Consider the following 113,175-nt stretch of genomic DNA (forward strand, 5'->3'; position numbering starts at 1 on the left):
GAAACACGCGCGAGGAGCGTGAAACGCTCGCGCGTCTGATCGCGGCCCATCCGGAAATGAGACAGCCCGCAACGCGCGCCCTCGTGTCAGCGCTGAAACGCGGCTAGTCGAACAGAACGACTTGCCGGGCAACAGTGCCCTTATTGTCCTTGAGGTTCTGAAGCGCACCGGTCAGGCCGTCGAGACCGATCCGGTCGGACACCAGATCATCGAGATGCAGCCGCCCCTGCTTGTAGAGGTCGATAAGGCGCGGGAAGTCGATCCGGAACCGGTTCGAGCCCATCACCGCGCCCTGCAGGCGTTTTTCGGTCACCAGCAGTTCGATGCCCGGCACCTCAATGTTCACGCCGGGCGGGATCATGCCAATGATGGTAGACACACCGCGCGGTCGAAGCATCAGATAGGACTGCTCAGCCGTCAGCTTGAGGCCAATGCATTCGAACGAGTAATGGACACCACCGCCCGTCAGCTCCTTGACCTGCTCGACCGGGTTTCCATTCTTTGGATTGACGAAATCGGTCGCGCCAAACGTCCTGGCCATCTTCAGCTTGTCATCCGACAGGTCGACCGCGATGATCCGGGACGCTCCTGCAATCGCGGCACCATTGATGGTCGACAGGCCGACACCGCCACAGCCAATTACGGCCACTGTCGAACCTGGCTCCACCTTGGCAGCATGGAAAACCGACCCCACACCTGTGATGACGCCGCACCCAATCAGAGCGGCCCGGTCCATCGGCATTTCCGGATCAATCGCGCAAAGCGTGTTCTCATGCACCAGGATCTGCTCGGCGAAGGAAGAGAGGTTCAAAAACTGGTTCACTTTCTCCTTGCCGATAGAGAGACGCGGCGCCTCGGTCGGCTCGCGATTGAAAAGCGGTCGGTTCACGGTGTGGCAGACGGACATGTGGCCCGACAGGCAGAACTCGCAGTTCCCGCAGAATGGCGAAAGGATGGAGACGACATGGTCGCCGGGCTTCACGGCCGAAACCATGGAGCCTACCTCTTCCACGATTCCGGCGCTTTCGTGCCCGAGGATGACCGGCATCTCGGTCGGAAACGCACCATCCCAGAAGTGCACATCGGAGTGGCACACACCTACAGCCTTGAGCCGTACAAGCACCTCGCGCGGGCCGGGCTTTGAAATCGTGACATCCTCGATGGAAAGAGGCTTGTTCGCCTCCCGCATGACGGCAGCTTTCATTTAGTCTTCCTCCTGTTATCCGCTCTGTCGGCGTTCTGGAGGACTGTGGATCAAGGCCTTGCCACTGACCAGTGGGGCCGCAGGGGAAACCAGGCCAAACCCGAGGCCCTCCCCTAAAGCCGTGACAGTCTCAACCAGTGAGACGCGCCATGCCAGGTCGCCGCCGACATCAGCAGCCCCCAGCTAAAGCTCATGAAGGTGCCGATAATGATATACTCGCTCATCTTGCGCTCATTCTTCTGGATTTCGCCAAAGCGCAGGATCGATTTGGCGGCGATCAGGAAGCCGACTCCCGCCGGCTGTCCGATGAAGAAGAGGATCATGATCAGACCGCGCTCAAGGCAACCGATCAGGAAGCCGCCGTTTGGTAGGCCCGCATCGCTCACTCCGGCATCGATATCGCGCACGGCGAGCCGGATGACGATCGCACCGACTTGTACGGTCAGGATGATGCCGCTCACTACAATCAGGCTCGCGATGTAAAAGGCATACCCATCGGCAGGCAGTGTCGACCAGCTGCCGGTCGGCACCATGTCCGGCCAGGCAATGGCGAGCCCCAGGATGACTGCGATATGCACCAGCTGGTCGAGACCGAACGCCCACAGCCTGTCCGGCAGGAGCCAGGTCTTCACCGCATCCATGGCGATATGTGTCGCCAGCAGGATGAACAGTAGCAAGGTCGGTGCGGCGCCAAGCAGCAGGACGGTGACCGCCAGGACGATGAGTGCGTGCCCGGCCAGAACCAGCGGGTTGCGCTTGTTGCGAATGACGAGGCCCGGCTGCAGCGGAAAATCAGCGACGAGATGCGCGCACAGGAGAGCGATGAGTGTCTCTGTCATTCGGCCCTCCCGCCTCCGCTCCTGACAAGTCTATCGGTTTGTCTGCGCGCTGACAGCCCTTTTTCTGGTTCGAAAAATCTCTGCCTGGGAAAACCTATGCGGCCAGCTCGACCTGCCAGTCAGTCTCCTCAAACGCCGCCAGTGCCTCCAGCAGTGCGCGCCAGCCAGCCCCGCCCAGCGATGCCGTCACCGTCTGCTTGGCGACCGGCGGGTCCAGCATTCGCGACAGGTCTTCATGTGTGGCATTCGGGTGCAGCAGAGCAAGCGCGGCAACTTCCGACTGGCGACGCGTCCAGCCGCGCACGATCTCGCTGGCAAGGTGCAGACTGGCCGCGACCCATCGCGTCATGGCGCCGGCGCGCTCAGGCAGCACCGCTGTCATGTCGAAATAGCCCGTCATTCCTTCCAGGGCACGACCAGACAGCGTGAATGCCTCACCGACGGACAGGGAAAGCTTTTCGCCATTGATCTCGTCACATCCACCCACTGCGATCGCGATGCGCGTGTCGGCTCCATGTTTCGCCCGCAAGGTGGCCCGCAGGAAGAGCGCCAGCCTGAGGGCGAGCGCCTGCTCGGTTAAAAGCAGCTGCCAGCCATCACCGCGATACATGTCGATATCCGCGGCCCGGTCCATCCGGGCTTCGACCGAGCTCTTGTATCCATTGCAAAAGACTTCAGCCGCTTCTTGCAGCCCCGCTCGAACCCCGGACAGGGTCTCGGCCGACATGCCGCTGGATGCGATGATGTCTCCGGTCAGGACGGCATAAACTGCAGGAGCAGATTGCGGAGTGGACACGACCCAACCCTTTGACAGCAAAAATACACTGTCTTGTATATGACAGTCTTTTTAATATGTCAAGATCGGTCAGTTACTTGCCCGCGCACCAGCGCATGATTGCCTTCTGCGCGTGAAGGCGGTTTTCCGCCTCATCGAACACCAGCGAATTCGGCCCGTCGATCACCTCACTGTCGACCTCTTCGCCGCGGTGGGCTGGCAGACAGTGCAGGAACTTCGCGCCTGTCTGAGCAAGGTCCATCAGTTCTTCGGTGACGGCATAGGCTTCAAGCTCTTCAAGCCGCTCCTCAGCATCCACATCGCCCATCGAGACGAATGTATCGGCGATCACGACGTCTGCGCCTTCGACCGCGTCTTCGGCGGTGTCGAACAGTTCGATCCGGCCCTGCATCTCTCGTGCAAGCTCGACATCATCCTCGTCCGGGGCATAGCGGTCCGGCGTACCGATCGCGAGCGTGAAGCCGAATTTTGGCGCAGCGTGAATGAAGCTGGAGCAGACATTATTACCGTCACCGACCCATGCCAGCCGCGCCCCCTTCAGCTCCAGGCCATGTTCCTCCAGCGTCATCAAGTCCGCCATGATCTGGCACGGATGTGAGCGGTCTGTCAGGCCATTGATCACTGGCACCGTTGCCGCATCGGCGAAATCCTCGACATCGGTATGATCGTTTGCGCGGATCATGATCATGTCGACATAGCGTGACAGGACGCGGGCCGTATCACCGATGCTCTCGCCGCGCCCAAGTTGCATGTCGCCAGCATTAAGGACAATGCTCGAGCCACCGAGCTGACGGATCCCGACGTCAAAGCTGGTGCGTGTCCGCGTCGAGGACTTCTCGAAGATCATTGCGAGGATATGCCCGTCAAGCGGTGCACCCTCGTCCACCAGCCCCTTCGGCCAGCCGTCACGCGCCCGTTTCGCTGCATGCGCCTCGTCCAGAATTGCCCGAAGCTCGCTTGCTTCGAGTTGCCAGAGATCGAGAAAATGTCGTATCGCCACCGCCGAAACCTCCTGCCGTCTCAGGAAAACCAAAGGCCGCGCCTTAATGTAAAATCCGGTCGCTGCATAGGTCAGCGCATAAATTCGCCTGTGCGGGAACCAGACACACAACCGCGAATTTCCTATCAGTCGAGCAACACAGGCATGTGTGGCTTCACCCATGGATTGAGTGCTACAGGCTATGGTCTGTTTCCGACAGGCTGAGGAAGCCAGGGACGGACCAATGACCGGCCTCCGAGCTCGCCTGCGCACCGCCCTCATGAGCGAGGTCGGCTTCTGCTTGTCTCGCAGCGGTTCTAGCCTAAACTCCTGACGATGAAGGACGCCACGCCAGAGACGCCGAGTTCCCCGGATGATCCGCCCGCCGACGGCCCGCTTCTGTTTGGCTGCATCCTTGACGGTCAGGGCGGCTGCTCCACGGTCGACTGGGCGACGGCAATGGACTGGCAACCCTCAGGCGACGCACAGACGCTCTGGCTGCACCTTGATCGCGTCCATGACGGGCTCGACACCTGGCTGGAAAACAAGCTCAACCTGAACGAGGCCACGGCAGAGCTTCTATTGTCCAATGAGACCCGCCCTCGAGCCTTCAAGGAAGGCGAAGCGCTCATCACCGTCCTGCGCGGCATCAACTTCAATCCAGGTGCCGAGCCGGAAGACATGATTGCCATGCAGATCTGGTGTGATGGCAACCGCCTGATCACGCTCAGGCGTCGCAGGCTCCAGACCCCTCGGGATATCTTCGCACGGCTGACCGACGACGCAGGTCCGCACACCGCGGGCGACCTCTTCACGGATCTTGTCGAGCAGATGGTGGTGAAGATGAACCGCGCCATTGTCGAGATGAATGAGCGCATCGACGAGATGGAAGACGACGCCGACAGCGACATCGATGACCTGCTGACCGAAATCGCCGACATCCGCCGCAACTGCCTCGCCCTGAAGCGGTACATGTCCCCTCAGCGAGATGCGTTTTTGGTCATCCAGCGCGATCCGCCGGCATGGCTGTCGGAGAAAAACCTGACAGGTATCCGCGAGACCGGCGAACGCCTGCAACGCTATCTGGACGATCTCGACGTCTCCAAGGAGAGCGCGCTCGTCCTGCAGGATGACCTTAACAATCGGGCCGCCGCGAAGATGAACCAGACCATGTACATGCTGTCGATCGTAGCGGCGATCTTCTTGCCACTCGGCTTCATAACCGGCCTGCTCGGCATCAATGTCGGCGGCATGCCTGGCGTTGATTCCGGCTATGCCTTCTGGATCACCGTCGGCATGCTGGCCCTTATGATAGGCCTTCAATTCTGGATATTCAGGAAACTCAAATGGCTGTGACCGGATCGCTTATTCAATTCGCCCAGCAGTCTGTCGACCCGGAGGCCCCGGCAACCGGCTCCACCCCCGCAGACGAGGACGACCTGGTCGAGTCCCACCTTGACTGGGCGAGTCTCAAGCAGCAGGCCATCGACGGCTTCGAAAGCTTCCAGCAAAACTTCATATCGTGGGGCTCGCTCTGGCAGGCTTGTGCTGTTGTCGGTGCAATATTGCTCGCTTACGTGCTGTCGCGCTATCCGGCAGGCCGGCTGCGCAAGACGGCTGAAGCGCGCGAGCACAAGGACATCATCCAGCGCCTGACGCATTCGCTCTCCAGCATCGTCTGGCCGGCCTTCACCGTCGTCTTCCTCTGGATCGCTACAGCGGTTTTCGATGCAATCGGCCTGCCCAATGCCGGGCTGCGCGTGGCGGCCAGCCTGCTCAATGCCTGGATCGTGGTGAGGTTCGTGACTTCGAACATGAAGCCCGGCTTCTGGCAGACCTTTATTGCCGTGCTCGCCTGGACGATCGCTGCGCTCTATATCCTGCGCCTGCTTGATCCGGTCACTGGCGCGCTCAATGCGGCGGCCTTTTCGGTTGGCGGCGTGAAAGTCACGGCGCTACGGGTGATCACCTCGATCTTCATTGCCATCGTGGCGCTGTGGATCGGGCGGCTGGCTGGTGATGCGGCGCAGTCGCAGCTCGCCTCGACCAAGCAGCTGAACCCTTCCATGGCGGGCCTGCTCGGCCAGGTGCTGAAGATCGGCTTCATGGCCGCGGCCATCCTGATCGCGCTGTCGACCCTCGGCGTCAATCTGACAGCGCTGACCGTCTTTGGCGGCGCCCTCGGTGTTGGTATCGGTTTCGGCCTTCAGGCAATCTTCTCGAATTTCATTTCAGGCATCATCATCCTGTTCGAGCGGTCAATAAAGGTCGGCGATTTCATCGAGCTACAATCCGGCGTGACTGGCCTTGTAAAGGAGATCAATGTCCGCTCCACGCTGGTCACCACCAACGACAATGTCGACATCCTCGTCCCCAATGAAGAGTTCATCAAGGCGCAGGTCATCAACTGGACGCTGCGCGATGCCCGCCGCCGTATGCGCATCGAATTCGGTGTCGCCTATGGCACCGACAAGGACCTTGTGAAGAAGGCCGCCCTCGAAGCCGCAGACGCTGTGCCGTGGACCTTCAGCGGCATCCCGGGCCGTGAACCGCAGGTCTGGCTAACCGGTTTTGGCGACTCGGCCCTCGACTTCGAACTGGTCGTCTGGCTCACCGAAGAAGCGGTGAAAAAGCCGTCCCGTGTGAAGGCCGATTACTATTGGGAGCTACACACCGCGCTCTACAAGTATGAGATCGAGATCCCCTTCCCGCAGCGCGACATCAACTTCCGCAATGTCGGCGAGTTCACCATGCTCAAGGACGGCGCAAAGGTCAGTGACACCAAGCCGACACCGGCGCCGCCCGAGCACGACACAAAGCCCTCAGGGAACGCCGAACCATCCGGCGGTTCGAGCGCGCTGAATGATGGCGATGACGGGGATGCAGGCGACTAAATGGCGGAGGGTTCGTCACACGGCAGGGGCGTTTTCCGGCTCGAATGGCGAACGCTTTTCTGGGTCGCCGGAATAAATATTCTGCCGACACTAATTTCCTATCCATTCTTTGGTCCCAGTTTCACGTTCGGCCTGTGGATGATCGCGCTTCTGCCTGCGTCGATAGCGAGTTCCCTAAGTCCGCTCTTGAGGATACCATTCAAATACAAACTCATGCTTTTGGCAGGTCTGGCGTGCGTCTCCAGCTTCATCGTCTTTTTCGTACTAACGACGCTTGCTGCCGACTATCCACTGCGGGCATCCGGGCTTGTGGCTGCGTCGACGATCATTCTACCGTTCATTGATGCCTGCAATGCGGTCCAATATCAGTACCAGATGGCAAAGCGGAAGGGCGTCAATTCCCTTTCCGAATTCTTCGATAGAGATCCTGCTACGCTTTAGCTGCTCACTGTTTCAGCCAGTCCAGCGCTGCCCTCAATGCCAGATCTTCGCCGTCTCCATTATCCGCAATGACCGGATAAGGCGGGCGCCACTCATGTCGGCTTTCACCGCGAATGTGCATGAGGTCATAGGTAGGGAACCGGATACTCCAGCCACTGCCGGGCAGTTCGAAACTCTCGATTCCGCCCGCCAGGCCGGCCATCTCGCTGCCGAAGACGCGCGCACGCCGCATCCCGTCAAAGCCGATGGCCATGCCCTCCCCCATGCTGCCCGTCCAGCGTCCGGCGAGGACAGCGACACGCCCTCGCACGCGCCATGGGCCTCTGGAGGCGACGTATCTCGTATGATCGCCGCGCCAGCGAGGCCCTGATTTCTGATAGGGTTTCACTCCGCCGACAAACCGCGCGAGTATGGGTTCAGCGGTCGACGTGCTGCCGCCGCTGGGTGTGTTCCGAAGATCGACAATCCAGCGCCTCGCCCCTTTCAGTTTTTCCAGTGCTGCGTCGAAAGCAGCGACTGTTTCGCTGCTTCCAAGCCCGTCCTCGATCCGCAGATAGCCGATCTCACCCGGCAACATTTCCGCAGTGACGAATTCGTCTGCGGCTGGCGGCTCCGGGTTGCCGAGATCAAGGTCCAGCAGGTCCTGCCCGCGCTGGACGCGAACCGTCCGCTCCATCCCGCGATACCCAGCTGCCTGCGCATTCAGCGCCCAGTCGAGACGGGCTGACGAGACACTCTCGCCCGCCGCCCGAATACGCTCTGCCGCTTTGGCAAGCGGCGGCTCGCCATTCATCGTCTGAATGACATCGCCAACCTTCAGGCCTGCAGCGGCGGCACCAGACCCTGGCCGAACGGCAAGCACCACCGGCACACCCGTTTCCATGCTCAGCCAATAGTCGCTGCCCGACGGCACCAGACGCGGTGATGCCGCCGAATTGGTGTCCAGCGAGATATGATTGTCGTGCAGCTGATCGACCATGCGCTCCAGCAGGGCAAGGTGCCCCGATGTGGTCTGCGACAGGGGCGAGCGGGCCTCCTGCATGGCAAGCTCGCAGGTCTGCGACCAGACCGCTTCGCGGCTTTCGAAATAGGCATAGCGCGACCGCACGAGTTCACAGAAGGTAAGGATATCGGTTTCGACTGCGGTCGGAGAGACCGCCTTCGCAGGCGCTTCCAGTGGCTCTGAATGTGCGACGGAAACTTGCGCAAACAACGCGGCCAGGAACAGTCCGAAAACCGTCCAGATCCCGTCCAGAAACGGTCTGAAAACAGGACAATTCACGGCCAGCCGCGCTCCCTCGCCTAACGGGCTAGTGGCGAAACCTGACGGTCTTGCCGAGCGCGAAGCCGACAAGGACCGCAATCAGGATCAGGAAAATGCGCCGGGTCTCGAAGCCCATGCCCAGGAAGTTGACCTGGATCACGGCCATGTTCTGGAGGGCGAAAACCGCCAGCAGGGCAAGCAGGATCAGGGCGAGCCAGGTTTTCGCGGATTTCATGTCGGCCTCTTCCATTCAGTCTCTTGTCCCGGCCAGTAGGGGATGGCGCAGCCGCAGCGTCAAGTCCGAGCACCGGAACAGCTGCATGCACACGGCGTTGTTCTGACAATGAACGCGTTGAAACTCCTCAGGAAAATAAAGGCAGCGCCCGTCTATCGGCGCCGCTTTCGTCCGGTCACAAGCCTGATCGCGCGCACAGCCGGACGGCTTGGACGCGATGATGTTGCGCTGGTGTCCGGCGGCGTCGCCTTTTACGCCTTCCTGTCCATATTTCCGGCTGTCGCTGCGGCGCTAATGGTCTGGGGCATTTTCACGACGTCGGCAGACCTGCGCGAATATTTCGAGGTGTTGCAGCCCCTCCTGCCCGATGAAGCCTATACACTGATCACCGACCAGATGATCCGCATCGCCGAGTCGCAATCGGCTGGCCTGTCATGGGGCGCCCTGATCTCGCTCATCATTGCGCTCTGGTCTGCCTCGCGCGGTGCCAATGCCCTGCTTCAGGCTGTGGAAGTTACCTATGACCGGCCGGCAAAGCGTGGCTTCATCGAACAGAACCTGCTTGCGATTGGCTTCACCGCCGGAGCAATCGTATTTGCTATCGTATCGCTCGCGGCTATTGGGGCCGTGCCTCCCATTATAGAAGCCCTCCAGCTTGGTGCCATTCTCGACGCACTGCTGCGTATCGCGAGATGGCTCGGAATGATCGCGCTCTTCCTGCTGGGCATCTATGCCTTCCTGCGAACGGCACGCCCGCACCGGACACGAGCGCAGGAACGGACCGCCAGGCCTATCCTGCCCGGCGCTCTTGTGGCCGCGGGCATCTGGCTCGTCGCTTCGGTTGGGTTCTCATTCTACCTGTCAGCCTTTGCCAACTACAATGAGACGTTCGGATCGCTCGGCGCGGTTGCAGCGCTGCTGATGTGGCTCTGGCTTTCTGCGTTCGCTATCTGCACGGGCGCCGAAACAAATGGCGTCCTCAGCCGCAAGGATCGCGGCCTTGATACCGAAACAGCCTTCGAGCAAGCTCCGGAGCCCGAAGAAGAGCATCCGAAAAAGCACAATTGACGATTGGCGCGCCCCAACGTCACCTCTTGCCGAATGGTGGGCGACCGATACGCTCGCGCCAGAGAAACGAACGAGGACGCGTCATGAAGCTCTACAGTTCCGTAGGCCCGAACCCCCAGGTTGTTCGCACCTTCATGGCCGAGCGCGGCGTAACCGTGGACCTGGTTGATATTGACCTGATGGGCGGGGAGAACCGGAAGGACGACTATCTCAAGATCAATCCGGCCGGCCAGCTGCCCGCGCTTGTGCTGGCGGATGGAACGCTGATCACAGAGATCACCGCAATCTGCGAATATCTTGATGAGATCAGCCCGGGCGACAGCCTGATCGGCAATACGCCCGAAGAGCGCGCGGTCACGCGCCGCTGGATGCGCTGGACGGACTTCGAAGTAATTGATCCGATGACGCGCGCCTTTCGCTATTCCGAAGGCATTCAGCTTTTCCAGAGCCGCATGCCCTGCTTCCCGGATGCCGCTCCCGGCCTGAAGGAGTGCGTCAAGGAAGCGCTGCGCTGGCTCAACGGCCAGATGGATGGCAAGACCTGGCTCGCCGGTGACCGCTTCACCCTTGCCGACATCCTGTTGTTTTCCTTCGTCGCCTTTGGCGGACAGGTCGGCCAGCCACTTGACCGGGACCTGACCAACCTCGCCGCCTGGTATGACCGCATGGCGGAGCGGGAAAGTGTGAAGGCATGATTTTTCTTTCCTTCCAGCCGTCGTCACGCCCAATGGCGCTGCCATCAGGGCGCCCATCTCCCGCCATTTCCTGAGCACCCGACCATGAGTTCGGAAGATGGCCCCTCAGACCGCTTCACGGTCGAGGGTGACGCTATTCTTCAACCTGACGGCTTTAACCCTCACCCTCACCTGCCTGTTCGGCGTCGCAGATGGCGATCAGGCGATTGAGTTCGTCGACGAAATTGTCGAGGCCGCCGGGGCCGAACTCGGCGTCGATCTTCTGGTTGATCGAGAGCATCTGTTCGCCGGCGCGGTCGATGGCGGACTGTCCGTCTGCCGTGAGTTTCAGCACCCAGGCGCGGCTGTCGGTTTCACTCCGCCTCTTTTCCAGCATGCCGAGGCCGATGAGACGTTTCACCATGGCCGTGATGGCAGAATCGTTGAGACGAAGGTCGCGCGCGAGACTGGTCTGGTTCAATTCCTTGGCGGCAGCAACACGGGTGAGCACGCCAAGCTGCGGCGCAGTAATACCCGCCGCCTCTACCAGTTGCCTGTCCGTCACCTTGCGCAACTGCTGCGCGGCGATCTGCAAGCGGGAGTAGAGCCGCGGATTTTTCGTCTTTGTAACCATGTCCTGCCCTTGCATGCCCCGTCGCCGAGGGATATACTTCACTAGTGAAACAATACGGAATGATCTGTATAAAAGCAAATCATTGCGCGTATTAAAACCAGTCTAGAACAATCCGAGGAGGAGAAACCAATGGATACCGGAACCCTGGAAAAGATGGATGTACGCGATCCGCTGAATGATCTGCGCATGTCCGAAGAGGCTGTGCCGCTCTATGAAGCGGTGAAGAAGTTCGTCGCCGAGGAAGTCGAGCCGATGAGCATCAAGTTCCACGAGCTCGGCAAGGATCGCAAGGACCGTTTCGCCTATGTGCCGGGCCAGCTTGAGCTGCTCGATGCAGTCAAGGACAAGGCGAAGGCGCAAGGGCTGTGGAACTTCTTCCTTCCGAATGCCGAAACCGGCGAAGGCCTGTCGAACCTCGACTATGCCTATATCGCTGCCGTGCTCGGCAAGAACCGCCTTGCTTCGGAAAGCCTGAACTGCGCCGCACCGGACACCGGCAACATGGAAGTGCTCGAACGTGTCGGCACGCCCCAGCAGAAAGAGAAATGGCTGAAGCCGCTGCTGAATGGCGAGATCCGCTCTGCCTTTGCCATGACCGAGCCGGACACGGCGTGTTCCGACGCCCGCAACGTCCGTACCCAGGCTGTCCTGAAGAATGGCGAATGGGTGATCAATGGCGAGAAGTATTACGCATCCGGTGCCGGCGACCCGCGCTGCAAGATCATGATCGTCATGGTCCAGACCGACCCTGACGCGCAGGCTCACCAGCAGCAGTCGCAGATCCTGGTCCCGATGGACACGCCCGGTGTTGAAGTCCTCGGCCCGATGCATGTCTTCGGTGAGGATGACGCGCCACACGGCCACATGCACATCCGCTTCACGGACGTGAAAGTGCCGGAAGAGAATATCCTGCTCGGCGTTGGCCGCGGCTTCGAGATTTCCCAGCTCCGCCTTGGCCCAGGCCGTATCCATCACTGCATGCGCTCCATCGGCGCGGCAGAGAAAGCCCTGGACCTCATGCTCGAGCGTGGCATGACGCGCGAAGCCTTCGGTCGTCCGCTGATCAAGCTTGGCGGCAACCAGGAAATCGTCTCGCGCGCCCGTATCGAGATCGAAGCGATGCGCCTCATGGTACTGAAGGCCGCCAAGGCGATGGACGTGCTCGGCAACAAGGAAGCCCGCGTCTGGATTTCGATGGTGAAGGCCATGGTGCCGGAACGCGTCTGCAAGATCATCGACGATGCGATCCAGATGCACGGCGCAACCGGCGTGTCGCAATGGACGCCGCTCGCCAACATGTACACCCAGCAGCGCACGCTGCGCCTGGCTGACGGCCCGGATGAGGTTCACCACATGGTGGTCGGCCGCGCCGAAATCGGCCGCATGGGCATGAAGGGTCTCAAATAAGGGCTGGGACCTTTTCGATTGGTGGAAGGCCGTCTCTTCGGAGGCGGCCTTTTTCTTTGCGCGGCTCTCTGCGCGTAAATTTATTAAACCAATCGGTTGACTAATAAATCAGGCGAAGTTATTAAACCACATGGTTGAACAAAGGCCCTCATATATGGACGAAGTCTTTCAGGCGCTCAGCGATAGCACTCGCCGGCAGATGCTGCGCGATCTCGCCGCCAGCGACCGCACGGTGAGCGAACTTGCCGCGCCACACCCGATGTCGCTCGCGGCGGCGTCAAAACATATCAGGGTGCTCGAGAATGCCGGCCTGATCCGGCGCGAAGTCGAGGGGCGCACGCATCGTTGCCATCTTGAGGCCGGCCCGCTCGCCGCCGCGCATGACGAGCTTGGCTTCTACGAACAGTTCTGGACCTCCAGCCTCAACACCCTCGACCGCCTGCTTCGCGAAGAGGCCGCGCAGGAAACCGAAAGCTCCAGAACCACGAGCGACCCTCAACCCAAGGACGACTAGGATGACCTACCGAAAAACTCTCGCCGCGTCGCTGTTCAGCATCGCGGGAAGCGGGCTGCTGCCCCAGACTCACGCAGGCGAAGGCAGCCTGCCCATCCTCGAAAGGATGCCCGAAGCACTCGAACTGGCATTCGCGAAGAGCGCAGCTCCGCCCCATATCCGGGAAGGTGTTTCAGTCTGGCTGCTCGATCCGGCCCAAGGCTATTATCTCGCCGAGCAAGGTTCGAACGGCGTGGAATGCCTGGTTTCGCGAACCGCATATGAACGGGCCGACTTCCGGGACGATATCTACGTTCCCCTCTGCTATGATGCGGCCGGCTCAGCCACCTATCTCAAGGTGTTACGCGACGTTGCCGACCTGCGCATTTCCGGGATGGGCCCGGACGAGCTGCGAGCCGAGATCGACAGCCGCTATGATGACGGCACCTACTCTCCGCCTGACAAAGCCGGACTGTCCTACATGGTGGCGCCGATCATGCGGACCTGGACGCTTCCGGACATGAACGTTCACGCGCGCCCCATGCCGCATCTCATGTACTACGCGCCCTATGTCAGCGACGTAGACATCGCGGCCAGCATGTCAGGCGACATACGCTACCCGTTCATCTTCAAGGAAGGGCACGCCGCGCAAAGCTACATGATCCATGTCGCAAGCCCCGACCAGCAGGAAGACATCCTCGACGAGAACAGCGCCCTGCTCGCCAGCCTGTGTGCCTATCGGGATGTTCTTTGCTCAGAGGCCGATTGAGCCCTCCCCCTTCCTCAGCTTTCACTCACCCAACCCACAAGGAAACACCAATGACCCCTCAACCCAGCGAAGAGAGTTTCGCCACCCTCACCGCGCCGACGACGCTTCTCATCAAGCGCTGGCTTCCCGGCAAGCGTGAACGCGTCTGGGACTATCTCACCGACAGCGACCTTCGTCGCAAATGGCTGGCCGCTGGCGACATGGCACCGACGCCCGGTCACAAATTCACGCTGACCTGGCGCAATGATGATCTCAGCCCCGACGCCCCTGCCCCGGAAGGCAAGTCAGGCGAGCACAGTCTCGACAGCGAGATTGTGACATTTGACCCACCAGAGAAGCTCGAATTCAGATGGGGCAACGGAACGGTCACATTCAAGCTTGAACAGAAGGGCGAAAAGACACTGCTGACGCTCACCCATACCGGCATCGAGACCCGCTCCGGGCGCGTCGGCATCTCAACCGGCTGGCACTCACATCTCGACCTGCTGGTCTCGGAAGTGTCCGGCACCGAACGCGACGCCTTCTGGACGAAGTATGAAGCGCTCAACAAGATCTATGAAGAGCGCGTGCCGGCCTAGGACACCGCACTGCGTCCCACCCCGACCGTCCCCTTCGAGGGGAGGGGGAAGGTGTTGTGCCAGCGACCGAATGGTTCGACTTCGCTCACCATGTCGGTCTGATGCGATGTCAGAAATAGCCCGACATGGTGAGCGAAGTCGAACCATAGCGGGCGGTTAGTCGAAACGATTGCAACCATCGCCCCTCCCCCTTGGGGAGGGTCAGGGGCGCACCTACCCCTCCAGCTCCCACTCGCTCAGCGCTTCGTCCATCACGCTGACGGCCTGACGGACATCTTCATCAGTGATCACCAGCGGCGGAGCGAGGCGCAGCACATTGTTGCCGGCGACACCGACGAGCAAATTCTTGTCGCGGCAGGCTTGCTGCACGGGTTTTGGCGCGGCCTTGAGTTCGAGCCCGGTGAGGAGGCCCTTGCCGGTCACGCCATTCACCTTGTCAGCATGGCTGTCAGCGAGGGATTTGAGGCCCTGCGCCACAGTCCCGGAAACCCGGCGCACTTCAGCCAGGAACGCCTCATCGGAAATGATGTCCCAGACGACATTACCGACAGCCATGGCGAGCGGATTGCCGCCATAGGTCGAGCCGTGGGAGCCCGGCTGCATTGGCAGGCCGACTTCCTCGGTCATCAGGCATGCTCCGAACGGAAAGCCGCCGCCAACGCCCTTGGCGACACACATGATATCGGGCGCTGCATTCTCTGCCCATTCATGCGCGAAGAGCTTGCCCGTCCGGCCCATGCCGCACTGGACTTCGTCATAGATGAGGAGCGTGCCGGTCTCGTCGCAGAGTTCGCGGAGGCCAGTGAGGCATTGCTCAGGCATGGAGCGCACACCGCCCTCGCCCTGCACGGGCTCAACAAAGACCGCGCAGGTCTTGTCTGTCACGGCGGCCTTCAGCGCATCATGGTCGCCCCATTCGATCTGGTTGAAACCGGGGATCGCCGGACCAAATCCTTCCAGGTATTTCGGATTGCCGCCAGCATTGATCGCGCCCAGCGAACGGCCATGGAAGGCGCCGGTGAAGGTCACGAATTCGATGCGGTCATCATTACCCTTTGACCAGTGATACTTGCGCGCGGCTTTCAGCGCGCACTCAACAGCCTCTGTGCCGGAATTGGTAAAGAAGACGCGGTCTGCAAAGGTGCGCGCGCACATCTTGTCGGCCAGTTCCTCACCCGCCTTGACGCGGAACATGTTGGAGAGGTGCCAGAGCTTGCCCGCCTGCTCCTGCAGCGCTGCGACAAGCTGCGGATGGGCATGGCCGAGGGCATTCACGGCGATGCCAGCGATGAAGTCGAGATACTCTTCGCCGCCCTCTGTGTAGAGGCGCACGCCCTCGCCTCGCACGAACGCTTCCTCAGGCGGGGCGTAGACGGGCATGATGTGGGCGCGAGGGTCAGACATTTGAATTGGCTCCAGGGCATTGAACATTGATAGCCATCCGCATGGCTGCGGCGGATTGCAAAGTCAACTCGCACGGCCTGAGCTACCCGTAATTGTCAGATTAAATTAGTTTCAATTGCAATTATGCATGAGAGTCATGTTGTTGGAGGGGTGTTGCTTGGCCCGCAAAAGCACTATGTGGCTCGCACTGATTACAGACGTTCCCTCCCTAACGCGTTTGTAATAGTTGTTTTTCGATATGGACTTGACGCTTTTCAATAAATGTCCATATTGAAACTCAATAAGAACAGAGACCCGGTCGGTGCTTCCCCTGACGCCCTGACCCTGAGCCGCCGGTCGGGTCCACTCTCACTTGGAACTTCATTCATCGGGCCCCGAAAGGGGCCTTTTCTTTTGGCTGGCGAAATTGTCGCCGAGCGCGGTTGCTGCCTGCTCAATTAGTCCCGCGAGGCGGTCGACACGCGCACTCCGGACCACATTTCGCCGCTCCACAAGCCACAGATCATGATGAATGCGCTGACCAAGCTGGCGCGTGCAGAGACGATGCTTTCGCGGAAAGGCATTGATGCCGCTCTGCGTCAGCAGGGTATAGCCGATGCCATTTTCCACGGGCGTGGGGATCTGGCCGATCTGGTTGACATAGGCCCTGACATGCAGCCGGTCCGCTCCTTCGAACTCATCCGGGAAGTTCAGCGAGAATAGCGCATCGGCATATGCAAAGCCGTCCGGATGAGCGATGAAGCCACGCGCGTCCAGCGCCTCGAAATCCAGGCGAGCAGATGCAGCGTCAATCGGCAACACGACACATAACTCTTCTCGGCCAATGAGACGGGCAGTGAGGCGAGGATGGTCTGGATCACTTGCAAGCACACCAAGGTCGAACCGGCCTTCCAGAATGCCCGCGCGAATACTCTTTTGCGGCGCCGCCTCAACATGGATTGCGAGATTGGGGGCTGCCTGCATCACTGGCAACAGGTGCGGATAAAGGCTCATGGCAAACCCTCCGGAACAGGCAATCTTCACTTCACCGCTATCGGGATCGTCGACCTCGATGCTCTTGCGGAACCGCTCCTCCTCCGCCCGGCGGGCCAACCCGAGCGCAAACACGGATTCGCCAACCGGTGTTGGCCAGAAGTGTTTGCCCTGTTTGGAGATCAAGGGATGGCCAACCTGCTCCTCCAGTTTGCGTACGTGCTGAGACACGCCGGGCTGTGTCATTCCCAGTCGCTGGGCCGTCCGCGTGAAGTGCCCGGTCTCACAAAGGACGGCAAAGGTTTCCAGCCAGGTTGCGTTCAACATCGCCATTACATTTTGTTATCAATTATAGACTGATTGATTATTTCATATTTTGGATGCCTGCGTCCACCTTTCGGTCATCGAATGATCGAAGGAGACACACCAATGACCACCCCCCGCACTTTTTCACATATCGGCCTGTCCGTTCCCGACCTCGACGCAGCCGTGCAATTCTATTCCGACGTTCTCGGCCTATACCTCATCATGCCACCAACCGAGGTCACCGAAGATGACAGCGCGGTAGGCATCATGTGCACGGATGTATTCGGCGCGGGCTGGGAGCGGCTGCGGATCGCACACATGTCGACCGCCGACCGAATCGGGATCGAAATCTTCGAATTCCCGAGCAACTATGCACCTGAGGACAATCTCGACTATCGTCGGCACGGCACCTTCCATTTCTGCATTCAGGACCCGGACGTCGAAGGCATGGTGGAGAAGATCGTCAGAGCTGGCGGCAAGCAACGCATGCCGATCCGGGAATACTTCCCCGGCAAGAAACCATATCGCATGTGCTATGTTGAAGACCCGTTCGGGATCGTATTCGAGGTCTACAGTCACAGCTACGAGCTGACTTATTCTGACGGCGCCTATTCCTGATCCATGGCTCAGGCCGGTTTATCTGAGAATTCGGCGGGCAGGCTGCGGCGACAACACCGCAGTCTACCCTTTCGGCAAGATAAAGTGGTCGGGCTGCACGGTGCTTCGGTTCGCCAATAACCTTAGGCGTACCGGCGCGCGACTCGATGAAAGTCCGCGCCGAACAATAGTGATCATCAAAACCACTGCGCAGATTTTGTTCGAAGGGTGAATACCGGATAAAAAAACGGCGCGGCTATCGAGCCGCGCCTGTAAGAGTTCTTGCAGCGTTTCCTCCCAGAAACTTGCAAAACCTGTATCGCCGTTTTTCTGTCACATTGTCAAGCGGCAGATGTTAAATTGGTAACAAAGCCTTTAAACGCGGGCGACTCTTGGTCAAAAATGAACTCGCTGCTCGTAATCGAGACAGGTCCTGCCCCCGAATCTGCGATTTTTCTGGCAGTTTCTACCGCCAGATAGGAAGGCACGAGAATGGAAGTTGCCGAAATCGCCTCGACCCCTTCGCCTTTCAGGAGAGAATCCGGGATGGAATTCGCGGCAAGGAGGAATTTCTTGTCCTGGGCGGCTTCATGCGCCTCGATGGAGGCGAGAAGTTTCTGCAACCCGCCAAGCGATTCTTCGTCCCAGCCCGCCTTCAGTGAGCCGGCAAGCGCCGCCTGACTCTTCAGGATGACGCCATCATCGAGCACTTTCAGCCCATTGGCTTTCAGCGTCGCACCGGTCGACGTGATGTCGACAATGACTTCCGCCTGCCCCGAACTTGGGGCCGCTTCCGTGGCGCCTGCGCTCTCGACGAGGCGATATTCGCCGACCGACTTCTGCGCAAAGAAATTGCGCGTCAGTCGCATATACTTGGTCGCAACTTTCATCCGGCGCCCGTGGCGCTGCCTGAAAAGGGCACCAGCTGCCTCGAGCTCGCTCATCGTGTTGACGTCGAGCCACGCTGCCGGCACGGCGACGACGACATCCGCGCCGCCAAATTCGAGGCGTTTGATCACCTGCGCATCGGCGCTCAGATTCGGTGAGAGGTCATTCAGCAGGTCTTCACCTGTGACGCCGAGATGAAACGTCCCGTCGATCAGGCCCTGTGCAATTTCGCGTGCCGAGAGCAGCATGACATCGGCTTCCGGCAAGCCTTTCAGCTCCGCCGTGTAGCCGCGCTCGCCGCCAGCCTGCTTCAGCTTGAAGCCAGCCTTGGAAAGCCAGGCTTCGGCATTGTCCTTCAGCCGCCCCTTGGACGGGATTGCGATGGTGAGCCGGGTCATGCGGCACCTCCTTTTGCGAGGCGGTCAGGGCGAACGACACCGCCAATCGCCGTGGCATCAACCCTGCCGTTGGAGAGCTTGGAAAGAAGCGTGTCATAGCGCCCGCCTGCACCGAAAGGCTGCCGGCTGCTTTGCTCTCCCTTGCGGAACAGCTCGAACAGGAAGCCGTCATAATAGTTGAAGCGCCGACCGAAGGGCGTGCCAAAACGCGAAGTCGTCATGAATTTGGGCGCGGCATTCCTCATCTTGGTGACGCGCTCATCCAGTCGCTCCAGCACGGATTCGACCCCGCTGAGACCTGCCTGGCGCGCAATGGCGAGCAGCGAGTCAGCCGCCTGTTCAGGCGCGCAATCAACGGCCATCACGGCTTCAAGCGTCTGGCGCGCAAGATCCGGCGTTCCGCCATAGGCCGCGTCAGAGGCCTGCTGAAGGAGACCTTCGACAATCTCGTCCAGCGTGCGGACGCCCTGCGGCTGGATGCCGGACAGCGCGAAGATATCGGCCACGATGGCCTTGGCTTCATCCGCGCTCGCCCCCTGAAGGCGGGATGCCAGACCGTGAACCGGCTTGCCAGGCTTCGCGTTGAGCAGCGCCGAAACACCGCCCACCTGTCGGAAAGCGCGCTTCAGTGCTTCTGCGAGCCCCGGCGCAAGGTCCAGCGCATCAACAAAGGCCGGGAAAATGGAGAGGTCACCCATGCGGGTCTCGCTCTCGCCTGCCCCGGCAGCGGTCGCGGCCTGGCAGACAATGGCAAAACATTCGGCATCGGTGTCGGCGTTCGATGGCGCGCCATAGCGCTCGAAGCCGACCTGCGTGAACTCCATCGCATCGCCCGGCATGGTCGGCAGGCGGAAGGCGCGGGCGGCATAGCGCTTGATCGTCTCGGCGGACACACCGGCTTCGGCCTGCGCGATGGCAACGGGAAGCGTGAGGTCCGGGCGCAGCGCACACTCTTCCCCACTTTCCCCCACAAACACACACAGGCGCGAGCGCACCGCTTCGCCGGACAGTTCCAGCGGCTGGTTCGCCGGCATGACGATTGGCGGGTCGACTAGCTCACCGCCCAGTTTTGCGAAGATGTCGGCAGGAGATGTCATTCCGACGCCTCCACAATCTCGCGGATGCGGGCGACCATCTCAGCGCGCGGCGCTTCGAACTGGCCGGGCCGGGCTTCGCGGTATTCCTCATTGGACTTAATGGCCCTGGCCTGTTTCGCGCCTTCCTTGAGGTCCTTGATGGTAACCACGCCCTTGGCGATCTCGTCCTCGCCGACCATGACGGCGACAGGCGCGCCGCGCCGGTCTGCATATTTCATCTGCGGGCGCATGCCGGACGAGCCCATATAGGCTTCGGCGCGGATGCCTTCGCGGCGAAGTTCGGCAGCGAGCTTCAGCGCCTCGGTCGGGTCATCCCGGTTTAGATTGAGCACAACGACCGGTCCGTTCAGCGCCTCGATATCGCCGCTGATTGCAAAAGCCGCCGCGAGACGGGAAATACCGACCGAGAACCCTGTCGCCGGAACTTTCTCGCCTGTGAAGCGCGCGACCAGGTCATCGTAGCGCCCACCACCGCCGACAGAGCCGATGCGGACGACATTGCCATCCTCATCGACCGTCTCTTTCAGAAGTTCTGCCTCGAAGACCGGTCCGGTATAATATTCAAGACCGCGCACAACGGATGGGTCGAACAGGACGTCACTCTCCGGGCATCCAAAGGCTTCGAGGCCTCGCGCAATGGCGGAAAGCTCGTCGAGACCAGCCTGCGCTTCCTCACCCGTGCCGACCGCCGCGCCGAGCGCTTCCAGCGTCTCGCCGCGAGTATCCCGGCCCGCCTGCGCGAACGCCATCACCCTGGCAATCGCGCCAGCATCAAGACCTGCGCCCTTGGTGAAATCACCCGACTCGTCTTCGCGCCCTGCGCCAAGGAGTAGCCTCACGCCCTCCTCTCCGAGCCGGTCCAGCTTGTCGAGCGCGCGCAGAATGGTCAGGCGGCTTTCATCCGAATGTGCACCCACGCCTTCCAGCACGGCATTCAGCAGGCGGCGCGTATTCACGCGGACCACGAACTCGCCGTCGCCCGCGCCTGCCGCGCGCATCGCTTCGGCGGCCATCGCGATCATCTCGGCATCGGCATGTGCGCCTGCTGCGCCGACCGTATCGGCGTCGCATTGCAGGAACTCGCGAAAGCGCCCAGGCCCCGGCTTTTCATTGCGCCAGACCGGACCGGCAGCATAACGCCGGAAGGGCTTTGGCAGCGTCTGCCAGTTTTCGGCGGCAAAGCGGGCAAGCGGCGCCGTCAGGTCATAGCGCAGCGAGATCCACTGCTCGTCATCATCCTGCATCGAGAAAACGCCGGCATTCGGGCGGTCATCATCGGGCAGGAACTTGCCAAGCGCGTCGGCATATTCCCAGGCGCCTGTCTCAAGGGCTTCAAAACCCCAACGGCGATAGACAGAGGTGACGCGGTCGATCATCTCCGCCTGCGCGTGGATCAGGGCTTCGCGCTTGTCGGGAAAGCCGCGCGGCTTGCGGGCGAGATCCTTGCCGGTCTTTGGTCCGTCCTGATCCTTGGTCTTCTTGCTCATGTCTCGTCTCGTGTCTGGTCGCTTGTGGCCTCGCTTAGACGAAGCCGGTCGGGGTGTGAAGCAAGGCGCGGCGGACGGGACGCGAGACCGGGGGTCGGCCTGTCTGCCTCTGGCGGTTCAATGTGTGGAGATGAACACTTGAGAGAGGCGCAGCCGGACCGGTTCGCGCCTCGTTCGGCGCGTCACGCGTGGTGATGATGGTGATGCAGCGTCGTGTTCATTGAGGGGGTGGATATGAGGCAGGCACAGATAAGTCAAGCAATTGCTCCGGTTCGAGCTAGGCAACTGCCCGGTCATGCAGCATAGTCCGCCGCATGGCGGGACATAATCGCAGGGACGTATTGGCCTGGCTCGGCGCAGGTCTGATTGCCGGATGCGCAGCCGACAGGCGGGCGATGCTGGCGCCGCTCAGACGTGACGATGATCTCATCTGGGGCGCGAATGGCCACCCCTTCCGCGCCTATCCGGATATTTCATACGACACCCAGATCCGACTGGTTCGTGAACTCGGCATGACGCATTACCGCATTGGGTGGCACTATGAAAAACTCGCCGAACTGAAGCAGGTCGCAGACCGATATGGCGTCACGCTCCTGCCCATCATTCACCCGGATGGGCCGCTCGACGAGAAGACCCCGCAACAGCTTTATGAGGACAGCTTTTCGCGGGCCCGCTGGCTGACGCGGCGCTATCGCGGACAATTTCCGGTCTGGGAGCTCGGCAACGAACTGGAGAACTTTGCGATTATCGAAGCCTGCGAGATGCGGGACGATGGCACGCAATACCCTTGCGAATGGGGCCCGGCCGGCGGCATGGACGCGCTGGACTATTACGGGCCGCGCTGGGTCAAGGTCAGCGCCGCGCTGTCCGGACTGCTCGACGGTGCGCGCGAAGGCGACCCGGATGCAAAATACGCCATCGGCACAGCGGGCTGGGGCCATCTCGGCGCATTCGAGCGGTTCGTCGAGGACGGCCTCGAATGGGACATCACCATCTGGCACGACTATGAGCAGGTGCGCGAAAGCTTCCTTGAGGTTCTTGCCGGCTATGGCAAGCCGATCTGGATCACCGAATTCAATGCCGGTGGCGGCGGATTTGAAACCGAGGAAGACAATGCCCGCATGCTGACGGAGCGGATCGCCTGGTATCGCAGCATGCGGACGAAATACCGGGTCGAGGCAGCCTTCATCTATGAACTGCTCGACGAGCCTTACTGGGACGATTTCGAAGGCAAGATGGGCCTCTATCGCGTCCAGAAGAATGACAAGGATCGCTGGAAGGTGAGCGGCCTGAAGCCGGCCGGCGAAGCGGTGCAGAAGGCTCTTTCATACTGACGCTATCAGAGCAGCAGTTCACAATCCTTCTCTTCCTTGCGGGTCTCATCATGCATGGCAATTGCGATCCCGAATGTCAGGATGCCGACGCGGCCGGCCGTCATAAGAATGATGATGATCACCTTGCCGAGCGATGACAGGTCGCCTGTGATGCCCATACTGAGGCCAACCGTGCCCAGGGCTGAAATCGTCTCGAACACGATCTCCACGAACGCTGCCTCATGATCCGTCAGGCTGAGCAGGAAAATCGCGATCGACATGAGCACGATGAAGTAAGCGGCGGACGCGCCTGCTGCCTGCAGCCTTCCGGCAGATATCGGCCGCTTGAAGAAACGTACCCGGCTGCGTTGTTTCAGGGTTGAACGCATCAGCGCAATCAGGGCCGCGAATGTGGTGGTCTTGAGCCCGCCTCCCGTGCCCGATGGAGAAGCGCCGACCGCCATCAGAATGAAGAGGATGACCAGCACCGCCGTGGAAAGGGCTGATATCGGATAGGTGTTGAAGCCGACCGTCGTCGTCGCCGTCATCGTCTGGAAGAAGGCGACCATGAGGCGCTCGGCTTCCGGCAATTTAGCGATGCCCGGGTCCGCCACGAAGAGAATTAGCGTCCCAATCACCAGGAAGGCGCCCGTCAGCCTGATGATGACCTTTGTGGTGAATGAAAGATGGAAGGCCGTCGACGTAAGATTCCGCCATATGTCCACGACGACAAGAAACCCCATGGCACCCAGCAGGCTGAGGACCGATACTATAATGTTCAAACCGGGGTCCGCCCGAAAAGCTTCGAAACTGGTCGAATTCAGGCTGAAGCCAGCGGTACAGAACGCAGATACGGAATGGAAAATCGCGCTCCACAGAGCATTGTCCTGTCCGACTGACGTAAACACGAACCAGAGCGCCAATGCTCCGATGGCCTCGCAAATCAGCGTGAAAGTGACCACGGTCAGGATGAATTGGCCAGGCTTGATAGACTTGGGCAGGACAAAGGCGGCACGCGTCATGCGCTCTCGCAACGGAGACAGCTTGTGCGCCGTTGCGAGCATGGCAAATGACCCGATGGTCATGTATCCGACACCGCCAACTTGAATGAGGCTCAGGATAATAACCTCACCGAACAGCGAATAACTGCTGCCCGGGTCAATGGTGACGAGCCCCGTTGTTGATACCGCCGACACAGCCGTGAAGAGGTGATCGAGCGCGCTGATGGGCCCCGTCTGTGACGAGAGGGGCAGGCAAAGCAGCGCCCAGCCAGCCAGCATGTAACCGACATAACCAAAAAGAAGAAGTTTTGCGGGATTGGTTCTGAGGATGAACAGACGGGCACCACGCACAGTCCGCTCTAATCGGGACCGCGTCCGTTTCGGTCCCTCATCTTGTCCTGACATCTGACGGCTTATCGCCTCCTGCGTTCAGTCGGACGGCAAAACGCAGTGCACGCCATATGGTTCCCAAAATTATAGCGGCACACCCTTTGCTTCGCCTCTCAGGAGAAATCCGGAGACCGTGCCGACATGAAACGCCTGATCCTTGCCTTCGCCGCCGCTGCCCTACCCTTCGCAGCATCCGCCTCGCCTCAACTGGCGACGGATTGGGGCGTGAAGGCGTCAGGTCTCTACCAGGAAACGGTTGGACTTATCGAGGCTGTCGACACTGCGGGCGAAACAACGATCCCGGCGGACTATGAAACCGAGATTGCACGCTTCGCAGATGCCGCTTCCCGTCTTGGCAGCTGGGTGGACACCAATCATGGTCCGTCCGATCTCGGCTGCATCTTCCGCGGCATGGCACAGGAAGGCGAAGTTCAGCTTGACGCCCTTTACGAAGCGCGGTCGCCTCGCCAGACCCGCGAAAGCCTTATCCGTCTTGCCACCATGTTTTCCGATGCAGAGGTGATCGCTGTCGCCGCCGTCCACTCATCCGGTCATGACGTACCGGCGTCACCTGCCAGCGTGGTCGCATCATGCCCGGTCAGCGGCGCTGCGGCGCATGCCGCGCTCGCCGACTAGTCCTTTTTCGCCGCAAAGCGTGCCTTGAAGGCTTCCGGGTCAAAGATGCGGATGATGCCGGACTGGCTGCCGGTCGCCATCAACTCTCCATTGGCGGCGAACATGGCGACACGTCCGTGAACGAAGCCATTGTGAACCCCTTCCACCTGAATGTCGCAGCACACCCATTCGGTTTCAACGATCTTGCGGATGCGCAGCGTATTGTCGAGCGATGTCGCACCGGCCGGAAGCCCGAGTGCGTGGCTGGTACCTGAAGGCACAAAATCATTGATGACGGCAAGCGCCACCGCATCAATCGGCGCACCATTGCGCAACCTGCCCCACAGGATCACACGGCCATCATCGCTGCGACCACCCTCGACCTTGCGGCCTGCCGCGTAGCGCCCCTGCGCGACGCGCATGTCGAGGTTTGAGTGAAGGTCATCGGCTTGCGGCCCGAAGCGCGGCATGGCCGGGCAATCATCCGGACCTGCCACTTCGGGCATCTCGACCCATTGATGGGAATGCTCGGAATCGCGCTCGCCCACGGCAGCATTGCAGGTGAAGATTTCGCGGTCCTTCACATGCGCGAGAACGCGTGCCTGTGTGATGTGCTTGCCGTCCATCTTGGACCGGACATCAACATCGACCACGTCGCCCGGATTCGCGAAGGAAAGGTATTGCGCCGTCGCCCAGATACAGGGCCGACCCGTCGTGCGCTCAAGTGCGGCTATGGCGGTTGCGAGGCCCACACCGCCAAACAGGAACTTGTTACCGGGCGGGCCGACGCAATAGCGCTCCTCCACGGGAAGGAACCAGCGATGGGGATTGTGCGTCGACTGCAGGTCGAGGAAAGGTGTCTTGATCATGGGAAAAGGCGTCTAGCGCTCTTTCGGGTCGAGCGCATCCCTCAAACCGTCACCGATGAAATTGAGGCAGAGCAGCGTGACCGCCATCAGGATGGCCGGCGCCATGAGCAGGTAAGGCTTGTCCTGCATCTCTTTCGCGCCGTTCGAAATGAGCACGCCGAGGGAGGTCAGTGGCTCGTTCACGCCGAGGCCGAGGAAAGACAGGAAGCTTTCGGCCATGATCACGACCGGGATGGTCAGCGTCACATAGACGGCGACCGGGCCGACGACGTTCGGCAGGATGTGGCGGCGGATGATGGCAGAGCCCGGAACGCCAGCTGCGCGGGCAGCCTCGATAAATTCCTTGCCCTTGATGGCAAGCGTCTGTCCGCGAACGATCCGGCTCATCGTCAGCCATTCGACCGCGCCGATGGCGGCGAAGATCAGGATGATGTTCCGCCCGAACACAGTCAGCAGCAGGATGACGAAAAAGATGAAGGGCATGGCATAGAGCACATCCACAAAGCGCATCATGATATTGTCGACACGCCCGCCGACAAAGCCTGCAATCGCGCCCCATGTCACCCCGATGATCAGTGAGACAAGCGTCGCGACGAGGCCGACGGCCAGCGAAATACGAAGGCCCAGCAGGTTGCGGGCAACAAGGTCGCGGCCCTGTTCATCGGTGCCGAGCAGGTGCCAGTTCTCGAAAGTCGGCGCAAGTTCGGTCTGCGCTGAGATCGTCTTGTAGGAGTGTACCCAGAGCATCGGCCCGAATACGGCCAGGAAAAACATCACGCCGAGCACCCACATGGAGATGACCGCGGCCTTGTTGTTGAACAGCCGGCGCTTGGCATCATCCCAGAGCGACCGTCCGCCAGCGAGAGCCTGTTCCACCGGGTCCTTCCGGCCAGTCATGTCGAGCGTATCAACCATCAGTCGTATTTAACCTTGGGATCGAGCAGCGCATACAGGATGTCCGCGATCAGATTGAAGATCACGATGAGCGTCGCGTAGATGATGAGGGCGCCCATGACGAGCGTGTAGTCCCGGTTGATCGCGCCATCCACGAAGTAGGACCCCATGCCCGGCAGGCCGAAGATCCGTTCGATGACGAGCGAGCCCGTCATGACGCGCGCCATTGCCGGACCGGCATAGGAGACAAGCGGCAGGATCGCCGATGGCAGGACGTGCCGGCGGATCACGGTACCTTCGGGCAGGCCTTTCGCGCGGGCGGTCCGCACGTGCGGAGACCGCATCGTCTCAATGATCGAAGCGCGCATCAGGCGCGAAATGATGGCGATCTGCGGCAGCGCCAGCGTCAGGACTGGCAATGTCATATTGTGAAAGCTCATCCCGATATTCGGATACTCGCCGAGACCGCCGACGGCGAACAGCCCGGCGCCCAGCGCAAAGGTCAGGATGAGTAGCGGCCCCGTCACAAATGTCGGAATGGATATGCCCGCCATGGCGAACCCCATCACCGTATAGTCGCCAGTCGTATTCTGGCGCAGGCCAGCAAACACGCCGAGCGCTGTGCCGACAATGATCGCAACAAGCATCGACAGCGAGCCGATGGCCAGGCTGACAGGCAGGCCATCAGCGATGAGGTCATTCACGCTCTTGCCGAGCGTCTTCATCGACGGGCCAAAATCGCCCTGCAATACCCCGAGCAGATAGTCGGCAAACTGTTTCCAGAGCGGCTGATCCAGCCCGAATTTGGCCGCGATGGCCGCTTCGGTGGCGGCATTCAGCTTGCGTTCGCCGTCAAAAGGGCCGCCAGGTGCCAAACGCATCATGAAAAATGCAACAGCAATAATGACGAGCATGGTCGGAATGGCAAAGAGCAGTCGCCGGAAAACATAGGCCCACGGAACGCGGGAAAGGCTTCGCTGGAGGGCTGACACGGGCGCGCTTTTCTCTCTACGTTGCAACTGGGACGAGATCGCACCTTGGCACTCGCCTTCATGCTTCCTAGGTTCACAGCCGAGCATAGCTTGTCAACGCTACATGACACCGGAGTAATTCATGGCCGACATCCGCAAAGTGACAGACCATTTCTCGGTCGCGCCGCAAATCACAGAAGAGGATGTCGACGAAATTGCCACCGCCGGCTTCAAGACGATCGTGGCGAACCGCCCCGATGGCGAAGGCGGCGTCGACCAGCCCCGCATGGGTTCGATTCGCGCCCGGGCAGAAGAAAAGGGCCTGACTTTCGTCGCCCTGCCTTTCTCTGGTGCCCCGACCCCGGAAATTATCGAACGAACCCAGTCGATTCTCTCAGAGGCCCCGGCCCCGGTCCTGGCCTATTGCCGGACGGGAACACGCTCTATCACAGCCTGGGCGCTCGCACATGGCGGCCAGGGTATGGGCGAGGAAATCGTAGATGCTGCTGCAGGCGCAGGCTATGATCTGTCCAGCCTGGAGCGGTTGCTCTGATCACGGCGACTTGTGCCATCGTGACACGATGCTCACATGACAAGCAGAGGTTAAGAGTTGAAACTCTGGCCGTGGCGTGCGATTCACGCCCATCTGCCTGAGGGGGCGCGAGGGAGTAGAAGTATGTCGAGAAACTGGCTCACGGACTTCAAATATGAAGACGGTGCATGGCTCGTAAAGAAGACGGGCCACCGCGTGCCTGCCAATTTCCAGCTCGCCAACGATATTTTCACCTGGCTCACCTTCTACACACTCGCCCAGTCCTGGCGCACCTGGCGCCGGATCACCGGCCACAAGCGCCCGACCATTGCCTTCCACCCGGACAAGCCGCGCCCCTGGTATTTCATCTGGCCTGTCATGCACGCCTCCGGCGCCAAACTGATTTCTGACGTTTCCAAGGCCGACATCGTTTTCCAGTTCGACGACTCGACCCTTGCCGATCACAGCGTCCCGCAGACGAAACCCGGTGCGAAGCTGGTGAATTTCGGCTGCAACGACATTTCCAAGTCCAAGGTCGCCGAAGCCTTCGAGCGCGCCGCCGGCTACAGCCTCAAGGTTGATCCCCTCATCTATGAAGGCCCGATGGTCGAGAAGTCGGAAAAGAATGCCTGTCATGATGGCCGGATCATTGAAGGCCCGATGGAGCCGATCGAAGACAAGACCTATCAGCGCCTGATCGACAATGAGATCGATGGGGGCCTGGTCGAGGATTTGCGCTGCTGCATTGTTGGCGGCGAACCGACTCTCGTTTTCCGCAAGCGCCGCGAACTCTCGCGCCGCTTCCTGAACGAGAATGCCCAAGTTTTGCTCGACGACCCTCGCAAATGCTACACGAGCGATGAAATTGACGTGATCAAGTCGTTTGCTGCAGATATTGGTCTGGATTGGGGCGGCGTTGATGTGTTACGCGACCGGGCTTCAGGCCGTATCTACATCGTGGACGCGAACAAGACGGATATGGGCCCGCCCGTGGCGTTGAAGCTTGGCGACAAGCTGAAATCAACCCGCCGCATGGCGCGCGCTTTTGTCACCGCGTTCACACCGAAACGGTCAGCCTAGAATCGCCGTATTGGGCGAGATTGGAAACTGCCGAAGAGGTCCCATGGGCATCCCATTCATCAAGGACATCGACTTCGAATACGGAAAAGTCGAGCAGGTCTCCCCCCTCATCCGCCGCGTGATCGCCAACAATCCCGGCCCATTCACCTTTGTCGGCACCGGTGTCTACATTATCGGCCATGGCAAAGTCGCTGTGATCGATCCCGGCCCAATGCAGGAAGACCATTTCGAGGCCTTGAAGTCGGCCCTTGAAGGCGAGACTGTCACCCACGTCCTCGTCACGCACGGCCACTCCGACCATTCCCCGTTGGCCCAACCGCTGGCCGACTGGGCTGGCTGCAAGACCTATGCGAAAAATTGCGGCGTTCCGACAGCCAAGGGAGAGCTTGGCTCGGCCGACGATCTCGGCTTCGAGCCGGACGTACAGGTTGGCGATGGCGATGTGATCTCGGGCCCGGGCTGGACGCTCGACGTCATCGAGACGCCGGGACACACCTGCAACCATATCTGCTTCGGCCTTCGCGAAGAGAATGCGTGCCTGACCGGCGACCACATCATGGGCTGGTCGACAACTATTGTTGCGCCGCCCGATGGCGATATGGGCGACTATATGCGCTCGCTCGACAAGATCGAGGCACTCAATTTCGACATCCTGTGGCCGACCCACGGCTCGCCGATCCGCGAGGATGTCAACGGTTTCATCCAGGCCTATCGCCAGCACCGGCTGGACCGGGAAAGCGCAATCATCAAGCACCTGAAGGCGGGAGAGACCAACATTCCCCGCATGGTCGAAGTGATGTATGCCAACGTTGAAAAACGTCTGCATGCGGCTGCTGCCATGTCAGTTCTTGGTCACATGTTGAAACTCGTCGAGGACGGCATGGTCGAAACCACCGACGCCAACCCGACCACCCGCTCAGAATTCCACTGGAAAGCGCTGCAGAAGACGGCTTAGGCGTCAAAAACCAGCCGCTTCGCAATCGCTCTCACCATCTCAACCCGCCCCGGCCCGGCCTTGTTGACGAGCGCCCAGTAGCGCTCAAGCGTTTCAGGGTCCGCCTTGGCTGGATCACCACTATCAAAGGGCGGTTGCGGATCGTACTCGACCGAGAGCTGGACGAATTTCGCGTGCGCCTCACCGCGGATTTCGGAGATGAGCCGCAGGCCGAAATCAATTCCCGACGTCACGCCGCCGCCCGTCACGCGGTTGCGGTCGACAACGACGCGCTCTTTCACTGGGGTCGCTCCGAAGAAGGCAAGCTGCTCATGTGACGCCCAGTGCGTCGTCGCGCGGTAGCCCTTGAGCAGGCCTGCCGCTCCCAGAACCAGCGCGCCGGTACACACGCTCGTCACCCAGTCTGCGCCCTCCCCGACCCTGCGGACCCAGTCGAGCGTCGCGCCATCCTGCATCGCGTCGACGGTGCCAAAGCCTCCGGGCACGCAGAGGATGTCGGCCGTCGTGAGATCAGCGAATGTGGTTGTCGGGTGCAGCGGGAAACCGGAATCGGTTGGCACGGGGTCCATCGTCCTGCCGACAAGATGGACCGTCGCATTGCCGAGGCGCGAGAGCACCTGCGCCGGGCCTGTCAGGTCGAGCTGGGTGATGTTGGGAAAGATCGGGAATGCGATGGAAATCGGAGAAAATTCGGGCATGGGCGCCCTCTCTTGCCTAGAGGTTCACGCCCAGACGCCCGGCTTTGAATCGCTGCGCTCCCCGGTGGTGATCCACCTCATGCGTCAGTTACGCGGCTCGTTCACACTACCCAATTTTCGCCCGCCCGTCGATCTCAATTCAAGCGTCGCCCTCGACCGCGCAGCGGTTTGAGGGTCCGGCTTCTGACGCGCGCAGGGCTGGATGGAATGAGGAATCAGGAGTTGGGCTCCCAGATGAGCCTATGGCTCATCGGGAGTGACGCGAGACAGCAGCGTAGAAAGCGGGCTTTCGCTAAGGCTCCAGCCGCCCATTCGCGCGGTCGGCGAGTTCATCCATGAAGGCAGACACCCGCCGCGCATTTGCGCCAAGATCAGAGAGACCGACACGGCTGACGGAGCGCATATCCACCCGCGTTGCGCCATCGACAGCACGGATGCGCACGGCGATGTCGTCCTTGAATCCGAACCATCCGGTCGTGGCTGTGGCTTCGAGCATGGTCTGCTGGACATCCTCTCCTGTTTCCGGACGGGTAAATATTGCCCAACCTCGGGCTTCGGCGATACGGGTCGCATAGGAGGCGATCTCACCTGGCGACTGGTCGAAATAGAGCGGCTCGATCGGCCTGCGATAGGCAGGCGCGACTTCGTCGCCATCGACCATTTTCGGATTTTCGGCCTCTTCCTGGACTTCCGATACCAGACGCCCGCCCATGCCGGGCCAGCGCGCATTCGCTGCTTCGGGAATCACGGGTTCATCCTGAACCGGGTTCATTGCCGCATCCGTTTTGCGCTGCGCCAGCAAGGCTTCGGAGAAGCGGACAGGATCGCTCCAGTCAGTCTGGATATCATGAATCGGCGGAAGGCTTGCGGCCTGCGCACCAAAACCGATCAAGCGGAACAGGAGCATCAGCGCGATCAGTAGAGCCGCCAGTGAAAGGATCGCGGGCTGTACGCGCGGCGCCTTGATGAAGGCGATTACGAAGGCGATCACGGCGATACCGACTGACAGGAAGGCAACATAGCGCCCCCAGGCGATTGTCATCTTGCCGAGCCCGAACTGCCAGCCCCAGAGGCCATATTTCGAGCCGAGGGCAGCCGCAGCGAACCACAGCACGGCAAGGATGGAAATCACCAGTGCGGCACCGGCCAGTTTCAACCGCCATCCGGCTGACGGAGCAGTTTCACTCATTCGTTCCTCCCTCTCGCCAAAAACATATCAGCGCCCGAACACATATCGTGGCGGGCGCTGATAGCAAGGCGAAGTCATCGCCGGCACTACGGCGAAACGCAGGCGTCAGGCGGTCGGCAGTTTGTAATCCTTGAACATTTCGCGGAGCTTCAGCTTGTTGATCTTGCCGGTCGCACCGAGCGGGATTTCGTCGACAAACTGGACATCATCCGGCGTCCACCATTTCGCGATCTTGCCCTCGAGCTGTTGCAGCACTTCTTCCTTGCTCGGCTTCTCGCCGGGAGCGGGCTGTACGATCAGCAACGGCCGCTCATCCCATTTCGGGTGGTAGATCCCGATGGCAGCGGCGTTAGCCACCTTTGGATGACCGACGGCAAAGTTCTCAATGTCGATGGACGAGATCCACTCTCCGCCAGACTTGATAACATCCTTGGCGCGATCAGTGATCTGCATGGTCGAATGTTCATCGAGATTGGCAACATCACCAGTATCAAACCAGCCGTCGTCGTCCAGGACTTCGCCGCCATCACCTTTGAAATAGGCTTTGGACACAGCGGGGCCACGGCAAAGAAGACGGCCCGACGCCTTGCCGTCGCGCGGCAGCTCCTTGCCTTCGTCATCGACGATCTTCAGTTCCACGCCGAAGGGTGGGCGCCCCTGCTTCAGCTTGTAGGCGATCTTCTCGTCATGCGAGGCATCGGCGAGTGCCGGCGGCAGCGCGCCGAGCGAGCCCATTGGCGACAGCTCGGTCATGCCCCATGCGTGGAACACCTCGACATCATAGTCTTCCTCGAAGGCACGCAGGATCTTCTCCGGAACGGCCGATCCGCCGATAACCACCTTCTTCAGGTAAGGCAGTTTGAGGTCATTCTCCTGAAGATAGGTCAGCAGCATCAGCCAGACGGTCGGCACGGCGGCCGTAATCGTGACCTTTTCCTTGTCGAGCAGTTCATAGATCGCCTTGCCCGACATGTCCGCGCCAGGCATCACCATTTTCGCGCCGGTGGCCGGACAGGAAAAGGCAAGCCCCCACGCATTGGCGTGGAACATCGGGACGACAGGCATCAGCGTATCATTCGCGCCCATGCCAATCGTATCAACGCCCATCGTGATCATGGTGTGCAGCACATTCGACCGGTGCGAGTAGAGCACGCCTTTCGGATTGCCCGTCGTGCCGGAGGTGTAGCACAGTCCGCAAGCGGTCTGCTCATCGAAATTGCCCCACTCGACATCTGTTGAGCGCCCATCGATCCAGAGTTCGAAATTCACCGCGCCGAGCGAATTCTCCGGCATATGCTCGGGATCACACATGATGATGAACTTTTCGACGGTCTCAAGCTGCGATTTGGCAGCTTCGACGAGTGGCAGGAATGTCGTATCGAAAATCAGGATGCGGTCTTCAGCGTGATTGGCGATCCAGGCGATCTGGTCCGGATGCAGGCGCGGATTGACCGTGTGCAGCACAGCGCCGATCCCCATCGTGCCGAACCACGCCTCCATGTGGCGCGATGTATTCCAGGCGAGCGTTGCGACCCGGTCGCCGAGCTTGATACCCTCATCCAGCAGCGCAGAAGATACCTGTTTTGCCCGTTGGCGCAGCGTCCTGTAATTGGTTCGCTGAAACTCGCCGGTCTCCACCGAGCGCGTGACGATCTCGCGGCTACCGTGATTGTGAGCGGCATGGTCAAGCACCTTGTCGACCGTCATCTGCCAGTCCTGCATCAGACCTTGCATGGTATTCCTCCCGATTTTTTCTGCCTCTGGCGGTTTGCCCAGCGTGCACTTCCTTTTATGACCCCTTAGCACCTGCAGCAAGCTAAGGAAGGCCGCTTCCGGCATGAAATATTTCAGATTTATTCCGTCTTGTGTCGCAAGTATCGCATTTCTCACAGCCTGCCAGCCGGCTGAGGACGGCCTTCAGCCCCTCAGCGATCCTGAGGCGCCCGAAACAGTGTCCGAAGCGCCTTTGCCAGAAATTGCTGATGAAGAGCCCCTGCCACCGATCCAGAGGGCGGCACTGCCGGAAACCATGGACTGCGTCCGGCAAGCGGGCGGCCTCCTTATCGCCACGCACCGCGGCGGTCCGGCATATGGCTACCCGGAAAACGCGATTGCGACGCTTGATTATGCCCTCTCCAAAGGCGCGCACATCATGGAAGTTGACGTTGCCGAGAGCCGCGACGGGCAACTCTTCCTCATGCATGACCGCACGCTTGGCCGCACCACCACTGGCCGCGGCCCCGTTGCCGACGCTGACTGGGACGAGATCAGCCAGCTGAAACTGGTTGATGAACTCGGGACGGTAACGGCTTTCGAACCGCCGACGCTCGAAACCGCGCTCGCCTGGGCTGTCGAGACAGGAGCGATCCTGGAGCTGGACCGAAAGGAAACGACGAGTTTCCGCAACATCATCGAAGCGGTCCGGGAAACTCGCGCCGAGGACAATGTCATCATCATCACCTACACGGATGAAGAAGCCTTGCAGGTCGCAAAGCTCGCACCGGAGCTGATGATGACCGCCGGCATCGGGAACCGTGATCATGAAGCCCGCATGATGGAGGCAGGGCTCAATCCGGACATGCTCATCGCCTGGACTGGCACGAACCGGCCCAGTCCCGGCAAGTGGCAAGGTCTTGCCAGCAAGGGGATCGAGAGCGCCTTCGGCACACTCGGCCGGAAAGGCGAACGCCTGGATGACCAGTATTGGGCCGATGGCGACCCGTCCGAATATGAGGCGTTTGTCGAGGGTGGACTGGTCCTGCTCGCCACCGATGAGCCCTACAAGCTGCTCGCGCTTGACGGCCCCATCGGCGAGGCCATCCATACGGCTGACAGGGAATGCTTCGGCGGGTGATTTTGCCCTGATGGCTTGACGCCTTCTCCGGTTCGGACTAGTTGCCCGGCCGAGGTGAGAGACGCCTGCCGTTCGCGAAGCCCCTTGGCTTCAGGGTGAAGATCTCCGGGCCAATGCCCGATATTTCGACAAACAGACCCTTCACGATCAGAAGACCGGTCTGCGGCAAGGCGAACATCCGCAATTCGATACCGGGCTGACACTGAAAGGTCAGACAATGACACATGCCATCACCACACGCGCCCAAGCCAAAGCGCGGGCGCGCGAAATCCGGTCAGAACACGCCAGAGCAGGCAGGTCGCTGAGCCACGCCCATGCACTGGAGTCTGTCGCCCATGAGCTAGGGTACCGCGACTGGAACACCGCCTCGGCCCGCCTCTCGAACCAGCCGGACATCCCTCTGCAGGTTGGTGAACGCGTTTCCGGGAAATACCTGAAGCAGGCCTTTACGGGCAGGGTCCACGCTGTTCGCGAACTTGCGGAGGGGATGGGCTATGACGTCACGCTTCACTTCGACGAGCCGGTCGATGTCGTTGAGTTCGAAAGCTTTTCCGGATTGCGGCAGCGCGTATCGGCAATGATCTCTGAAGATGGCGTGTCCTGGGCCAAGACGAGCGACGGTATTCCCCACCTGATTGTGGCAAGAGAGGATGCGGCGATCATCTAGAGGCGGCCCAACTTAAACGCAAACAGCACTTTGGGCACCGGATCCGGATACATCTCAATGACTACGACAGCACACACCAACTTTGGCAAAGGTTTGAATTTCTACCACAATATTCCAAATCTGGGACTTGCTGACAATTTCCCTGAAATTTCGACACTGTGGCAACCGAATTTTCATACTTTTAATCGATAGGTTTACTTGGGCTGACGATCTGGGGCAGCAATCAAAACCTGCTCCGGTGTTTTGAATATTTGGGGTACGCTTGGTATTCTTGTTTAAAGAGATATACAAGGTGAGTCCGCTCATCTTTGCTTTCGGTTTTCTTGCGCCATTGTTCGCGCAATTGATCGAACGCATGGGGGCACCAACACCTCTTGGCCTGACGTCGCTGACGATGGGCTTCGTGGTTGCGGGTCTACTCGGGATTCCTGCACAGATCAGGGGGCGATGGATCTGATGACAGCACAGACTGATCTTTCCAGACTGTCGAACGAGGAGCTGGCGCGGATGGAGCGATCCGTCGCGCGCAGGCACCTCAACAAATTCCCCTATCTGTTGGTCATCGGCGCCTTCGTGAACCTTGCAGTCTGGCTGTCGCTCTGGCCACTCTTGTTCATGGGCCTGATACCGATGTGGCTCGGCCTCATCATCGCGACCATCACGGCGATACTAAGCTATCTGCCGTCGCATGAGGCGCAGCACGACATCATCGCGCGGCCAGGCTCCAGACTCTACTGGCTGAACGAACTTGTCGGCCATGTCTCGACCATCCCGCTTGCGCTGTACTACCCGCTCGCCAGGGTCACCCATCTTGAACACCATAAACACACCAATCACCCGACGCGCGATCCGGACTATATGGCGCGCGCACGCGGTCCGCTGCATGCGATCTGGCGAAGCATCGAGAACCGCCAGCCGCGCGGCAATGGTGCCTTCAACGCCTACTCAAAGGTGCTTGCCCGGCTGAAGCGTTATGACGTCCTGATGGGGGCTGCACTTTATCGTTTCGTCTGGTTTGGCCTGCTCATTGCGCTGGCATGGACCGGCCACGCGATCGAAGCGGCTGTCCTCTGGTGGCTGCCGCACCATCTCGCCTATACCTATATCCAGTATTATCTGAGCTGGGCACCGCACCATCCGGCCGAAGAGACTGATCGCTACCGGCACACGCGCAGCTTCCGCGCCGCCGTTGGCAATGTCCTGTCGCTCGGCATGCAGTATCACATTGTGCATCACCTGCACCCGCGCATCCCATTCTACAGGACGCCCAAGGCCTATTGGGAGATGAAACCCTTGCTGGAAGCGCGCGGTGCCAACGTGCATGACCTGTAGACAGGCTTAGGGATAGAGCCGCTCGCGCGTCCAGACGCCCGATTTGCGGGTGAACTTCAGCCGGTCATGCATGCGGAAGGCCTGATCCTGCCAGAACTCGATCTCGACCGGCACGACGCGGTAGCCGCCCCAGTTTGACGGGCGCGGAATATCTTCGCGGCCTTCATAATCGACCTCCAGCGCCTTGATGCGATCCTCAAAAACCTTGCGGGATGGGAGTGGACGCGACTGGTCAGATGCAATGGCGCTGATCCGGCTCGGCCGGGCGCGGGACGCGAAATACGCGTCAGCTTTTTCAGGCGGGACGCTGACGACATCGCCGCGCACGCGCACCTGACGGCGCAGCGACTTCCAGTGAAAGCCAAGCGCGGCCACCGGGTTGGCTTTCAGCTCCTGCCCCTTCGCGCTGTCGAAGTTGGTATAGAATGTAAAGCCTTCCTCGGAGACCGCCTTCAGGAGTACGACGCGCACATCCGGGCGCCCATGCTCATCTACCGTGGCAAGCGACATGGCATTGGAATCGTTCAGTTCCTTCTCCCGCGCCTCCGCCATCCAGGCTTGGAAGAGGCCAATGGGCTCTTCCACATCCGGGATCAGCGGATTGCCGGCGCTATCGCGCGCATAATCGTCAGCGCTCGGACTTGGTGGGATGATTTTCTGGTCTGCCATTCTGTCTGAAACCCTTCTTCGCCGCGCATCAGGCGAGAATGCCCCCATCCACGCGCAGGACTTGCCCCGTAATATAGTCCGCCTTGTCCGAGGCGAGGAATGCGACAGCATCGGCAATGTTCTGCGCTGTCCCCCAGCGCCCTTCCAATGGCAGGATCTTTCGCATCCGCTCCATCGTCTTCTCGCGATCGACCTGCCCGCTTTCGAAGGCCGTCGTCCACATGCCATCGTCGATCACTCCCGGCGCCACCGCATTCACCCGCACGCCGGAACGGCCAAGGTCAATCGACATGTTGCGCGTCATCGAGTTCACGGCGCCTTTGGAGGCCGAATAGGCAATCTGGCCGACGCTGCCGGTGCTCGCCGAAACGGACGAGATGTTCACGACATTGCCCTTGCGCGATTTCAGGCTCTCGGTCAGCGCATCGGTGAGGAGGATGAGGTTTCTCACATTGACGGTCAGCGTCATGTCGAGACCTTCCTCAGTGACCTTCCCGGCGGGCTCACTGACGCTGACACCCGCATTGTTCACGAGGATATCCACCGGGCCAAGCTGCTCGACAATGGCCTCCGCGAGCGGCTTCCAGCCATCCGTTGAACCAAGGTCGGCGTGCAGGACCACCGGGTCATTCGGAAGGGTCTTCGCAAGCGCCTCCAGCGCTTCTGTGCTGCGGGCAACGAGTGCGACTCGCGCGCCACTTCCGGCCAGAGTCCGCGCAATCGCCTCGCCTATGCCGCGGCTTGCACCCGTGACGACCGCGTTCTTGCCCTTGAAGTCATAAACCATCTGTTCCGCCCTTCCTTACCTGTTTGACGCGACAGTATTTTGTTTGTGGCGTATAGCAACGGCTGTCTGGGATCGGGCAGGACGCGAAACGAGGAGCATGCTGACATGAAACAGGTCACACCCCTTCTGTTGGCGTGCAGCTTCCTCTGTGCAGCCGAAATCAGCGAGGATAACCGCATCCGGCGGGTCTGGTATTTTCCGGAAAACCTGAATGACTGACGGGCCTGCCTGCGGCATGGACGCCTGCCCGCTTGCCCTCGCGCGTCAAATTCGCCATTGATGCGCCCAAATTCGAGAACCCCAAGAAGGACACTCCCATGAAGAAGCCTGTGAAAGTTGCTGTCACCGGAGCCGCTGGCCAGATCGGTTATGCCCTCCTTTTCCGTATCGCCGCTGGCGACATGCTTGGCCCGGACCAGCCGGTTGACCTGCATCTGCTCGAAATCACCCCGGCGCTCGGCGCGTTGAACGGCGTCGTGATGGAGCTGAATGACTGCGCTTTCCCGCTGCTCAACAACATCGTCGCGACCGATGATCCGAACGTCGCCTTCAAGGATTGCGACTTCGCCCTCCTCGTCGGTGCCATGCCGCGCAAGCAGGGCATGGAGCGCAAGGACCTCCTCTCGGCTAATGGCGGCATTTTCGGCCCGCAGGGCAAGGCCATCAATGACCACGCCTCGCGCGATGTGAAAGTCCTCGTCGTCGGCAACCCGGCCAACACCAATGCGCTGATCGCCCAGCAGAACGCACCGGACCTCGATCCGAAATGCTTCACCGCCATGGTCCGTCTCGACCATAACCGCGCGATGAGCCAGCTCGCCGAAAAGACAGGCACACACAATACCGACATCAAGAACGTGATCATCTGGGGCAACCACTCCGCGACCCAGTATCCGGACATTCACCACGCCACGGTAAAGGGCGAAGCTGCCAAGCCGAAAGTGGACGATGCCTGGTATCAGGACACCTTCATCCCGGACGTTCAGCAACGCGGCGCTGCCATCATCAAGGCCCGCGGTGCATCTTCCGCCGCTTCGGCAGCGTCTGCCGCCATCGACCATATGCGCAGCTGGGCGCTCGGGACGCCGGAAGGCGAATGGGTCTCGATGGGTATCCCGTCCGATGGTTCCTACGGCATTGAGCCAGGCGTGATCTACGGCTATCCGTGCACCTGCAAGGACGGCAAGTATGAGATCGTCCAGGGCCTCGAAATCAATGAGTTCTCGCGCGCCAAGATGGATGCGACGGACGCAGAGCTCCGCGAGGAACGCGCCGCTGTCGAACACCTGTTCGGCTAGCGCCTGATCGAGCTCGAAGGACAGCCATGTCTCATAATACGTTCGGCCACCTGTTCCGCGTGACGACCTGGGGCGAGAGCCACGGCAAGGCGCTCGGCTGTGTGGTCGATGGCTGTCCGCCGGGCCTCAGGCTTGACGAGGCATGGGTCCAGGCCTTCCTCGACAAGCGCAGGCCCGGCACCAGCCGGTTCGTGACCCAGCGCCGCGAACCCGACGAGGTGAAGATCCTGTCTGGTGTCTTCGAGGACGACCGCACCGATGGGCAAGTCACGACCGGCACACCCATTTCGATGATGATCGAGAATTTCGACCAACGGTCCAGGGACTATTCGGAGATCCGGGACCGCTACCGACCCGGCCATGCCGATTATGCCTATGACCAGAAATATGGTGTACGCGACTATCGCGGAGGTGGACGAAGCTCGGCGCGCGAAACCGCTGCCCGCGTCGCCGCCGGCGCCGTCGCGCGTCGCGTGCTTGGCGATGATATCCTGATCCGCGGGGCCGTGGTGCAAATTGGTCCGCATACGATCAATCGCGATGCCTGGAGCTGGGATGAGACAGGCAATAATCCATTCTGGTGCCCCGACCCGAATGCAGCACAGGTCTGGGAAGACTTTCTCGATACAACCCGCAAAGCTGGCTCAAGCGCCGGGGCCGTGGTCGAAGTCCACGCATCTGGCGTGCCGGCCGGATGGGGCGCGCCCGTTTATGGCAAACTCGACGCCGAACTCGCCGGCGCGATGATGAGCATCAATGCTGCCAAGGGAGTCGAGATCGGTGCGGGCTTCCAGGCGGCTGCCTTCTCCGGCGAACAGAATGCCGACGAGATGCGCATGGGCAATGAAGGTGTGCGCTTCCTGTCGAACAATAATGGCGGCGTCGCGGGCGGAATATCGACCGGCCAGGACGTGGTCGTGCGCATCGCAATCAAGCCGACCTCTTCCATCCTGTCGGCGACAAAGTCCGTCACGCGCGATGGCGAAGAAGTCGACGTGCGCACCATTGGCCGCCACGATCCGTGTGTCGGTATTCGCGCGGTGCCGGTCGCCGAAGCCATGCTGGCTTGCGTGCTGGCGGATGCGAAGCTGCGCCATCGCGGCCAGATCGGCTAGGCGCTAGTCGACCCGCCTGTAGCAAACAATCCACAGCACAATGCCGGCAAGGACCAGGCCGATCCCCGTCGGCCATTTGCCAATCAGCAAAACCAGATCCGCGATTCCGTCATATATCGCGTAGCCGCGAAGTTGCACGGCGTAGGGATGGAACACGTCGCCAAACAGAACGCCAAATCCGAGGACCGCTATACCCCCGCCCACAGCACAGGCGATGAATTTCAGGAAAAAGGAATGGGACCGCCTGTTCATCGAGCCCCTCTCGAGGCGGCTATTGCCGCGTGACGGCTCTGAACAACAGCACAGTCAGCCCAATCCCCAACAGGATAAGCGCACTTCCAGCCCCGGCTTCGCCCAGCAGGTTCGTCAGGCCACTGAACATTGAGGAAGTGGACTCCCCAGCACCTGTAGCGGCGCTGGCTGTCTGAGCATCTCCGAACATGACAACGAATCCGCTGGCGACAAACATGCCCCCCATCAGGACGGCCAGGCACTGTCTGATCCGATCGGAAGCGTCCATCTGCAACACCCAGTGATTGAGATCCTACCGCCTTATGACGGAGCCTAACTCAAGTGTGCAACACCTTGATGTCGATCAGGTTCCCAAAAATTTGAGCGTGCCGACTTTTTTACCACAGATGACTCAGAGGAAGGCATGCCAATGCCGCCCAGACCCGCCATCAAGGTTGGACACATGCATTCAGCGACTGCATCAGCCGCTCCACATTGCGCTCGAGCATTTCCACGGCATGCCTGATCGAGGCATCGTGACGCGCATCTTTGAATTCCTGGAATTCGATTCCAACATGGATGAACTGCTCGACACCGAGATATTTCGAGACGGTTTGAAGGTGTGGCACGAGGTGTCCACTTCCTTCGTTAATCCCTCCCTGTTCGAAACCGAATTCTCCACATGCGGTCAACGCCACAAGGCATTTTCCATTCAGGGTGGGCCGAAGCGGGAAATCACCCCGGGCGAGGTCAAAATCAAAGGTCTCATTAATTCGAACGACCTGATCGACCCAGGCCTTGAGCGCAGCAGGCATTCCGTAATTATACATCGGCGTGGATATCACTATGATGTCGGCATCACGCACCTCCGCAATGAGGACGTCCGACAACGACAACTGTCGTTCCTGCTCGGCACTTCGGTGTTCTGCCGGTGTAAACGCAGCGGCCAACCATGTCTCATTAATGGCCGCCGGAGGCGCTTTACCGACGTCCCTGTGCACGACGGCGTCATGCGGACGACCCTGTTTCCAGTAGTGTTCGAATCGCGATGCCAACATTCGACTCAGCGAGCCGTCCTGGCGTGCACTGGCTTCGACAATGAGAACGCTTTTCTGCTCCATGATCATGCTCCTTCAGGCTATGTTCCGCCGCAGAAAGCCACTAGTGCCGGACTTGGACAAACGGGTTCTATTCAGTTACGGATGAGTTTTTCCCATCCATGAAGCACGAATGAGCGTCTGTGCCCTACTCTCTAAAAGCATTGCAGACTTTCGAATCCGCTGCCCGCCTAGGTAGCTTCAAGGCGGCCGCCAACGAGCTATCTGTTACTACCACAGCCGTTTCACACCAAATCCGCGCTCTCGAAAGCCAACTCGGACTCAAGCTATTCAAGCGCCATGTCCGCGCTATTAGTTTGACACCAACTGGTGAATTCCTCTCATCTCGAATCTCGCCTGGATTCCGCATGATCGACGGCGCCCTGCAGGAGCTCAGCTCGATTGAAGCCCGCCTCTGCGTAACGACGACCCCTGCCTTCGCAGCCAACTGGCTAGCCCCCCGGCAAGCAGCGTTCGGGCGCACGTTTGCCGGGATCAGGCTCTCGGTCGAGACCGGGCACGAACCGATTGATCTTGACCGCCACAGGGACATCGGGCTCGCCATTCGATACAGTAACCGATGTCCGCATGCTGACGCTTCGCTTCTGGCGCGCGAACGCTTCGCCGTGTTCGGCACCCCCTCCTACATTGCGAGCCTGAAATCGCCTGCCGACGCGTTGTTCGCCATTACCGACTGGCAGCGCCCCGTCCACCCGGCCGCCGATCTTGGAACCTGGCTCGACATTGCTGGAGTTGAGGCGGATCCAGCGAATCTTCGGGTCAGTCGCTTTGATCAGGAACACCACGCCATAAGCCTTGCGCTTTCAGGCCAGGCACTCGCATTCTGTAGCAACCTTCTTGTCAGCCATCTCGTCCGCGACAGCCTGCTCGAACCTTATCTGCCAAATGCCAGCATTGAAGGGCTTGCTTACTGGACCATCGTGAATCCAGCCTCCCTCCGCCCAAGGGTCGCAGAGCGATTCAGGGACTGGATTTCCGAACAAGTCTAACCGCGCGTTTGCAACAATTAGAAACAGCCTACCCGACGAAGGCCTTCTCGATCACAAATTCGGCCGGCGCCGCATTCGAGCCTTCGTTCAGGCCGGCCTCGATCATCAGGTCCTTCATCTCGAGCGTCATCGGCATGGAGCCGCAGATCATGGCGCGGTCGACGGCCGGGTCGAGCGCGGGAATGCCGAGATCCTCGAACAGCTTGCCGGAACGGATGAGGTCTGTCGGGCGTCCGGACTGGTCGAAAGCCTCCCGGGTACACGTCGCGTAGAGACGCAGCTTGCCCTGCGCCATCTCGCCAAGGAATTCGTGGTTCAGCGTCTCATCCACGATCTCGCGAGAATAAGCGAGCTCTGCCACGTCGCGGCAAGTATGGGTGACAATCACCTCATCAAACTTCTCATAGGTTTCCGGATCACGGATCACGCTGGCAAACGGCGCGAAGCCCGTGCCTGTCGAGAAGCACCAGAGGCGTTTGCCGGGCACCAGCGCATCATGCACCAGCGTGCCAACCGGCTTCTTGCCAAGCAGCACCTTGTCGCCGGGCTGTATCGTCTGGAGGCGGGAGGTCAGTGGGCCATCCTGCACCTTGATGGAATAGAATTCGAGTTCCTCATCCCAGGACGGAGAGGCGATCGAATAGGCACGCAACAGAGGCTTGCCGTCCGGCTTGTACAGACCAATCATGATGAACTCGCCGGAGCGGAACCGGAATGCGGCAGGGCGTGTCAGCCGGAACTTGAAGAGGCGGTCGGTATAATGATGAACCGACAGGACAGTTTCCTCAGTCGGGGCGTTGGGGTTCACGCGCGGCGCGGCTGTCTCGGCATTTGCAGTCGTCATATCTGTCTTCCGGCAAACTGTTCGGTCATGTCAGCGCGTCACATGACCGCGATGCAGGCTTTGTGCAAGGCAGCAAATGATCGCATTAGCAGAACTAAAAAAGGAAACGGATGTAGCCGGGGGTCCAGCTACATCCGCTCGGTTAGGTGCATCGCGCAGGAATGGTCAGGGCGTTTGCAACGATGTCACCCAGTTGACGTCCTCGTCCGTGGTCGAGACGAGTTCGCCAAGTTCGTAGATATTCTCATAGCCGTAGCCGTATAGATTGATGAAGGTCGGGATATTCAGCGCAAGCGACGCCCGCTTGAGCACGATCGGTTCAACATCATCGACGAAATTGTTGTTGCAATAAATGAGGATGCGCGTGTCCTTCGACGGGATCACTGCGGCGAGCTTCTCATCGGTGAAGTCCGAAAAATTGAGATGCACCGCGCCATCTATGTGGCCCATCGCATAGGCGGTCCCACTGCGCGTATCGAGAACGATGGTATGGGCATCGGCCTTCATGGCATTAAAGTCTGCGAGGCTGACCAGGCGGCTTTCACGATACGCCATGACATCGTCCGTCATGGCTGCGAAACCGGGATAGTCGATCTCGGGTGAACCCTGCTGTGGCGCGGCTTCCTGCGCACTGGCCATCAGGCCCGATGCAATGAAGGCGACAATCACTGCCAGCCCGAATATAGCGTTTCGACGTTCGCCCATGGCGTAGTCTCCTCTTCCCGTAAAAAGGAGGCTGCTCCCGAAATGGGGCGGGAATTGGGTCATGACCGGGCCATTGGAGGGTAAAAATTGCCGCGAACAGGGCAATGCCCGCTCGCGGCAGAATCTTTTCCCGGATGTCAGGCGCGGCAATTACCAGTACCGCTCGACCTTGTAATGCTCGAAGGCGGCATCGCGGAAAGCGCGGCCATCATCCTTGCTGAGCTCGTTGATCGAGTCGGCCGGGCCTTGTTCCAGCTGTTCCTTCGTGAACGGCACAATGTAGCCGCCACGGTCCTTCTCATAGTCGAGCGAGGCCCAAGGAATGGCGTGGTACTTCTCGCCCATGCCGAGAAAGCCGTTGAAGCCAACCACGGCGAACATGATGTTGTTGCTCATCTTGTCGAGCATCACATCCTCGATTTCACCGATCTTTTCGCCAGCCTGGCTGTAGACATTGGTCCCTATGACGCGGGAACCACGAATGGCCGTCGTATGGCCTTGAGGGGTAGGCATATAGGAAGTCCTTTCTGGTCTGTTCGAGCGCGTTCTGCGCTGTACCAGAGCAAACTTCGATGCGGCCTGTCGGTTCCTGCTAAGTGGAATGAATATGGGTTACTTCTTCCCAATGTTGCCGGCAGAGCGACACATATTGCGCCTTCTCGACATCCACCTGAGCGCCCTCGATCAGGGCCCTGCCTCCACTATCCATGCGCGCGGTCATGGTCGCCTTTCGCCCGCAATGGCAGATGGTGCGTACTTCGCGAATCTGGTCTGCAATCGCCAGAAGGGCCGCTGACCCGGCAAACAGCTTGCCCTGAAAATCCGTCCGCAGGCCATAGCACATCACCGGCACGCCCAGCCGGTCAGCGACATGGGCCAGCTGCCAGACCTGCTCACCTTCCAGAAATTGCGCTTCATCTACGAACACAGCATTGAGCGGCCCCTCATTCATGCGCGCCGATATCAGCTCAAAAAGGTTGAGCTCGTCGCGGTAGAGATACGCCTCAGCCTTGAGGCCAATTCGGGAGCAGATGTCGGCCGTCTCCGACTCGCCTTCGCGGTAATGACCTGACGTCCACAGCATGACCTGCATACCGCGCTCGCGATAATTGTACGCCGACTGGAGCAATATGGTCGACTTGCCCGCATTCATCGCAGAATAGGTGAAATAGAGTTTGGCCATCGTCTGCGGACTCCTGGTCGCGGGCGGTGTGTATGAAGCCCAGCTATCGCGGCTGGTGTATGACCTGCCAAGTCCCACATCGCCTCATCCGCCGTTTTGGTCAGGACTTTCCACAGCTTCGGTCAGGAAGTGACGCCCTTCACGGTCTTCAATCTCCAGAACCCAGAGATCGCTGTCGCGCTCGCGGGCGCGCCGGACATAAACATCCACATCGTTTTCAGCCTCACCCATACCCTGCAGGCGCAGATCCGCGAAAACGCGCGCGCCTTCCATATTTGTGCGCGGCACATAGGCTCGCGCACCGCCCTTCAGGTCTGCAACCTTGACCAGCACATCGCCGCGTTCACGGTCACCTTTCTGCAGCACAAAGCAGGATGCACCGGCCGATTGGGCGCGCCTGATCAGGGCATCGACCCAGAGCCAGCTTGGCAGCCTTTCTTCGATCATACGTCTTTTTCCATCATTCGACCGCCATCCGGCATGCCCTTTGCACCGGGTGTGTCACATTAATACTTCAATAACCCTGAACAGACCGCCCCATGATCAAATTGTTTTCCAGCCTGATTCATCCCGCTCTTTTTGGCGCCAGCGAAACAGGTCGGCAAACGACAATCATGTCTGCGGGCCAGGACGTTCTTGGCGCAAAGGCTGGAGAGACCATGTCTGCCGGCATCTTTCCGCTTGAAGTCGCCTTCATCGTTCTGGGCTGCCTTGTCGTCTCCGGCTTCCTCCTGTTGATGCGGGAAGCCCGCATGGAAAATCGCGAAAACTAAGATCGATTTGCAAGCTCCGCTATTGAGCGGCGTCCACTAGCCCCTCGAGGTCGGACGCTGACGCCTTCGGCAGGATCACGCGGACGCGCGTGCCCTCATCCGGCGCCGTGTCAATGACGACCTTGCCACCCATTTGCTGCGCGAAGCTCTGCACGACGGCGAGGCCGAGCCCAGTCCCAGCGCGCCCTTTGGCGTTGCGGCCCTGCTGGAAAGGCTTCGCGATCCGGGCAAGGTCATGCTCGTCCATCCCGGCACCTGTATCGCGACAGGACAGCGCGACCGCGTCGCGACCGGCACGCGCGTCGAGCGTGACCGTGCTGCCAGCCTCGGAATACTTGATCGCATTTGAAATGAGATTCTGCCAGATCTGGCGCACCGCACGCGGATCGGCCATGGCCCAGACTTCACCCTGCGCCAGCATTTTCAGCTCGACCGCCATTCGAGCAGCCTGTCCCGACAGTTGCGCGATGACGGAGTCCGCGCTCGCCACCAGATCGACCGGCTCAATATCGAGCCGTGAATGGCCTGCTTCCGCCTTGGCAAAGTCGAGTATGTCCTCAACGATCAGCAGGAGGTCCTGACCGCTCTCGTGGATGAGGTTGGAATAGTCCTTATAGGCCTCCGGCATCGGACCGCGCAGTTCCGTTCGCATCAGGTCGGAAAAGCCGAGAATCGCATTGAGCGGCGTCTTGAGGTCATGCCCCAGCCCGGCAAAGAATGCCGTGCGCTCGGCCAGTTCGCTCTTCAGCGCGGCAACTTCTGAAGGCACCGCTTCGGCGGGCGATGGTTCAGGCTTCGTCTCGCCGCTCCGGTTGGTCACATCGTCCAGAAAAACGCGCGTTCCGAGGTCATGCCGGTCAATCGTGAATTCGACCTCGCAGCCATTCTCCAGCGTCTCGACAAAGGTGCCGCCCGAACGAAAGCGCAGGGCGATGGCATCCCGGCGCGTGGATGGGAACGCATCGAGGAAGACCCGGCCGGGCCTCAACTGGAGTCCTGCCGGGGGATTACCCGAAGCCGACCGGATCCGGCCTTCACGCGTCACATCGACAATCATGACGCCGGGCTGCGCATCGCCGACCTCTTCCAGCGCGGCGAGGTGGTCTTCTGCGGCAGGTGGCGCAGTGGACGCACGCTCATCCGACCTTCCGGTCCTTGAGCGTCTCGCCACAAGCGCCGCCACAATAAAGGGCAGCACGCAAAGCCCGGCGAAGGCGTACATCTCACTGGCATGCGACGCTTCTGCCATTCCCGGCATCGCTCCAAGGCTGACCGACAGCGCAATTGCGCCAAGAGTCGCAAACAAAGAGAAAATTGCTGTCTCGACGGCCAGCTTGCGCCATCCGAAGCTGAGAGCGACAAGGGACGGGAAAGCCGCGAAGACGAGCGCAGGCGAAGACAGCCCGCCCGACAGCGCAACAAAAAAGGCACTCATGAGAATCCAGGGCAGACATGCAAAAAGTGCACGGCGCCCGCGCGGCCACTGCTTTCCCTTCCAGACAACCAGCATCGTGGTCAGGACCGGCAGGACACAAAGTGCTGCAAATGCTGCGATTATCAGCGGATTTACCCCGCCGGAAAGCACGAAAGCGGACGCGACTGCGACCAGCGCAAGCCAGAGCAGAAAGATACCCATCAGAAAGGTTTCCGATTTTTCATTAATAGATCGGTGATATTCGTTAGTCATTCTGATCGTCGCTGGAACATTACATTTTCAGTTTATACCGCGTTTCGGGGCTAGGAACAGCTTTGCAAATCCGGGAAAGTAGTTAACCATTCGGTCAGGTAGTGTGAGGGAGACTGACGATGAAATTCAAAAGAATCCACGCTGGCATGCTGGGCGCTGTTGCGCTTGCATTCTCGGCGTCGGCGCAGACAGAAGCTGCACCCGAAGTCCAGACCGTGGCCGCTGATAGCGCCGCGATTGCTCCGGATCCATTGTCTTCTGCAGCGGCAGTGTATGCGACGTTCCATGGCGACGTCACAGACATCAAGCAGAACTCATTCAAGAGCTCGAATGACATTCAAAACGCGTTGAAAAATCTTGGTGGCCAGAATTCTGAACAGCTGACGCGCGGCTGGATGGCCTATTCTGCTCTCGTCGCCTCGCAGAACCCTGAATTCCGCGCCGCTGTACGTGACATTGAAGGCTTCTACGGCAAGGACGTCTTCGTCCGCGGTCTTCAGAATGATGTGCGCTACGCCCGTTCGCTGAATGGTGGCAACAGTGCGGTCAAATCAGCGCTGACGGCCGGCAAGGCGGATTCGGCCCGCCTGACGGCAACGGCAGCCTTCGTCAAGGAACAGGCCTATTCATTGCAAGGCGCAGGCTGGGCCAAGGGCAAGGTTGGTGATTCCGGCGCAATCGCCACAAGCCTGCGGGCTGCCTCCCTCACCGGTCGCCCTGCCCGCTCGGAAATGGTATCTGCCTTCACTGCACCTGGCATCGACACAGTCCTGGTTTCCGCCGGCTCGAACGGCGCGCCATCCATCTGGGAAAACGTGTCCAGCGCCGCTTCCGCCATCCGCGTGCCGGATGTGAAAGGCGCGCTCGGCATCAACAATTCGCGCATTGCCTCTGGCAAGGAGCCGATTGCTGACCAGATCGCCACACTGGCCGCCTACCGCGTCATTGGCAGTGGTGGAGCTGCTGCCGCGCCGATGCAGAGCGCGATGACAGAAAAGCAGACCGCTGGCTGCCTCAACATGGCCCAGCTCAACCTGCAGCAGTGTGTCGCCGCCGCTCACCAGCACTTTGAAGTGCCATTCTGCATCGGTGAACATGCGCTGGCTGATGTTGGCCGTTGCATAAGCAAGGTCAGTCAGTAAAGCTTTCACCACTTTCAATCTCTTGACCCCGGCCTTCTGAGATGGAGACCGGGGTTTTCTTTTGCCTGCGAATGTCCCACATGGGCAGGTATGAGTGTTGAATCCCGCGCCCAAGACATCCGCGACGAGTTCGATTTCCTTGATGACTGGGAAACGCGCTATGCGCATATCATTGATCTCGGCAAGGCGAACCCACCGCTAGAGCCGCATGAACGCACCGAAGACACCAGGGTTCGCGGCTGCGCCTCGCAGGTCTGGATGGTTCTGAATGAGACCGCGAATGATGAAATCGAGATCCGCGCTGAATCAGACGCGATGATCGTGTCCGGTCTCATTGCGCTTCTCATCCGCCTCTTCTCTGGCGCCCACCGTGACGACATCCTTGCCTTCGACACACCCGCCTTCCTCGACGAAATTGGCGTTACAGGCGCGCTCTCAGCACAACGTTCCAACGGGCTGGCCTCGATGCTCGCCCGCATCAGGACAGTTGCATCCGCCGAAGCGACTGGTCGCTAGCACCCGCTGTCGCAGACCAGCGGCCATACTCGGCGACGCCGCGCAGCTGCTCTTCCAGCCCGTCAAGCCATTCGTCGATTTGCGGGTCGTCGCGGAAATCCTCGATCTTGTGACAGCCATAGGCAACGGTCGAACGGTCGCGGTCGAGTGCGGTGGCGATGCGCGCCAGGCTCATGCCGAGACCGACATGTGCGAGATACATCGCGATCTGTCGGGCGCGGGCAATCCTGTGATCGCGCTTGTCAGCCGACAGGATTTGCTCGGCCGGAATCATCAGCGCAAAGCCGGTCAATCCTGCCGCCAGCCTTACACGATGCTCATCCTGTTGCCGCCTTGAATAGTTCATCATCCAACTCCTGATCTTGCGTTGGACAGCAGATTAGTCCTCGCGATCAGGTGTAGGATATTTTTCCTATTTTGAGAAAGCAATCCCTTTCGGGATCAGGCTGCGAGACGATCAGATCCGCCGGAGAAAAGGCCGAAGGGATCATCTTCTTCCGGTGTGTCGCAGGCCAGCACCACATCATGACAGAGGATCAGGGCACGATCGGAATGGCCTGTCGCCAGGGGCAGGCGAAGCCAGGCATGACGGTCCGTCTTCCTGTTGACCACACCGCCTGTTGGCCGGCCATGTTCCGCCGCAGCGGTGAGGCCGAGCGACCACATGGACGTTGCGACACTGCCGAACTCGCGAAGGTTGCGACCGCCCGCATTCGGTCCGAGATAGGCCTGAAGCCGCGAGCCGACCAGACGAAACCAGGCATCGCCTTTTGCGTCCAGTTCGACCATGGAAATAGACGAAAGATGTGCACGCAAACGGCCAGGATCGATGTCAGACCGGCGCGGCAGCTCCCTCGCGCCCTTTGCGGCCTGCCAGTGGGCAATGATGTCCTTCTGTGCAGACGTCAGGCCATTGAACCGTGATCGACTCTTCATGTTCAGCCACCCCCGTGGTGATTTGATAGAGTCAGGTGTGGCGGAATTCGATTCCGCCATCAAGAGTCGTCACTACAAAAAGTTAACTATAACTGCGAAAAAATTATCGTTACGGTTGCGAAATATTCCGATCATGAAATATTCAACAAGTCTCCGACAAGTCTTCGTGACTATTTCCGCCCTGTCCCAAGCCCCATCTGCTTGGCCAACTTGGACCGCTTGCGAGCATAGCTTGGCGCAACCATCGGATAGTCGTATGGCAGTCCCCACTTCTCACGATACTCTTCGGGAGTCATGTCGTATTTGGCGCGAAGGTGGCGCTTCAGCGACTTGAACTTCTTCCCGTCCTCAAGACAGATGATGTATTCGTCCGTGACGGACTTCTTCACCGGAATGGCTGGCTTGATCTCGACATTGGTCTGACTGGCATCTCCAGACAGGTCACGCAGAGTGGCATGAACATTCCGGATTAGATTCGCCAGTTCGCTGCTCTGGACCGAATTGTTGCTGACATAGGCCGCGACAATGTCCGTCGTAAGTTCCAACGCTGCACTATCGGATGCCTTGTGTTCTACAGGTGCGTCCACATTCTACTCCCTCACAATCTCAACACGTCAGGTTCCTGACGAATAATGTGAGCGTGAAACACCTCAGAACACATTTGGTTGCACAAATGTATTCTTCGAAATTCTAGCCGTGACTTGAGTTTCGGCACCCGACATTATTCCATTGCTGGAATAATCCTCCTCTAACCTAAGTGAAAGAAGAAATATCAGCCCAGCTAGCGGACAAAGAAGGCAATCATCAGCGCGAGACCGAGCAACACCACCGTCCATACGGCCATGCCATCGAACAGGCCGCCCTTGGCCAGAGTCCCGCGCGGACTGAAGGCCGCCTCAAGCCGGGAGAAGGCGCGCCCCGTCAGCGTTCCGAACAGGCCGGTCATGGCTGGGCCGACCTTGGTCCAGATCGTGCCGCTCCATTTGGCAAAGCCGTAGCCAACCCTGCGCCAGATAATATCGGTATCAAGGATGATCCCGCGCTTTTCTGGAGGATAGGCGCCGATGCGCTGCAACACTGCAAAGGCAAACATCGCCAGGACCAGCAGTTGCATCTGCGTCAGGATATGATCGCCCGTATAGGGCTCATACTTCATCGTATACGGGTCGTCCGCGTATGGCAGGATGTTGTACAGCCAGTCGAAACCGAAGCCCGGCAGGAAGGCCGGAAGGCCGACACCGATACAGATGAACGCCGCCGCGCCCATGGCAAGCAGCATGTTGAACGGCGCCTCCTTGGGCCTCTTGCCGCTATCATGCCCGAAGAAGGCAAAATAGGGGATCTTGATGCCGGAGTGCTCCAGCACACCCGCTGAGGCAAAGAGCAGCATCAGCCACGGGATCAGCGCGCCAATCCCCGCCACAGCGCTCATCGTCAGCGATTTCGAGACGAAGCCCGAGAAGAGCGGGAAGGCCGAGATGGAGGCCGCCCCGATGAGGCAGAACAGCGTCGTCCACGGCATCGTCCGGTAAAGCCCGCCAAGTTCGGTCGCCTTGGCCGTGCCAGTCCGGTAGAGGACAGCGCCCATGCTCATGAACAGCAGCGACTTGTACATGATGTGGCAGAAGGCGTGTGCAGCCGCGCCATTCAGCGCCAGCGGCGTCCCTACCCCGATGGCGCAGACCATAAAGCCAAGCTGGTTATTCAGCGAGAAGGACAGGACCTTGCGGAGGTCGTTTTCCACCACGGCGAAGAAGACCGGATAAACCGTCATGATCGCGCCGATCCAGATCAGGCTCTGCTCGCCGGCAAAGGTCCGCGCGAGCGCATAGATGGCAAGCTTCGTCGTGAAGGCCGACAGGACCACAGTGCCCGTCACCGTCGCCTTCGGATAGGCGTCTGCGAGCCAGGTGTGAAGGAATGGAAAACCTGCCTTGATGCCGAAGGCGAGGAAGACGAGCAACACGCCCGGATCGCCCAGCTCGAGCGCCCGGATGCTCATGTCGCCCGTGTCGAAATAGATCTGCATGCCGCCGAACAGCAGCAGGACGCCCGACAGGACATGCAGCCCGAGATAGCGCATGCCCGCCTTGTAGGCGGCGCGCGTACCCGACTTGAAGATCAGGAAGACCGACGTGACTGCCGTCAGTTCCCAGAAGACAAAGAGGCTGATGAAATCGCCGCAGAAACAGGCGGCAACGGCGGCGCCCATATAGGACATTGCCATGCTGTCTTCGAGGCGGCTGTCATTGTGCAGCGCGTAGACCGCATTGATCAGCGCGGCGATCAGGAAGGCCAGCCCAAAGATGAAGGATAGCGAGTCGACGCGGTACAGCACCATGTCGAAGCCGAGCATTCCCATCGTCGCAATATCGATGTCGCGCGGAGCCGCAAGCAACATGAACAAGGCCAGGACCGGCGCACCGAGTGCAAGCCCCTGGCGCACGCGCTGGATCGGAGTGAGGCCAGCCAGCAGGCCGGCAAGTATCAGGACAAGGCCCGGATTGATGGAGGCAATCAGCGCGTTCATGCGTGCGGCTCCTCTCCGGCAGGCTCTTCTTCATCCTCATAGTAGGCCTCATCCCGGCGCAGCAGGCGTCCGAGCGGCCAGCCAGCCAGCACAACCAGTGTGAAGGAGAAAAAGCCCCACATCGCATAAAAGGCTGTGATGGAATCGATTCCGAAATAGGCATGGCGGAAGTGGTGCCCCTCTCCCGACGCGGCCTCCAGCAGGACTTCAGCGGCAATCAGACCAGCCGAAACCAGCGCCAGAACGAGAAAGACAACGCGTCCGGCCCAGGGTTTCGACGTCCAGCCGAACAGCAGTTTGGCGAAACCCGAAGTCTGGCTGTCATCGGGCAGCTCATGTTCGCCATGATCGGTCAGGTGGGGCGGTGTCACATGATCGCTCATGGCTGGCCTCCAATGGCTGGCAGAAGGAAGTCGTAGAGTTCACCCATCAGGAAGAAGAGCACGACGGTCCCGAATGCGGTGAAGACCGGCGCTGCCACCGTGAACATGGGGGCGCCTTCCGGTCGCTTGTACGGCGCAGGCTCCAGCGTGCCGCGTGGCGGCATCAGCGCCAGGATCGCGATTGGCAGCAGGTACGCAATGTTGAGCAGCGAGGAAATGATCAGCACCCAGGCCACATAGCCGTCACCGGACTCGGCCGAGCCGAGCATCAACATGACTTTCGGCCAGCCCCCGGCCAGCGGCGGGATACCGATAATGGAGAGAGAGCCGATGAGAAACGCGCCGAAAACCCAGGGCATACGGCGGCCAAGCCCACGCAATTGCGAAATTTCAGTCTTGCCGGTCGCGACATAGATGGCACCGGCACACATGAACAGCGTGATCTTGCCGAAAGCATGCGCCGCGATCTGCAAGCTGCCCCCCATCATGCCGGCCGAATTGGCAAGCATCACACCAGCCGTGACATAGGCCAGCTGGCCCACTGTCGAATAGGCAAGTCGTGCCTTCAGATTGTCCTTTGTCAGGGCGACCAGCGATGCGACGACAATGGTAAAGCAGGCGACGCCCAGCACGAAGTCGCGCGCCGGCGTGTCTTTCAGGAGGTCATAGCCGAAGACATACAGCCCGACTTTGGCCATAGTGAACACACCCGCTTTCACCACAGCCACCGCGTGCAGCAGGGCCGAGACCGGTGTCGGGGCGACCATGGCATTGGGCAGCCAGAAATGGATCGGCATCAGCGCCGCCTTGCCGATACCGAAAGCAAACAGGATGAGCAGCGCGCTCGCGATGATGGGGGTGACCGCTTCAACGCCATTCAGCAGCCCGCCGGGCACGAAATCCATGCTACCGGCCAGCGTATAGGTCCAGATGATCGCAACGAGGAAAAGACCGATTGATGTAGCGAGCAGCGTCATCAGGTAGATGCTCGCGCCCTTCAGCGCCTTCTTGTCTTCCTTGTGCGCCACCAGCGGGAAGGTCGACAGGGTCAGAACCTCATAGAACACGAACAGGGTGAACAGGTTTGCCGCCATCGCGACGCCCATCGCGCCCATCAGGGCGATGGCAAAGCAGATGTAGAAGCGCGTCTGGTTGCGCTCGCGATTGCCGCGCATATAGCCGATGGAATAGAAGCTGTTGACGATCCACAGGCCGCTCGCCACCAGCGCGAACATGGCGCCCAGCGGCTCCATCCTGAACGCAAAATCCAGCCCCGGCACAGATGTCCCGAGCACAAGTTCGGCCGGCATGTCGCCGCCCACTGTTCCGGCCAGACCACACGCCGTGACAAACAGCGCCGCCGCACCGAGCAGCGTGATGCCTTCCCGGAAATCGGGCAGTTTGCCGGCAAAGAAGATGCCCACTGCCGTCAGCACCGGCAGGACCAGCGCTGCAATGATCAGGGTCTCACCGCTCATCGCACACCTCCGATGAACAGGGCCTGGGCCGCGTCATTGGCCAGGCCGACAACGAAATTGCCATTGATACCGATCCACAGATTGGCCAGCGCCAGCACCCAGAGCGGCCCAAGCAGCAGCATGGGGGCTTCCTTCTGGCGCTTCTGGGGATTGTTCGGCGGCTTGAAGAAAACGGCCTGCAGGATGCGCCCCATATAGACGACTGCTAGAACGCTGGAGAACACGACAATCAGCGCCGCCCACCACCAGCCGCTCGCAAGAAGGGCCGACACCAGGGCGAACTTCGACTGGAAGCCGGCTGTCAGCGGCACGCCGATGAGCGACAGGGCGGCAATGGCAAAGGCCGTCATTGTCCACGGCGCGGACCGCCCAAGCCCGGCAAAATCATGAATGCGCGTGCCCTGATAGGTCAGCACAACACCGGCCACCGCCATGAACAGCGCGCCTTTCATAAGCGCGTGGTTCACGAGATGGAACATGCCGGCTGAGACCCCTGCCGCTGTGCCGAGCGAGATGCCGAGCAGCATGTAGCCGACTTGCGCGACCGAAGAATAAGCGAGCGTCCGGCGTACATCGGTCTGGAAGATGGCCTGGAAGGAACAGGCCAGCATCGCCGCGATCCCCATTGGCGTAAGGATGAGCGCAAGGCTCGCACCTTCGAAGATAAATTCGAGCGAGAAGACCGAGAAGAGGAAGCGGACGAGCGCATAGATCGCTACCTTGGTGGCCGTTGCGGCAAGGAATGCGGTGACGAAGCTCGGGCTGTAGGTATAAGCGTTCGGCAGCCACTGGTGCAGCGGGAACATCGCCGCCTTGAGGCCGAGGCCGACGAGGATAAAGGCGAAACCGACCTGTACGGCGCGGTTGCCGCTCGTATCCTGAAGCTGGATGGCAAGATCGGCCATGTTGAGCGTACCGGTCGCCGCATAGAGGAAGCCGACACCGACAACGTAGAAACTGGCGCCAATCGTCCCCATCAGCAGATAGTTGATCGCCGCTGGAAGCGCCCGCCGGTCCCGGCCGGAGCCCAGCGCGACGAGCACATAGGTCGCAATCGAGGACAGTTCGAGGAAGACGAAAAGGTTGAAGGCATCGCCTGTCGCCGCAACGCCGAGCAGGCCCATGAAACAGACCTGGAACGCGCCGAAGAACATGGCGCGCTTTTCTTCATTGATCTCCGCCCGGATGGTCGGCCAGCCGAAAATGCTGGTCAGGAAAGCGATGAAGCTGACCAGCATCAGGACGAGGACATTCAGCGCATCTATGCGGAACTCGATGCCATAAGGCGGAGCCCATCCGCCCATCGCATAGGAGATGACGGCCCCACCCTCGACGGAACGGACCTGCGCAAGAAGGATGATGGACAGAAGCGTACACAGCGCGGTCACGACCATGGTCATGATCCAGGCGATACGCCCACTGCCGGGCAGGAAGGCCGAAATCGGCCCGGCCAGGAGCGGCAGCACAATGATCAGCGCTGGCGCATGCGCTTCGGCCCAGGCCGGCGCGAGTTGCAGGATAAGATCAATCATGCCGGGTCGGCCTCACCGGGATGGTCATGGGCATATTCTGCCAGGGCAACTTCAAGGTCCATTTCGCGGATCTCGTCGCTTTCGATCGTGCCATAGGCTTCTCGGATACGCACAACAATGGCGAGCCCGACAGCGAGCGTTGCCACGCCGACGACGATTGCGGTGAGCATCAGCACGTGCGGAAGCGGGTTCGAATAGATGTGTTCAAGCCCATGACTTGCAGCGCCATGGGCTGTGTCGGCGACACCATGCCCCGCGTCAGCCGCCACACCATGTGCTGCGTCCGCCCCATGGGCTGCCGCAGCTGCAACATCCTCTGCATGGTCACCGCCATGGCCTTTTGCGTCCGCACCGAACAGGATCGGAGCGGTGCCGCCATCAATGCGCGACAGAGAGATGTAGAACAGGATGATCGAGGTCTGGAAAACCGAGAGACCGACCAGCCGCTTGATCAGATTGGTAGACGAAAACAGCGTGTAGAGGCCGATCATCATCAGCCCGATGATCGCCCAGTAATTGCCGCGCTCTAGGATGAATTCGACCATTACCAGTCCTCATCCTTGATTTCAGTGACCCGGCCGGCAAAGGCGTAGAAGATCGACAGCATTGAGCCGGCCACGGCGAACAGCACGCCCAGTTCGACGAACAGGATGCCGTAGTGCTGACCGTAGTGGCCGCCTGGCTCTTCATTGAAGAGAGCATCGTAATCGAGATAGTTGCCGCCCATCATCAGGGCCCAGACACCCACAGCACCAAAGATGATGAAGCCGAGCGCCGAGAGCGACCGCGCAAACCATGGCGGGACCGCTTTCATCGCCGGCGTGATGCCGAAAATCAGCGAATACAGGATGACAGCAACCGCAATGATGACGCCCGCCTGGAAACCGCCTCCCGGGCTGTAGTCACCGTGGAAATGAACATAGAGCGCGAACAGCGAAATGATTGGAATCAGCGGCTTTGCGACAACCCGCAGGATGACATGATGGTCGGTCTTCATCGCCTCACCCCTTCTTGTCGGTTTTCTTGCGCAGCGAAGCCGAGAGCGAACGCTCTCCAAACCCCAGCAGCAGGATCACGGACAGCGCCGCAGCGAAGACGACGCCCGTCTCGCCAAGCGTATCGAACCCCCGATAGCTGGCGAGAACCGCCGTCACGATGTTCGGCACGCCGATGTCTTCAGGCGTGCGCTCCAGATAGGCCGTGCCGACATAAGTGTTGGCCGGGCTGTCAGGGTCACCAAAGGCTGGCAGGTCGATTGTCGCATAGACCAGCATGCAGCCGACGGCGATGACCGCGAAGAGCGGCACGATCCGCATGGCACGCGGTTCGGGCTTGGCCGTGCGCGACGTCAGCAACATTGCCCCAAGCAGCAAGGCCGTCGATATACCCGCGCCCACTGCAGCTTCGGTAAAGGCGACATCAACCGCATCAAGCGCCACAAACCATGTGGCCGATATCAGTGAATAGACGCCCGAAAGCATGACAATGGCGAACAGGCTGCGCATGCGGGCAATCGCCACGCCAATGACGAACAGCAAGCCGAGCAGCACAACATTGATCAGAGCAATGGCGAGGTCGGCGCCTTCATATCCTGTCATTTCAGCCAGCCTCCTCTTCTTCGGGGTTGCTGGTCCGTCGTCCGATGACCGGCTGCAAGCCTGCTGTATGCGCGGCATTGGCGAGCGCATGCGAACCGGTCGGGCCAGTCAGGAACAGGAACAGCCAGATTGCGGCAAGTTTGAAGACCACAAGCCATGTCGGGGCAAGCAGTGCCATACCCACGATCAGGATCGTGGCTGCCCCGGTATCGGTGACACTTGCTGCGTGGAGCCGTGTGTAGAAATCGGGAAAGCGCAGGACGCCGACGGTCCCGATAATGGCCAGCCCTGCGCCGACGAGGCAAAGGAATGCGCCGAGAACCGGCTTGATCGCCATGATCACATCAATCAGCTCACTCATCGTCGCCTCCCTGCACAGTCCTGCGCGGCGCGGTGCGGCGCATGAGCGGCACCTGGAAGGAGCGATACCGGAAGAACTTCAGGATCGCGATGGTGGAAACAAAGTTGATAAGAGCATAAAGCACTGAAATATCTAGAAAATCAGGACGCCCCAGAACAAAGCCCAGCACCCCGATAAAGAGCACGATCTTGGTGCCCATGGAGTTTACGGCGAGGACCCGGTCGTACAGCGTCGGTCCCAAGAGGACGCGAATCAGCATCAGCCCGATCGCCACGATAAGCGCAACAGCGGCAGCCCCGATCATGTGGCCACCTGCCTGCTGCCATCGGCAGCCTTCCAGGAGCGCTCATCCATCTCGGCGAAGGATTCCGGGGTTGCCGATTCCTCGAACAGGGCATGGACCAGCAATTTGTCCCCCTCCACCTCAACCGTCACCGTGCCTGGTGTCAGCGTGATCGAGTTGGCGAAAACGGTCTTGGCAAGATCGCTCTCACAGCGGGTCTTCACTTTCACAAGCGCCGGATTGATGTCGAGATTCGCGCTCACACAGGCCTTGATGACGGGCCAGTTCGCCTTGAAGATCTCGACAACCAGCCAGCCCCAATAGGCGAAAAGATTAAGTGTCCGCGCATAGGGTGCGCCTTCGCGGTCAAGGGTTTCAAGCCGCGACGCCAGTACAAGAGAGATCAGAATCGATATCGTGCCGAGCGTCAGGATCAACGGCGTGTAGATTCCCGACAGGCCGAGCCAGAGCGCTGCCAGCACCAAGATCAGCCCCAGAAAGTAGCCCACGAAACTCCCGCTCCGATTTCTTCAGACACAATAGACAGGGTCGCTGTTACCCGGTCAATTTCGGTTTGGCCAGTGCCAAGACCAGTCTATCGGCCGAAAACCAGCCGAGCGGTACGTTGTGACGCAGAGTATGTCTCATCCGTGGTCAGTTCCGCGCCGTCTTCTGCAGCAGCTCCAGCCATGCGGGGAGAGTAGGAGGATGAAAGTGACCAGTTCCAGTAACGCAGGGTCGTCTGAGCCTTCGCGACCGCAAGAAGCTCGTAGGTTTCCTGCACATAGGCAAATTGCGGATGAGGATCGCCCTCCGCCAGCTCAAGCGGCCGACGCAGCGCCTTCCACAGCGATGTGAGGTATGGGCGCTTGAGCCCGGTGGCCTTGCACAGAACAGCAAGGCCCTCCCCGCCCGGATCGCTCAGGATCTTTGCAATCGTGATCGGCTTGACGCCGGCGAGGAAACCGATTTCCTGCGCAAGCTCCGGATCAAGCCCCTGCTCTGCAGCCACTTCGATGGCTTGTTCCAGACTGTCATATGGGCTTTTCTCGATGGCGGGACGATTGCGCTGACGCCGCTCGATCAGCTGCAGCGTCTTGCGGGCGACCGGATCGGACCAACCTTCCTGGGCTGCGACGGCAAAGACGTCCGAACAAAGGTCGACAAGCTCGGTGCGTTCGGCCGCCTGGCGCTGGAGGATGGTGCGACGGGTTGGCCCATCCGACCACCAGAACATTGCCATGGCCTGGCTGGGAATGAGTTCAAGCCGTTTGATGATGAGCGGGGCGAGGCCTTCAATCTTGCGGGAATGCTGGACCAGCATGTCCATGCCGGACTCTGAAATCGTTGCCCCCTCATTCTTGAGCAGTCGCTTCAGAACAGCGCCCTCTTCGCGCTCACACAACTTTTCAGCGACGGCCGGGCTAACCCTCTTGCGGCCAGCGATCAGCAGGCGATGGTCGATTGTGGTCTTATCGACAAACTCACACAGGTCCGCCGAATCATAGACCTCATTGTCTTCCAGAAGGCAGCGGGCGATCTCGATATCGCTCTGCGCCAGGTATCGCATCAGGCGGCGCGGGGCTTCCTTGGTAACCTTCAGGCGTTTGGCGCAGAACAGTCGCTCTTCCTTGCTGGCGTGAAAAAGCATGTCGAGCAGGATGTCGCCGCCCATCGAACGGTCTTGTGGGGCCACTGATGTCGCCGGCAAGGCCACAAAATCGATCAGTCGCCGGAATAGCAGGCGCCGCGCCCGTCCTGCTTCTTGTGAGTCTGAAATGTCTGTGATTTCGGCCATGTCTTAACCAGGAAGGCTTATAGACTATGGAACCTGCCACACAGAAGTTAACAGCCGGTGAGGACTAAATCCTACCGGAACGGGTTCTTGCGCCGCCCCGGATGCACGAAAATTAGCAGCATGGAGATGGCCAGCATGCCGATGGCGAGAGCGAACAGCCGTCCGCCGTCTGTTTCCGTCGAGCCTGCAGAGAGCGATAGCGGAACCTCCCGGCCCAGAACCTCCGGCATCAAATGCGCCGCGAGTGCACCGGCGAGGATGAAGAAGGACAGGACCGCACCAAACCGCCGCGTGGGCGGGATCAGCAGGAAGACGCAGGCGATCAGCTCCAGGATGGCAACAATGACGCGGCCTGTCGGCTCGAGCCATGCCATCCCCGTATTGAGCGCCATCGTCTGGAAAACGATATTCTCGCCCGGCCGGTCGAACAGTTTCACTGCCCCTTCCGGCGGGTCAGGCAGCGGGTGCACAGTGGCCTGCAGGAACATGAAGATCAGGAACAGGGCCAGTACCCAGCTCGCCAGCAGCCGTAATCCACGCATGGGCAGTCGTCCCTCTCACCGCAACTACCGGCAAACAATAACGCCTGACCGGAAGAACACAATTGCGCGTTAACCACTATGCCAGAGAAACGTGGCAGCGGCATGACCCGTGCGCTGGCTGACGCTGACGCGCGGTGCACCTGCAATTTTGCTTTTAACTCGGCGCACGGCCTATACAGTCGCGAGCGTTTGGGACAGTCAGGTGAGTTCGCGGGTCGATGAGCGAAGAGTCAAAGCCGGAAGAGATCGATGAAGATCGCACCGGGCAGGTGAAATCTCCGGTCAGTGGGATCGACAGCGCTACCGATGCGGGCGCCTCGCTTGAGATCACCGCCCGAAGCCTGTTCGCCAGACGCACGCACCGCAAGGTGAAATCCGAATTGCCAGCCTATCTATTGGTCCAGTGCAGCTGGTTCATGGCATTCGGCCTGCAGCTTGTCCTGTTCCCCTACCTTATCACAAACCGCCTCGGCCTTGATGGGACAGAACTCGGTCTCGCCAACATGGCCCTGTCTGGACCGTCCGTGATCTTCCTGCTGCTTGGCGGCGTTGTGGCAGAACGGGCTTCCGGCAAGTCACTGCTTGTCATTCTCCATCTGATGGCGGCCCTGCCCGCAGCCGGCCTGGCCATCGTGCTGGCGACGGGAAACCTCATCTATGGCTACATGATCATCTACGGCCTCGCCATGGGTACGGTTGGTGCCTTCATGATGCCGGCACGCGATTCCATCATCAATGAAGTGGTTCACCGGCGCTCACGCGTTGGCTCTGGCGTTACGCTCCAGCAGGGCGTCGCCTTTGCCACCATCGCACAGTTTGCCGCACAGATCGGGGGACTCATCATCGGCGGCTACGCAGACAAGCTCACGCGCATGCCCGACTGGATGGGCGGCTTTTCGGTCGGCCCAGTCCCAAGCTGGGAGCTTCTCGTTTTCCAGGCCATCATTGTCGCGCTCGGTGCGGGGTTTGCGATCTTCCTTGCCCATGGCCGCCGCGTGAAGACCGGCCGGTCAGGTATGGGCGCAGCCTTCGGCGACATTCGCGAAGGCTTCCATGTCGTGCTGGGCGACGGCAAGCTCTGGGGCATGACGGCACTGATGTTCGGCGTCGGAATTTTCGTCATCGGCTCCTTCCTCGTCGTCCTGCCGATCATTAATCGCGATGTGTATGGCCTCGCATCGGACGGCATTCGCGACATGTTCGTCACTTTCTGGCTCGGCGCCTTTGTCTCTTCCGTCGCGCTCTCAGTCTTCAAGAATATCAAGCGGCAGGGGCGTCTGCTTCTCACCGCCCAGCTCATTGGCTCGCTCGCCATCCTCATCATGCTGGCCAAGCCGCCGCACTGGGTCTTCCTCACCATCGTCTTCATCTGGGGCCTTGCCGGCGGCATCTCGATCGCGATGAGCCGCTCCATCGTCCAGGACGCAGCTCCCAAGGACCAGCTTGCGCGGGTGCTTTCCATCTACCAGCTTGGCTTCATGGCGGGCGCGCCCTTCGGCGCAGCGATCATGGGATGGCTGGTCGACTTCTTCCCCGACCAGCCCCAGCGCGTGGCCGTCGTCCCCGCACTTGGCATGACGATCCTGATCGCCTGGATGGTGCTGCGCACGCCAATCTGGAACATGAAAAGCGTGGTCCACGCCAGGTAGCCCCTGGCACATCGTTGTCATTACAACAGTTTAACGCAACATCGGCGACGGAACGCGCTCCTTCGGTCTTTTCACCTTCTGCAAAATGCAAAAGCCCGCCGACACGAGCGGACACCAAGAAGGTCCTGACGACGAATGCGTTTCCTCCTCCCTGCCATCTCCATCCTCGCTTTCACCCTGACGGCCTGCTCAAGCGGCCCGCCAAAACGTGGAGGACCTCCGGGCGCCGATAGCGGAGGTCCGCGCGGCGCATCTGCAATGAATGGCCCTGTCGCCCGTCCGGTCGCACTGCTCTTTGCCGGTACCGACACCAATGGCGACATGGTCGTCTCTCTCGCCGAAGCGAACGCCGCGCTGGCCGCAGAATGGGCGACGCTTTCAGATGGCGAGGATGACGTTTCCGTCCTCCGGTTGTCCGACTGGCTGCTCAAGGCGCTCGGCTCGCCAGACGCGCAACCATCGACCGTCGCCTTCGACACGAATTTCGATGGCCAGGTCACGCGCGAAGAGTTCGAGATCAGACTTGGCGCAGAGTTCGACAAGCTTGATGCGTCGAAGGACCGGACCCTTCAGCGCAGCGAACTTGTTTTCGACGTGCCAAATGCTAGCTCGCGCGATGGCGGTGGCTTTGGCAATCGGGGCTCTGGCGGCCCACCGCGAGGTGAGCGACCACGCTAGCTGAGACACAGAACAAGAGCCGGATCTCCTCCACCTGACGCCCGAGTAGCCGGACTCTTGAGACGGGCGGCCCTTTCCCTCCCTTCACAGGGCCGCCCGTCACCTTCTCTCAAGGATCACGTCGACACCTGAACTGGATTTAATGAACGAGCTCCGACGGAAGTCGGCGCGCCAGTCTTCCAATCAAGACAGAAGGCAGCTTTCCTCCCCCTTGACGCTTGCCTTCTCTGCAGAGCCGGACGGTGCTCCTCCCTTCTCGCACCGTCCGGCGATCACAGGCCTAGACCTTCGAAATCCACTCGAATTCTTCTTCCTCCCACCAAGGGAAGAAGGTTGGCATGCCCTCGGAAACGCTGACCGTGTAATTGGCGGGACGTTTTTCCAGGAAGCTCATCACGCCTTCCTTTGCATCCGGCGAACGGCCACGTTCGTAAATAGCTGCGGAATCGACAATGTGCGCGTCCATCGGATGCCCAGCCCCCAGCATCCGCCACATCATCTGCCGGGTCAGCGCATTGGAGACAGGCGCGGTATTGTCTGCAATCTCGCGCGCGACTTCCTTTGCCCGCTTCATCAAGTCTGCCTGCGGCACGACTTCCGAAACAAGCTTGCCAGCCAATGCCTCGGCAGCCGGGAAGACGCGGCCCGTATAGCACCATTCAAGTGCCTGTGAGATGCCCACCAGGCGCGGCAGGAACCAGCTGGAGGCTGCTTCCGGGTTGATCCCGCGGCGGTTGAACACAAAGCCGAAGCGCGCATTGTCCGATGCGATCCGGATATCCATCGGCAGCTGCATCGTAACGCCAATGCCAACCGCTGCGCCATTGATCGCACCGATCACCGGCTTCAGGCTCTCGAAGATCCGCAGGGTGACCCGGCCGCCGCCATCACGCTGGATGTCGACCTTCTCCGACCGGCCCGCCTCACCGTCATTCGCGCGAGCATCATAGTCGAACGTCTTTGCGCCGGAGGAGAGATCAGCGCCTGCGCAGAAGGCCCGTTCGCCATGTCCAGTGACGATGACCACTTTTACATCATCATCGGCGTCAGTGATGTCGAAGGCCTTGATCATCTCCTGCATCATCTTGCCGGTGAAGGCATTCATATTGTCGGGACGGTACAGCGTGAGCGTTGCGATACCGTCTTCTTTCTCAAGCTTGATTTCGTCGAATTGCGCGAGCGTGGTTGCGGTCATGTCTTGGTCTCCCTTTGATCAACAGTTGCGGCAAAGGAAGGCGGCTTACGCTAGGGTCGTCAAGCGCTCTTCGTGTCGCCTTGACGACGCGCACCAGCCCCGACGGCATCTCGTTATCAGGAGCGAGAGGCCTCAGATCGAGTTCGCGCAAACCTTTACCGTCACAGTCTCCACTGAAGCGAAGAGCAAATCTTTTGTAACACAGCCGCGTCAATTCGAACTGTGCCGACGATCCCTGGGAGGTGGAGGGCGATCGGCTGCATGCGGATGTGGACTTTGTTCTGAAACACAGCAAAATCTACAGGCAGGACCGCACCGCGTCGCCATAGCATTGCTAGTGCCAGCAGGGAGTTCCATGTTTGAAGATATTGCACCAACGACGCTTGCCGCGCCGGCCTTCATCCTGTCCGTCATCTGGGAATGGTGGGCGGTAAAATCCGGGCACGCCAATGGCAATTATGAGACGAAGGATGCAGTCACCTCACTTGCTATGGGCGCCGGCAATCTCGTCGTGAACACGCTAACCGGTGCCATCTCGCTCTGGATGATGATGCTGCTCTGGAACTATCGCCTGATCGATATTCCCGTCACCTGGTGGAGTGGACTGCTTCTTTTCGTCCTTTATGACTTTATCTATTATTGGAAGCATCGTCTCGCCCACCGTATGCGATGGTTCTGGATGGAGCATGTGACGCACCATTCCTCACGTCAGTACAATCTGACGACAGCCCTTCGTCAGCCCTGGTTCGGACCTTTTTCGGGACTCATCCTGCTCGGCACCCCGCTTGTTCTGACAGGATTTCATCCACTCTTCATTTTCTTCGTCGCTAGCCTCAATCTCGTCTACCAGTTCTGGATCCACACTGAAGTGATCGACAGGATGCCCCGCTGGTTCGAAGCCGTGATGAACACGCCAAGCCATCACCGCGTACATCACGCGATTAATCCGCGTTATCTGGACACCAACTATGCCGGTGTCTTCATTGTCTGGGACAAGATGTTCGGCAGCTTCGTGCCTGAGCTGGAAAGCGACCCGCCGGTCTATGGCATCGTCGAACCGCTGGAGAGCTACAACCCAATCACGGTGGCCTTCCACGAGGCTGGCAACCTCGCCCGCGACTGCTGGCGCGACGGACCCCGCCCCGACCGGTGGGTTCGGCGTTTCGTCAATGGCCCGGGATGGCAGCCCAATGGTGAGCACAATCGCTCATCCGAACTTAAAGCCGCCTATCTGGCAGAACATCCCGACCAGGCCGGCACGCCAGGGTTCCCGAAAGCCTGACCCGTCCACTGCCTGTCCAGCGGCTCAGCACATCCATGTAGGCCAAGCAGACTTTTAAGTTGCAACTCATTCTCAATCTCATATAATGGATTCGATCACAAACGGGAGTTTTGACATGCCCGAAGACCATGAATCAGTTGCCTGGCTTCGTGCCCAGCTCGCTGAGCTCAAGTCCTGGGCGCGTTGCGCGGAGTCCGCGCAACATGCGAAGCAGATTGAACAGCACGCATCCTGGCTGTCGGCGCAACTGGATGCACTGCTAAAAACCGGCGCGCAATCAGCCTCAAACAGCTCCTGAACTTTGCCGCAGCGCCCTGTCTTGGTCGCTCCTGACAGCAGTCCGGATATGCGTTTCCTCCCAACCATCCGGTCCGCACGGGCGCTGCGGCATTCACATCATCAAAAAAGACAGGGCGGCAAACCTGCACCGCCGCTCCATTGCCTTACGCAACGTCGGTGATGGACGCCATTCTGACGATTGCTAATACTGGCTGTTGTTGATCGCGCGGCACGAGACCTGCGCGCACCAGGGAGACAGATCAGATGCATCCGAGTCATCACGCCAGGACCAAACCCGACGCGCCAGCTTACATCATGGCCAATTCAGGTGAGACGGTTACGTTCAAACAGCTCGACGACCGGTCGAACCAGATCGCGCACCTATTCCGCGAACTGGGTCTCAATCCGGGCGACACCATTGCCATTTTCGCCGAGAACAGCCCCCGCTATTTCGAGATCGCCTGGGCCGCCCAGCGTTCGGGGCTTTACTATGTCTGTATCTCGTCCCGTCTGACGGCCCCCGAAGTCGAATACATTGTGAGCGACTCCGGCTCGCGCATCCTGATCGCATCCGCTGGCCTCGCCCCGGTCGCCCGCGAAGCCAATGCCATTACCGAGCTTGAAGCCTACTGGTCCATTGACGGCGACATCGAAGGCTTTGCTTCCCTGGAAAAGCTGCGCGACAGCAAGCCAACAACCCCGATTTCGGACGAGATGCATGGCACCGATATGCTCTATTCGTCAGGCACGACCGGCCGCCCGAAAGGTATTCGCCCAGCCTTTGTTCCAGACACGCCCATTGATGAGCCAAACGTCCTTATGGCACTCGCCAAGGCGCTGGCCAGGGCGGAAGATGATTCAATCTATCTCTCACCGGCCCCGCTCTATCACGCAGCGCCCCTGCGCTGGTGCATGACGTTTACGCGCTTCGGCTCGACGCTGATCATCATGGAGAAATTTGACCCTGAAAAATTCCTGGCCCTGGTCGAGAAATACAAGGTCACACACTCACAGCTCGTCCCGACAATGTTCGTGAAGATGCTGAAACTGCCAAAGGACGTGCGCGAGAAGTATGACGTCTCGTCTCTCGAATGCGCCATTCACGCGGCCGCGCCCTGCCCCGTTCCGGTCAAGGAACAGATGATCGAATGGTGGGGTCCGGTGATCGAGGAGTATTATGCCGGCTCCGAAGGCAATGGCATGACCTGGATCGGCTCGAAGGACTGGCTGGCGCACAAGGGATCGGTGGGAAAACCTGTCCACGGCCAGCTCCACATCTGCGACGACGAAGGCAATGAACTGCCCGTCGGCGAAGCCGGAACAATCTATTATAGCGGCACGACTCCGCCTTCCTATCACAATGATCCCGAGAAGACGGCAGGCGCCCGCAATCCGAAGCACACCGAATGGTCGACCCTGGGCGATGTTGGACGCGTGGATGAGGATGGCTTCCTCTACCTCACGGATCGCAAGGCCTTCATGATCATCTCCGGCGGTGTGAACATTTATCCGCAGGAGGCTGAAAACGTCCTCATTACCCATCCGAAAGTCGCCGATGTGGCAGTAATCGGTGTGCCGAATGAAGAGTTTGGCGAGGAAGTGAAGGCCGTCGTCCAGCTTCAGCCTGGCATCGCCGCCAGCAAGGAGGTTGAAGAAGAGCTGCTCGAATTTTGCCGCGCCAGGCTCGCCAAGATCAAATGCCCGAAATCGGTGGACTTCGACCCGGAGCTTCCGCGTCACCCGACCGGCAAGCTCTACAAGCGTCTCGTGCGCGATCGCTATTGGGGCAAGCACGACTCCACGATCGTCTGATCGGCGTTATGCGCGGGGTGGACCGGTTGCGACGCACCGGATGAAGGCGCCATTAATGCTGGCCTAGCCCTGCGGCGGAAGCTCCTCGTGGCGCGTCATACCTGCCAGTGCCCTGACGCAGCCTGTTTCATGGCGTGTCCAGATTTGGTCGGTCGGCTGTACCCTGTCCGGCTCATCGAAGCTCTCGGTCGTGATGTCCACGAGGCCGTCGAGATAATCCGCCTCGAAGAAGAGCGACGTGCCGCAAGTGCCGCAGAAAGAGCGGCGCACGCCTTCGGATGACATGTAGATCGAGACCGATGTGCGGTCGACGCTGAGCGCCCCCGTCTCAACCATGGCCCAGCCTACCAGTGGCGCACCCGCTGACTTTCGGCAGGACGGGCAGTGGCACACCGCCGCAAATTGAATCTCTCCATCGATCCGGTATCTGACCTTGCCGCACTGGCAACCACCTTCCGCTTGCATTTTAATATCCCCTCACATAAAACAAACAGACTGCCTGTTTTTATACACTATCATCCGGGAGAGGCAAGATCGATGGCAAGAAATCCGGAGCGCAGCGCGAAGACCCGCCAGGACATCGTAACGACGGCGCGGCGCCTGTTTGGCAAGGAAGGTTATACGTCGGTCTCGACGCCGCAGATTGCCGACGCGTCCGGGGTCTCGCGCGGGGCGATGTATCATCACTTTCGGGACAAGGCCGCCATCCTCGAAGCTGTGATCGAAGCCGAATTCGCTCATATTGCAGGGATCATCGACACCTCCGCCACGGGTAGCCAGGATCCAGTCGAGAATCTGGTGGAAGGCGGCGAGGCTTTTCTGACGGCCATGTCTGACCCTGTGACGCGACAGCTCCTGCTGATCGACGGGCCGGCCGTTCTCGGTACGCAGCGCATGACGGATCTCGACACATGCACGACCACGCAGACCCTCGCCGAAGGCATTGCCGCCGCCAAGACCGCGGGACGCCTGCCTGCCGATACTGACACGGCCGCGCTGACCAGCCTGATGAGCGGTGCCTATGACCGCGCGGCCATTGATGGTTTCGGCCACGACGCGGCCCGTCAGCTCGAAATGCGCCAGGCGATCAGGGCAATCTGGTTCGGTCTATCCCGCCTCAGCTAGCCCTTCTCCAACGTCAGCCCTTGGCAAAGTCCAGCCAAGTCCGCATTAGGAGATGCATAGCCACATCAAAACAGGAAGAGGAGGCTCCATGGCTGATCCGAAAACAGTTCACTATAACGACCTTGAATCTATCGCAGGTCAGGAAATCGGCGTATCCGACTGGGTCACGATCGATCAGGATCGTGTCAACAAGTTCGCCGACGCGACTGGCGACCATCAGTGGATCCACGTTGATGTCGAACGCGCGACCAAGGAACTCGGCAGCCCGATCGCACATGGCTTCCTGACCCTGTCCTTGCTCCCCATGCTCGGCGCGCAGGTCCTGCGCATCGAAGGCACGACGCGCGGCATCAATTACGGCTCCGACAAGGTGCGCTTCACAAATATGGTGCCGGTTGGGTCGAAGGTCCGCCTGCGCCAGAAGTGCCTCGCCGTGGAAGCCAAGGCCGGCGGCAAGCAGACCCGGATGGAAGCGACCATCGAAGTGGAAGGACAGGAGCGCCCTGCCCTCGTCGCCGAGACGCTAACCGTCGTGTACGGATAGGCCTGCACTCGACCGACAATAATTGCCGGCCCCTCGCGGGCCGGCTTTTTTGTACCCGAAAACATTCCCGCGTGTCTTGCTTTTGCCGGAAACCCATTCAACTCTGAAATCCGAGGAGTCCGGACCAGAGGGGAACACTTATGAAAACCAGCTTCAGAATGGCTTGCGCTGTGGCGGCCCTTGCCGCCGTGGCGGTAGGGACGCACGCACAGGAGGCGAGCACGATCGACTTCGGGACAGATGACAGCATGTGGGCGCTCGATGGCGAATGTGACGACCCACGCTTTGAAGGCATTGGCATGGCAGAAGATCCGCTGGAAGAAGGCGACACACGCGCCGATGCCAGTGATTGCCGCGCGGCCTTCGAAGCCGGCACGATCTCGCTCGTTGCCGTCGCATCCTCTTCGAAGCCCCTGCGAAACTCGATGCCGTTGAAGCGGCCAATGTCTGCGGCAGAGATAGATTATGGCGATGACGCATCCCTGTTTGCCAATGATGGCGAATGCGATGATGCGCGCTTCATCGGCGATACGCTGGCCGATCCTCCATTGCTGCCAGGCGATGTCGGCCATGATGCCAGCGACTGCAAGGCCGGCGTGGAAGCCGGATCACTGCGCCTTCGCGGGCCGGGCGATCCTGCACTCGAGGAAGCGCTGGACGATGGCGAGCTTGACGAGGACGATCTCGCCCTGCTGGCCGAGCTTGAAGCCCTGCTGGAAGCAGAAGGCCTCGACGACATTGATCCATCCCGCTTCGACACCCCGCCTGCAGACGGCATTGTGTTCAATGGTGTGAATTTTGGCGATGACGCCAGCGAATGGTCGAATGACGGCGAATGTGATGACCCCCGCTTCGAAGGGGAAGGCCAGACCGACACGACCCTGCTCGAAGCAGATGCCTATCATGACGCCAGTGACTGCCTTACAGCCTGGAAAGCGGGGGGCCTGTCCCTGAAGGACTTCTAGTCCCCCACCCGCGACTGACACCAGGGCCGTCTTGCTGCCTTTATCAGGCGCAGGTCGGCCCTATATCATTTGGGCAACGCTGTCACAGGGAGCCGTCCATGTTACCTCCAAAACCCGCCGCCAATTTCAAACGCGTCTCGAAATCCGACAAGGAGTGGCGCGAACAGCTGACCGAAGAGCAGTACCGGGTGGGCGTCAAGGAAGGCACCGAGCGCGCCTTTTCACCGGGCAACCACAATGACGAGAAGCGCGACGGGGTCTATCACTGCGTCGGCTGCGGAACACCGCTCTGGTCTTCAGAGCACAAGTTTGACAGCGGCACCGGCTGGCCAAGCTTCTACAAGCCGATCCGCGAAACCGCCATCGACACCAAGACCGACTTCAAGATGATCATGCCCCGCAAGGAATGCCACTGTGCGACCTGCGGGCTGCATATGGGGCATGTCTTCAAGGACGGCCCGCCCCCGACGGGCGAGCGGTGGTGCATTAACGGCGTTGTCCTGGATTTCCGGCCCGCCTGAACTTTCCTTTCCTGGCGTATGGACAGGGTCACGTTAGCCTGTACCACTTCGTAACTGGACGAAGACGGAGCCTCATCCATGCGCCTTTCCATTTTACTTGCAACCGTTGCAGGCAGCGCCCTCATGGCCGCCTGCACCACGGCGACAGGACAGACAGACTTGACTGATACCACGACCGAGACCGCCCCCACTGCAAAGCCAGCAGCAGAAATGCCAACACCGCCGGTTGCAAAGCGTGAGCCGGTGACGATTGAACAGGTCGGCCGCACCAGGACCGATCCCTATCACTGGATGAAGGATGATAACTGGCAGAAGGTGATGCGCGACCCAAGCGTGCTGCGCGCTGATATCCACGACTACCTCGTCGAGGAAAATGCTTACACCAAGGCCGTCCTGGAAGACCCGACAAGCGGCCTGCGCGAAACTCTGTTCGAGGAGATGCGCGGCCGGATCAAGGAAGACGACAGCTCGGTGCCGAGCAAGGATGGCCCCTACGCCTACTATGTCCGCTATCGTGAAGGCGGCGAATATCCGATCTATGCCCGCAAGCCAGCCGATCAGGCTTTTCAGGAAGGCGCACCGGAAACCATTCTTTTTGACGGCGACAAGGAAGCGGAAGGCGAGACTTATTTCTCCATTCGCGGCCTCGACCAGTCACCGGATCACAAACTGCTTGCCTCCGCCATCGATACCCAGGGCAGCGAATACTACACGATCAGTGTTCGCAGCATTGAAACCGGCGAACCGGTGGGCACGCCCATCGAAGGCACCTATGGCAGCTTTGTCTGGGGCGCGAACTCCGACCTTCTCTACTGGGTCGAGCGCGATGAGAATGGCCGCCCGACTGCAGTGTTCCAGCGCAATATCGCGACCGGCGCGGATGTCGAGATCTATCGCGAACCGGACCCCGGCTTCTTCGTTGGTGTCGGCAAGACCGAATCGGATGCGTTCATCACGATCGAGACCGGCGGCCACACTTCCGGCGAGATCTATGTGTTTCCAGCCGATGCGGTATCGCCAAAGCCGAGGCTGATTGCGCCGCGAAAGGACGACGAAGAATATTCCATAACGCACTGGAATGACGCGTTTTATATTCTCACCAATGCCGATGGCGCAGTCGACTTCAAGCTGATGAAGGCGCCGGTCGACAATCCGGGACGGGAGAACTGGGAAGAGGTTATCCCGCACCGCCCCGGCACGCTCCTTCTCGGCCTGGACGCCCATAAGGATCATCTCATCCGGCTCGAACGCGAAAATGCACTGCCCCGGATTGTCATCCGCGAGCGCACCACGGGCGACGAACACACGATTGCCATGGATGAGGAGGCTTATGACCTCGGCCTTGCGGGTTCGGGCGAATTTGATTCGACCATCATGCGCTATGAGTATGCTTCTCCCGCCGTTCCGGATCAGACTTATGACTACGACATGGCAACGCGCGAGCGTGTGCTGCGCAAGACGCGCGAAGTGCCGTCGGGACACAATGCAGAGGACTATGTTGTCGAGCGAATCCAGGCTCCGGCCTGGGATGGCGAGCAGATACCGGTCACGATCCTGCGCCGCGCCGACACGCCTGTCGACGGCTCCGCACCGCTCCTGCTTTATGGCTATGGCTCGTACGGTATCACGAATGCGGCCGACTTCCGCACCAGTCGTCTCAGCCTTGTGGATCGCGGCTTCATCTATGCCATCGCGCATGTTCGCGGGTCGCAAGCCAAGGGCTATCAGTGGTACCTTGATGGCAAGCTGAAGAAAAAGGAAAACACCTTCAAGGATTATGTCTCGACCGGTCGTTACCTCATCGAGAAGGGCTACGGGTCTGAGGGTCGCGTCGTCGGCCATGGCGGCTCGGCTGGCGGGCTCCTCATGGGCGCGGCAGTGAACATGGACCCAACGCTCTTCGGCGGCATTATCGCAGCTGTCCCCTTCGTCGACGTCATCAACACCATGTCGGATGACACACTGCCTCTGACGCCGCCGGAATGGCCGGAATGGGGCAACCCGCTTACCAGCGCTGAGGACTACGACACCATTCTCGCCTACAGCCCCTATGACCAGGTCTCGGACCAGGACTATCCTGCCATGCTGATCACCGGTGGCCTGTCCGATCCGCGCGTCACCTATTGGGAGCCGGCGAAATGGGCCGCCAAACTCCGCCACGAGGCACCGAATGGCGGGCCCTATTTCCTGCGCATCAATATGGATGCCGGCCATGGTGGCTCGACGGGCCGGTTTGAGGGGCTGAAGGAGACCGCGATTGAGTACGCCTTTGCCCTGGCCGCAGTCGGCAAGAGCGACGCGCTTGATCTTTCACGTGACGCGGACCGCTAAGACCCGGCTCCGCTGAACGGAGCGAAGAGCCCAGACGAAAGACAGGCCGCTCCGGTGATCATCGGGGCGGCCTTTTTCACGCGATGACTGAAGGCAGCAAACGGGCCAGACCGGACGATACATCCACGAAGCTCGCCTCCCGCTGCTCTCACATCCGTACAAAAAGAAATGGCCCGACCAAAAGGCCGGACCATTCCATTGATCAGATGATCGATCGCTTAGCGAACGATGATCGTAACTTCCGAACGACGGTTCAGAGGCTCGCGAACACCGTCACGGGTTGCCTTGGCGAGGTCATTCTCACCGCGGCCTTCCGTGGAGATCATGTCAGCCGAGATACCGCGGCTCGTGAGTGCGGTAGCCACAGATGCTGCACGACGCTGCGACAGGCGTGCGTTGTAGGCCGATGCACCGGAGGTATCGGTGTGACCAACAATCGTCACCGAACCTGGAGCACAGTCCTGACGGGCACGGATGTTAGCAACCGCCTGGTCGATCACAGCCGAAGCCTGGCTCGTCAGATCAGAGCGATCCCACTCGAAGTAGACCACAAAGGCCTGGTTGAGCGTGGAGCAGGCTGCCACTGGTGCCGGAGCCGTATCCGTTGGAGGCGGCGGTGGCGGTGGTGGTGGCGGCGGTGGCGGTGGTGGCGGCGGTGGTGGCGGTGGCGGCGGAGGTGGTGGCGGCGTTGGGGCCGCGAACTGATACCGCAGACCAACCGTTACCGAGTGATCCGAGTAGGTGCCTTCATAGGCAACGGGACCGCCCGTGAAATCACGGCCGTCAAGGTCAAAGTCTTCAGCTACGAAGTACTTGTAACCCATGTCGAAGGTCAGCTGCTCAGAGAGCTCGTAGCCGAAACCTGCGAGAAGCTGGTACGCGATGCTCGTGTCGTCGTCGCTGAAGCCGTTGGCATCATACGTGGACACAGTGCCGCCCTGGTTCACACCAGCGCGCAGAGACGTCGCTTTCGCGTCCATTTTGGCAAGGCCGATACCGGCACCGACATATGGGACGAACGCGCCGCCATTGTCGAAGTCGTAGAGGCCGTTGAACATCAGGTCATAAATGCTGATGTTGCCGTCGCCACCTTCCTGGAAGTAGACAGGCGGCATGTCGGTGGCTGGACCACCATTCACAACACCGTCTGGATCGAGCTCACCGCCACGATATCCGAAGGTGCTTTCAAGACGGAAGCCGTTTGCGAAGCCATAGCCGAGGCCGATGCTGCCACCGATAAGGCCGTCACCCACATCGGAGTCGCCACCGAGTGAATAAACCGAACCGGATTCCGCATCGTGATCGAGCGTTCCTTCAAAAGTGTAGCCAAGATCGGCACGGCCGTACCAGCCGTCCTCAGCCACTGCAACATTACCAGCAGACGCAATAGCGGCCGCGGCTGTCGCGCACATCAGAGTTTTTTTCATACTCATCCCCTTTTGTGAGCCGCATGAGCACCATTGCTCACCGACCGCAGAGACTAACGGACCATTCCGTGTGATTACTCATCTAAAGAAGTTTTGTTCCATAGACGAGGTGACTTTGTATAAAAAAAAGAAAACTTCCAGCTTTTTCGCCAAAACGCGATGTAAATGCAACATTCTGCGCGGCTCGCCACACAGGCGTTCGGGTGTGGCCACTTTTCAGCCAAATTTGCCCTGATTTCGGGGGAGATGGTACCGCCTTCCCGGTTTGAACGGGAGACCTCTAGATCCACAATCTAGCGCTCTAACCAACTGAGCTAAGGCGGCACTGGCGACGCACATACGCCGATGGTGCGCGGCATTCAAGATTTTTTGGGACACCAATGCAGTTGGCAACCCGCTATTCTGCAGCCACCGCGTCTGATGATTCCACGCTCCTGGGCGATTTGGCCCGTTCAGACGTGCGAAATTGAAGGACTCCATCTTCGAGATTCGCATGCCGCAGCAGGAAGATATCCTTCAGATAGTTCTGGTGCAGTCGCCACGGGGTCTCGGTGCCCTGCTTGGGGAACTGCTCCATCACACGGGTCACATAGCCGGACGAGAAATCCAGCCACGGCTCATCACCGACCTCTCCCTCGGCAACCGGGCGAACCTCGCTGTAACCCTTGCGATCCATGAATTTTAGCAGGCGCGTGACGAAGTCTGCCGTCAGGTCTGCCTTCAGTGTCCAGGATGCATTGGTATACCCGAAAGTCGATGCCAGATTCGGCACGCCTTCGAACATGATGCCCCGATAGCCGTGGGTCTGAGACGGAACCAGCGGCGCCCCGTCAATCTCGACATCCATTCCTCCGAGAAAGACAAGTTGCAGCCCCGTCGCCGTCACGATGATGTCAGCGTCCAGGGTCGCGCCGGATTTGAGCTGGATGCCTGATTCTGTGAACGTCTCGATGTGATCGGTCACCACGGACGAGCTTCCCTCCTTCAGGGATGCGAAGAGGTCGCTGTCCGGCACCAGGCAGAGGCGCTGGTCCCACGGATTGTAGCGCGGCGTGAAATGCGTATCGACGTCAAATTCGGGGCCAAGCTCCTGCCTGGCAAGGCCAATGATTCGCTCCTTCACCTTTTCCGGGCGCTTGCGCGCCATGTTGTAAAAGAACATCTGGAACAGCACGTTGCGCCAGCGCGTCAGCCCATAGGCCATCTTCGACGGCAGAAGTTTCCGCAACTTGATTGCCAGCCTGTCTTCGGCCGGGCGCGAGACAACGTAAGTCGGCGACCGCTGCAGCATTGTGACGTGCGCGGCATCCTTCGCCATCTCCGGCACCAGCGTCACCGCCGTTGCGCCAGATCCGATCACCACAACCTTCTTGTCCTTGTAGTCGAGATCTTCCGGCCATTTCTGCGGGTGGACGATTTCGCCCCTGAAGGTTTCCTCGCCCGGAAAATCAGGCTTGTAGCCGCCTTCATAGGAATAGTAGCCAGCACACATATAGAGAAACCGGCAGGTCAGCGTGTGCGTCTCGCCGGACTTTGCATCTTCCGCTTCCACCGTCCAGGTCGCCGATGGGCTATCCCAGCTCGCCTTGCGAACGAGGTGATTGAACCGGATGCGCTTGTCGATGCCGTTCTCTTCGGCGGTCTCACGCACATATTTCAGGATGGCTGGCCCGTCCGCAATCGCCTTGCGTTCTTCCCAGGGTTTGAAGTTGTAGCCGAGCGTATGCATGTCGCTGTCGGAGCGGATGCCCGGATAACGGAAGATATCCCACGTCCCGCCAATCGCATCGCGCCCCTCCAGAATGGCAAAGGACTTGCCGGGGCACTTCTCCTGCAGGTGATAGGCCGCGCCGATGCCGGAAAGGCCAGCACCAACAATGAGGACGTCGAAATCGGGATTGCGCATAAGCTGTTTCCTACCGTTCAGTCTGCGCCAGCCTCTTCACGGGCCGGCCTGGACTTCAGTGTAGCTCATACGTGCGATCTTCGCCAGCAAAGGTGACGGATGCGTCAGATTAATTCTCTGGCCAGGTGCCAAGAGCCCTGTAAAGCGCGATGATATTGAGGTTGCGGGTCAGCTCCGCCTGAATGAGCTGCTGGCGCGCATTATAATAGAGCTGCTGGGAATCGAGCACTGACAGATAATCATCCACGCCGACCTGGAAACGTTCTTCCGAAAGGTTGAGCGTGACCGACGTATCCTCGACCAGACGCGACAGCGCTTCGACGCGCTCATCAATCGTGCGCGCGACGGCCAGAGCATCAGCGGTGTCGCGAAACGCCAACTGGATCGCCTGCTCATAGGCAGCCACGGCAATGTCGCGCTGGGCCTGCGTCACATCGAGATTGGACTGGCGCGCACCACCGTCAAAGATCGGCAGTGAAACCGACGGCCCGAAACTGTATCCAGCGGATCCGTCAAAAAGGTCGGCGAGATCAGAACTCGCATAGCCGACACGGCCCGTCAGGGAAATGGTCGGGAAGAATGCGGCGCGCGCTGCACCGACATTGGCATTCGCCGCCATGAGCTGGCGTTCAGCCGACTGGACATCCGGTCGCTTTAGCAGGACGAGTGAGGACTGCTCGACCGGAATCGCATTGGCCAGAGGCGACGGCGTGAGCGCGGCGGCTTCATAGGTGTTGGCCGGCAGATCCGTACCGACAACAAGCCGCAGCGCGTTCAGGTCCTGCTCGACACGGGCGGCAAACTGCGCCGCTTGCGCGCGGGCTGTCTCCACACTGGCCGACGCCCGGCGGACATCGAGTTCAGTGGCAACACCCGCCTGGAAAAGCTCATCGGTGAGACTGCGAGATTCCGATTGAACCTCAACCGTGTCTTCAGCAAGCGCCAGCAGCGCCTTGTCGGCGGCCAGCTGCATCCAGAGTTCACCGACCGTCGCAGCAATCGCGATCTTTGCGGCCCGCTCGCCTTCTTCGCTGGCAAAATATGACTGGAGCGCAGCCTCGTTCAGGCTGGCGACACGGCCGAACAGGTCGAGTTCGTAGGCCGTGACACCGAGCTGCGCGCTCACACTATCACTGAACCCGCCAGCACCGGAACCACTATCAAACGTGCCGCCTTCCGTGAGGTTGCCGGAGGCCGACACGGTCGGCAGACGCTGCGCTTGCGTAATGCCATAGCGTGCCCGCGCGAGTTGGACATTGGCGGCGGCGATCCGAAGGTCCCGATTCTGGTCGAGCGACAGCTCGACAAGCTGGCGAAGGTCATCGGACAGAAACACATCCTGCCAGACCAGCGGCTGCACTTCGCTGCCCGCAGCGTCGAGAACCGGTAGCGCTGCCGGTATTGGTGCAGCCGGGCGCTCATAAGGCTCCTCGATAAGCTGGCAGGCTGCAACCATGACCAGCGAGGAAACGGCTGCGAAAAATCTGGAAGATCCGGTCATGCGTGCACTTTCTGCGATTGCGATGGCTTGCGCCCGAAGGCCGACCCGATTGTACGGACAACAACGTAAAACAAAGGTGCAAAAAGCAAGCCGAAGAGCGTCGCGGCGATAACACCGCCGAGCACGGCCGAACCAATCGCGACCCGGGCCGCAGCCCCTGCCCCCGAGCTGAGCGCCAGAGGCAACACGCCGAAGCCAAAAGCAAAGCTCGTCATCACGATTGGCCGGAAGCGCATGCGCACGGCTTCAAGCGTGGCTTCCACCAGCGCCTTGCCCTGCTCTTCAAGGCCCTTCGCAAATTCAACGATCAGGATGGCATTCTTCGACGCAAGTCCGACCGTGGTCAGCAGGCCGACCTGTAAGAACACATCATTGGCGAGCCCACCAAGGTGCGCCGCGATCATCGGACCAGCCACACCGAGCGGCGCCACTAAAAGCACTGCAATTGGAACCGTCCAGCTCTCATAGAGCGCAGCGAGGCAGAGGAAGACGAACAGGATCGATATGACATAGAGCAGCGTTGCCTGATTGCCCGATTCTCTTTCCTGCGCGCTAATCCCGGACCATTCCGATGAGAAACCACCCGGCAGCTGCGAAATCAGCTCTTCCATCTTGTCGAGGGCGGCTCCAGAGCTCTGACCCGGCGCGGGCTGGCCCTGAATATTGACGGCTGGCAAGCCATTATAGCGTTGCAGCTGTGGTGAGCCGTAGCTCCATTCGGTTGATACAAGCTCCTCGAGCGGCGTCATTTCCCCGCTGGCATTGCGAACCTGCCAACTGGACAGGTCTTCCGGCTGCATGCGGTACGGTGCATCGCCCTGCACATAGACGCGCTTGATGCGACCGCGATCAAGAAAGTCATTCACATAGGTCCCACCGTAACCGACGGCCAGAAGACTGGTAATGTCGGATGGCGACACGCCATAGGCCTGCGCCTTCTGATAATCGACATCAATCTTGAATTGCGGGCTGTCCTCAATACCATTCGGCCTGACGCCCATCAGTTCCGGGCTCTGGCTCGCCATGCCGAGAAGCTGGTTGCGTGCATTGAGAAGCGCTTCATGTCCTGCGCCCGATGCATCCTGCAGATAGAGATCAAAACCGCTGGAATTGCCCAGTTCGCGGATCGGCGGAGGCACAATGGCGAAAATGCGTGCATCGATATTCTGAGAAAAGTGCGCGGATGCGCGCCCGGCAATCGCTTCGGCAGACTGGCTCGGATCTGGACGTTCAGACCAGTCCTTCAATGCACCGAAGGCAATACCGTTGTTCTGCCCCTGCCCCGCAAAGCTGAAGCCCGATAGCACGAACATGCCCCCAATGTTCTCGCCCTCTTCTGTCTCGTAATAGTTGTAGACCTCGTCCATCACCGCGGACGTCCGCTCAAGGCTTGAACCGACGGGCAGCTGGACCAGAGTGATGAAATTTCCCTGGTCTTCCTGCGGCAGGAAGGAGGTTGGCAGGCGCGTGAAACCAACAGCCACGAGCGCCACCAGCACCGCAAAGACACCCATGAATATCCAGCGCCGACTGACAATCCGCTGCACGGTGGCCGCATAGCCCGCACGGACCCGGTCGAAGCCATTGTTGAAAATTTCGACCGGGCGCCCCAGCAGGCCAGTCTTCTTCTCCGGGTCATGCTTCTTGAGCAAAGTTGCACAAAGAGCCGGCGACAGGATGATCGCAACCATCACCGATAGCGCCATCGCCGACACAATCGTCACAGAGAACTGGCGATAGATGACGCCGGCCGCGCCGGGGAAGAAGGCCATCGGTATGAAGACGGCGGAAAGGACCACCGCAATACCGACGAGCGCGCCTGTAATCTGGCGCATTGACTTGCGCGTCGCCTCTCGTGGCTCGAGACCATCTTCCTCGATAACCCGCTCCACATTCTCGACAACCACAATGGCATCATCGACGAGCAGGCCAATGGCAAGGACCAGGGCAAACATCGTCAGCACATTGATGGAGAAACCGAGCGTGAAAAGAACCGCAAATGTCCCAAGAAGGACGATTGGCACAGCGATCATCGGCACGAACGCCGCGCGGAAGCTCTGAAGGAAAACCAGGATAACCAGGAAGACCAGGAAAATTGCTTCGATGAGCGTCTTCTGCACTTCGTGTATGGATGTCTCGATAAAAGGCGTTGCATCAACCGGGAAGTTATACTCCATGTCCGGCGGGAATTCCTGTGAGAGCCGTTCGACCTCTGCCTTGACGGCTTCTGCGGTATCGAGCGCATTGGCACCGGTCGCGAGGGAGACGGCAAACCCCGTCGACGGGTATCCGTTATACCGTGCCCGGAATGAATAATTCTCCGCCCCCATTTCCACGCGCCCCACATCGCGCAGCCTCACGGAGCCGCCTTCCGGCGTCGTGAAGATCAGGAGGTCCCTGAACTCTTCGGGCGTCGTGAGGAGTGACTGCAGCGTGATGGTCGCATTGATTTCCTGCCCTTCGACAGATGGCGCTCCACCAAGCGCGCCCGACGCCACCTGGGTGTTCTGCGCGCGGATCGCCGCAATGATATCGGCGGGCACAAGGTTGAATTCCGTCAGCTTGTTGGGATCAAGCCAGATCCGCATCGCATATTGGGATCCGAACAACTGAACGCTGCCGACCCCGTCGATCCGGCTGATCGAGTCGTAGATATAGGAGCGGACATAGTCCCCAAGGTCGGTCTGGTCGAATGTCGAATTCGGTGAATAGACCGCAGTGATCAGCAGAAAGCTGGAATTTGCCTTGTTAACGCTCACCCCCTGACGCTGGACCTGTTCTGGCAGGAGCGGCGTCGCAAGCGAAACCTTGTTCTGAACCTGCACCTGCGCGACGTCCGGGTCCGTGCCCGTTTCAAAGGTCAGCGTGATGGTGGCCTGGCCGGATGAACTGGACGAGGCAGTGATATAGTCCAGTCCATCGAGCCCGGTCATCTGCTGCTCAATAACCTGCGTTACCGAATCTTCGACAGCTTTTGCCGAGGCACCAGGATAGATGGCGTTCACACTGATCGTTGTCGGTGCGATGTCGGGATATTGCGACACCGGCAGGGACCGCAGCGACATGATACCTGCCAGCATGACAATGATGGAGATCACCCATGCAAAGACAGGGCGATCAATGAAGAAATTGGCCATTATGGCGTTCCGTTATTCTGGGGAGATACCGGTGGAGTCGCCGGACAGCGAAGCGAGGCTGGCGCCGTCCGCATTGATTGCCTGAACCGGGGCACCGGCTCTCACACTCTGCAAACCTTCCACAATGACCGCATCACCGGGCGACAACCCGTCAGTCACGATCCAGTTCGAGTCGCTCGACTCCTGGATTTTGATGGGACGTTGCTCTGCCACGCCATCCTTTGCAACAAAGACATAAGCGTCGCCCCTCGGTGTGCGCTGCACAGCACGCTGCGGGACGAGATAGACGTTTTCATATGAGCCTGCCGCAAATTCGGCTTTAAGGAACATGCCCGGCAGGAGCAGGTCGTCCGGATTGGGAACCTGCGCCCTTACGATCACGGTGCCGGCTTCCTGGTCGACGCTCACTTCGGTGAACTCGATGTGCCCGCGATGCTCGTATTGTGTGCCATCCTCAAAATGCACAGTCACCGGCACGCTGGCGGTGTCTCCGACCGTGCGGATCTTCCCGGTCGCGACATCCTGTTTCCAGCGCAGGACTTCCGTACTTGCAGCTGTCATGTCGATATAGATCGGATCGAGCTGCAGGATCCGCGCGAGGGGGGTCGCCTGGTTGGCCGTCACAAGTGCGCCCTGCGTTACCGAAGAGCGACCAATCTGGCCGTCAATTGGCGCACGAACCTGCGTGCGGGCAAGATCAATCCGCGCGCGCTCCAGTGCGGCACGCTGGATACCCACTTCGGCAGCCGCCTGTTTCGCGGCGGCCACAGCCTCATCATAAGATTGCTGGCTGACCGCATTGATATCGGCGAGGCGTTCGAACCGACGTGCCGTTTCCTGCGCGGTCGCTGCGGAGGCCTCGGCCCTCGCAAGAGCGGCCTTCGCGCTTTCGACGGCGGCGTGATACTCAGCGGCGTCGATCTGGTAGAGCGGCTGGCCCGCCTTCACCTGCTCACCTTCTGTGAAGAGACGGTTCTGGATGAGGCCCGTAACCTGCGGCCGGATTTCTGCCTGCGCAAATGGCGTGGTGCGCCCCGGCAGGACGCGCACGCTGCCAACCGATTCCGGTTGCGCTTTCATGACCTCGACGCGCGCAGCCTGCGGCTGCATCTGCTGTCCGACCGCACCGGCGCTGGCATTGTCGCCGCCACAGGCACTGAGCGCCAGTAGCGATACACCACCAATCAGTCCGGCCAGGGCACGGCGCATGGTGACGCGGCCCGGAACAATCTGGGAGGAAACCGGGAGGAGCATATGTTGTCCTTCTTCACGCAGGTCCGCCAGCATTCTGGTCTGAACACGCGCTTGCTTTTATAGAATGAACGTTCTATCTAATGGTGCGCCGCAACATGTCAAGACACGAGAAGGTGGATTTAGTGCAAAAGGCACACAAAACGATGACAGGGGCCGAGAAACGCCGCGAGGCGCGCCGCGATCAGGTGCTGGATGCGGCGTCAGCCTGTTTCGTCGAACATGGGTTTCACGGAGCCGGAATGGCGAAAGTCGCCAAGAAGGCGCAGATGAGCGTCGGTCACATCTACCATTATTTTGAAAGCAAGGAAGCGATCATCGCGGCCATAGTTGATCGCGAATCTGAACTGGCTGTCGAACGCTTTGCAGAACTTTACGCCCTGCCAAGCGATGAGATTGCAGCGGCCATGATCAACCGCGCCGAGGACATCGTGGTCACCAAGTCGGACGCTTTCCAGTCTGCGCTCAATCTGGAAATCCAGGCCGAAGCGCAAAGAAATCCCCACATCGCCGCCATCCTGCAGGAACACGACAAGAAAATCCGCGGCCTGTTCTCCAATATCCTGAATACCAAGCTTGGCCTCACTGACGCCGATGCCCGGACAGAACTTCTCATGTCCCTGTTCGGGGGTCTCGCCTCCCGCGTCCTGCGCAATCCGGGCCTGAAGCGGGAGAAGCTCATCCCCCTCTTCCAAAGTCTGATGCATAATCTTCTGAACGAGCCAGCGAACGCGTGAACCAAATGGCGGCTTGCGGGTTAGTGATCTGACGAAACTGACAAAAGTACTGCTCTGCATATGACCGCTTCGACTGACGATCCTCTGGAAAATGTCCTCGACCGCGCCATCAAGGAAACTGATGGCGACAAGGTATCATTTGGTGACCTGCTGGACATGTTCGGGCACCGTTCATTCGGGCCCGTAGTGGCCCTTCTGGGCCTGATCGCGGTCATTCCGCCAGTTGGAGGCATTCCGGGTCTGCCGGCAGCCATCGGCCTGATCATCCTCCTGTTCAGCGCCCAGATCGTCTTCGGGGCCAGCCACATATGGGTGCCTGATTTCATCGAGAATCTGTCGATCGAGAAGGAGAAATTGCGAAAGGCAGAGGACCGCTGGAGCAAGTGGCTGAAACGCATCGACCGACTCATCTCCGAACGTATGGACTTTCTCACCGGCGGCTGGGCGGTCTATATCGCCGCCATCCTCATCAGCGTGCTCGCCATACTGATGATTCCGCTCGAACTCGTGCCCTTTGCCGCCGCCGCTCCCGGCGTCGCGATCATGGTATTCGGTCTCGCCTTCGTGGCACGCGACGGCGTTCTCATGCTGATCGGATATGCGACGTCAGCGATTGCCATTGGCCTGGCCATCACGCTCGTTCCCTGGGGAACGGTCGCGGGCTGGTTCTAGCCTAGTTCCTGGGCACAATCAGGTGCGAGCAGAGCTTTTCTGCAAGATCGACCGTCTCGACCGCCTCGGCTACAAGATCGATGTCGCCCTGGTCATAGCGGCGCTGCACATACGCACTGCCTGACAGCAGCATGCCGGCCACCAGTCGCGGCATCCCCCCCGTCTCGCCCGGCATGCCGAAATCGATCGCAAGCAGTTCGCAGAGGCGGTCTTCATACTGAACCCTGATCCGCGACAGCTCGCCGAGAATGGACGGGTTGGCATGACGGGTCTGGATAAACTCACGATATGAAAAACTGCCGCTCGCGACCAGCCGGCCATAAGACCATTTCAGCCAGTCCCTCCACACCTCGAATGCGGTGGCATTCGGATCGCGCTCCTCAAGCCTCTCCGAAAACAACGTATAAAAGTAGTTGTCGCCCGCGCTTGCGAGTTCCTGCTTGGTGGCGAAGTGACGATACAGGGTCTGCACATGAACACCGGCAGCTTCGGCAATTTCATCAAGCGTCGCATCGTCATAGCCTTTTGCAAAAAACACAGACTGCGCGGCGCGCACCAGCTTGCGGCGCGTCTCTGCCTTCCGTTTTGATCTCAAAGGGTATTTGACCGGCATAAGCTTTCCTAAATTCACGTCTCACCCAATTCCGACAACCTTTTCAGGGCAGGATCCGGAATTCATCAAGTCATCGTGCGTTAAAGCACTCGGGCGGAATGTTAACCATCTGTTGCAGTTGTTCCTTGGAACACTTGGCGAGTATTCCTGTTTTATATGCAGAGATTGAGCCATGACAAAAACTGCTAACATACGCACGAGACGAAATGGAATGACCGAGCCGCGTCAAAAGCGCCGGGCATTTCAGTCCGCCATGTCGAAAGGCCTGAAGTCGGCCTACAAGCCCGACGCCAATGGTCCACTCATGGATGAGTTCATGTCTCTCCTGGAAGAAGCCGACCGTCAGGCATCCAAGGCCTGACCGCACTGCGCCCGTCGAGTTCAGCCACCCCTCCAGACCGTCACACCTCCCCGCCTTGAGGCTCGAAGGCAAGCTTTGCTGTTGACTTGCGCGTGCCATGTCATATCGATAAATGTAGATAACTACAATTAAGCAGGTTGGCAAACAACCAGCGGGAGGAATCGAACCATGGCGCAAATTGCAAAGCTCGCAATGCTGCGAGCCTGTGAGGCCGACGCCGATATATCCATGCCTTTCCGTGCGTTTGGCTCATTCGGCCTGCTGTTTACAGCAACGGTCCTCGCGGCCTGCTCCCCTCAGTCTTCTTCTGGCGCGGCCAGTGAAACCGGGACTGCCGAAGTTCCGCGCACAGAACATGTCTCGGCCGCCAGCGATCCTCATCCCGGCGCCGAAATCTACGCGCAACGCTGCGCCGCCTGCCATGACAATCCGGAGGCGACCCGCTCCCCCTCCCTTGAGGCCCTTCAGGGGATGGCACCGTCGCAGATCACCTTTTCGCTGACCTCGGGCAAGATGCAGGCGCAGGCCGCCGGCCTGGACGATGAGGATATCCGCAATGTCGTCACCTTCCTCGCTGGCACGCCAGACGATGACTATGAGACCGCGCAATCTGCCATGTGTGAGGACACATCGATCTCCTTCGACAAGACCTATGTCGAGCGCTGGGGACCCGACCTCGCAAATACCAGATATTACGGCCCGGAGCGCAGTTCGCTTGGCAAGGATGACATGGCAAACTTGGAAGTCGCGTGGACGCTCGGCCTGCCCGGCGCATCCGATGTTCGCGGCTATCCCGTCATTACAGAAGACACGGTATTTGTCGGCGCATCCTCAGGCCACATCTTCGCGGTAGACCGCGAAACAGGCTGCACGAAGTGGCACAATGAAATCGGAGTGAATGTGCGCTCATCACTGACCCTTGGCGAGGTAAGCGGCGCGCCCGCCATCTTCTTCCAGGAAGGCTCGACAAATGTGTTCGCCCTGGATGGCGCCACCGGCGAAGTGCTGTGGAGCGCCAGGGCGGGCGTCTTGCCACAAAATATGGGAACCGCCGCTCCGGTTCAGGCCGGCGACAAGCTGATCGTGCCGCTTTCCGCCATCGATGTCGCAGCCGCTGGTGATCCGAAATATGAGTGCTGCAAGGGCCATGGAGCTGTTACGGCGCTGGACGCCAATACTGGCGAGCGTCTCTGGGCCACTCACATGACCGAGAATGCAGAGCCGACCACCCTGTCTTCTGTCGGTACGCAGCTCTACGGCCCATCCGGCGCACCGGTCTGGACGACCCCAACCCTCGACCTTGAAAAGAACCGTATCTACTTCGGCACCGGCGAAAACACGTCGGCACCAGCGACCGACACAAGCGATGCCATCTTTGCGCTCGACCTCGATACTGGTGACATCCTGTGGAGCTATCAGGCAACCGAACAGGACATGTTCAACATGGCGTGCGGCGGCTTCGGCAGCGGCGGGCCCAACTGCCCCTCCCCGCGCGGCCCCGATGTCGACTTTGGCGGCGCCATCACGCTAACCAGGCTTGCGGACGGTACGGATGTTCTCGTGGGTGGCCAGAAAGCCGGCGTGGTGCATGTACTCAACGCTGACACGGGCGAGCTGATCTGGAAGACCCGCATTTCCGCCGGCTCAGCCCTGGGCGGGATCCATTGGGGTCTTACCGTTGCAAATGGTGTGATTTACGCGCCATCCTCCGACCCCGACTTTCCCCTCCCCAATTACACTCCCAGGCCCGGGCTCTACGCGCTGGACCTGCAAACCGGGGATATCATCTGGAGCCATGCTGCCAGTCGCGATTGTGCCGAAGGCGCACGTCCCGTCCGCCCCGGCGGGGATACCCCCTATCCCGATTGCGTGTTCCAGTACGGCTATTCAGCGGCCCCGGCATCGAATGACGAACTCGTCTTCATCGGCGCGCTCAATGGCATGATGCGCGCCTTTGATGCCGAAACGGGAGAGGTCGTCTGGGAGTACGATACGGTACGGGCCTATGACGCGGTGAACGGCGTCGAGACCCATGGCGGCGCCATCGACAATTCCGGGCCATCACTGGCAGGCGACATGCTGTTTGTCCCGTCCGGCTATGCCGCTTTCGGACAGATGCCAGGCAACGCCTTCATTGCCTTCCGCGCCGCACAGGGAGACTGACCCAATGACCATCAAGGACCTTCTCATGTCCGCAGCGATCGTCGGCATGCTGGCGACGACGGCAGCCTGCTCCGGCGAGAATGGCACCGAAACCAGCCCGGACGACGATCACGCTGGCGAACCGGCCCATGTCGTCGCCATGCACGACTTCATGAATGAGGAACTGGACGTCGTTGCTGACAAGATCTGGGATCATCAGGGTTACATCATCACCGTGGAAGGCGAGGAAAGTCTCTTCCCGACCACGGATGAGGGCTGGCAGGCCGTCGCTGACGCAGCCGACGAGATGGCCGCCCTTTCAGAAGTCCTCGCCACCGAGACATACAGTCTCGGAGAGCAGGACTGGGTCACCTATTCAGAAGGTCTTGCCGTGGCAGCCGGTCAGGTGAAGGACGCTGCATTGGCGCAGGATGAAGAGGCGGTGTTCGAGGCTGGCGGCCTCATGTACCGCGTCTGCCGTTCCTGCCATGAGCGCTTTCGCACGTACGGAAAAAGCTGACGACCATGCCCAGCCTGGTCACTTATCCCCCACATCAGGGTTTCCTCCCAGTTCCAACGCGAATGGTGGGATTGTTTGCCTGCCTGCTGTTCGCACTGATGTGGGGGATTTTTTTCCAGCTGTCGCGCATGACGTTTCGCAATCAAACGCAAGGTTCGTCGAAGGGGTCAGCGGCCCGGCCCCTTTCCCGTTCCTCTATCTTGGCGCCAAGCACATGGTCACTGGCCTGGACCATGTCTTCTTCCTGATCGGTGTCGTCTTCTTCCTGAGGAAGTTTCGCGACATCGTCACCTATGTTTCGCTGTTCACGCTCGGACATAGCCTGACCCTGCTTGTCGGCGTCCTCGCAAATGTGTCGGTAAGCGTCTTCCTGATCGACGCATTGATCGGCCTCTCGGTGGTCTACAAGGCCTTCGAAAATCTGGGCGGGTTCAGGAAGCTTTTTGGCGGCAGTGTCGATATGCGCGCAGCCGTGTTCGGCTTCGGCCTGTTTCACGGCCTCGGCCTTGCGACGAAGCTGCATGCCCTGTCGATGGACGATAACGGCCTCCTCCTGAACCTGATCTCTTTCAATATCGGCGTGGAGATCGGCCAGGTGCTCGTCCTGCTGCTTGTCGTCTGGCTGCTGAACATCTGGCGCACTTCGCCTCGCTTCGAGACACATGCCTGGTACGCAAACATCGCTCTGATGATGGGCGGTTTCGTGCTGATCGGCCAACACCTCACTGGCTACTTCATGGAGGGCGCCGCGTGAGCGATCAAACAGAAGACCGCAAACTGATCTGGCCGGTTCTCGCCAGTCTCGGCGGCGCAGCCCTCCTGCTTGTGCTTTGGATCCTGCCAGCAGAGTTCGGCATCGACCCGACCGGCTTTGGCAAGCTGACGGGCCTCACCAGTCTGGCCGCGGAAGATGAACGCGCCTTCGAGGCAGCAGACGCAAGTCCTGTAACCATCAATGAGAGCTTCGAACTCCTCGGCTTTGAGTCGCTCGAATACAAGCTCGATCTCAAGGAGCATGCCGGCGTCGTCTTCGGATGGAAGGCGTCCGCGCCACTGCATTTCGACATGCACGCCGAGCCTTCCGGCGGTGAAGAGGGCGAAGCCTATTCCTATGCGACCGGTGACGCCAGGCGGCAGGACGGAACCTACATCGCCGAATTCCAGGGCGAGCATGGCTGGTACTGGGCCAATGAGACGGCTGAACCGGTCACCGTGGAACTGACCGCCACCGGCTTCTTCGCCGCCACGACGCTGTACCGGGATGGCAATGCCATTCGGCGATCCATGCCAAAGGAGTAAGGGATGAGAGACTTCTTCCTCTGGATGAACGAGACGCCCTGGAGTGTGGCGCTTCGCGAGTCCTTCTATGTCTGGCCGATACTGGAAGCCAGTCACGTCATGACGCTCATGCTGTTCGTTGGCACGATCATCATGGTCGATCTCAGAATGCTGGGCCTCGTCTACCGGAACGTGCCGCTGTCAGAGATGGACAGACGTATCCTGCCGCTGACGGTCGCTGGCTTTATCCTGCTCGTCATCACGGGACTGCTGCTCTTCTACGCCAAGCCGCTTGTCTATTATCACAGTCTCTTCTTCCGGCTGAAAATCCTGCTGATTGTCGCCGCAATGATCAACATCCTCGTCTATCACTTCCGGATCCAGAAAGACATGGCGGCCTGGGACAGCGATCCCAAACCGCCCCGGAGCGCCCGGATATCGGCTGCCATCTCCCTCTCGGCGTGGGTCTTTGTCGTGATCACCGGGCGGATGATCGCCTATGACTGGTACAATTGCGAAAAGCTTGACCCGAATGGCGTGATGAGCGCCCTCGCCGATTGTCCCCCCATCGAATTTGCAGACGTGACGGAGTAAGCGCCATGGCCACATGCTATTATGAAGGCGAGCCGTATGATTGCTCCTTCACCGACAAATACTTCCTTCCGATCGCCGACAGCATTGACCAGTCCACAATCGCCATGGCCGTCAAGGATTCCATGCTTATCGTGCCCTGGGCCGGATGCTTCCACCTGCTCTCGCTTGCGCTGCTCGGCGGCGCGATCATCATGGCGGACCTGCGCGTTATCGGCCCCGGCCTGCACTCCCAATCACCCCAGAGCCTGAACCGCAGGATGCAGCCCTTTCTGATAGCGGCGCTTGCCGTCCTGGTCCTGAGCGGCGTGATGCTGGCGCTTGGAGAAGTGATGAAGCTCTTCTACAGCCCGCCCTACTGGGTGAAGATGGCGACCCTTGTCAGTGCGGTCCTCTTCACCTTCGGCACACGCGACAGCCTGATCAGGAATAATGGGAGGCTGACACCACTCGCCATTGTCTTCGGTCTTGTGTCTCTCCTCCTCTGGGGCTGGGTCTTCATTGCCCTGACGAGCCTGCTCGCCCGCGTCGCCTTCCTGATCATGATCGCAGGACTGGGCATTCTGGTCTGGCTTTCGGGCCGCAGCGCCGACTCCATGCCGCTCATGGCAAGGCTAGGGTCAGCCACAACCATCGCCCTTTGGATGACGACTGCTGTCGCCGGTCGCTGGATCGCCTTCTGGTAAGCGGCAAAGGTTTCGCACTGGATTGGCGCGCAGCCGCCATCAACCAATAAAAGAAGCCGCCCCGGATTCGAGGCGGCTTTGATACATTCGGCTACTGGGAGCCGTCTTACATGTCTTCGGAGTCAGGAAGCTCTGTCGTGACCGGCCCGCGTTCGCGCGGGTCGGTGCCGTCACGAGGCGCGCCTGTGCCGCTGGAGCCCATGAAGATCTTTTCGCCATTCGACAATGTGATGTCGCGGCCATTGGCCTTGCAGGCCGGCGCACACAGTCGGTCCTTCGACTGGTAGCCACGCACGATGATCGGCGTGCCCGGCGTCAATGACCGCTTGTTGAGGCCGGCGCGCAGAAGCGTGTTCGGCGTGCCGCCTTCGACCATCCAGGCCGTCGTTTCTTCACTGCCTTCTTCCTCGGCCGCGAGATGGATCCAGGTGTGCGGGTTGACCCACTCCACCTTGGTGACCTCTCCGCGCAGGAGAACCGGCGCATCGGCATCGAATTCCGCAGAGAAGGCGTGGTGGGCACTGGCTGCCCCGACAATCGCGAGAGCACCAGCCGCAACACCGGCAAGGGCGTAGAGCTTGTTGTTCAGTTTCATATCAATGTCTCCCATTGGTTCAGATGGTGTACGGCAGGGCTTGCTGACCCCACCGCCTGCCTTCTCACTTCGAGCCGCCGGCTGATGCCGCTTCCTGTTCTTCCCGGCGAGCGCCGGCCAGGATGCCCGGAAGCGAATAGTTCGCCTCGTGGCATGCATACTCGTAAATTGGCCCTTCCGATTTGCGGAGGATCATCTCCCCCTTCCACGTCTGGGTGAAGATTTCGGGGTCCTCGACCCAGAATTCGTAAAAGATTTCATCGCCCGATATCCGCGTAAAATGCTCTGTCACTTTCGCGTCTGGCGACATGTACAGGCGGTGCCGCGTTGCCGCGCGCAGCGAAATGTCAGGCTCGAAATTTGTCGTCTCGACAACCAGCGTATCGCCGTCCCAGTACCCCACCGAATCGCCGAGCCACTGGTCCATCACGTCCGGCCGGTGTTCCTCATTGAGGCGGATCATCCGGGTCTGGTGATTCATCTCGACAAGGATCGCCACCTTGTCCGGCGCCTGAACGATCTGGTAGTTGTTATTGTACAGAACATTCAGCATCGGCGGACCGCCCGTTGAGCCGAACCCGACGGTGCACCGCTCTGCGGCCGCCCGCACTTCCGGATGATCAAAGTTCTCGCGCTGCTCTGCGAGCCGATCCTCGGCCAGCTTTCGGCCGGTTTCTGTGTAGGGCAGCTTGCCATCAGCGGGATCGACAATCCATGTGGAGCGATATTCACCCCGCACCTTGGCCAGCGAAGTCCCGAAGTCCATCCAGAAACGGTTGTAGCCGCCCACACCGTCGCCGCCAGCTTCGAGCGCCGGCGCATCCGGATCAGTTGGCTGATTGTCGGCTTCCGCAGATGCCTCAACCATGCCGGCCATAATGAGAGCCTGCTTCTCCGGCACCACGACTGCCATTCCCTCCGGCTTTTCCAGCGTCGTCAGCGATGCATTGGTCCAGATGCCCTGCATGTTCGGCGTACCATCCGGCATGCGCGGGGGTTCATAGTCCGTCTCGGGCGGTTCTGCCATTGCAGCAGGCGCGACCATGGCGGCGGCCATAGCGGTCGCGGAAGCAGCGAGCAGTGATTTCAGGGTGAGTCTCATTGCAGCGGCTCCTTACGCAGGTGCCCGTGGAGCTTTTCTTCCACGAATGGCACACAGTTGAAGTCCTCGATCCGGGCGTCATCGCCAATCAGACGATAGAGCGTCATCTCCAGCGTTACTGGCTCAGAGAAGGTGTCCGGATCCTCAATCGTTGCACTATACTCGATGTGGTGCTCGCCGACACGCGTGTAGCGCTCGGTGACCTTCGCCATCGCCGAATAATGGTTGCCTGCCCGGTCGAGCCAGGATGAGCCGTTTTGCGCTGTCACCTCGATCACGAACGTGTCGCCATCCCAATAGCCATAGGATTGCCCCATCCAGCTGTCGACCGGTGCCTCGCCCGGATCGGTCAGAAACACGTTCCGGACCGTGTTGGCATATTCGTAGACGATCAGCATCTGCTCATCATTCTGGATGATCTCGAAGGGGTACGGCAGATATGTGGCACGCGGCACACCCGGCATATAACAGAGCGCTTCGGGATCCCTGTTCGCCCAGTCGGCGACGTTTTCGGCTGCCTTTTCCGCGCCCCCCGGAAGGTAGGGCAGCGTCTGGCGTCCCTTGATCACGCTCGGCCCGGGCGGCACGGCACCGACCGCCCCCAACGCAAGGACATTCTTGGCTGGAACCGGTCCGAACGGCCCGTCCCGCAGCTGGTAGGCGTGCTGGGCATCATGGGCCTCGACATTGTCATTCGCTGTGTTCAGCACCTGCCAGACACCGGACAGGTCCCTGTAGACTTTGGCAGAGCTGTCGGCACTCGCCTGCAATGCCTGACCGTTTGCGGTCGGCTCGACGGCTGTGCACCCTGCCAGCAGGCCGGCTGCACCGACAGCCAGCACCAGATTTCGCATATTTTCCTCCCTGGAGCCCCAGATACCTGCGACCGTAGATGTTTGCGTACTTGTTCACCGACGGCGCGCTTCTTCTGCTGAGAAGCTGCGCTGCGTCCAACCAGTTAGTGATACCTGACTACAAAAATGTCAATTCATGAACTTGGCAGCGTCATGATTTCCTGATCGGACAGCGGGTCAGAATCTTTCAACGAGCGGATATCCGAACATCGCCTCCACCTCGTCGATCACGCAGGCGGCCTCTTTCACCAGGTCGATGTCGTCATTCTCGAAGCGTCTGATGACATAGGATGACCCGGCCATCAGCATGCCCGCCACCAGCCTTGGCTGGCTCACGCCTTCAGCGGGCATACCAAAACCCTTGGCCAGGGATTCGCAGAGGAGTGTTTCGTCGTCAGCCCGGATGGCGGCCATCTGGCCGAGAATGGACGGATTGGCGTGCCGGGTCCGGATATACCGGCGATAGCGATCATCGCCACCCTGCGTAAGGGACCGGAATGCGCGGCGAAGCCAGCTACACCAGAAGTCAAACGTGTTGCCCGTGCGCCCGGGGGCGAGACCTTCCGCCATGCCTCGTCAGCACTCGAACCCAAACCCTATACTGGTGCGACAGAATTTCCTGGCCTTGCCCCCGCCCTTCCCTGCCTGGATGTCCCCCTGCCAACCGGAAACATTCCACATGTGGGGCAGTTGATGTCTCACCCCGATCGCGTAGTGTGAGGCGATGGAAGACGTCGCCTTCAAGACCGGCAGCGGGGCAGCAGCCTCCGACTGGGCAGTGATACAGAAGGCCTCCGTCGATTTCCGGAGAAACCTTCATCGACGCCCCGAACTTCCCTGGCAGGAGATTGAGACAGCCGCCACCATTCGCGCCTCGCTCGACCGTCTCGGTATTCCCTGGAGAGTCTGCGCTGGCACCGGCACAGTAGCCCGGATCGCGCCGCTCGCACCGGGCCGTCATATCGGCCTGCGCGCGGACATTGACGCCCTTCCCATCCATGAGGCCAGCAGTCATGCCCATGTCTCGACCCATGATGGCTGCATGCATGCGTGCGGGCATGATGGCCACTCCGCCGCCCTGATGTCGACCGCCGCCTGGCTGAAGGCGCATGAAGCCGCGTTGCCGGGCCCGGTCACGTTGATCTTCCAGCCCGCTGAAGAAGGCGGGCATGGGGCGAAGAAAATGATCGAAGATGGCGCGCTTGAAGGGCTCGACGCGATCTTTGGCTGGCACAACTGGCCCGCTATTCCTTTTGGCAAGGCCGTCTGCCCGGACGGCGCCGTCATGGCCGGCAATGGCACATTCCGCATTCTTCTCAAGGGCTCTGGCGGCCATGCCAGCCAGCCGGAGAACACCCGCGACCCGGTTCTTGCCGCTGCCGCCGTCACCATGGCCCTGCAGCAGATCATATCGCGTCGCATCACGCCGCAGAATGCCGCTGTGGTCAGCGTCACCTCCATCGACGCGCCAAGTGGTGAGACTGTCATCCCGGACAGCGCCCGTCTCGCTGGCAGTATCCGTATCGCAAATCCATCCGATCGCGCCCGCATCGACGCCATGATCACTGAAATCGCAACCGCCCAGGCCGCCGCTTATGGAGTAGAGGCCGCGATCGAACTCTTTCCGCGCTATGACGCAACGATCAACGACGCCAACGCAGCCGAAACGATGCGCGCCGCCATTGCCGCGGACCTCGGAAACGACTGGCTGCATGAAGAGCTGCCAGTCCCGATCATGGCATCGGAGGATTTCTCTTACTATCTGAAGGAGTTACCGGGCGCCTTCGCACTGATTGGCGCAGATGACGGAAACGGGCATCATGAGCCCTGTCACAGCCCACGTTATGACTTCAATGACCGTCTCTTGCCCATTGTGACAAGAATCTACGCCCGCCTCGCCGGGGCACCCTTGCCACCCCAATCAACGTCTCAACAGGATTGAGGACACAGACACACGCATTTCCACAGAAGGAGAGAGATATGGAACTATTCGAACGCTGGGAGTCCGAGGTCCGGGGCTATAGCCGAGCCTACCCGACGGTCTTCAAAACAGCCTCGAATGCTCGGCAGGTCGACGAAGCCGGGAAGTCCTATCTCGATTTCTTTGGCGGTGCCGGCGTGCTGAATTTCGGCCACAATAATCCGAAGATGAAGGAAGCCATTATCGACTTCATACAGTCTGATGGCATTCCGCACAGCCTCGACATGGCTACGACCACCAAGCGTGAGTTCATGCAGGCCTTTGTCGACACGATCCTCAAGCCACGCGGCATGGATTACCGCATGCAGTTTACCGGCCCGACCGGCACGAACGCCGTCGAAGCTGCGCTGAAACTCGCCCGCCGCGTCACCGGACGTCGCCGCGTCATCGCCTTCACAAACGGCTTTCACGGCATGACGGTTGGTGCGCTGGCCGCTACCGCAAATGCATATTACCGAAACGCAGCGGGCATTCCGCTCCATTATGTCGAGCGCCTGCCCTTCATGCACCCGCTGGATGGCATGGACGAGACCTATGCTGATCCTTCGGCGGGATATGAGCCTCCAGCCGCCATCCTCGTTGAGGTGATCCAGGCCGAAGGCGGCGTAAATGTCGCCACAAAGGAATGGCTGCAAGCCATCCGCCAGTTCGCGAAGGATCGCGGCGCACTCTTCATCATTGATGACATCCAGGCCGGCTGCGGCCGCACCGGCTCCTATTTCAGCTTTGACGGCATGGACCTCGATCCCGACATCATCACCCTGGCCAAAGGCATTGGCGGCTTCGGCACGCCCCTCGCCATGAACCTCAACAAGCCGGAACATGACAAGCACTGGTCTCCCGGCGAACACACCGGCACCTTCCGCGGCCAGGGCATCTCCTTCGTCGCCGGCAAGGTCGCCATGGATTATTTCAAGGATGACAGCTTCATGGCCGAGGTCCGCCGCAAGGGCGAGGTCATGGCGTCACGGCTGCAGAAGATGGCACAGCCCGGCATGGAAGTGCGCGGCCGCGGCATGATGCAGGGCATCGACACAAAGGATGGCACTCTCGCCAAGAAGATTGTCGCCGAATGCTTCCGCACAGGCCTGCTTCTTGGCGGCTGCGGTTCGGAAGGCCGCGTGATCAAGCTGATACCGCCACTGACCATCGAGGATGCTGACCTCAATGAAGGGCTCGACCTGCTCGAGAAGGCAATGAATGCCGTTCTGGTGCCAGCATGAGACAGCGCGATGACATGACCTTCCCGCACGAGGAATATGTGCGGCGGCTCGAAGGCCTTCGACAACGCATGGATGAGCGCAATCTCGACGCCGTGGTGATCTCGGATCCCGAGAACATCATGTACATGACGGACTATCAGACGACCGGCTATTCCTTCTTTCAGGCGCTGGTCGTGCCGCGCGAAGGCGAGTGCTACATGGTCACGCGGAACATGGAGGAGTCCAACGTTCACGCCCGCACCTGGGTCAGCAAGACCCGGCCATTCGCAGATAATGGCGATGCCATCCAGACGCTCATCGACAGTTTCCGCGAAGCCGGTCTCAACAATTGTACCATCGGCTATGAGCGGAACTCATACTTCCTGCCGGCATACCAGCAGGACCGGATTCACTCTGCCTACACGACCGGACGGATGATGGACTGCTTCGGCATCGTCGAGGAAGGCCGCGCCTGCAAATCCAAACACGAAATCGAGATCATGAAAAAGGCCGCCCGCGCCACCCAGGCCGGCATGAAGGCGGGCATCGAGATCGCACGTCCCGGCATTACAGAGAACGAGATCGGCGCCGCCATTTCCGCCGCCATGTTCGAAGCAGGCGGCGAGCCCCCCGCCGTGATGCCCTATGTCACCTCCGGCCCGCGCTCCATGATCGGCCACGCCACCTGGGAAGGCCGCACCGTGCAGGAAGGTGAGCATGTCTTCCTCGAAGTCGGCGGCTGCTACCGGCGCTACCACACGGCCATGATGCGAACCGTCGTCATGCAGAAGAAACTGTCGTCCTCGATGGAAAGCGCCGAGCGCCAGATGAAAAAGGCGCTACGGGAGCTGCGCGACGCCGTACAACCGGGCCTCACGGTCTCAGACGCTGACAAGATCGTCCGCGACATCGTGAATGATGGCCGTCATGGCGGCTCGCTGATCACGCGGTCCGGCTATTCCATCGGTATCGCTTTTCCACCGAGCTGGGACGAAGGCTACATTCTCTCGCTCATGCAGGGCGACCCGCAGATTCTGAAGGAAGGCATGACCTTCCACATCATCCCATGGGTCTGGGGCGTGGATGGCGACAAGACGGTCGGCATCTCGGACACGTTCTACGTCACCGAGGATGGCTGCGAGAGCTTCTTCGACTTGCCAGAAGAGTTCACGCTCAAGCCGCCTGAGAAGTCGGCCGATACAAAGCCAAAACCAAAGCCCAAAAAGGCCACGAACGGCGAAGCTGTTACACAGTAAACCGGCCCAAACAGGAGACAGACATGCTGAAAGCCGTGAACCCGGCGACCGGCCAGACCGTGCGCGAGGTTACGCCCGACACGGACGCCGAAGTGAATGCCAAGATTGAAGCCTCCATAAAGGCCTTCAAGGCGTGGAAAGGGAAAAGCTTCGCCGAGCGTGGCAGGCTGCTGCGCGATGTCGCGAAGTACATGCGCGACCATGTCGACACGCTCGGCCCCGTCATGACCGAGGAAATGGGCAAGCCGAAGAATGAGTCGATCGGCGAGGTAAACAAGTCAGCCTGGTGCGCCGAGCACTATGCCGATCACGCCGAACAATACCTTACCCGGCAGGTCATCGAGTCGGACGCCTCCCTGTCCTATGTCCAGCACCTGCCCATTGGTCCGATCCTCGGCATCCTGCCGTGGAATGCGCCCTTCTGGCTGGCCTTCCGATTCAGCGCGCCAGCCTTGATGGCCGGAAATTCCTGCCTCATGAAGCACGATCCCCACGTGCCGGGCTGCGCCGAAGCCATCGAAACATGCTTTCGCGAGGCTGGAGCCCCAGAAGGCCTGTTCCAGGCACTCTACCTTGAGACGCCGCGCGTCGAGGCAGTCATCCGTGACAGGCGCATCCGCGGCGTCTCCTTCACGGGTTCCTCACGGGGCGGCTCGAAAGTGGCCGAGATTGCGGGCTCGGCGATCAAGCCTGCCGTGCTCGAGCTTGGTGGCTCCGACCCGTCCGTCGTGCTTGCAGATGCCGATCTTGAGAAAGCTGCAGACACGCTGACACTGTCGCGCATCATCAATGCCGGCCAGTCCTGTATCGCCGCCAAGCGGATCATCGTCGAAGCCAGCATCTACGATGAAATGACCGCGCTGATGAAAGACCGGCTGTCGCAACTGAAAGTCGGTGATCCGGCTGATGAGAGCACGCAGGTCGGCCCCATTGCACGCCCCGACCTGCGCGACGGCCTTCACAGACAAGTACAGCAGACCATTTCCGAGGGCGCGACCTGCCTTCTCGGCGGAGAACTGCCTGATGGCGAGGGCTATTTCTATCCCGTCACCCTTCTGGCAGACGTGAAGCCCGGCATGTGCGCCTTCACCGAGGAAACCTTCGGGCCGGTCGCCGTTATGGTCCGCGCAGATGATGAGGCGCACGCCCTCGAAATGGCGAATGACACCGAATACGGCCTTGCCGCCAGCGTCTGGACGAACACGGCTCGCGGCGAGGCCATCGCGTCTCAGCTCGACACCGGACAGGTCAGCGTCAATGGCATTGTGAAAACAGACCCACGCCTGCCCTCCGGCGGCACAAAGGCGTCCGGTCTCGGACGCGAGCTCGGTCCTCACGGCATCCTGGAGTTTGTGAACGCCCAGCAGGTCTGGATCGGACCTGTGAAGTCCTGATGAGTGTGCGACAACGCCAATCACTTGTCAGGACTTCACTGCAAAGCGGCAAATTTCTGAGAAGTTTCGCTTTACCGTTTCAGTGCGGCTTTATGCCTGACTGTTAGACCGATCAGCTCTAAGTCGCTGGAAATGCGGCTGAACAGAACGTTCAGGGGCTGAAAATGGTATCGACATCGCGCAAGCGGAACACGCTGCTTGCCTGCCTTGCAGCGATCTGCCTGACTCCCGCCGCGTCAGGTACGCCCCCGCTACGCGGCGGCGAAATACCACGCGTTGAAAGCAGTGCCAGCGGCCCCCTCCAGACCGACCTGACCGTCGTTATCAACCGCTCCACCCCCATTACTGTTGCGCGCCCCTTCAAGCGCATCGCCGTGTCACAGCCCGAAATCGCCGACGCCTCGCCGACCGCAGACAATCGCCTCTACGTCCGTGGTCGCACTATCGGCGCGACCAACATCCTGGTCTATGATGATGAAGGCGAACTCGTCGAAATCATTGATGTGCGCGTCCAGCACGATCTTGGCGCCATCAGGAGTGATGTTGCCGCCCTCTTTCCGGATGTGCGCCTCGACCTGCGCACCATCGCCAACCGTCTCCACGTGCGCGGCGGCGTTCCCGATGATGCAACCGCAGCGGAAATCCTCGCCATCGCATCCAGCTACGCACCCGACGGTGTCATCGACGCCCTCAAGATCACCAGCCCGCAGCAAGTGATGTTGGAAGTCCGCTTCGTCGAAGCGTCCCGTGAAGACGTCAATGAGATCGGACTCGGCAGCGATATTTACCAGGCCGGCGACTTCGTCTTTTCGACCGGAGCAAGCATTCTGTCCGGCAGCACGCCGAAAACGCTCGGCGCCATCTTTGGCAATGCCGGCGACGTCAACATCGATGTCTTCCTTTCCGCACTTGAGCAGAAGGGCATTATCCGCACCCTTGCCGAGCCGAACCTTGTTGCCCGTTCCGGCGAGACGGCGAGCTTCCTGGCCGGCGGCGAGTTTCCGGTCCCGGTTGCCTCCGACAAGAATGTTATCACCATCGAATTCCGTGAATTCGGCGTCAGCCTGGACTTCACGCCCACCATTCTTTCAGACTCGTTGATGAGCCTCGAAGTCAGCCCAGAAGTCAGCCAGCTCGACCCGCGAAACTCCATCCGCCTGGAAGGTGTCGAGATCCCGGCACTGAGCGTGCGACGCGCCAATACGATTGTCGAGCTGTCCGATGGCGAGAGCTTCGCCATTGCCGGACTCATCCAGAACACGGTCGACAGCACGACCGTGCAGACCCCGTGGATTGGCGATGTCCCGATCCTCGGCGCACTGTTCCGTTCAAACCGCTTTCGCGAGAATGAGACCGAGCTGGTGATCATCATCACGCCGCGTCTTGTGCGCCCGGCGAGTGCCGGCACCCGGCTTGTGGATCCGCTCACCAGCCGTCGCGAACCGAGCGAAGCCGAGCGCGTCCTGATGGGCAAGCTCGACGACGACGCCGCACCAGCATCCGGAAGTGCCGTGAACAGCAATATCGATGCTCAGCTGGTACGTCGGGATCTCGGATACGTACCGCAGACCGGGACACGCTAGACATGACGGAGACCTTGAAGCCAAGCCTGCCCGCCCGCCTGCATGTCTTTGCGCCGCAATGGCACGCGGATATCGACGAGGCCGCCGGCAGGCTTGGCCAGGTCGCGCCGATCGTACACCCGGACGCCCAATCGGCGCTGAACGCTACATCCCGAGACCACAATTCAGTGATCATGCTTGAGCACGATCAGAGCTTTGATCTTGTCGAACTGTTACTGAAGGTCTCCCAGACCCACCCCAACATGCCGGGCATTGTGGTCGGCATGAACATTCCCGTCCTTGCGGTTAAGCATATCATCTCGCTTGCCCGCTGGGACATGCTCGAAGCGCCGGTAAAGCCCGAGCCGTTGCGCGAGGCCCTGGAAAATGTCAGCCGCCGCGAAGGCCGGGAGGGCGAAGGCGCGGCCGGCAAATGCTGGACGGTGACGTCTTCCGTGGGCGGTGCAGGCGCAACGCTCGTGGCCGTCGAACTCGCCTACCAGTTCAGCCAGCGCGAAAAGCGAAACAAGGTCTGCCTCGTCGACCTCAACTTCTTTGATGGCTCGTGCGCGTCGTATCTGAATTGCCCCTCGAACCTGAACCAGGTGGCACTGACGCAGTCCGCTGACCGAATTGACGAAGCCCTGCTCCAGGCCTTCATCACACGTCACAAGAGCGGCATCGACCTGCTCTCGGCGCCGCGATCCACCCGGACGTGGAACTCGATCAGGCCAGAATCCGTCTTCAAGGTGCTCGAAGTCGCCTGCGACGCCTATGACATGGTAGTGATCGACATGCCGCGCTGGCCGTCGCCCTGGTCGGGTTCAGTGGTAATGGGTTCAGACGAGGTTCTGGTGCTGAGTGAACTCACCGTACCGGCTCTCCACGCAGCCCGGCATCGCGCCGAAGAACTCGAAGATGCGACGGATGGCATGGCCAGCCCGCACATTATTCTCAACCGGATGACCAGAAAATTCTTCGGGAACGCCGTCACCGTGCCGCAGGCCGAGGACGCCATTGGCCGCCGCGTTTTTGCGACCGTCTCGTCAGACTGGGAAGCGGCCCTTTCCTCCGTGAACTTCGGACAAGCCGTCGGCCAGGCCAAGCCCGGCAACCGGATCTCCAGGGATGTCGCCGAAATCATCACCCGGCTCGAAACCGGCACAGGCGCGACCGTGCAGACCGAGAAATCAAGGAAGCGCGCATAATGGCAAGGTTCTCCATTCTCTCGAAGACACAGGCGCACAAGCGCCCGGAGGATACTGAACAGACACTCGACGAGGTGATCTCCGATATCGACGCCGAGACCGCCGTGGGCATCCCGGCGGCTTCTGTCGCTGACGAGGTCGATACTCCAGCCAGGGCCGAGGCGCACTCTACTGACGAAGACGCCCCTTCATTCGACCTGCTCGACGCCAAGCTGCGCGTCCATAACAAGCTGATCGACGAGCTTGACCTCTCCATGCTCGACAAGCTGGACGAGACCGAAATGATGCGGCAGGTCCGCCGCCTCGTGACCGAGATCGTTCGCGATGAACGCATTCCGATGAACCAGGCCGAAGTCGCGAGTTTCGCCGATTCCGTCTACCATGAGATGACCGGGCTTGGCCCGCTCGAACCACTCCTTGCTGACCCAACCATCTCCGACATCCTGATCAATGGCTATAATCAGGTCTATGTCGAGCGCCGCGGTGAACTGGAACTTTCCAGCGCCAAGTTTCGCGACAACGCCCACCTTCGCCGGATCGTCTCACGCATCGTGTCCGCGGTCGGCCGCCGCGTCGATGAAAGCCAACCCCTCGTCGATGCACGCCTGCTCGATGGTTCGCGCGTGAACGCGGCGGTCGAACCTGTCGCCATTGACGGTCCGCTCGTCTCGATCCGGAAGTTCTCGAAGTCACCGCTGACACTGGAAAAACTGATCGAATTCAAAGCCATGCCAAAGGAAGTTGCCGAGTTCCTTCATGGCGCCGTGAAATGCCGGGTCACGGCGATCATCTCCGGCGGCACGGGCTCGGGCAAGACGACGCTCCTCAACGCGCTATCCAAGGCGATCAGCCACAAGGAGCGCCTCATCACTATCGAGGACGCTGCCGAACTCCAGCTGCAGCAACCGCATGTCGCCCGCATGGAAACGCGCCCGCCAAATCTCGAAGGCAAGGGTGAGATCCGCCAGCGGGAACTCGTCAAGAACGCCCTTCGCATGCGCCCCGACCGCGTCATCCTCGGCGAGGTCCGCTCCGAAGAAGCCTTCGACATGCTGCAGGCCATGAACACCGGCCATGAGGGCTCGATGGCCACGATCCACGCCAACAATCCGCGCGAAGCGATCAGCCGTCTCGAACAGATGGTCGCGATGGGCGGCCTTCGGATTTCCTCGGAAGCGGTGCGCGGCCAGATCGCATCCGCCATCGGCATCATCATCCAGGCCCAGCGCCTCTCGGATGGTTCTCGCCGCATCACCCACGTCACAGAGGTGACTGGCATGGAAGGCGACATCATCCAGATGCAGGACATTTTCACCTTCAACCGTCTCAGCACCAGCGAAGACGGTACCGTCGTTGGCGAATTCCGCGCCTCCGGCCTTCGCCCGAAATGCCTCGATGAAATGAATCGCCGCGGCGTCCATCTCCCGCTTGAATACTTCGATCCGTCCCGGCCGCTTCTGACGGTGCCGAAATAATCCAATGGATATCTCGACCGTCATATATGTGCTGGCTTTTGCCTCTGCCTTCATGGCGATGCAGTCGGTCTTGGGCTTCGGCAAGACGGCCGTGGCAAAGACCAGGATCAACAAGCGCCTGAAGGTCAAGGAAAGCCGCGCGTCGGTCGCTGAACTTATCGTGGAACTACGCCGTCAGCGCGGTCTCGACCAGCACGGCAACCAGACCATGGCATTGCGCTGGTTCAATGATCTCGTCACCCGCTCGGGCCTCAGTTTCAATCCCTCCCTCTGGGCCGGTCTTGCCGCGAGCCTTGCCATCCTCGCTGGAGGCACAAGCTTCTTCTTACTGCACAGCGTCCTGATTTCCCTCGCGGCCGCCTTCGTGGCCGGTTTCGTGCTTCCTCTGATGTACCTGAAAATGAAGGCAGGCGGGCGTGAAAAACTCCTGGGCGCACAGCTTCCGGACGCGCTCGAAATTATCGTGCGCAGTCTTGAGGCCGGACACCCCGTGCCGACCGCAGTCTCCCTTGTTGGCCACGAAATGCCAGACCCGATCGGTTCGGAATTCGGCCTCGCCGCAGATGAAATCTCCTATGGGTCGAGTCTTCAGGAAGCGGTCAAGAAGCTTGCGGAACGGACGCGTCAGCCGGATGTGGAGCTCTTCGCCGCCACGGTTCGCCTCCAGGCCAAGACGGGCGGCAATCTCGCCAGCCTGTTGAAGGTAAACGCAGCGACAGTCCGCTCGCGCCAGAAGATGCGCATGAAAGTGAAGGCTGCGTCCTCGGAAGGGCGGGCCTCAGCCATGATCCTCACCGCAGCCCCTTTCATTGTGCTGACGATGATGCACCTGATGACGCCGCATTTCTACGGTTCCGTCATCCATGAGCCCGTCGTCCAGTATGGGCTCGGCGCGTGTGTCGCCTGGATGGCGATTGGCAATCTGCTCATGCGCAAGATGATCAATTTCAAGGTCTGAGGGAGCGCGCACACCGATGTTCGGACAAGACAGCTCTTTCGCAACAGGACTTGCTATTTCGATGGTCGCCGTGATCGCGCTCGGCCTGTTTGCGCACGCCGTGTCCCAGATCGTGCGGGGGCGCCGGCAGGTCAGCGAGCGCCTCAAGGGCGATGTGCCGCGCTCAAACCGCGCCGGATACCCGCAGAAACCGCGCAACTCCCTGATCGAGATGCTCGGCCGGAGATTCACTGACCCGAACTCCCAGGAAACCACCAGGATCCGGCATCGACTGATGCAGGCAGGCTACTACTCGAAATCGGCCCCCTACCTCTATATCGGCATTCGCTTCGTTTGCCTGGTGGCCCCACAGCTCGCCCTTGTCGGCGCATGGCCCATCATAGATGAACACATGCCGAAGAACGGACTGATCATGGCATCCGGTGCACTTGCCGTTCTCGGCTTCGTCGCTCCGTCCTTTCTGCTCGACAAGAAGATCGCTCAGCGTGAGGCCCAGTACCGCGAAGGCTTTCCGGACATGATGGACCTGATGGTCGCCTGTGTCGAAGCCGGGCTCAGCCTCGATGGCGCCGTGCAGCGCGTCGCAGAAGAACTCGTTCAGCGCTATCCGAACCTCGCCGATCACCTGAAGATCATGAACCTCGAAACCCGCGCAGGTCGCGCACGTATCGAAGCATGGAAGAATTTCGCTGACCGCCTGGGCCTGGAAGAAGCTCGATCGCTCGCAACCATGCTGCGACAATCGGAGGAACTTGGTACCAGCGTTGGCGATACACTCCGCACCTTCGCAACCGACATGCGCGAACGGCGAATGTTGTACGCCGAAGAGAAGGCTCTTGCTTTGCCGGCCAAGCTCGTCGTGCCGCTGATCCTGTTCGTTTTCCCATCCCTGCTCACAGTCCTGATGCTGCCAGCCGTGGTCCGCCTGATCGACGTCTTTTCTGCAACCTGAGCCCACTGGCGGTTGCTTGCCGGAATCACTGGTGGTGCGACGCTACTGGCTTACGGGCACTTCGTACTGCGTCACCTGCTCACCCAGCACCACCTCCACGGTTGATGAAGAGGCGCGGCGTGGGGCCAGCGGACGCGGCACGCTCGAGGCGACGCGGCGCGGGCGTGGCCGGTCGAGATTGACCGCCTCGGCCTGCATGAACTGCTCGTCCGCGCTGCCTCGAAGAGCGAGCGACAAGGTTCCGGACTCACTGGCAACAGACAGTTTCTGCGCCTGCTCCAGCGACACTGACAACGTGGCCGATTTGAACACGCGCGCATCATTTCCGATCATGTCGTCATTGAGGTCGAGACCAAGAACCTCGACATTCTGGAGCAGGACAATGGCGCTGCGGGAACTCTCCGACCGTGGGGAAACAGGCTGGTCGTCAAACATGGCCTGGCTGCCCTCATTGGCGATGAAGATCACATCGACCCGGTCTCCCGGCAGTACAAAGCCCGCCACGCCAGAAACATCGTCCATCCGGATGGTATAGGCGCGGTAGCCCGGCTCTATCCGGGAGGACAGTGACGCACGCATGCCTTCAGCAAGCAGCAGCTTTTCCGACATCATGTCACCGGCGGCAATCTCGATCAGGGTCGGGCGCCCTAGTCCGGTCGCCTCAAGCGCCTTGCGGTCGGCGAACGCCCCCCGGGGGATTTCAACGGCTGGCCTTTCCTCGACTTCGAACCATGCTGGATCAACCATGACGCCGCGCGGAATATCACGCACGGCGACAAGGACCGGTTCCCGTGCGATGACCGGCGCCTCGATGACCGTCTCCACGCCGGTCTCATCATCAGAGGATCCGAGCCAGAAGCGCGCACCGAGGATGGCCGCAACCCCGAATACAATCGAAAGGATAAGGGTAACCACCGGTGAGATCTGCATGTCGGACGCACCTTGCTGGACTGTGACCGAAGAAAACCTAGCCACCCTCCTTTAAGTCTCTTGCAAATCCCCGGCTGGAATTCGCCAGAACCGGTTAACCAGACTATATTCGTTCCAGCATATGTTTCGCGGCGACCACCGGCCTCGCAATAAAATTGAAGCTTATGACGTTTTTTGCTTTTTCCGGCGACGGAACGAACCAAGTCGGTCGTTAGAGCGTAACAGGGTCTGCATGTTCAGCGCTAATGTCGTCGTCTTTCCGACCGGATGGGCGGGCCCGCCAAAGAAATTGGAATGGAATATAGAGACGGGCGAGTGACCAGAACTTTCGGAACCACACTGATCGCAACGGCCCTTCTGGCTTCCGTGTCCGCCTGCGGCGGAGGCGACAGCAGCGCCAACGGTGCCACGACCGAGCGCGCGCGCGGCGAACGGGCCGTGCAGATAATCCCCTACAAGGTGACCATGGAGCGCCAGGTCACACGCGTCGAAGCCGTCGGGACCGCCCGCGCCCGTTCCTCGGCGACCATCTATCCTGAAACGGCCGGTGAAGTCGTCGCCGTCAATTTCGAAGCTGGAGACCATGTCGAAAAGGGGGCCGTCCTGCTGCGTATGGAATCGCGCCAGGAACAACTCGCCGTCAGCCAGGCCGAAGTTGATCTCGCCGATGCCAGACGCCTTCGCGAACGTTATGCCAGCCTGAGCGCCCCCGGCGCTATCGCCCAGAATGAACTCGACCGGGCAGACGTCGCCTTCAAGGCGGCCGAAATCAAACTCGATGTTGCCCGCGATGCGCTTGCCGATCGTACCATCCGCGCGCCCTTCTCCGGTTATGTCGGCCTGACGGACATCGACCCCGGTGCCCGCATCACCACAACCACCACAATTACCCGAATTGACGACCGCGAAGTGCTGTATATCGACTTCCCCGCCCCTGAAGCCACATTCAGCCAGATCCGGCCGGGCGAAACCATCACCGTCCAGCCATTCTCCAACCCCGAAGCCTCCTACGAGGCCGAAATCCTGACCACAGACAGCGCGGTCAACGCAACAACACGCGCTTTCACGGTCCGCGCATCGATCGACAATTCTGACGACATGCTGCGACCGGGGATGAGTTTCCGCATCGGTTTCAGCGTTCCCGGTGAAAACCTTCCTTCTGTGCCTGAAGCTTCCATCGTCTGGGGCGGCGACGGTGCCTATCTCTGGGCTGTTGAAGATGGCCGGGCGCAGCGTGTTCCCGTCACCATCGTCGGGCGGACCGAGGGCAACGTGTTGGTCCGCGCTGACATTCAGGAGGGCGACTGGATCGTTGAGGAAGGCGTCCACAAGGTCCGCCAGGGCGCGCCTGTCCAGATGCCTGACCAGACGAGGAACATCGCCCGCTCCCAAGAGGCCGCAGACCGGGCTGCGGGGGGCGCACGCCCATGATGCCGCCCGGCTCCGGCTTGCCAGGACTATCGGTCCGGCGCCCTCTCCTTGCCGCGGTTCTCAACCTGCTCATCGTGATCGCAGGCCTTGCCGCCGTTCTCGGTGTCGAAGTTCGCGAACTTCCTGATGTCGACCGACCAATTGTATCGGTGCGCGCGAACTTGCCCGGTGCCGCGCCGGAAACAATCGACGCGGAAGTCACCAGCATCATTGAAGGCGCCGTTGCGCGCGTGTCGGGCGTGCGCGAAATCGAATCCTCGAGCGAGGAAAACAATGCCCGCCTGCGGATCGAATTCAATCCGGGCGTTGATCTCGATGTCGCGGCTTCTGACGTGCGCGAAGCGGTCAGCCGCGTTCAGCGGCAGCTGCCGGAGCGCGTCGAAAACCTGTTCGTCACCAAGGCTGACGATGAAGGCCAGCCTGTCCTGACCATCGCTGTTGTCAGCGACGCCTATAGCGAAGAAGAGCTGACGCGCATCATCGAAAGCGACATCATTCCGGAATTCCTCGCCATTGATGGGGTCGCCACTGTCGGCGAGTTCGGAACACGCCTTCGGCAGATGCGCGTCGTGATCGACCCGCTCCGCCTCAGCCGTTTCGGACTGACTGTAAACGATGTCGCGGCCTCGCTGCGGCAGGCCCCGTTTGACGTGCCGGTCGGCAGCTTTCGTTCGGTGAACCAGGAATTGATCGTGCGTGCCGAAGCCACGGCGGCCACGCCGGAATTGGTCAAGGACATCATCATCCGGGACAATACCAGGATTGGGGATGTCGCCGAGGTCACGCTCGGCCCGGCTGATGCCGACAATCTCCTGCGCCTCAATGGCCGTCCTGTGATCGGCCTCGGTATTATCCGCCAGGCACAGTCCAATACGATCCAGATATCTACGGCCGCAAAGGAAAAGATCGCTGCCCTCAATGAACGCTTCGATGACATCGAACTGATCGTGCAGTCCGACGACGCGGTTTTTATCCAGGCCTCGGTCAAGGAAGTCGTGACCAGCCTGGCCATCACAGTCCTGATCGTCGTTGCGACGATCTGGCTATTCCTCGGATCGGCCAAGGCGACGCTGGTTCCGACCGTTGCGATACCCGTATCGCTGATTGGAACGCTAGCCGGCATCTGGCTGATGGGCTTTTCGATCAATCTGCTCACCCTGCTCGCGCTTGTTCTCGCGACTGGCCTGATCGTCGATGACGCCATCGTCGTGCTGGAAAATATCCAGCGCAAGCAATCGATGGACATCCGCCGCCGGGCCGCCGCCATGATCGGGGGCCAGCAGGTCTTCTTCGCCGTCATCGCAACGACCGCCGTGCTGGTCGCCGTGTTCGTGCCGATCTCCTTCCTGCCCTCTACGACCGGGCGTCTGTTCCGCGAATTCGGCTTTGTGCTGTCTGTGTCGGTGATCATTTCTTCATTCGTCGCGCTCTCGCTCGCACCAGCGATTTCGTCAAAATTCCGGTTTCGTGCCCTGGACGCGAAGGATACGCGCCTTGAGGCGTTCGGACGCAAGCTGGCAAGTGGCTACCGGACTGCGCTCGACACCTGCCTGAATCATCCGTGGATTGTGGCGCTGGTCAGCGTCCTGGTGGCCGGTGGGGCTGGGCTTCTTTACACCAGCCTCCCACAACAACTCGTGCCAGACGAAGACCGGGGCGTGATTGAGATTTCTGCACAAGGCCCTGACGGCGTCGGCCTGTATTACATGGAGCGTCAGGCTGACCAGATTGAGGATATCCTCCAGCCATTTATAGAGCGCGGAGACATCGAATCCATCTTCACTGTCGTTGGAACTTATGATCCAAACCGCGTCGGCGTTACCGCCCGCCTGAGCGACTGGGCCGAACGCGACATTTCCCAGCAGGAGCTGATCGACCAGCTGCAGGAACCAATGTCACAGATCCCCGGTTCCCGCGTATCTGTGTTCGGGCGCTCGAGCCTGAGCGGTCGGCGCGGTGGACGCGGCGGCGGTTTGCGCGTGGCGCTCACCGGCAATGACTACGATGAAATTTATGTTGCTGCCCGCGAACTTGCACGCAGAATCGAAACCGAATCTGATGTGCTGTCCAATGTGGAAATATCCTACCAACCGACGCAACCGCAGCTCTCGATCCAGATCGACCGCCGCAGAGCGGCCGACCTGAACGTCCCGCTGGACGAAATTTCTGTCACTCTGCGCGCCATGGTCGATGGTGAAGACCTCATCGACCTCAATGTCGAGGATCAGGCCATCCCGATCATCCTGGAATCCGAGACCAATGCGATTCGCAATCCGGACGACCTGCAGAATCTCTACGTCCGATCAGAGAATGGAGATCTCATACCGATCTCGACACTCACGACCATTCACGAGGAAGGCGTAGCCGCGCAACTAGATCGTACAGAGCAACGCCGCGCCATTCAGGTGGACATGGATGTTTCGACCGCCGTTCCACTTGCCGATGCAATTGCTGAACTCCGTGCGTTCGCAGGCGAAGTATTGCCGTCAAACGTGAACCTGCTTCTTCGTGGCGACGCCGAGACGCTTGAGGAAAGCAATCGCGACCTGATGCTGACTTACGGATTTGCGTTCGTCATTGTGCTGCTGGTCCTGGTCGCGCAGTTCGAGAGCATCACCAGTCCGCTCGTAATTGTTCTCAGCGTGCCGTTTGCTCTGGCGGCCGCAATCTATGCTTTGCTTCTCACAGGCGGATCGCTGAACATCTATTCGCAGATCGGTCTTGTCATGCTGATCGGCCTGATGGCCAAGAACGGTATCCTGCTGGTCGAATTCGCCGAGCAGCTGCGCAGCCAGGGCCGCAATGTCCGTGATGCCGTTCTCGAAGCCGCCACGATCCGCGTCCGGCCGATTGCGATGACGGTGATCTCCACCGTGCTTGGCTCACTGCCGCTGATCCTGTCTAGCGGGGCGGGCGCCGAAGCGCGAAATGCGATTGGCTGGATCGTGTTCGGCGGGCTTGGCCTCGCGGCCATCTTCACCCTGTTCCTGACGCCGGTCATCTATCTCGGAATCGCCCGGTTCGGCACGGCCCGCTCCACCGAGGAAGACGAGCTTGCCAAGGAACTCGAAGACGCCGCGTCGAGGCGCCCGGCAGAGTAGAATTTAGGCCGCGCTTTCCTCGGGTCATACCTTCACGACCGGGGGCAATTCTGGAATCCTCGACTCAATCAGAAAAAGTCGGAGGAACCAGGACATGTTCGCAAATGTCAGCGAGACGGCCGTTGAAGAGGCCGATGCCCCGAAAGGCCACAAATACCCGCTCGCCTTCGATGCCAGGCCAGCAGCAGACCTCACCGATATCGACCTCTTCACCCGCGGCCAGCCTTTCGAGGCCTTTGCGAGAATGCGCGAAACCGCACCGGTCTGCTGGCACGATGAAGAAATGGGGGCAGGCTTCTGGGCGCTCACTGACTATCACGACATTCGCAAGGTTGAACTCGACACAAAGACCTTCTCGTCCCAGCGTGGCGGCATCCTGATGAATTATGGCAGCGCTGATGCCCGCCACCCGCTGCTCCACCGGGCCTCGCTCGATACAATGATCTGCCTCGACCAGCCCTATCACATCCCGCTGCGCCGCGAGCATATGCCTTTCTTTACGCCCGCCTATATCGCAGATCTCAGGAAGCGCGTGGATATCAAGGTCGCCAGCCTGCTCGACGACATGGAGGCGAAAGCGCGCGACACCGGCCAGCCGATTGACCTGGTCGAGATGTTCTCCGCCGAACTGCCGCTGTTCACGCTCAGCGAGATTCTTGGCGTCGCGGAGGCTGACAGGCCGAAACTGGTCAAGTGGATGCACTATCTGGAAACCGCCGCAGACACGATGCGCAAGGGCGACGTCATCGACCCGGAATTCTTCGGTGCCTTCGTCCAGAACGTGCTCGACATGTTCGAATATGGCAAAACCGTTCTCCAGGCCCGCCGCAAGGCCCCGAAGGAAGACCTGCTCAGCGCGATTGCGCATGCCAAAATCGATGGCGAGCTCCTCTCCGATGAGATGCTCGACGGCTCCTGGCTGCTGATCGTGTTCGCCGGAAACGATACAACCCGCAACTCCATCTCCGGCACGATGAAGCTCCTCACAGAGTTCCCGGAACAGAAGCAGAGGCTGTTGAGCGACGCCTCGCTCGTTCCCAACATGGTGCATGAGGCCATCCGCATGGTTTCCCCGGTCATCTACATGCGCCGGACCGCAACGCAGGACGCTGAAATCCACGGCCAGAAGATTGGCGAAGGCGAGAAGGTCGTCATGTATTATGGCGCGGCCAATCGCGATCCCGCCGTGTTTGAAGAGCCGGACCGGTTTGACGTCACACGCGCCAATGCGAAAGACCATCTTGCTTTCGGCATGGGGCCGCATGTCTGTCTCGGTCAGCGGGTCGCGAACATGCAGCTCGAATGCGCCTACCGCCAGATCCTGACCCGCTTCCCGAACGTAGAATGGACTGGGGAGATCGAGATTGCCCCCAACAATTTTGTCCATGCCGTCTCGAAACTCGGCGTAAATCTCGGCCTCTGACTGCCGCGCAAGCAACAGATTACCGGAAATGCGTTAAGCGTTTGGTTGCCCGAATCTGTTAAGGCAGCCTCGTCAGAATACTATGAGGGAGACCTGCTTTTGAGCCAGATGGCGATGATCGGCCTTGCGATACCGGGTCTGGGAGGATGCCTGACGGCAATCTTTCTGGGCTTCTGGTATTACAATCGCGAGTTCCGGGCGCCGCTCTGGTTCGCACTGGCCTTTGCCTGCAGCGCTATCGGCTTCTGCATCAGCAACTACCTCGTAGCGAAGGACACGATGGCAAATGCCATCCTCAACAATACGATCTATGGATTAGGCCTCGTCGCCCTGTTTCAAGGCCTCTGCCTCGCCTTCAATCGCCGCATGCCCTGGATTGTCCTGTCGGCGTTTGCCGTGGGCGGCGTTGCAGTCGCAGCTGCCATCCAGGCGTCGGCGATCGGTCTCAGCTATCGAATCCTCGCGCTCAACCTCATTCACGGCTGCTTGACCGCTTACGGCCTCTTCCGATTGCGTTCGATCTGGAAGGAGCACTGGACAGGAAGCGCCGTCGTAGTCGCGTTCACGCTCGTTACGCTCAACTTTCTGATGATCGCGCCGCTCACGACAATCGGTGTCGAGCTTTCTGGCGAGAACTTCTTCACCTCTACCTATTGGCTGTCGATGAATGTCGTCGCCCTCCTGTCGGTTCTGGCAGTCGCCGGGGCTCTGATCTCCGTCTGCGTGAGCCACAATGTCAAACGCATCCATGACGATGCCAACAAGGATTACCTCACAGGCCTGCAGACACGACGTGCCTTTGAACGAAGCGCACAGTTTTACTGCACGCGCCGCTCCGGCCGGACCGCCGCCAGCCTCATCATCATGGATCTCGACCACTTCAAATCGGTCAATGACACCTTCGGCCATTCGGCGGGCGATGCAGTCCTGTCGACGATCGGCGACTTCATCAGCAAGCAGATTCGCCGCTCCGACATTGCCGGTCGCGTCGGAGGAGAGGAAATCTGCATTCTTCTTCCTGGCGTCGATGTGAATGGTGCCAGGAGGCTGGCTGCGCGACTGAAGAAGCAGATGCGCGACCTGTCCTATCCGGGAATCGATGCAACTCGCCGGATCACGGCAAGTTTTGGCATTGCCGAGTTCGGCAGGACAAACGCCTTCCACGAGATTTATGCCGAAGCGGATGCCATGCTCTACGCCGCCAAGCAGCGCGGCCGCGACCGCATCATTTGCGGCGAACGTCCAATTGACGCGGGCAGCCCGATC

115 protein-coding genes, 1 tRNA gene, 1 pseudogene and 1 riboswitch (2 of these 118 cut by a window edge) are annotated in these 113,175 nt (G+C 60.0%); of the genes and pseudogenes, 58 read left to right on the forward strand and 59 right to left on the reverse strand.

The features are described from left to right. On the forward strand, positions 1–107 hold the 3' end of the coding sequence (locus B8746_RS13030; RefSeq protein WP_084394083.1) for a hypothetical protein. The gene continues 757 nt to the left of window position 1, outside the view; only the last 107 of its 864 coding nucleotides appear in the window; its start codon lies beyond the left edge, outside the window; the stop codon is at positions 105–107. Here the strand turns inward: B8746_RS13030 and B8746_RS13035 are convergent. The 4 genes from B8746_RS13035 to argF form a co-directional block, all read right to left on the reverse strand. Then, positions 104–1,204: a Zn-dependent alcohol dehydrogenase gene (locus B8746_RS13035; protein WP_084394084.1), complete on the reverse strand. Its 1,101-nt coding sequence runs from the start codon at positions 1,202–1,204 to the stop codon at positions 104–106. The genes B8746_RS13030 and B8746_RS13035 overlap by 4 nt on opposite strands. Positions 1,205–1,317: 113 nt before the next feature. Beyond that, on the reverse strand, positions 1,318–2,043 hold the full coding sequence (locus B8746_RS13040) for a DUF3307 domain-containing protein (RefSeq protein ID WP_084394085.1): 726 nt from the start codon (positions 2,041–2,043) through the stop codon (positions 1,318–1,320). Between the two features lie 94 nt (positions 2,044–2,137). Next, positions 2,138–2,839: a hypothetical protein gene (locus B8746_RS13045; protein ID WP_084394086.1), complete on the reverse strand. Its 702-nt coding sequence runs from the start codon at positions 2,837–2,839 to the stop codon at positions 2,138–2,140. Positions 2,840–2,912: 73 nt separating this feature from the next. Further along, positions 2,913–3,839: an ornithine carbamoyltransferase gene (gene argF / locus B8746_RS13050; protein ID WP_084394250.1), complete on the reverse strand. Its 927-nt coding sequence runs from the start codon at positions 3,837–3,839 to the stop codon at positions 2,913–2,915. Positions 3,840–4,154: 315 nt separating this feature from the next. Between argF and B8746_RS13055 the strand changes: the two genes are divergently transcribed. The 3 genes from B8746_RS13055 to B8746_RS13065 are packed head-to-tail and all read left to right on the forward strand — an operon-like array spanning position 4,155 to position 7,153. Beyond that, positions 4,155–5,174 (forward strand): zinc transporter ZntB, encoded by a 1,020-nt coding sequence (locus B8746_RS13055; RefSeq protein ID WP_084394087.1) that lies wholly within the window; start codon positions 4,155–4,157, stop codon positions 5,172–5,174. Continuing rightward, positions 5,165–6,712 carry a mechanosensitive ion channel family protein gene (locus B8746_RS13060; protein ID WP_084394088.1) on the forward strand — a complete coding sequence of 516 codons (1,548 nt, stop codon included), beginning with the start codon at positions 5,165–5,167 and terminating at the stop codon, positions 6,710–6,712. The genes B8746_RS13055 and B8746_RS13060 overlap by 10 nt, the downstream gene beginning before the upstream one ends. Beyond that, positions 6,713–7,153: a hypothetical protein gene (locus B8746_RS13065; RefSeq protein ID WP_084394089.1), complete on the forward strand. Its 441-nt coding sequence runs from the start codon at positions 6,713–6,715 to the stop codon at positions 7,151–7,153. A 4-nt stretch (positions 7,154–7,157) separates the two neighbouring features. Here the strand turns inward: B8746_RS13065 and B8746_RS13070 are convergent, their stop codons facing one another. Both B8746_RS13070 and B8746_RS13075 read right to left on the reverse strand, forming a co-directional pair. Beyond that, positions 7,158–8,435 (reverse strand): S41 family peptidase, encoded by a 1,278-nt coding sequence (locus B8746_RS13070; RefSeq protein ID WP_084394090.1) that lies wholly within the window; start codon positions 8,433–8,435, stop codon positions 7,158–7,160. Between the two features lie 28 nt (positions 8,436–8,463). Further along, entirely contained in the window at positions 8,464–8,652 is a 189-nt protein-coding gene (locus tag B8746_RS13075) for a LapA family protein (RefSeq protein WP_143434597.1), read from the reverse strand. 108 nt (positions 8,653–8,760) lie between these two features. Here B8746_RS13075 and B8746_RS13080 point away from each other — a divergent pair, with 108 nt between their 5' ends. Next, positions 8,761–9,720 carry a YihY/virulence factor BrkB family protein gene (locus tag B8746_RS13080; RefSeq protein WP_158084635.1) on the forward strand — a complete coding sequence of 320 codons (960 nt, stop codon included), beginning with the start codon at positions 8,761–8,763 and terminating at the stop codon, positions 9,718–9,720. Positions 9,721–9,803: 83 nt separating this feature from the next. Then, complete coding sequence (locus B8746_RS13085; RefSeq protein WP_084394093.1) at positions 9,804–10,415, forward strand: glutathione S-transferase family protein; 612 nt, start codon at positions 9,804–9,806, stop codon at positions 10,413–10,415. A gap of 154 nt (positions 10,416–10,569) precedes the next feature. On the opposite strand, the gene B8746_RS13090 is transcribed toward B8746_RS13085, so the two are convergent. Beyond that, positions 10,570–11,028: a MarR family winged helix-turn-helix transcriptional regulator gene (locus tag B8746_RS13090; protein WP_158084636.1), complete on the reverse strand. Its 459-nt coding sequence runs from the start codon at positions 11,026–11,028 to the stop codon at positions 10,570–10,572. Between the two features lie 129 nt (positions 11,029–11,157). Between B8746_RS13090 and B8746_RS13095 the strand changes: the two genes are divergently transcribed. The 4 genes from B8746_RS13095 to B8746_RS13110 all read left to right on the forward strand — a co-directional run bounded on the left by B8746_RS13095 (position 11,158) and on the right by B8746_RS13110 (position 14,275). After that, positions 11,158–12,435, forward strand: a complete 1,278-nt coding sequence (locus B8746_RS13095; protein ID WP_188657357.1) for an acyl-CoA dehydrogenase family protein — start codon at positions 11,158–11,160, stop codon at positions 12,433–12,435. A gap of 130 nt (positions 12,436–12,565) precedes the next feature. Next, positions 12,566–12,949, forward strand: coding sequence for an ArsR/SmtB family transcription factor (locus B8746_RS13100; RefSeq protein WP_084394095.1), 384 nt, complete (start codon positions 12,566–12,568; stop codon positions 12,947–12,949). 1 nt (position 12,950) lies between these two features. Further along, positions 12,951–13,697 carry a hypothetical protein gene (locus tag B8746_RS13105; RefSeq protein WP_084394096.1) on the forward strand — a complete coding sequence of 249 codons (747 nt, stop codon included), beginning with the start codon at positions 12,951–12,953 and terminating at the stop codon, positions 13,695–13,697. A gap of 50 nt (positions 13,698–13,747) precedes the next feature. Beyond that, complete coding sequence (locus tag B8746_RS13110; RefSeq protein ID WP_084394097.1) at positions 13,748–14,275, forward strand: SRPBCC family protein; 528 nt, start codon at positions 13,748–13,750, stop codon at positions 14,273–14,275. Here B8746_RS13110 and B8746_RS13115 read toward each other — a convergent pair. The 3 genes from B8746_RS13115 to B8746_RS13125 all read right to left on the reverse strand — a co-directional run bounded on the left by B8746_RS13115 (position 14,272) and on the right by B8746_RS13125 (position 16,978). After that, positions 14,272–14,454 carry a hypothetical protein gene (locus tag B8746_RS13115; RefSeq protein WP_084394098.1) on the reverse strand — a complete coding sequence of 61 codons (183 nt, stop codon included), beginning with the start codon at positions 14,452–14,454 and terminating at the stop codon, positions 14,272–14,274. The genes B8746_RS13110 and B8746_RS13115 overlap by 4 nt on opposite strands. A 34-nt stretch (positions 14,455–14,488) precedes the next feature. Continuing rightward, positions 14,489–15,679, reverse strand: a complete 1,191-nt coding sequence (locus B8746_RS13120; protein ID WP_084394252.1) for an aspartate aminotransferase family protein — start codon at positions 15,677–15,679, stop codon at positions 14,489–14,491. Positions 15,680–16,039: 360 nt separating this feature from the next. After that, the gene (locus tag B8746_RS13125) at positions 16,040–16,978 is read right to left on the reverse strand and encodes a LysR family transcriptional regulator (protein WP_084394253.1); all 939 of its coding nucleotides are present in this window, start codon (positions 16,976–16,978) and stop codon (positions 16,040–16,042) included. Between the two features lie 102 nt (positions 16,979–17,080). Between B8746_RS13125 and B8746_RS13130 the strand changes: the two genes are divergently transcribed. Continuing rightward, positions 17,081–17,575, forward strand: a complete 495-nt coding sequence (locus B8746_RS13130; RefSeq protein ID WP_084394099.1) for a lactoylglutathione lyase family protein — start codon at positions 17,081–17,083, stop codon at positions 17,573–17,575. A gap of 320 nt (positions 17,576–17,895) precedes the next feature. Here the strand turns inward: B8746_RS13130 and hisG are convergent, their stop codons facing one another. From hisG to hisS, 3 genes are read right to left on the reverse strand one after another with little or no spacing between them, the layout of a single operon-like run. After that, complete coding sequence (gene hisG, locus B8746_RS13135) at positions 17,896–18,840, reverse strand: ATP phosphoribosyltransferase (RefSeq protein ID WP_084394100.1); 945 nt, start codon at positions 18,838–18,840, stop codon at positions 17,896–17,898. Beyond that, positions 18,837–19,937 carry an ATP phosphoribosyltransferase regulatory subunit gene (locus tag B8746_RS13140; RefSeq protein ID WP_084394101.1) on the reverse strand — a complete coding sequence of 367 codons (1,101 nt, stop codon included), beginning with the start codon at positions 19,935–19,937 and terminating at the stop codon, positions 18,837–18,839. The genes hisG and B8746_RS13140 overlap by 4 nt, the downstream gene beginning before the upstream one ends. Continuing rightward, complete coding sequence (hisS, locus tag B8746_RS13145; protein WP_084394102.1) at positions 19,934–21,424, reverse strand: histidine--tRNA ligase; 1,491 nt, start codon at positions 21,422–21,424, stop codon at positions 19,934–19,936. Before hisS ends, B8746_RS13140 begins: the two co-directional genes overlap by 4 nt. Positions 21,425–21,738: 314 nt before the next feature. On the opposite strand from hisS, the gene B8746_RS13150 reads away from it, so the two are divergent. Further along, positions 21,739–22,758, forward strand: a complete 1,020-nt coding sequence (locus B8746_RS13150; protein ID WP_143434598.1) for a glycosyl hydrolase — start codon at positions 21,739–21,741, stop codon at positions 22,756–22,758. Between the two features lie 5 nt (positions 22,759–22,763). Here B8746_RS13150 and B8746_RS13155 read toward each other — a convergent pair whose 3' ends face one another. Then, entirely contained in the window at positions 22,764–24,089 is a 1,326-nt protein-coding gene (locus B8746_RS13155; RefSeq protein ID WP_233124266.1) for a TrkH family potassium uptake protein, read from the reverse strand. Between the two features lie 180 nt (positions 24,090–24,269). On the opposite strand from B8746_RS13155, the gene B8746_RS13160 reads away from it, so the two are divergent. Next, entirely contained in the window at positions 24,270–24,764 is a 495-nt protein-coding gene (locus tag B8746_RS13160) for a hypothetical protein (protein ID WP_084394105.1), read from the forward strand. Here the strand turns inward: B8746_RS13160 and B8746_RS13165 are convergent. The 3 genes from B8746_RS13165 to B8746_RS13175 are packed head-to-tail and all read right to left on the reverse strand — an operon-like array spanning position 24,761 to position 27,498. Further along, positions 24,761–25,612 carry an acyl-CoA thioesterase gene (locus B8746_RS13165; RefSeq protein ID WP_084394106.1) on the reverse strand — a complete coding sequence of 284 codons (852 nt, stop codon included), beginning with the start codon at positions 25,610–25,612 and terminating at the stop codon, positions 24,761–24,763. The two genes, B8746_RS13160 and B8746_RS13165, sit on opposite strands and share 4 nt — an antisense overlap. A gap of 12 nt (positions 25,613–25,624) precedes the next feature. After that, positions 25,625–26,527 carry an ABC transporter permease gene (locus B8746_RS13170; RefSeq protein ID WP_084394107.1) on the reverse strand — a complete coding sequence of 301 codons (903 nt, stop codon included), beginning with the start codon at positions 26,525–26,527 and terminating at the stop codon, positions 25,625–25,627. Next, the gene (locus tag B8746_RS13175; RefSeq protein ID WP_233124268.1) at positions 26,527–27,498 is read right to left on the reverse strand and encodes an ABC transporter permease; all 972 of its coding nucleotides are present in this window, start codon (positions 27,496–27,498) and stop codon (positions 26,527–26,529) included. Before B8746_RS13175 ends, B8746_RS13170 begins: the two co-directional genes overlap by 1 nt. A 121-nt stretch (positions 27,499–27,619) precedes the next feature. On the opposite strand from B8746_RS13175, the gene B8746_RS13180 reads away from it, so the two are divergent. The 3 genes from B8746_RS13180 to B8746_RS13190 all read left to right on the forward strand — a co-directional run bounded on the left by B8746_RS13180 (position 27,620) and on the right by B8746_RS13190 (position 30,044). Beyond that, on the forward strand, positions 27,620–28,030 hold the full coding sequence (locus B8746_RS13180) for a protein tyrosine phosphatase family protein (protein ID WP_084394108.1): 411 nt from the start codon (positions 27,620–27,622) through the stop codon (positions 28,028–28,030). A gap of 123 nt (positions 28,031–28,153) precedes the next feature. Beyond that, a complete protein-coding gene (locus tag B8746_RS13185; protein ID WP_084394109.1) occupies positions 28,154–29,089 on the forward strand; it encodes a hypothetical protein in 936 nt (311 codons plus the stop codon). 43 nt (positions 29,090–29,132) lie between these two features. After that, a complete protein-coding gene (locus tag B8746_RS13190) occupies positions 29,133–30,044 on the forward strand; it encodes an MBL fold metallo-hydrolase (protein WP_084394110.1) in 912 nt (303 codons plus the stop codon). On the opposite strand, the gene B8746_RS13195 is transcribed toward B8746_RS13190, so the two are convergent. The 3 genes from B8746_RS13195 to B8746_RS13205 form a co-directional block, all read right to left on the reverse strand. Beyond that, entirely contained in the window at positions 30,041–30,742 is a 702-nt protein-coding gene (locus B8746_RS13195; protein ID WP_084394111.1) for a DJ-1/PfpI family protein, read from the reverse strand. The genes B8746_RS13190 and B8746_RS13195 overlap by 4 nt on opposite strands. Before the next feature lie 21 nt (positions 30,743–30,763). Then, positions 30,764–30,844, reverse strand: a riboswitch (ZMP/ZTP riboswitch). A 190-nt stretch (positions 30,845–31,034) separates the two neighbouring features. Further along, entirely contained in the window at positions 31,035–31,931 is an 897-nt protein-coding gene (locus B8746_RS13200; RefSeq protein ID WP_084394112.1) for a DUF1499 domain-containing protein, read from the reverse strand. A gap of 105 nt (positions 31,932–32,036) precedes the next feature. Continuing rightward, a complete protein-coding gene (locus B8746_RS13205; protein WP_084394113.1) occupies positions 32,037–33,665 on the reverse strand; it encodes a long-chain-fatty-acid--CoA ligase in 1,629 nt (542 codons plus the stop codon). 103 nt (positions 33,666–33,768) lie between these two features. Between B8746_RS13205 and B8746_RS13210 the strand changes: the two genes are divergently transcribed. The 3 genes from B8746_RS13210 (at position 33,769) to B8746_RS13225 (ending at position 36,784) form a co-directional block, all read left to right on the forward strand. Then, complete coding sequence (locus B8746_RS13210) at positions 33,769–34,785, forward strand: glycerophosphodiester phosphodiesterase family protein (RefSeq protein ID WP_084394114.1); 1,017 nt, start codon at positions 33,769–33,771, stop codon at positions 34,783–34,785. A 217-nt stretch (positions 34,786–35,002) separates the two neighbouring features. Then, positions 35,003–35,452, forward strand: a complete 450-nt coding sequence (locus B8746_RS13215; protein WP_084394115.1) for a glyoxalase superfamily protein — start codon at positions 35,003–35,005, stop codon at positions 35,450–35,452. A gap of 456 nt (positions 35,453–35,908) precedes the next feature. Continuing rightward, positions 35,909–36,784, forward strand: a complete 876-nt coding sequence (locus B8746_RS13225; protein ID WP_084394255.1) for a fatty acid desaturase — start codon at positions 35,909–35,911, stop codon at positions 36,782–36,784. 6 nt (positions 36,785–36,790) lie between these two features. On the opposite strand, the gene pdxH is transcribed toward B8746_RS13225, so the two are convergent. Both pdxH and B8746_RS13235 read right to left on the reverse strand, forming a co-directional pair. Next, positions 36,791–37,453 (reverse strand): pyridoxamine 5'-phosphate oxidase, encoded by a 663-nt coding sequence (gene pdxH / locus B8746_RS13230; protein ID WP_095380876.1) that lies wholly within the window; start codon positions 37,451–37,453, stop codon positions 36,791–36,793. 28 nt (positions 37,454–37,481) lie between these two features. Next, on the reverse strand, positions 37,482–38,240 hold the full coding sequence (locus B8746_RS13235) for an SDR family NAD(P)-dependent oxidoreductase (protein ID WP_084394118.1): 759 nt from the start codon (positions 38,238–38,240) through the stop codon (positions 37,482–37,484). Between the two features lie 317 nt (positions 38,241–38,557). On the opposite strand from B8746_RS13235, the gene B8746_RS13240 reads away from it, so the two are divergent. Continuing rightward, positions 38,558–39,538: a malate dehydrogenase gene (locus B8746_RS13240; protein WP_084394256.1), complete on the forward strand. Its 981-nt coding sequence runs from the start codon at positions 38,558–38,560 to the stop codon at positions 39,536–39,538. Between the two features lie 26 nt (positions 39,539–39,564). Then, complete coding sequence (aroC, locus tag B8746_RS13245; protein WP_084394119.1) at positions 39,565–40,653, forward strand: chorismate synthase; 1,089 nt, start codon at positions 39,565–39,567, stop codon at positions 40,651–40,653. 3 nt (positions 40,654–40,656) lie between these two features. Here the strand turns inward: aroC and B8746_RS13250 are convergent, their stop codons facing one another. Further along, complete coding sequence (locus tag B8746_RS13250) at positions 40,657–40,905, reverse strand: hypothetical protein (protein ID WP_084394120.1); 249 nt, start codon at positions 40,903–40,905, stop codon at positions 40,657–40,659. A gap of 428 nt (positions 40,906–41,333) precedes the next feature. Further along, positions 41,334–42,005 carry an FMN-dependent NADH-azoreductase gene (locus B8746_RS13260; RefSeq protein WP_198943729.1) on the reverse strand — a complete coding sequence of 224 codons (672 nt, stop codon included), beginning with the start codon at positions 42,003–42,005 and terminating at the stop codon, positions 41,334–41,336. Positions 42,006–42,124: 119 nt separating this feature from the next. Here B8746_RS13260 and B8746_RS17610 point away from each other — a divergent pair. After that, positions 42,125–42,304: pseudogene (locus tag B8746_RS17610) on the forward strand (LysR family transcriptional regulator); the annotation flags it as partial. A 45-nt stretch (positions 42,305–42,349) separates the two neighbouring features. Then, positions 42,350–42,991, forward strand: a complete 642-nt coding sequence (locus B8746_RS13265) for a LysR substrate-binding domain-containing protein (RefSeq protein WP_233124271.1) — start codon at positions 42,350–42,352, stop codon at positions 42,989–42,991. Between the two features lie 28 nt (positions 42,992–43,019). On the opposite strand, the gene B8746_RS13270 is transcribed toward B8746_RS13265, so the two are convergent. The 5 genes from B8746_RS13270 to B8746_RS13290 all read right to left on the reverse strand — a co-directional run bounded on the left by B8746_RS13270 (position 43,020) and on the right by B8746_RS13290 (position 46,170). Beyond that, on the reverse strand, positions 43,020–43,835 hold the full coding sequence (locus B8746_RS13270; protein WP_084394124.1) for a ferredoxin--NADP reductase: 816 nt from the start codon (positions 43,833–43,835) through the stop codon (positions 43,020–43,022). A gap of 165 nt (positions 43,836–44,000) precedes the next feature. Continuing rightward, entirely contained in the window at positions 44,001–44,540 is a 540-nt protein-coding gene (locus B8746_RS13275) for a rhodanese-like domain-containing protein (protein WP_084394125.1), read from the reverse strand. Positions 44,541–44,690: 150 nt separating this feature from the next. Then, on the reverse strand, positions 44,691–45,053 hold the full coding sequence (locus B8746_RS13280; protein WP_084394126.1) for a PRC-barrel domain-containing protein: 363 nt from the start codon (positions 45,051–45,053) through the stop codon (positions 44,691–44,693). A 79-nt stretch (positions 45,054–45,132) separates the two neighbouring features. Then, positions 45,133–45,723, reverse strand: coding sequence for a thymidine kinase (locus tag B8746_RS13285; protein WP_084394127.1), 591 nt, complete (start codon positions 45,721–45,723; stop codon positions 45,133–45,135). Positions 45,724–45,807: 84 nt separating this feature from the next. Then, positions 45,808–46,170, reverse strand: a complete 363-nt coding sequence (locus tag B8746_RS13290) for a DUF1491 family protein (RefSeq protein WP_084394128.1) — start codon at positions 46,168–46,170, stop codon at positions 45,808–45,810. A gap of 92 nt (positions 46,171–46,262) precedes the next feature. Here B8746_RS13290 and B8746_RS13295 point away from each other — a divergent pair, with 92 nt between their 5' ends. Further along, positions 46,263–46,496 (forward strand): hypothetical protein, encoded by a 234-nt coding sequence (locus B8746_RS13295; RefSeq protein ID WP_084394129.1) that lies wholly within the window; start codon positions 46,263–46,265, stop codon positions 46,494–46,496. A gap of 19 nt (positions 46,497–46,515) precedes the next feature. Here B8746_RS13295 and B8746_RS13300 read toward each other — a convergent pair whose 3' ends face one another. Further along, positions 46,516–48,132, reverse strand: coding sequence for a sensor histidine kinase (locus B8746_RS13300; RefSeq protein ID WP_158084637.1), 1,617 nt, complete (start codon positions 48,130–48,132; stop codon positions 46,516–46,518). 170 nt (positions 48,133–48,302) lie between these two features. Between B8746_RS13300 and B8746_RS13305 the strand changes: the two genes are divergently transcribed. Next, complete coding sequence (locus B8746_RS13305) at positions 48,303–49,325, forward strand: hypothetical protein (protein ID WP_084394131.1); 1,023 nt, start codon at positions 48,303–48,305, stop codon at positions 49,323–49,325. A gap of 90 nt (positions 49,326–49,415) precedes the next feature. Further along, complete coding sequence (locus B8746_RS13310; RefSeq protein WP_084394132.1) at positions 49,416–49,841, forward strand: SufE family protein; 426 nt, start codon at positions 49,416–49,418, stop codon at positions 49,839–49,841. Here B8746_RS13310 and B8746_RS13315 read toward each other — a convergent pair. The 15 genes from B8746_RS13315 to B8746_RS13385 all read right to left on the reverse strand — a co-directional run bounded on the left by B8746_RS13315 (position 49,804) and on the right by B8746_RS13385 (position 61,282). Then, entirely contained in the window at positions 49,804–50,187 is a 384-nt protein-coding gene (locus B8746_RS13315; RefSeq protein WP_084394257.1) for a helix-turn-helix domain-containing protein, read from the reverse strand. The two genes, B8746_RS13310 and B8746_RS13315, sit on opposite strands and share 38 nt — an antisense overlap. A gap of 95 nt (positions 50,188–50,282) precedes the next feature. Next, positions 50,283–50,777, reverse strand: a complete 495-nt coding sequence (locus B8746_RS13320; protein ID WP_158084638.1) for a PAS domain-containing protein — start codon at positions 50,775–50,777, stop codon at positions 50,283–50,285. A 170-nt stretch (positions 50,778–50,947) separates the two neighbouring features. Next, positions 50,948–51,364, reverse strand: coding sequence for a Ros/MucR family transcriptional regulator (locus B8746_RS13325; RefSeq protein ID WP_084394134.1), 417 nt, complete (start codon positions 51,362–51,364; stop codon positions 50,948–50,950). Between the two features lie 194 nt (positions 51,365–51,558). Continuing rightward, a complete protein-coding gene (locus B8746_RS13330; RefSeq protein ID WP_084394135.1) occupies positions 51,559–53,307 on the reverse strand; it encodes a Na(+)/H(+) antiporter subunit D in 1,749 nt (582 codons plus the stop codon). After that, a complete protein-coding gene (locus B8746_RS13335; protein ID WP_084394136.1) occupies positions 53,304–53,690 on the reverse strand; it encodes a hypothetical protein in 387 nt (128 codons plus the stop codon). The genes B8746_RS13330 and B8746_RS13335 overlap by 4 nt, the downstream gene beginning before the upstream one ends. Further along, the gene (locus B8746_RS13340; RefSeq protein ID WP_084394137.1) at positions 53,687–55,168 is read right to left on the reverse strand and encodes a proton-conducting transporter transmembrane domain-containing protein; all 1,482 of its coding nucleotides are present in this window, start codon (positions 55,166–55,168) and stop codon (positions 53,687–53,689) included. Before B8746_RS13340 ends, B8746_RS13335 begins: the two co-directional genes overlap by 4 nt. Continuing rightward, positions 55,165–56,700 carry a monovalent cation/H+ antiporter subunit D family protein gene (locus tag B8746_RS13345; RefSeq protein ID WP_188657354.1) on the reverse strand — a complete coding sequence of 512 codons (1,536 nt, stop codon included), beginning with the start codon at positions 56,698–56,700 and terminating at the stop codon, positions 55,165–55,167. The genes B8746_RS13340 and B8746_RS13345 overlap by 4 nt, the downstream gene beginning before the upstream one ends. Then, entirely contained in the window at positions 56,697–57,245 is a 549-nt protein-coding gene (locus B8746_RS13350; RefSeq protein ID WP_084394138.1) for a cation:proton antiporter subunit C, read from the reverse strand. Before B8746_RS13350 ends, B8746_RS13345 begins: the two co-directional genes overlap by 4 nt. Continuing rightward, entirely contained in the window at positions 57,245–57,697 is a 453-nt protein-coding gene (locus B8746_RS13355; RefSeq protein WP_084394139.1) for a Na(+)/H(+) antiporter subunit B, read from the reverse strand. Before B8746_RS13355 ends, B8746_RS13350 begins: the two co-directional genes overlap by 1 nt. 4 nt (positions 57,698–57,701) lie before the next feature. Continuing rightward, complete coding sequence (locus B8746_RS13360; protein WP_084394140.1) at positions 57,702–58,298, reverse strand: DUF4040 domain-containing protein; 597 nt, start codon at positions 58,296–58,298, stop codon at positions 57,702–57,704. A gap of 1 nt (position 58,299) precedes the next feature. Beyond that, on the reverse strand, positions 58,300–58,659 hold the full coding sequence (gene mnhG, locus B8746_RS13365; protein ID WP_084394141.1) for a monovalent cation/H(+) antiporter subunit G: 360 nt from the start codon (positions 58,657–58,659) through the stop codon (positions 58,300–58,302). Continuing rightward, positions 58,652–58,963: an MrpF/PhaF family protein gene (locus tag B8746_RS13370; RefSeq protein WP_084394142.1), complete on the reverse strand. Its 312-nt coding sequence runs from the start codon at positions 58,961–58,963 to the stop codon at positions 58,652–58,654. Before B8746_RS13370 ends, mnhG begins: the two co-directional genes overlap by 8 nt. Next, a complete protein-coding gene (locus tag B8746_RS13375) occupies positions 58,960–59,451 on the reverse strand; it encodes a Na+/H+ antiporter subunit E (protein WP_084394143.1) in 492 nt (163 codons plus the stop codon). Before B8746_RS13375 ends, B8746_RS13370 begins: the two co-directional genes overlap by 4 nt. Positions 59,452–59,537: 86 nt before the next feature. Continuing rightward, entirely contained in the window at positions 59,538–60,740 is a 1,203-nt protein-coding gene (locus tag B8746_RS13380; protein ID WP_084394144.1) for a DUF2336 domain-containing protein, read from the reverse strand. A 71-nt stretch (positions 60,741–60,811) separates the two neighbouring features. Beyond that, positions 60,812–61,282, reverse strand: a complete 471-nt coding sequence (locus B8746_RS13385; RefSeq protein WP_233124273.1) for a hypothetical protein — start codon at positions 61,280–61,282, stop codon at positions 60,812–60,814. Between the two features lie 218 nt (positions 61,283–61,500). Here B8746_RS13385 and B8746_RS13390 point away from each other — a divergent pair, with 218 nt between their 5' ends. After that, a complete protein-coding gene (locus tag B8746_RS13390; protein WP_084394145.1) occupies positions 61,501–62,931 on the forward strand; it encodes an MFS transporter in 1,431 nt (476 codons plus the stop codon). 135 nt (positions 62,932–63,066) lie between these two features. Continuing rightward, positions 63,067–63,609: an EF-hand domain-containing protein gene (locus tag B8746_RS13395; protein WP_084394146.1), complete on the forward strand. Its 543-nt coding sequence runs from the start codon at positions 63,067–63,069 to the stop codon at positions 63,607–63,609. A 280-nt stretch (positions 63,610–63,889) separates the two neighbouring features. On the opposite strand, the gene B8746_RS13400 is transcribed toward B8746_RS13395, so the two are convergent. Then, positions 63,890–64,804 (reverse strand): crotonase/enoyl-CoA hydratase family protein, encoded by a 915-nt coding sequence (locus B8746_RS13400; protein ID WP_084394147.1) that lies wholly within the window; start codon positions 64,802–64,804, stop codon positions 63,890–63,892. A 355-nt stretch (positions 64,805–65,159) separates the two neighbouring features. On the opposite strand from B8746_RS13400, the gene B8746_RS13405 reads away from it, so the two are divergent. From B8746_RS13405 to B8746_RS13415, 3 genes are all read left to right on the forward strand, one after another. Next, complete coding sequence (locus tag B8746_RS13405) at positions 65,160–66,086, forward strand: sterol desaturase family protein (RefSeq protein WP_084394148.1); 927 nt, start codon at positions 65,160–65,162, stop codon at positions 66,084–66,086. A 115-nt stretch (positions 66,087–66,201) separates the two neighbouring features. Beyond that, positions 66,202–66,384 (forward strand): hypothetical protein, encoded by a 183-nt coding sequence (locus B8746_RS13410; RefSeq protein ID WP_143434599.1) that lies wholly within the window; start codon positions 66,202–66,204, stop codon positions 66,382–66,384. Positions 66,385–66,629: 245 nt separating this feature from the next. Further along, positions 66,630–68,177 (forward strand): acyl-CoA synthetase, encoded by a 1,548-nt coding sequence (locus B8746_RS13415; protein ID WP_084394150.1) that lies wholly within the window; start codon positions 66,630–66,632, stop codon positions 68,175–68,177. 63 nt (positions 68,178–68,240) lie between these two features. On the opposite strand, the gene B8746_RS13420 is transcribed toward B8746_RS13415, so the two are convergent. Continuing rightward, on the reverse strand, positions 68,241–68,642 hold the full coding sequence (locus B8746_RS13420; RefSeq protein WP_084394151.1) for a GFA family protein: 402 nt from the start codon (positions 68,640–68,642) through the stop codon (positions 68,241–68,243). A gap of 72 nt (positions 68,643–68,714) precedes the next feature. On the opposite strand from B8746_RS13420, the gene B8746_RS13425 reads away from it, so the two are divergent. The 5 genes from B8746_RS13425 to B8746_RS13445 all read left to right on the forward strand — a co-directional run bounded on the left by B8746_RS13425 (position 68,715) and on the right by B8746_RS13445 (position 73,663). Further along, complete coding sequence (locus tag B8746_RS13425) at positions 68,715–69,302, forward strand: TetR/AcrR family transcriptional regulator (RefSeq protein ID WP_084394152.1); 588 nt, start codon at positions 68,715–68,717, stop codon at positions 69,300–69,302. An 88-nt stretch (positions 69,303–69,390) separates the two neighbouring features. Further along, a complete protein-coding gene (locus B8746_RS13430) occupies positions 69,391–69,846 on the forward strand; it encodes a MaoC family dehydratase (protein WP_084394153.1) in 456 nt (151 codons plus the stop codon). A gap of 140 nt (positions 69,847–69,986) precedes the next feature. Further along, entirely contained in the window at positions 69,987–70,811 is an 825-nt protein-coding gene (locus B8746_RS13435) for a hypothetical protein (RefSeq protein WP_143434600.1), read from the forward strand. Between the two features lie 98 nt (positions 70,812–70,909). Continuing rightward, on the forward strand, positions 70,910–71,332 hold the full coding sequence (gene msrB / locus B8746_RS13440) for a peptide-methionine (R)-S-oxide reductase MsrB (protein ID WP_084394155.1): 423 nt from the start codon (positions 70,910–70,912) through the stop codon (positions 71,330–71,332). A gap of 210 nt (positions 71,333–71,542) precedes the next feature. After that, positions 71,543–73,663, forward strand: a complete 2,121-nt coding sequence (locus B8746_RS13445; RefSeq protein WP_373289875.1) for a S9 family peptidase — start codon at positions 71,543–71,545, stop codon at positions 73,661–73,663. 218 nt (positions 73,664–73,881) lie between these two features. On the opposite strand, the gene B8746_RS13450 is transcribed toward B8746_RS13445, so the two are convergent. The 6 genes from B8746_RS13450 to B8746_RS13475 all read right to left on the reverse strand — a co-directional run bounded on the left by B8746_RS13450 (position 73,882) and on the right by B8746_RS13475 (position 82,888). Continuing rightward, positions 73,882–75,090 carry an OmpA family protein gene (locus B8746_RS13450; protein ID WP_188657352.1) on the reverse strand — a complete coding sequence of 403 codons (1,209 nt, stop codon included), beginning with the start codon at positions 75,088–75,090 and terminating at the stop codon, positions 73,882–73,884. A 247-nt stretch (positions 75,091–75,337) separates the two neighbouring features. Beyond that, a tRNA-His gene (locus B8746_RS13455) sits at positions 75,338–75,414 on the reverse strand. A 73-nt stretch (positions 75,415–75,487) separates the two neighbouring features. Then, positions 75,488–76,996: a flavin-containing monooxygenase gene (locus tag B8746_RS13460; protein ID WP_084394158.1), complete on the reverse strand. Its 1,509-nt coding sequence runs from the start codon at positions 76,994–76,996 to the stop codon at positions 75,488–75,490. Positions 76,997–77,105: 109 nt separating this feature from the next. Then, positions 77,106–78,497 carry an efflux transporter outer membrane subunit gene (locus tag B8746_RS13465; RefSeq protein WP_084394159.1) on the reverse strand — a complete coding sequence of 464 codons (1,392 nt, stop codon included), beginning with the start codon at positions 78,495–78,497 and terminating at the stop codon, positions 77,106–77,108. Then, a complete protein-coding gene (locus B8746_RS13470) occupies positions 78,494–81,634 on the reverse strand; it encodes an efflux RND transporter permease subunit (RefSeq protein ID WP_084394160.1) in 3,141 nt (1,046 codons plus the stop codon). The genes B8746_RS13465 and B8746_RS13470 overlap by 4 nt, the downstream gene beginning before the upstream one ends. 12 nt (positions 81,635–81,646) lie before the next feature. Next, the gene (locus tag B8746_RS13475) at positions 81,647–82,888 is read right to left on the reverse strand and encodes an efflux RND transporter periplasmic adaptor subunit (RefSeq protein WP_198943730.1); all 1,242 of its coding nucleotides are present in this window, start codon (positions 82,886–82,888) and stop codon (positions 81,647–81,649) included. Positions 82,889–83,031: 143 nt separating this feature from the next. Here B8746_RS13475 and B8746_RS13480 point away from each other — a divergent pair, with 143 nt between their 5' ends. Together B8746_RS13480 and B8746_RS13485 are read left to right on the forward strand one after the other, a co-directional pair. After that, positions 83,032–83,622 carry a TetR/AcrR family transcriptional regulator gene (locus B8746_RS13480; RefSeq protein WP_158084639.1) on the forward strand — a complete coding sequence of 197 codons (591 nt, stop codon included), beginning with the start codon at positions 83,032–83,034 and terminating at the stop codon, positions 83,620–83,622. 60 nt (positions 83,623–83,682) lie between these two features. Continuing rightward, positions 83,683–84,294, forward strand: a complete 612-nt coding sequence (locus tag B8746_RS13485; protein WP_084394162.1) for an exopolysaccharide biosynthesis protein — start codon at positions 83,683–83,685, stop codon at positions 84,292–84,294. A gap of 1 nt (position 84,295) precedes the next feature. Here B8746_RS13485 and B8746_RS13490 read toward each other — a convergent pair whose 3' ends face one another. Further along, positions 84,296–84,907, reverse strand: coding sequence for a TetR/AcrR family transcriptional regulator (locus tag B8746_RS13490; RefSeq protein ID WP_084394163.1), 612 nt, complete (start codon positions 84,905–84,907; stop codon positions 84,296–84,298). A 211-nt stretch (positions 84,908–85,118) separates the two neighbouring features. On the opposite strand from B8746_RS13490, the gene B8746_RS17170 reads away from it, so the two are divergent. The 7 genes from B8746_RS17170 (at position 85,119) to B8746_RS13520 (ending at position 90,485) form a co-directional block, all read left to right on the forward strand. Beyond that, complete coding sequence (locus B8746_RS17170; protein WP_158084640.1) at positions 85,119–85,268, forward strand: hypothetical protein; 150 nt, start codon at positions 85,119–85,121, stop codon at positions 85,266–85,268. 168 nt (positions 85,269–85,436) lie between these two features. Further along, positions 85,437–87,431, forward strand: a complete 1,995-nt coding sequence (locus tag B8746_RS13495; protein ID WP_084394164.1) for an outer membrane protein assembly factor BamB family protein — start codon at positions 85,437–85,439, stop codon at positions 87,429–87,431. Between the two features lie 4 nt (positions 87,432–87,435). Then, positions 87,436–87,930: a hypothetical protein gene (locus B8746_RS13500; protein WP_084394165.1), complete on the forward strand. Its 495-nt coding sequence runs from the start codon at positions 87,436–87,438 to the stop codon at positions 87,928–87,930. A gap of 100 nt (positions 87,931–88,030) precedes the next feature. Then, positions 88,031–88,684, forward strand: a complete 654-nt coding sequence (locus B8746_RS13505) for a HupE/UreJ family protein (protein WP_373289849.1) — start codon at positions 88,031–88,033, stop codon at positions 88,682–88,684. After that, entirely contained in the window at positions 88,681–89,229 is a 549-nt protein-coding gene (locus B8746_RS13510) for a hypothetical protein (protein WP_084394167.1), read from the forward strand. The genes B8746_RS13505 and B8746_RS13510 overlap by 4 nt, the downstream gene beginning before the upstream one ends. A gap of 3 nt (positions 89,230–89,232) precedes the next feature. Next, entirely contained in the window at positions 89,233–89,802 is a 570-nt protein-coding gene (locus B8746_RS13515; protein ID WP_084394168.1) for a DUF6644 family protein, read from the forward strand. A gap of 5 nt (positions 89,803–89,807) precedes the next feature. After that, positions 89,808–90,485 carry a DUF6644 family protein gene (locus B8746_RS13520; protein WP_084394169.1) on the forward strand — a complete coding sequence of 226 codons (678 nt, stop codon included), beginning with the start codon at positions 89,808–89,810 and terminating at the stop codon, positions 90,483–90,485. Between the two features lie 106 nt (positions 90,486–90,591). Here the strand turns inward: B8746_RS13520 and B8746_RS13525 are convergent, their stop codons facing one another. The 4 genes from B8746_RS13525 to B8746_RS13540 all read right to left on the reverse strand — a co-directional run bounded on the left by B8746_RS13525 (position 90,592) and on the right by B8746_RS13540 (position 93,606). Next, positions 90,592–91,080, reverse strand: a complete 489-nt coding sequence (locus B8746_RS13525) for a DUF6152 family protein (protein WP_084394261.1) — start codon at positions 91,078–91,080, stop codon at positions 90,592–90,594. 64 nt (positions 91,081–91,144) lie between these two features. Then, a complete protein-coding gene (locus B8746_RS13530; RefSeq protein ID WP_198943732.1) occupies positions 91,145–92,182 on the reverse strand; it encodes a hypothetical protein in 1,038 nt (345 codons plus the stop codon). Continuing rightward, positions 92,179–93,036: a hypothetical protein gene (locus tag B8746_RS13535; protein ID WP_084394170.1), complete on the reverse strand. Its 858-nt coding sequence runs from the start codon at positions 93,034–93,036 to the stop codon at positions 92,179–92,181. The genes B8746_RS13530 and B8746_RS13535 overlap by 4 nt, the downstream gene beginning before the upstream one ends. Before the next feature lie 177 nt (positions 93,037–93,213). Continuing rightward, on the reverse strand, positions 93,214–93,606 hold the full coding sequence (locus tag B8746_RS13540) for a hypothetical protein (RefSeq protein ID WP_084394171.1): 393 nt from the start codon (positions 93,604–93,606) through the stop codon (positions 93,214–93,216). A gap of 154 nt (positions 93,607–93,760) precedes the next feature. On the opposite strand from B8746_RS13540, the gene doeB2 reads away from it, so the two are divergent. The 9 genes from doeB2 (at position 93,761) to B8746_RS13585 (ending at position 105,024) form a co-directional block, all read left to right on the forward strand. Then, a complete protein-coding gene (gene doeB2 / locus B8746_RS13545) occupies positions 93,761–94,978 on the forward strand; it encodes a N(2)-acetyl-L-2,4-diaminobutanoate deacetylase DoeB2 (RefSeq protein ID WP_084394172.1) in 1,218 nt (405 codons plus the stop codon). Positions 94,979–95,016: 38 nt separating this feature from the next. Continuing rightward, on the forward strand, positions 95,017–96,240 hold the full coding sequence (locus B8746_RS13550; protein WP_084394173.1) for an aspartate aminotransferase family protein: 1,224 nt from the start codon (positions 95,017–95,019) through the stop codon (positions 96,238–96,240). Beyond that, positions 96,237–97,475 (forward strand): ectoine hydrolase, encoded by a 1,239-nt coding sequence (doeA, locus tag B8746_RS13555; RefSeq protein WP_084394174.1) that lies wholly within the window; start codon positions 96,237–96,239, stop codon positions 97,473–97,475. Before B8746_RS13550 ends, doeA begins: the two co-directional genes overlap by 4 nt. A 23-nt stretch (positions 97,476–97,498) precedes the next feature. Continuing rightward, positions 97,499–98,869: an NAD-dependent succinate-semialdehyde dehydrogenase gene (locus tag B8746_RS13560; protein ID WP_084394175.1), complete on the forward strand. Its 1,371-nt coding sequence runs from the start codon at positions 97,499–97,501 to the stop codon at positions 98,867–98,869. A 164-nt stretch (positions 98,870–99,033) separates the two neighbouring features. After that, positions 99,034–100,452, forward strand: coding sequence for a type II and III secretion system protein family protein (locus tag B8746_RS13565; protein WP_084394176.1), 1,419 nt, complete (start codon positions 99,034–99,036; stop codon positions 100,450–100,452). Between the two features lie 2 nt (positions 100,453–100,454). Continuing rightward, positions 100,455–101,639, forward strand: a complete 1,185-nt coding sequence (locus B8746_RS13570) for an AAA family ATPase (RefSeq protein ID WP_084394177.1) — start codon at positions 100,455–100,457, stop codon at positions 101,637–101,639. Further along, entirely contained in the window at positions 101,639–103,114 is a 1,476-nt protein-coding gene (locus B8746_RS13575) for a CpaF family protein (RefSeq protein ID WP_084394178.1), read from the forward strand. The genes B8746_RS13570 and B8746_RS13575 overlap by 1 nt, the downstream gene beginning before the upstream one ends. A 4-nt stretch (positions 103,115–103,118) precedes the next feature. Then, positions 103,119–104,072, forward strand: coding sequence for a type II secretion system F family protein (locus B8746_RS13580; RefSeq protein WP_084394179.1), 954 nt, complete (start codon positions 103,119–103,121; stop codon positions 104,070–104,072). Between the two features lie 16 nt (positions 104,073–104,088). Further along, positions 104,089–105,024, forward strand: a complete 936-nt coding sequence (locus tag B8746_RS13585) for a type II secretion system F family protein (RefSeq protein ID WP_084394180.1) — start codon at positions 104,089–104,091, stop codon at positions 105,022–105,024. A gap of 42 nt (positions 105,025–105,066) precedes the next feature. Here the strand turns inward: B8746_RS13585 and cpaB are convergent, their stop codons facing one another. Continuing rightward, a complete protein-coding gene (gene cpaB / locus B8746_RS13590) occupies positions 105,067–105,999 on the reverse strand; it encodes a Flp pilus assembly protein CpaB (protein ID WP_143434601.1) in 933 nt (310 codons plus the stop codon). Between the two features lie 270 nt (positions 106,000–106,269). Here cpaB and B8746_RS13595 point away from each other — a divergent pair, with 270 nt between their 5' ends. From B8746_RS13595 to B8746_RS13610, 4 genes are all read left to right on the forward strand, one after another. Further along, on the forward strand, positions 106,270–107,385 hold the full coding sequence (locus tag B8746_RS13595; protein WP_233124279.1) for an efflux RND transporter periplasmic adaptor subunit: 1,116 nt from the start codon (positions 106,270–106,272) through the stop codon (positions 107,383–107,385). Further along, complete coding sequence (locus tag B8746_RS13600; RefSeq protein WP_084394182.1) at positions 107,382–110,486, forward strand: efflux RND transporter permease subunit; 3,105 nt, start codon at positions 107,382–107,384, stop codon at positions 110,484–110,486. The genes B8746_RS13595 and B8746_RS13600 overlap by 4 nt, the downstream gene beginning before the upstream one ends. 94 nt (positions 110,487–110,580) lie before the next feature. Further along, positions 110,581–111,909: a cytochrome P450 gene (locus B8746_RS13605; protein ID WP_084394183.1), complete on the forward strand. Its 1,329-nt coding sequence runs from the start codon at positions 110,581–110,583 to the stop codon at positions 111,907–111,909. Between the two features lie 45 nt (positions 111,910–111,954). Further along, positions 111,955–113,175 carry the 5' portion of a GGDEF domain-containing protein gene (locus B8746_RS13610; RefSeq protein ID WP_143434602.1) on the forward strand. The gene runs 45 nt beyond the window's last position, so 1,221 of the gene's 1,266 nt are visible here — the first part of the coding sequence; the start codon lies at positions 111,955–111,957; the stop codon falls past the right edge of the window.

The organism is Henriciella pelagia (assembly GCF_002088945.1).
GTDB lineage: Bacteria > Pseudomonadota > Alphaproteobacteria > Caulobacterales > Hyphomonadaceae > Henriciella > Henriciella pelagia.

Bases quoted from the DNA above. Each gene is read 5' to 3' on its own strand.
- B8746_RS13355 (WP_084394139.1), bottom strand. From the start codon at position 57,697: ATGAAGACCGACCATCATGTCATCCTGCGGGTTGTCGCAAAGCCGCTG.
- B8746_RS13270 (WP_084394124.1), bottom strand. From the start codon at position 43,835: ATGACGACTGCAAATGCCGAGACAGCCGCGCCGCGCGTGAACCCCAAC.
- B8746_RS13320 (WP_158084638.1), bottom strand. From the start codon at position 50,777: ATGAAGAGTCGATCACGGTTCAATGGCCTGACGTCTGCACAGAAGGAC.
- B8746_RS13235 (WP_084394118.1), bottom strand. From the start codon at position 38,240: ATGGTTTATGACTTCAAGGGCAAGAACGCGGTCGTCACGGGTGCAAGC.
- B8746_RS13225 (WP_084394255.1), top strand. From the start codon at position 35,909: ATGACAGCACAGACTGATCTTTCCAGACTGTCGAACGAGGAGCTGGCG.
- B8746_RS13310 (WP_084394132.1), top strand. From the start codon at position 49,416: ATGAGTGTTGAATCCCGCGCCCAAGACATCCGCGACGAGTTCGATTTC.
- B8746_RS13275 (WP_084394125.1), bottom strand. From the start codon at position 44,540: ATGGGCGAACGTCGAAACGCTATATTCGGGCTGGCAGTGATTGTCGCC.
- B8746_RS13480 (WP_158084639.1), top strand. From the start codon at position 83,032: ATGACAGGGGCCGAGAAACGCCGCGAGGCGCGCCGCGATCAGGTGCTG.
- B8746_RS13500 (WP_084394165.1), top strand. From the start codon at position 87,436: ATGACCATCAAGGACCTTCTCATGTCCGCAGCGATCGTCGGCATGCTG.
- B8746_RS13125 (WP_084394253.1), bottom strand. From the start codon at position 16,978: ATGTTGAACGCAACCTGGCTGGAAACCTTTGCCGTCCTTTGTGAGACC.
- B8746_RS13575 (WP_084394178.1), top strand. From the start codon at position 101,639: ATGGCAAGGTTCTCCATTCTCTCGAAGACACAGGCGCACAAGCGCCCG.
- B8746_RS13335 (WP_084394136.1), bottom strand. From the start codon at position 53,690: ATGAGCGATCATGTGACACCGCCCCACCTGACCGATCATGGCGAACAT.
- B8746_RS13095 (WP_188657357.1), top strand. From the start codon at position 11,158: ATGGATACCGGAACCCTGGAAAAGATGGATGTACGCGATCCGCTGAAT.
- B8746_RS13385 (WP_233124273.1), bottom strand. From the start codon at position 61,282: ATGCGTGGATTACGGCTGCTGGCGAGCTGGGTACTGGCCCTGTTCCTG.
- aroC (WP_084394119.1), top strand. From the start codon at position 39,565: ATGTCTCATAATACGTTCGGCCACCTGTTCCGCGTGACGACCTGGGGC.
- B8746_RS13560 (WP_084394175.1), top strand. From the start codon at position 97,499: ATGCTGAAAGCCGTGAACCCGGCGACCGGCCAGACCGTGCGCGAGGTT.
- B8746_RS13205 (WP_084394113.1), bottom strand. From the start codon at position 33,665: ATGCAAGGTCTGATGCAGGACTGGCAGATGACGGTCGACAAGGTGCTT.
- B8746_RS13250 (WP_084394120.1), bottom strand. From the start codon at position 40,905: ATGAACAGGCGGTCCCATTCCTTTTTCCTGAAATTCATCGCCTGTGCT.
- B8746_RS13075 (WP_143434597.1), bottom strand. From the start codon at position 8,652: ATGAAATCCGCGAAAACCTGGCTCGCCCTGATCCTGCTTGCCCTGCTG.
- B8746_RS13540 (WP_084394171.1), bottom strand. From the start codon at position 93,606: ATGGCGGAAGGTCTCGCCCCCGGGCGCACGGGCAACACGTTTGACTTC.
- B8746_RS13060 (WP_084394088.1), top strand. From the start codon at position 5,165: ATGGCTGTGACCGGATCGCTTATTCAATTCGCCCAGCAGTCTGTCGAC.
- B8746_RS13570 (WP_084394177.1), top strand. From the start codon at position 100,455: ATGACGGAGACCTTGAAGCCAAGCCTGCCCGCCCGCCTGCATGTCTTT.
- B8746_RS13200 (WP_084394112.1), bottom strand. From the start codon at position 31,931: ATGAGTGAAACTGCTCCGTCAGCCGGATGGCGGTTGAAACTGGCCGGT.
- B8746_RS13460 (WP_084394158.1), bottom strand. From the start codon at position 76,996: ATGCGCAATCCCGATTTCGACGTCCTCATTGTTGGTGCTGGCCTTTCC.
- B8746_RS13585 (WP_084394180.1), top strand. From the start codon at position 104,089: ATGTTCGGACAAGACAGCTCTTTCGCAACAGGACTTGCTATTTCGATG.
- B8746_RS13120 (WP_084394252.1), bottom strand. From the start codon at position 15,679: ATGTCTGACCCTCGCGCCCACATCATGCCCGTCTACGCCCCGCCTGAG.
- hisG (WP_084394100.1), bottom strand. From the start codon at position 18,840: ATGACCCGGCTCACCATCGCAATCCCGTCCAAGGGGCGGCTGAAGGAC.
- B8746_RS13165 (WP_084394106.1), bottom strand. From the start codon at position 25,612: ATGATCAAGACACCTTTCCTCGACCTGCAGTCGACGCACAATCCCCAT.
- B8746_RS13520 (WP_084394169.1), top strand. From the start codon at position 89,808: ATGGCCACATGCTATTATGAAGGCGAGCCGTATGATTGCTCCTTCACC.
- B8746_RS13280 (WP_084394126.1), bottom strand. From the start codon at position 45,053: ATGCCTACCCCTCAAGGCCATACGACGGCCATTCGTGGTTCCCGCGTC.
- B8746_RS13425 (WP_084394152.1), top strand. From the start codon at position 68,715: ATGGCAAGAAATCCGGAGCGCAGCGCGAAGACCCGCCAGGACATCGTA.
- B8746_RS13495 (WP_084394164.1), top strand. From the start codon at position 85,437: ATGGCGCAAATTGCAAAGCTCGCAATGCTGCGAGCCTGTGAGGCCGAC.
- B8746_RS13110 (WP_084394097.1), top strand. From the start codon at position 13,748: ATGACCCCTCAACCCAGCGAAGAGAGTTTCGCCACCCTCACCGCGCCG.
- B8746_RS13115 (WP_084394098.1), bottom strand. From the start codon at position 14,454: ATGGTTGCAATCGTTTCGACTAACCGCCCGCTATGGTTCGACTTCGCT.
- B8746_RS13190 (WP_084394110.1), top strand. From the start codon at position 29,133: ATGGGCATCCCATTCATCAAGGACATCGACTTCGAATACGGAAAAGTC.
- B8746_RS13315 (WP_084394257.1), bottom strand. From the start codon at position 50,187: ATGAACTATTCAAGGCGGCAACAGGATGAGCATCGTGTAAGGCTGGCG.
- hisS (WP_084394102.1), bottom strand. From the start codon at position 21,424: ATGAGCAAGAAGACCAAGGATCAGGACGGACCAAAGACCGGCAAGGAT.
- B8746_RS13605 (WP_084394183.1), top strand. From the start codon at position 110,581: ATGTTCGCAAATGTCAGCGAGACGGCCGTTGAAGAGGCCGATGCCCCG.
- B8746_RS13350 (WP_084394138.1), bottom strand. From the start codon at position 57,245: ATGGTCGAATTCATCCTAGAGCGCGGCAATTACTGGGCGATCATCGGG.
- B8746_RS13180 (WP_084394108.1), top strand. From the start codon at position 27,620: ATGGCCGACATCCGCAAAGTGACAGACCATTTCTCGGTCGCGCCGCAA.
- msrB (WP_084394155.1), top strand. From the start codon at position 70,910: ATGTTACCTCCAAAACCCGCCGCCAATTTCAAACGCGTCTCGAAATCC.
- B8746_RS13475 (WP_198943730.1), bottom strand. From the start codon at position 82,888: ATGCTCCTCCCGGTTTCCTCCCAGATTGTTCCGGGCCGCGTCACCATG.
- B8746_RS13105 (WP_084394096.1), top strand. From the start codon at position 12,951: ATGACCTACCGAAAAACTCTCGCCGCGTCGCTGTTCAGCATCGCGGGA.
- B8746_RS13170 (WP_084394107.1), bottom strand. From the start codon at position 26,527: ATGGTTGATACGCTCGACATGACTGGCCGGAAGGACCCGGTGGAACAG.
- B8746_RS13600 (WP_084394182.1), top strand. From the start codon at position 107,382: ATGATGCCGCCCGGCTCCGGCTTGCCAGGACTATCGGTCCGGCGCCCT.
- B8746_RS17170 (WP_158084640.1), top strand. From the start codon at position 85,119: ATGACCGAGCCGCGTCAAAAGCGCCGGGCATTTCAGTCCGCCATGTCG.
- B8746_RS13415 (WP_084394150.1), top strand. From the start codon at position 66,630: ATGCATCCGAGTCATCACGCCAGGACCAAACCCGACGCGCCAGCTTAC.
- B8746_RS13295 (WP_084394129.1), top strand. From the start codon at position 46,263: ATGATCAAATTGTTTTCCAGCCTGATTCATCCCGCTCTTTTTGGCGCC.
- B8746_RS13530 (WP_198943732.1), bottom strand. From the start codon at position 92,182: ATGAGACTCACCCTGAAATCACTGCTCGCTGCTTCCGCGACCGCTATG.
- B8746_RS13055 (WP_084394087.1), top strand. From the start codon at position 4,155: ATGAAGGACGCCACGCCAGAGACGCCGAGTTCCCCGGATGATCCGCCC.
- B8746_RS13485 (WP_084394162.1), top strand. From the start codon at position 83,683: ATGACCGCTTCGACTGACGATCCTCTGGAAAATGTCCTCGACCGCGCC.
- B8746_RS13435 (WP_143434600.1), top strand. From the start codon at position 69,987: ATGAAAACCAGCTTCAGAATGGCTTGCGCTGTGGCGGCCCTTGCCGCC.
- B8746_RS13445 (WP_373289875.1), top strand. From the start codon at position 71,543: ATGCCAACACCGCCGGTTGCAAAGCGTGAGCCGGTGACGATTGAACAG.
- B8746_RS13195 (WP_084394111.1), bottom strand. From the start codon at position 30,742: ATGCCCGAATTTTCTCCGATTTCCATCGCATTCCCGATCTTTCCCAAC.
- B8746_RS13305 (WP_084394131.1), top strand. From the start codon at position 48,303: ATGAAATTCAAAAGAATCCACGCTGGCATGCTGGGCGCTGTTGCGCTT.
- mnhG (WP_084394141.1), bottom strand. From the start codon at position 58,659: ATGAGTGAGCTGATTGATGTGATCATGGCGATCAAGCCGGTTCTCGGC.
- B8746_RS13340 (WP_084394137.1), bottom strand. From the start codon at position 55,168: ATGAGCGGTGAGACCCTGATCATTGCAGCGCTGGTCCTGCCGGTGCTG.
- B8746_RS13300 (WP_158084637.1), bottom strand. From the start codon at position 48,132: ATGGGTATCTTTCTGCTCTGGCTTGCGCTGGTCGCAGTCGCGTCCGCT.
- B8746_RS13285 (WP_084394127.1), bottom strand. From the start codon at position 45,723: ATGGCCAAACTCTATTTCACCTATTCTGCGATGAATGCGGGCAAGTCG.
- B8746_RS13550 (WP_084394173.1), top strand. From the start codon at position 95,017: ATGGAACTATTCGAACGCTGGGAGTCCGAGGTCCGGGGCTATAGCCGA.
- B8746_RS13215 (WP_084394115.1), top strand. From the start codon at position 35,003: ATGACACATGCCATCACCACACGCGCCCAAGCCAAAGCGCGGGCGCGC.
- doeB2 (WP_084394172.1), top strand. From the start codon at position 93,761: ATGGAAGACGTCGCCTTCAAGACCGGCAGCGGGGCAGCAGCCTCCGAC.
- B8746_RS13515 (WP_084394168.1), top strand. From the start codon at position 89,233: ATGAGAGACTTCTTCCTCTGGATGAACGAGACGCCCTGGAGTGTGGCG.
- B8746_RS13130 (WP_084394099.1), top strand. From the start codon at position 17,081: ATGACCACCCCCCGCACTTTTTCACATATCGGCCTGTCCGTTCCCGAC.
- B8746_RS13450 (WP_188657352.1), bottom strand. From the start codon at position 75,090: ATGAAAAAAACTCTGATGTGCGCGACAGCCGCGGCCGCTATTGCGTCT.
- B8746_RS13035 (WP_084394084.1), bottom strand. From the start codon at position 1,204: ATGAAAGCTGCCGTCATGCGGGAGGCGAACAAGCCTCTTTCCATCGAG.
- B8746_RS13240 (WP_084394256.1), top strand. From the start codon at position 38,558: ATGAAGAAGCCTGTGAAAGTTGCTGTCACCGGAGCCGCTGGCCAGATC.
- B8746_RS13405 (WP_084394148.1), top strand. From the start codon at position 65,160: ATGTTTGAAGATATTGCACCAACGACGCTTGCCGCGCCGGCCTTCATC.
- B8746_RS13370 (WP_084394142.1), bottom strand. From the start codon at position 58,963: ATGATCGGGGCTGCCGCTGTTGCGCTTATCGTGGCGATCGGGCTGATG.
- B8746_RS13470 (WP_084394160.1), bottom strand. From the start codon at position 81,634: ATGGCCAATTTCTTCATTGATCGCCCTGTCTTTGCATGGGTGATCTCC.
- B8746_RS13265 (WP_233124271.1), top strand. From the start codon at position 42,350: ATGATCGACGGCGCCCTGCAGGAGCTCAGCTCGATTGAAGCCCGCCTC.
- B8746_RS13420 (WP_084394151.1), bottom strand. From the start codon at position 68,642: ATGCAAGCGGAAGGTGGTTGCCAGTGCGGCAAGGTCAGATACCGGATC.
- B8746_RS13360 (WP_084394140.1), bottom strand. From the start codon at position 58,298: ATGACAGGATATGAAGGCGCCGACCTCGCCATTGCTCTGATCAATGTT.
- pdxH (WP_095380876.1), bottom strand. From the start codon at position 37,453: ATGGCAGACCAGAAAATCATCCCACCAAGTCCGAGCGCTGACGATTAT.
- B8746_RS13290 (WP_084394128.1), bottom strand. From the start codon at position 46,170: ATGATCGAAGAAAGGCTGCCAAGCTGGCTCTGGGTCGATGCCCTGATC.
- B8746_RS13185 (WP_084394109.1), top strand. From the start codon at position 28,154: ATGTCGAGAAACTGGCTCACGGACTTCAAATATGAAGACGGTGCATGG.
- B8746_RS13410 (WP_143434599.1), top strand. From the start codon at position 66,202: ATGCCCGAAGACCATGAATCAGTTGCCTGGCTTCGTGCCCAGCTCGCT.
- B8746_RS13400 (WP_084394147.1), bottom strand. From the start codon at position 64,804: ATGACCGCAACCACGCTCGCGCAATTCGACGAAATCAAGCTTGAGAAA.
- B8746_RS13330 (WP_084394135.1), bottom strand. From the start codon at position 53,307: ATGAACGCGCTGATTGCCTCCATCAATCCGGGCCTTGTCCTGATACTT.
- B8746_RS13065 (WP_084394089.1), top strand. From the start codon at position 6,713: ATGGCGGAGGGTTCGTCACACGGCAGGGGCGTTTTCCGGCTCGAATGG.
- B8746_RS13390 (WP_084394145.1), top strand. From the start codon at position 61,501: ATGAGCGAAGAGTCAAAGCCGGAAGAGATCGATGAAGATCGCACCGGG.
- B8746_RS13565 (WP_084394176.1), top strand. From the start codon at position 99,034: ATGGTATCGACATCGCGCAAGCGGAACACGCTGCTTGCCTGCCTTGCA.
- B8746_RS13140 (WP_084394101.1), bottom strand. From the start codon at position 19,937: ATGACATCTCCTGCCGACATCTTCGCAAAACTGGGCGGTGAGCTAGTC.
- B8746_RS13490 (WP_084394163.1), bottom strand. From the start codon at position 84,907: ATGCCGGTCAAATACCCTTTGAGATCAAAACGGAAGGCAGAGACGCGC.
- B8746_RS13100 (WP_084394095.1), top strand. From the start codon at position 12,566: ATGGTTGAACAAAGGCCCTCATATATGGACGAAGTCTTTCAGGCGCTC.
- B8746_RS13040 (WP_084394085.1), bottom strand. From the start codon at position 2,043: ATGACAGAGACACTCATCGCTCTCCTGTGCGCGCATCTCGTCGCTGAT.
- B8746_RS13210 (WP_084394114.1), top strand. From the start codon at position 33,769: ATGAAATATTTCAGATTTATTCCGTCTTGTGTCGCAAGTATCGCATTT.
- B8746_RS13465 (WP_084394159.1), bottom strand. From the start codon at position 78,497: ATGACCGGATCTTCCAGATTTTTCGCAGCCGTTTCCTCGCTGGTCATG.
- B8746_RS13380 (WP_084394144.1), bottom strand. From the start codon at position 60,740: ATGGCCGAAATCACAGACATTTCAGACTCACAAGAAGCAGGACGGGCG.
- B8746_RS13085 (WP_084394093.1), top strand. From the start codon at position 9,804: ATGAAGCTCTACAGTTCCGTAGGCCCGAACCCCCAGGTTGTTCGCACC.
- B8746_RS13430 (WP_084394153.1), top strand. From the start codon at position 69,391: ATGGCTGATCCGAAAACAGTTCACTATAACGACCTTGAATCTATCGCA.
- B8746_RS13090 (WP_158084636.1), bottom strand. From the start codon at position 11,028: ATGGTTACAAAGACGAAAAATCCGCGGCTCTACTCCCGCTTGCAGATC.
- B8746_RS13580 (WP_084394179.1), top strand. From the start codon at position 103,119: ATGGATATCTCGACCGTCATATATGTGCTGGCTTTTGCCTCTGCCTTC.
- B8746_RS13535 (WP_084394170.1), bottom strand. From the start codon at position 93,036: ATGCGAAATCTGGTGCTGGCTGTCGGTGCAGCCGGCCTGCTGGCAGGG.
- B8746_RS13150 (WP_143434598.1), top strand. From the start codon at position 21,739: ATGGCGGGACATAATCGCAGGGACGTATTGGCCTGGCTCGGCGCAGGT.
- B8746_RS13525 (WP_084394261.1), bottom strand. From the start codon at position 91,080: ATGAAACTGAACAACAAGCTCTACGCCCTTGCCGGTGTTGCGGCTGGT.
- B8746_RS13080 (WP_158084635.1), top strand. From the start codon at position 8,761: ATGAACGCGTTGAAACTCCTCAGGAAAATAAAGGCAGCGCCCGTCTAT.
- doeA (WP_084394174.1), top strand. From the start codon at position 96,237: ATGAGACAGCGCGATGACATGACCTTCCCGCACGAGGAATATGTGCGG.
- B8746_RS13345 (WP_188657354.1), bottom strand. From the start codon at position 56,700: ATGATTGATCTTATCCTGCAACTCGCGCCGGCCTGGGCCGAAGCGCAT.
- B8746_RS13260 (WP_198943729.1), bottom strand. From the start codon at position 42,005: ATGGAGCAGAAAAGCGTTCTCATTGTCGAAGCCAGTGCACGCCAGGAC.
- B8746_RS13395 (WP_084394146.1), top strand. From the start codon at position 63,067: ATGCGTTTCCTCCTCCCTGCCATCTCCATCCTCGCTTTCACCCTGACG.
- B8746_RS13160 (WP_084394105.1), top strand. From the start codon at position 24,270: ATGAAACGCCTGATCCTTGCCTTCGCCGCCGCTGCCCTACCCTTCGCA.